Genomic DNA, 114,167 nt, shown 5'->3' with positions numbered 1-114,167 from the left:
GCGTGCTGCTGATGATCGTCACGAACAAGGTGTTCCTGCCGATCCTGCTGTCGTACACGCGCCTCGAACGCGGCACGCTGGCCCGCGCGCAGCGCACGGCGGCGGCCGGCGGTAGCGGGAAGTGGGCGCGTTTCGCGGTGTTCGCGCGGCCGGCGCCCGCACTCGGCGTGTTCGCGGTGGCGCTCGCGCTGCTCGCGTACGGCACGCTCGAATCGCGCAAGCTGGAGATCGGCGACATCGGCACCGGCGCACCCGAACTGCGCACGAACTCGCGCTACAACGTCGACAACGCGGCGATCACGCACCAGTACAACATCGGCGTGGACGTGCTGTCGGTGATCGTCGAGACGACCGGCTTCGACGACGCGTGCCTGCATTACCCGGTGATGAGCGCGATCGAGAAGTTCGAGATGAACATGCGCGGCGTGGCCGGCGTGCAGTCGGTGACGAGCGTGGCGTCGCAGGGCAAGGTGTTCATCGCTGCGTTCAACGAGGGCAATCCGCGCTGGGCCGCGCTGCCGCGCTCCAGCGACGGGCTCACGCAGGGTTCCAACGCGTTCGATCCCGACAACGGGATGAACACCGCGAACTGCAAGGCGATCCAGGTGCTGATCTACACGCAGAACCACGAAGGCACGACCATCGCGCACATCGTCGACGAGATCAAGCGCTTCGCGGCCGAGAACCCGACGCCGAACGTCGCGTTCCGGCTCGCGGGCGGCAACGTCGGCGTGATGGCCGCGACCAACGAGGCCGTCGGCGACGCGGAGATCGCGATGCTGCTGTCGATCTTCGGCGCGATCGCGCTGCTGTGCGCGGTCACGTTCCGCTCGTGGCGCGCGGTGCTGTGCATCATCGTGCCGCTCACGCTCGTGTCGATCCTGTGCAACGCGGTGATGGCGCGGCTCGGCATCGGGCTGAAGGTCGCGACGCTGCCGGTGATCACGCTCGGCGTGGGCGTGGGTGTCGACTACGGGATCTACCTGTACGAGCGCTTGCAGCACGACATCCGCCACGGCGCGACGCTGCCCGACGCGTTCGCCGATGCAATGCGCCAGCGCGGTACGGCGGCGCTGTTCACGGCCGTCACGATGTTCATCGGCGTCGGCACGTGGGCGTTCTCCGCGCTGAAGTTCCAGGTCGACATGGGCGTGCTGCTCGCGTTCATGTTCCTCGTGAACCTGTTCGGCGCGGTATTCCTGCTGCCGGCGCTCGCCGCGTGGCTCGGCGTCGAGCGCGCCGAGCGCCGCGTGCTGCACAAGCAGCAGCCGTCGCCGGCGGCCCCGGCGCCGCTGAAGCCGTCGCCCGCGTTCGAACCCGGCAACCCGATGCGCTGACCGGCGCCCCCATTTCCCCCGCGCGCGGCCGGCCGCCGCGCGCTCTCCACAAGAGGAGTCAACCCACATGTCCGCACGCCCTTACAAGATCGAAGCCCAGCCGCTCGCGCAGCGCTATGCGCGTGGCTGGCACTGCCTCGGGCTCGCCCGCGACTTCAAGGACGGCAAGCCGCACACGCTGAACGCCTTCGGCCGCAAGCTCGCCGCGTTCGCCGATTCGACCGGCAAGGTCAACGTCGTCGACGCATACTGCCCGCACATGGGCGCCGACCTGAGCCTCGGCACGGTGCAGGGCGACCACCTCGTGTGCCCGTTCCACGGCTGGGCGTGGAGCGGCGAAGGGCAGTGCGCGTCGATCCCATACTGCAAGCGGATCCCGCCGAAGGCACGCATCGGCGCATGGCCGACCTGCGAGGAAAACAACCTGCTGTTCGTGTGGAACGACCCCGAAGGCAACGCGCCGCCGCCGGAAGTCGCGATTCCGCGCCTCGACGTCTGCTTCTCCGACGAATGGTCGGACTGGGTCGTCGACAGGATGGTGATCCAGGCCAACTGCCGCGAACTGGTCGACAACATCTCGGACGTCGCGCACTTCGCGACCGTCCACCGCGCGCCGATCGACTATTTCGCGAACCTGTTCGAGGACCACAAGGCGACGCAGTTGATGGTCGGCCGCAGCGAGAAGCTCGGCGGCGACGCGCTGACCGCGCTGTCGACGTATTTCGGGCCGGCCGTGCACATCACGCAGATGACGGGGCAGAGCGGCGGGCAGCCGATCCACTCGGTGCTGCTGAACTGCCACGTGCCGATCGACATGAACAGCTTCGAGCTGCGCTACGGCGTGATCGTGAAGAAGGTGGCCGGGCTGTCCGACGCGCAGAACATGGAGATCGCGAACGCGTATGTGAAGGAAGCGCAGCGCGCGTTCTACGAGGACGTCGACATCTGGCACAGCAAGACGCGGATCGACAACCCGCTGCTGTGCGAAGGCGATGGCCCGCTGTACCAGATGCGCGACTGGTATTCGCAGTTCTATCTGGACGTGGCGGACGTGCGGCCGGCGAGCGTCGCGCGTAAGGCATTCGAAATGCGGATCCGGGAGGGCGCGGAACCGCCGGCGCTGCATCACGTGTTCGAGCCGCAGTAAAAGCCGGCTCGCGGAGCGAAAAAAGGGGGCGTATCGAAACAGGCCCCGTCGGCCGGTAACACCCGCCGCATAAGGCGCACGCGGCGGGTGTGCTGGTGCGCCGCATCAAAATGACTTGACGAAACGGCCACTACCGCGTAGTGTCCATGACCGAAGTGTTCAAGAAGTTCGATTGCTCATCATTGGCCGCACTCCGTGCGGCGGTCGTTGGTCTCTCCCTCTTTTGATTCTTTCTGTGCCCGTCGAGGGCGCATGTTCAATTATTCGTCATTTGTATTAAGGAAGTAATTGTGGATACCGGTACCGTCAAGTGGTTCAACGAAACCAAGGGCTTTGGTTTCATCTCCCCTGACAACGGCGGCGACGATCTGTTCGCCCATTTCTCGGAAATTCGCGGCACGGGCTTCAAGACCCTGGCCGAAGGCCAGAAGGTCAGCTTCGAAGTGAAGCGCGGCCCGAAGGGTCTGCAAGCGTCGAACATCACGCCGCAGTAAGCCGCATCGGCAACGGCCGCCACACGGCGGCCGCTGCCGGATGGATTTGCGCGCAGGGCGCCGCTTTGGCGGCAGCCGGCGCGTTTCCGATGCGCACGACCGATGCATCGCGACATTCACGATGCATCGGTCGTGACGCCTCTTTCATCGCATGCCAGAATGGCGTGCGACGCAACGCCTTCGCAAAGCGCCTGCCGCTTAGCGAGCGCATCACCGCTTCAACCTGAGCAGACCGCCGCCATGCCGTAGCAGGCGCGGTCCCGACTTGCGCGGCGCTTCGTGCGCCGCCGCCACCGACCGCCTGAACGCCGCAACGCGCCGGGCTCCGATCGCAAGACAGGCCCATGGCCCGTCTGAACGAACCGATCCCCGGCAGCCTGCCGGCCGCCGTCCCGTTGTGGGCACGGCGCCGGGCAGATCGCCGCGGCCGCGGTCAATTACCTTGTCTGGAGGAATTGGTTTGGCAAAAGAAGAACTGCTGGAACTGGACGGAATCGTCGACGAAGTGCTGCCGGACAGCAAATACCGTGTCACGCTGGAAAACGGCGTCGTGGTCGGCGCGTACGCGTCGGGCCGCATGCGCAAGAACCACATCCGCATTCTTGCGGGCGACCGCGTGACGCTGGAACTGTCGGTCTATGACCTCACCAAGGGTCGTATCAACTTCCGCCACAAGGACGCGAATTCCCCGCGTCCGCCGCGAACCGGCCAGCCGCGCCGTTAAGCGGTAACGATCGGCGCGCCGCCGCGTGCCGATCGAATCCCGTCCGGCCGACGAGGCCGGACGAGCCGGGTGGACGACACCATCGCGTGCCGTCCACCGGTCGTCGCCGGCATCGTCATGCCGTGGCGGCCAATACGACCTTTACCGGCCGCCGCGCGTGCGCAACGCTCAGGCGGCCGCGTCCCGCAGGAAATCCTCGACGATCATCGCGAAGTACGGCGGACATTCCTGCATCGGGTAATGCCCGCAATTCGGCAGCGTCGCGAGCCGCGCGTTCGGATGCCACGCGAGGAACGTCGCCTGCATCGCCGCTTCGTCGAGCCCCGGATCCTTGTCGCCGACGATCACCAAGAAGCGGGTGTCGAGTCCGCGGATGTCGTCGACGAAATCCGTGCCGGTCAGCATGTCGAGATACGCGAGCCGGCAATCCGGCGCCACGCGCTCGCGGTTCTGCCGCAGCTTCACGTCGGCCCAGCGCGCCGACAATCCCCCCGTCACGAATCGCACGAGCCGGCGAAACGCATCGTCGTCGACGGCCGTGCGCGCGAAGAATGCGCGCGCGTCGTCGTTCAGGCGATTGCCGGCCGCCGACACCGGGCACACGGCGATTGCGCTCTTGATGCGCGACGGCGCGTCGGCGGCGAGCCGCTGGGTCGCCATGCCGGTCATCGAATGGCCGATCACGTGAAAGCGCTGCCAGCCGAGCCGATCCGCGAGCGCCAGGCAGTCGGCCGAGATCTCGTCGACGGTACAGGCGCCGGTCAGATGGATGGATTCGCCGTAGCCGCGCAGGTCGACGAACACGTACGTGAACGCCGTTTCGTCGAGATACGGCAGCAGCGCCGCGTAGTTCGTATGGTCGCCGAGCCAGTCGTGCATGACCATCACGCATTCGGAGCCGGTACCGTGCTGGAGGTAGCCGAGGCCGCTGTTCGGGCGGGAAGTGAGGGTGTCGATACGGTTCATTTCAAGGGGCTTCCTTTTGGTTGGAGGAACCAAAACGAAACGCCCTCCCGGCGGACCGGGAGGGCGTCTTGAAAGTGCATCGATCGTATCGGGGCGATCGACGAAAGTCAACGATCATCCCGCCATCCCGCCATCCCGCCATCCCGCCATCCCGCCATCCCGCCATCCCGCCATCCCGCCATCCCGCCATCCCGCTCGACACCGCAATGCGCTAAGCGTTGCGCGAGCGGCGAACGCGGAAACGGCCGCGTATCGCGTCGGCTACGAAAGCGCGTCGCAGTTCAGCCGCGAATACGCGCGGATGTTCGGTGCGCCGCCGCGGCGCGATGTCGTCACGCTGAAAACCGCGCCGGCCGACGGCTGAACGCACAGGCCGCAACGCGGTTCGCATGCAGCTTTACGCGCGGGCCGGCGCGGTCGTACACTCGTCGGCAATTCGCGGCCCGCGCCACGGCTTTCAATCCCTTCAGTGGCTTTCAGCGGGCCAACGACCGTGCCAGCAGGACTTTCGTCGCGCGACGCCAGGAGGCGCCATGAGTGCAGACGCAGCCCCCGCATCTCCTTCGGTTCAGGCGCGCATCCAGCACGTGTTCGTGCTGATGCTCGAGAACCGTTCCTTCGACCACCTGTTCGCGCTGTCGGGCTACCCCGACATCGTCGCCGCGTCGCCGGGCAACAGCAACGCGTATGGCGGCGCGGTCTATCCGTTCGGCGGCGGTGCGCCCGACCGGATGCCGACCGATCCGTGCCACGAATTCACCGACGTGCTCGAGCAGCTTTGCGGTGCGGGCGTGCCGTTCGTGAAAGGGCAGCCGTATCCGCCGGTCGGCAATACGGGATTCGTGTCGAACTACGCGACCTCGCATGATGAAGGCACGCCGCCGCAGCCGGCCGATGCGGGCAAGATCATGCAGGGCGTCGACATCGCGACGCAGGCGCCGTCGCTGTCCGCGCTCGCGAACGCGTTCGTGCTGTGCGACGCATGGCATGCGTCGATGCCGGGGCCGACCTGGCCGAACCGCTTTTTCCTGCACGGCGCGTCGTCGGCCGGGCTCGATCACTCGCCGACCAAGGAAGAAATGGCCGGGTGGGATGCGTTCGACGGCTTTCCGTATCCGAAGGGTTCGATCTTCGCCGCGCTCGGCGACGACAACTGGCGCATCTACCAGGACCAGACGGGCGATCCGCTCGGCCACGTGCCGCAGGTCGCGTCGCTGAAGGGCATCAGCTTCTTCGACGTCGACGATCTCGCGCATTTCGAGGCCGATCTCGCGGCCGGCTATACGGCGCGCTATACGTTCATCGAGCCCGGTTACGGCGACATCGTGCACGGCACCTACCAGAACGGCAGCTCGCAACACCCGATGGACGGCCTTGCCGGCGGCGACCAGCTCGCCGCGCGCGTGTACAACGCGATCCGCAATTCGCCGGTGTGGAACAGCAGCCTGCTCGTGATCTGCTACGACGAGCATGGCGGCTTCTACGATTCGGTCAGGCCGGGCGCCGCACCGCCGCCGAACGATGGCGCGGCGGCGACGCTGAACGCGAGCGGCTTCGGGTTCGACCTGTACGGCGTGCGGGTGCCGGCGATCGTGATTTCGCCGTGGGTCGCGGCCGGGCAGGTCGACCATACGCCGTACGATCATGCGTCGGTTGCCGCGACGCTCGAGCGGCTGTTCGGCCTGGCGCCGCTGACCGACCGCGACCGTCTCGCGAACGACCTGCTGGCGCTCGTCACCACGACGTGCCGCAGCGACTGCCCGCAAAGGATCGGATCATGAGTACCACACCGGCCTTCGACCCGCGCGATGCGCTGCCCGTGCGCGACGGCACGAGTCTGATCGCGTATCTGCACATCCTGAAGAAAGCGCATGCGGCGCTGGTCGGCCATGACAAGGCCCATCAGCGTTTCAGCGAGGTCGTGACGCGCGGGCAGGCGCGGCAATACATCGAGGAACTGATGCCGTCGCTGCTGCAGGCGCGCGAAGCGCATCGGCGCAAGCGGCACGGCGCGAAGCATCGCTGACGGCCGGGGCGGTGCGCGGTCGGGGTGGCGTGAAGCCATGTCGGCATGGACAGGTGCATGAGCGAGGCCGCGACGCGTTATGCCGCCAGCCGCGCACGCTGCATGCTGAGTGCCGACACCGCGGCGCCGGCCAACTGAACGGCCGCGCCGGCGAACATCGCCGCACGCAAGCCGGCTGCACCGCCGTGCGCGGCCGCGAACAGCGTGCCGAGTACCGCGATGCCGAGCGTCGCGCCGGTCATGCGCGCGACGTTGACGAGCGCGCTCGCGGTGCCCGAACGCGCGGCGTCGACCGCCCCGACGGCGACCGTCATCAACGGCCCCGTCGCGATCCCCATGCCGAGCCCCGTCATCGCAAGCCCGAGTTCGGCGCCGAGCAGGCTCGACGAACCGGCCGACGCGCCGATCGCGCCGAGCCCGCTCGCGATCAGTCCGACCCCGCCGGCCGTCGTTGCACGCGAGCCGATGCGCTCGGACAGCGGCCCCGACCACGGCGACACGACGACGAACACGAGCGCCATCGGCAGCAGCGCGAGGCCCGCGCCGGTCGAATCGAGGCGGCCGGCGCCTTGCCAGTAGAGCGGCAGCAGGAACAGCACGCCGTACATCCCGAACGTCATGCCCGAGGTCGCGGCGATCGCGCCGCGAAACGCGCCGATCCGGAAGAGTTCGAGCGGCACGAGCGCGGCCGCGCCGTGACGCCGTTCGATCGACACGAATGCGGCGAACGCAGCGATCGCGACGCAGCCCGCGAGCACGCATGCGACCGGCGAATCGCGGAACACGATTGCCGCATACGCCAGCGTGCCGAGCGCGAGCGCGCCCGTGACTTGCGCGCCGACGTCGACGTGCCGGCCGCGCGGATCGGACGACTCGGGCACCGCCGGGATGGCAAGCAGCATCGCGGCGACGCTCAGCGGCACGACGACGAAGAAGATGCTGCGCCAGCCGAAGTGCCGGATCAGCACGCCGCCGAGTGTCGGGCCGATCGCCATCGCCGCGCCGTTGCAGGCGGCCCAGATGCCGAGTGCGCGGCCACGCTCGACCGGGTCGCGCCACACCACCCGCACGATCGCGAGCGACGCCGGGAGCAGCAGCGCGGCGCCGACGCCGGCCAGCGCGCGGGCGGCGATCAGCACCGGCACCGAAGGCGCGAGCGCGCACAGCAGCGACGCGACGGTGAAGAGGGCCGTGCCCGCGATGAAGATGCGGCGCCGGCCGTGCAGGTCGGCGAGCAGCCCGCCGGTCAGCAGCAGCACCGCGTACGTGAGGTTGTAGCTGTCGACGACCCATTGCAATGCGCCGACGCCCGCGTGGAAATAGTCGCCGATCGCACGCGTCGCGAGATTCACGACGGCCGTGTCGACCTGCGCGACGAGGACGGCGAGGCAGAGGGTCAGCAGGGTCATGCCGCGCCGCTTGACGACGCGGCCGGCGAGCGCGGAAAGTTCTCCGGTGTGAGCCATGGGCGGTGTTCTTGAGCGGACGATCATGCGAGCTTAAGCGCCGCCTGCTGCCAGCGTGGTGTCAGCAGGGCAAGGGCAGCCGACGCGCAATCGGCATGCATGTATGCTCGGTGCGCGGAGCAGGAACAACGGGCCTTGAGCCCCCGTTTCTCACCTGATTCAACTAACCCGCGCAAATAGCCGCCGACGGCCTCCCGTCAATCGCCGGCGCACTCGCATCGATGGCGGGGTCGCAGTGCAGCGCCGCGACGCCATACTGCAACGGGACCACGCAATGCACGATTGCCTGGATGAGTTTGGTCTACCGTGTCACACCCATTTTCGAGAACGCCGCACGCAAATGCGAACGCACGGGGCTGTGGCGGATCGGTATCGTTTCGGCTGCATTCTGCAGCGACAACGCTTGCGTCAGATGCAGCACGAGCGATGCCTCGCGGCGGGTTCAGCTTGAACATGGCCTGCAGCATCTCGTCCGAGACCTGCGGCCGGCAATCGGAATCGCGTCCCCAGGAAGACGGCGCGGCGCTTGCGGCCCGCTTGCTCGTCGATCGGCGGCGGCCGCACGAGCGGCCCAGCGCGTGCACCGTCCGCGGGTTCGCGGCGCCGTCGCACGCTAGCCAGCCGTCGGCAAAGCGCGAGCCTCCACGTTTTTTAATCGGGACGGTCGGATTGGCCGTCGCGGAGCAGGCGTCGGCACGACCAGTGGGCCGGAACGATTGCCGTTGCGATCCCGAAAACCATTCCGCTATCGGATTGATGAATTCGCTCGCTTTATCGCTATCAGCATAATAAGAGCACTGTCGGCAATGCGGAATTGCGATGACCAGCTCCGCATGTCGCCAAGTTTTCGAAGCTGGCCATGGAGTTCATTCGGCTGAGGGTTTCTATTTAGTACGTGTCCTAGTGCTCATTTTGTTTCAAATTGAAAATTATCGATTCAATCTAAAAAATAAAATAAAATTCGCCGATTCGTGCATTGACGCATTGCTTCCTCGAAAATAGAATCCATCGCCAATCTAGGAAGTTTTTGCTTCGTCCGGAGTTTCCCTTCCCTGCATCGCACGTCCCAATTGACGGTGGCGAGCCGCTCCGTCTTGCGGATTTTTCCCTGGTTGAATCGTATTCGGATTATCGGTTTATCACGTCTGATCGAATTGATGGATTAATTCTGGATGGATTTTTCGTGCCCATTCAAATTTTAATGATGGAGGCGCACCAATGGATGCAAGAAAGGAATCCGGGGCTGCAACGGCATCGAATGTCTATTTTGGTCCTTCCGCGCAGAGAAAATGGCTGAGGCGCGGTGCGCCGCGCGACGTGGACGTCGTTCTGCTGACTCATCCGCGCGATAGAGCCGATGTCGAGCGGATGTTTCCGTGGGCGGGAATGCTCGATGGCGACGCACTCGCTGATCTGCTGGACTGTCTGCAACCCGTCTACGGCGAGATCATCGAGGCGAAAGGCATCAACATCGGAATCCTCTTTTTGCCGATTCTCGCGGAAGACATGATCGATCCGAGAAAGCGTGCATCGAGTCGCAGTCGCATGGAGAAGGAGGGATTGACCAAGGCGGCCGCGATGGGCGCACGACATGTCTGCCTGGGCGGGCTGACCGGGGCGCTGACGAATTACGGCCGCCGCATCGAAGCGCGTTCGAAGGAGCTCGGTATCGAATTGACGACCGGCCATGCGGTGACGTCGGTCTCGATCGTCCGGCAGTTCGACAAGGCACTGTCCGAGTCGGGATTGAGCGGTGGCGATGCGGTCCTCGCCATCCTTGGCGTTGGCAGCGTGGGCGCGGGGGTGGCCAGGCTGCTGGCGCACTCGCCTCGGGCCACGCGACCTGCGGAGCTGATCCTCGTCGACACGCTGCAACAGCAGGACAGGGTTCGCGCGATTGCAGACGAAGTGATGGCATATTCATCGATGCGGGTATCGGTTGAGGTGCTTCCGACGCGTTACGCGTTGCCGGATGGCAGCCGGTGCTATCGCGATGCCAATGTAATCGTCAGTGCGGTCAGCACGCCGTCCATCCTCGAGATCGACCTCGTGCGCGCCGGCACGATCCTGATCGACGACAGCCAGCCTTATTGCTGGGATCGCAACGCAGCGTGGGCGCGCGTGCAGGCACGTGGTGACATCCTTCCGTGTGATGCAGGGCTTGTCGATGCAGGTGCGACCGCATATCGGTCGTTCTTTCCGTTCGATTTCGCCGACGATGTCGGAAACGGCAGCGTCGTCTCATGGTCGTGCCTGGCCGAGGGGATGTTGCGCGCCAGCCTGCCGCAACTCGCAAGCAATATCGGCGAGGCGGATGTGGCACAACTGCTGGCCTACGAGCGCGCGTTCGATAAGGTGAAGTTCGGAATTCCGCCGCTCCAATGCGGAAGGCATGTGCTGGATGTGGCCGCTTTCCGCCGTTTTCTGCGCGATGCGGACGGATCGTCCGGCGAGCGAGGAGGCCGTTCGTGAAGACGATTCCGATCTATCGAGGATGCAACCGCTGCGGGATGCCGTTGCATTACGACGCGCTGATGAATGGCACCGACGTCGACAAGACCGTGGCGTCGGCGCTATGCGCACACTGTTCGCGCATGCAATCCGATCGGCGCCCCGAATACGAACGGGATGCCGATCACGAATGGTTGCTCGATGCGATTATTTCCAGCGCCCACGGCGAACGAACCTGGCGTCACAAGGCGCTCTCGGCGGCGAAACGCTTGCCGATTGTCGGTGACGGCAGTCTCAGGACGGCAGCCGCCATGCTCGATTCGATTCCGGCCCGCGAACCGCGTTCGACGTATTCCGCGATGGTGCTCTACAGCGGCGGGAAGGACAGCACCTACATGCTGGTTCAACTGGCGGAGAAAGGGTTGAATGTTTGCGCGTGGATGCTGGATCCCGGTTACCAGTCGCCGCAAACACTCGAGAGTGCGCGGCGCGTCACCGCCAAGCTCGGTATTCCGCTTGTGATCGAACGTCCGGATAAAGCGCTCACGGATGCGTTGTTCCGATCGGGATTTTCGATCGACGGGAATTCGGATGTCGATCTACAGAAGGGAGCCATGACGTACGGCTCCGCGTGCTGGCCGTGTTTTTCGTTGATCGCGGTCAGCGCGAGCGCCTTCGCGAATCGCCATCGCATTCCGCTCTGCTTCATCGGCACGCAGAAAGGGCAGAACCGGTTGAATCTGGAAGGTGCGGGCGTGTTGTCTGCGCAAGCGTCGCCGAAGGTCAACGATCTCGTCGCCAGGTTCGTGCAGCCGTTCCGCAAAGCGATCCCGGATCACGCGGCTTCGCTCGAAGCGGATCCCGACGACATCGGGTTTCCGACCGTGCTCGTGCCGTACTACGAACTCATGCGCAAGCCCGAGCGGGAGATCCAGATTGCGCATATCGAGCGATATGACTGGATCCTGCCGAAAAATACGGGCGCATGTAGTTCGAATTGCATGATCAACGAGTTGGGCCGGGCCGTCATGCGTTCGAGATTCGGTTTCGATCTGTATCAGGTCATCGACGCGAACGAACGTCGGCTCGGGTACGCCCCGGATCAGGCCGCCTCGGGCTTGCCCGATCCGGCCATCGTGCGTCTCGGCGCTACGATGCTCGGCTTGAGTGAGCAAGAGGCCGCCGAACTCGGCGTGAAGATTAGACAGGATAGTCACGATGCGTAATCTGAGCGAAACCGAGACCTATTCCTTTACCGATCACATTCTGAGCCGCGCCGTCTTCGCGCTGTCGCGCGTCGTGGGCGTGAAGAACATCACGCGGCCGTTCTGGAATCGCTGGCGGGCCGCGCTGTTCGACCAGAACACGCTAGATCGCTTCCTTGCGGCGATGGACGGTCTTTCCGACTGGCCGACGAAAGGCATGGACTTCCTGCAAGCCGAGATTCGACGGGTCGAGGCGATGCTGCCCGGGATGTCCGACGACGATGCCATTGCGCACTACCGGCGGTTGTCGTTCCTCGCCCATCTGGTCCAATGGGGCTGTCTGCCGCTTTCGGATGCGAAGACGATGGCCTATCGGCACTGTCGAGACTTCTATATCGAGGCCGAACGCCGGGCATTCGGCGCGCGATTCGCTCGTATGCGCATCGACTGGCAAGGCAAACCGATGTGGGCGAATCTGCATTTGCCGGAGCCGACGTTATCGTCGGGGCCGATTCCGTTAGTCGTGATCGTGCACGGCATGGACGACGTCAAGGAAGAGCATCTCGCGAGCGAGCTGTTGTTTTCCGAAGCGGGTTTTGCCGTGCTGTGCATCGACGGCCCAGGGCAAGGCGAAACTTTTCTGCTCGACGGCGCGACGTGGCCGCCGAACTTCGACGAGGCGATCGTCGCGGCCGTCGACGCGTTGAGCGACTATCCGGGGATTGACACGGAAGGCTATGCCGTTGCCGGTATCAGCTGGGGCGGCATGTGGGCTTACAAGATTGCAGCAGTCGACCCGCGTGTCGGCGCGATTCTCGATCTGGGCGGCCCGGTGGATGCGCGCGAATTCAACAAGTTACCTTTCTTCCTGAAAAGCAAGTTTTGCCAGATTCTCGGCATTGCGTCGCTCGACGAGGCCCGAGATTCGGTCGACCACTTCGCCATCCGCGACGTGACGATGCTCGGAAAGATTCGCGCCCGTGTCCACATCGTTCATGGCGGTCGCGATCCGCTTGTGTCGGTCGCAGACAAGACATGGCTGCGCGATACCCTGAGCGCGCTCGGGCGAACCGATGGCGTCCAGCTGACGATGTTCGCCGATGGAGACCATTGCTGCACGCAATACGTGACGGAAATCCGGCGTGCTGCAGCCGCTGAGTTTTTCGATGCCTACACGCAGCGAATCGGCAGTCGCTGCCAGTCGGGCCATCGCTTGCCGACCGCATAAGCGTTCATCGCCTACAACCGCGCCACATTCGGTTCTTTCACTATGGAACGCATCACGATCATGCCCCGATGGGTCGGGTACGGCTTCGTTTGCGCGTGCTTCTTCGCCGCAGGCTGTACCAAGTCGCCTGAAACGTATCACGGCTATGTCGAAGGGCAGTTTTCCTATCTGTCGGCGCCATACTCGGGAAACCTGAAGACGTTGCGCGTGGCGCGCGGCGATCGTGTCGAAGCGGGTGCGGTCGTCTTCGAGATCGGCGCGCCGGACCTGGAACAGGCAATCAAGCGCCAGTATCACCAGTGGCAATCGTCGCTGAACGTACTCGGCGACCTGGAGCAGGGCAAGCGGTCATCTGAAATCGATACGGTGAAGGCACAGGTCGAACAGGCCAGGGCGAGCGCTGCCCTTTCAACGCAACGGCTCGCCCGTGCAGAAACCGACTACGCGATACAAGCGATCTCGCGCGATCAGCTCGAACGCGAACGTGCGGCAGCGCGGGTGGACAAAGCACGGGTCAGCGAGCTCGCCAGTCAGTTGAGGACGGCGCGTTTGCCGGCACGCGACGGTCAACTGCATTCGCAACGACAGACCTCCGACGCACAGCAGGCCGAATACGAGCGGCTGCAGACGCAATACCGGCAACTGTCGGTGGAGGCCCCCGGCAAGGGTGTCGCCGTCGATACGTTCTTCACGCCGGGCGAGTGGGTCGTCGCCGGCAACCCGGTGGTCAAGATTCTGGTCGATCGCAATACGAAGGTGCGCTTCTTCGTGCCTGAGGCCGCGCTGGCCAATTTACGCGTCGGTCGTGTCGTGAGAATCACGTGCGACGGCTGCGAGCGCGGCTATACGGCGACGATCAGCCATATCGCGTCGGACGCCGAATATACGCCGCCCGTCATCTACAGCAACGATGCGCGTTCGAAGCTGGTGTTTCTCGTCGAGGCGCGGCCCGATACCGTTGCCGCGCGCGGGTTGCATCCCGGCCTGCCGATCGAGGTGAGGCCATGAATCATGTGATGCCGCTGATCGATGTGCGCGATCTGAACAAGCATTTCGGCACACGGCACGTCGTCAAGAACTTGAGCCTGCAGGTCGGCCGCGGCGAGATATTCGGCTTTCTGGGCCCGAACGGGAGCGGCAAGACGACCTCGTTGCGCATGATGTGCGGACTGCTGACGCCGGATTCCGGTAGCGGAACCTGCCTCGGATTCGACATCCTGACGCAATGCCGGGAGATCAAGCGACGAGTCGGCTACATGACGCAGCGTTTCTCGTACTGGGAAGACCTGACGGTGCGGGAGAACCTCGACTTCGTCGCGCGACTGTATGCGATCGACGCGCGAAAGGAGCGCGTCGCGCGGATCCTCGCCGAGATGGGCCTGGAGTCGCGCGCGAACCAGCTCGCCGGCTCGTTGTCGGGCGGCTGGAAGCAGCGCGTGGCGCTTGCCGCTGCGCTGTTGCAGTCGCCCGAACTACTGCTGCTCGACGAACCGACGGCCGGTGTCGACCCGGGCGTGCGCAGGGTGTTCTGGGAGGAACTGCACCGTCTGGCGGCCCGCGGCGTTTCGGTGCTCGTCAGCACGCACTATATGGACGAGGCCGAACGTTGCCACAAGCTGGCCTACATCGCGTACGGCACGCTGCTGGCACACGGCGAGGTCAGTGATCTCGTGCGGCGGCACGCGCTCCATACCTGGTCGGTGTCAGGAGGCGATCTCGTCCGGCTGAACGACCGGCTCAAGGGCCGGCCGGGCGTCGAGCAGGTGATTGCATTCGGTCGTGCGCTGCACGTATCGGGACACGACGAGGTCGTGCTCGCGGCGAGTCTCGCAGCCGTCTGCAGCGATGGTGTCGAGCTTCACAGAATCGCGACGAATATCGAGCACGTTTTCCTGCATTTGATGAAGGACGCACCCGGGGAGCCTCGCTGATCATGACCGGATTCTCGATTTCCCGCTGGTGGAGCATGGTGACGAAGGAATTCCTGCAGATCCGCCGCGATCGCGTCACGCTCGGGATGATCGCAGTGTTGCCGATCGTGCAGCTGGCGCTGTTCGGTTTTGCGATCAACAGCGATCCTAAGCATCTTCCGGCGATCGTGCTCGCCGACGACGCAAGCGAATTTTCGCGATCGCTCGTCGCCGGCATGCGCAATACAGGCTATTTCGATATCCAGGGCGGCCAGTTTTCCGAACGGGCGGCTCGTGACGCGCTGCAAAAGGGCACCGTGCAGTTCGTGGTCAGCGTGCCGTACGACTTCTCGCGACGACTGGTGCGCAACGAGCATCCGGAAATTCTGGTCGAGGCGGATGCGACCGATCCCGCTGCAACGGGAAATGCGATCGCCGCGTTCAATACGATGACGCAGACCGTGTTGAACAAGGATTTGACGGGAGCCCTGGCGACAACCGCGCCATCGCAAGCATTCTCGGCCCGCGTGCACAGGGTCTACAACCCGGCCGGCATAACGCAGTACAACATCATTCCCGGCTTGATGGGCGTCATCCTGTCGATGACGATGGTCATGATGACGAGTCTCGCCATCACGCGTGAACGTGAACGTGGAACGATCGAGAACATCCTCGCGTCGCCGGCAACCTCGATCGAGGTGATCTGCGGAAAGATCGTGCCGTACGTCCTGATCGGCCTTCTGCAGTGCACGATCATCCTGCTGGCGGCACGATTCGTATTCAGCGTGCCGTTTGAAGGCAATCCGGTGACGGTCTACTGCCTCGCGTCGTTGCTGATCGTCGCGAATCTGATGGTCGGCATCGCCATCTCGTCGGTCGCACGGAACCAGTTGCAGGCGATGCAGATGACGTTCTTCTATTTCCTGCCGAGCGTCCTGCTCTCCGGATTCATGTTCCCGTTTGCAGGCATGCCGAGCTGGGCGCGGCTGCTAGGCAACGGATTGCCATTGACTTATTTCAACCGGGCCATCCGGGGTGTCCTCCTGAAGGGGAGTGGATGGAACGAAGTATGGCCCGATGCCGCGACGATGACCGTTTTCGCGCTGGTTGCAATGACGGTCGGCCTGCTCGCTTACCGAACCACGCTCGATTGAACGACGATGGCACAACGAACACCTGTCGGCCGCCGTGCTCGCCGCACGATTGCGGTCCTGCCGATCGCGGTTGTCATCCTCGCGGTGCAGGGGTGCAGCCATCCCGCGTTTACCCCGCGATCCGCGAGCGAGCTGGCATTGCCCGCCACCTTCATGGGAATGAGCGCCGGATCGACCGATCGCGATGACGCGACCGTGCACGGCGAACACGATCCGCGCTGGTGGCGGCGCTTTGGCTCCCCGGCGCTGGACGCACTCGTCGAGCAGGCGATGCAGGACAATCCGTCCATACGGAGCGCGGAGTCGCGGCTACTCGAAGCGACGAAGTATCTTGCGGGACAACACGGCGCCAGTCGCTATCCGCAGGTGGACGTCGGCGCGTCGCCCAAAAGGGAGCAGTTGAATACCGCAGCCGCCGGCCTGCCGATGATTCCGAACCCGTCCCCGTTCATGCTGTACAACACGAACGTGAACGTCCGATACGACTTCGATTTGTTCGGCGCGCAGCGTCATAGGGTCGAAGCGAAACGGTATGAAGTCGCGCTGAGAAAGCATCAGGCCGACGCTGTACGCCTGACACTGGTCAGCAACATCATCGCTGCGGTGGTCCGGGAAGGGCGGCTGCGCGACGAAATCGAATTGAACGACGCCGTGTTGCGGAATCGGCAAGCGGTTCGGCAGATGCTGCGCGAACGGCATGAAATCGGCAGCGTCGCGTATCGGGAAACGATCGACGGCGATTCCGACGTCGATCGAATCGAAGCGGAACGGGCGGCATTGCACGCGGAACTGCAGCAAATCCGGTTTCAACTCGCGGTCTACGCGGGCGTGCCGTCGCCCGAGTCGCTGCCGCGGTTTCGTTCGAGCGATTTGCAGTTGCCGCAAAACCTGCCGTCGATCGTTCCGTCGGAACTCGTGCGTCGACGGCCCGACATCCTCGCAGCGGAGTCGAGCCTGCATATTGCGGGCGAGCTGGCCGGTGTCGCCACGGCAAACCTTTACCCGCGGATCGAACTGAGTGCGAGCATCGGGTCGTCGCCGCTGGTGCTCGGCCAGTTGTTCGCCGGCGGCACGACGATCTGGAATATCGGTGCCCAGCTCAGCGCACCGGTTTTTCACGGTGGAGAATTGCGTGCGGCGCGGGATGCGGCGGTCGCGGCTTACGATGCCACGTTCGAGGACTACCGGAAGGTCGTGCTGGGCGCGTTGCAGAGCGTCGCCGATGCGCTGACCGAAATCGATCGCGATGCAACCGCGCTGCAGGCCCGTAGTGCGGTCGCGCAACGGCAACAGACCGTTCTCGACATGACCCGGCGCCAGTTCGCGAACGGTGGTTCGGATCGGCTTCGTGTGCTGCGCGACGAGTATGCATACGACCTGGCGCGGCTCGAGGTAACGCGCGTTCGCGCGGCCAGGATGGCCAGTACGGTTTCGTTCTTTGCCGCCGTCGGTGGCGATGCGTATCGTCCGGATTGACTGCACGTACGCCGAACGGGACGCCGGAGTCGGCGACCGCCGGGGCGCTGGCCCGACTGCCCCGTCCCGCGTAAATGCCGCGACGGGGCAGGGCAGGGACCCCCGTTACGCCGCCACCTCCCGCGCCCGCACCATCGTCAGCGCCGCGTCCTCGATCATGTCCTCCTGCCCGCCGACGAGCCGTTGCCGGCCCAGTTCGACGAGGATGTCGCGCGCGGGAATCCCGTACTTCGCTTCCGCGCGCTTCGCGAACAGCAGAAACGACGAGTAAACGCCCGCATAGCCGAGCGTCAGCGCATCACGATCGAGGCGGATCGGTGCGTCCATGATCGGCACCACGAGATCCTCGGCAACGTCCGAGATCGCGAACACGTCGACACCCGTCTCGATCCCCATCCGGTCGCACACCGCGACGAACACTTCCATCGGCGTGTTGCCCGCACCGGCGCCGAGGCCGGCCGCGGCCGCGTCGATCCGGTTCGCGCCGGCAGCGACCGCCGCAACCGAGTTCGCGACGCCCATCGCGAGGTTGTGATGGCCGTGGAAGCCGAGTTCGGTCTCCGGCTTCAATGCGTCGCGCACCTGGCCGATCCGCGCGGTCACGTCGTCGGGCAGCATGTGGCCGGCCGAATCGGTGATGTAGATGCAGTTCGCGCCGTACGACTCCATCAGCTTCGCCTGCACGACGAGCTGCTCTGGCGACGACATATGCGCCATCATCAGAAAGCCGACGGTATCGAGCCCGAGCGTACGCGCGAGGCCGATGTGCTGCTCCGACACGTCGGCCTCGGTGCAGTGCGTCGCGACGCGGATCGTGCCGACGCCGAGTTCGTGCGCCATGCGCAGATGCTCGACGGTGCCGATGCCCGGCAGCAGCAGTGCCGACACCTTTGCCTGCTTCAGCTCGGGAATCACGGCGCTCAGGTACGCCTCGTCGGTATGCGCGGGGAAACCGTAGTTGACCGACGCACCGCCGAGCCCGTCGCCGTGCGTGACCTCGATCAGCGGCACGCCGGCCGCGTCGAGCCCGCGCGCGATGTTGCGCATCTGGTCGAGCGTGATCTGGTGGCGCTTCGGGTGCATCCCGTCGCGCAGTGACATGTCGTGGACGGTGATCTTCTTGCCTGCAAGTGACATCGCGTGGCTCCTCAACTCAAGCGGTGGCGGCCGTCGCGGCCAGCATCTGTTCGGCGAAACGCTCGGCCGTGGCGGCCGCGGCGGCGGTCATGATGTCGAGGTTGCCCGCGTACTTCGGCAGGTAATCGCCGAGCCCTTCGACCTCCATGAAGACCGACACGCGATTGCCGTCGAACACCGGGCCGTTCTTCAGCGTGTAGCCGGGCACGTAGCGCTGCACTTCCTTGACCATCGCATGCACGGACGCGGTGATCGCGTCGACGTCGGGCGGGCCGTCGGTCAGGCAGTGGATCGTGTCGCGCATGATCAGCGGCGGCTCGGCCGGATTGATCACGATGATCGCCTTGCCCTTGCGTGCGCCGCCGACCTGCTCGATCGCGCCGGACGTCGTGCGCGTGAATTCGTCGATGTTCTTGCGCGTGCCGGGGCCGACCGAGCGCGACGAAACCGTCGCGACGATTTCGCCGTAAGCAACCGGCTGCACGCGCGATACCGCGTACACCATCGGGATCGTCGCCTGGCCGCCGCAGGTCACCATGTTCACGTTCGTCTGCGCGCTGTCGAGATGCGCATCGAGGTTCACCGGCGGCACGCAGTACGGCCCGATCGCGGCGGGCGTCAGGTCGATCATCTTCACACCGAGGGCGGTGAGCTTGTCGGAGTTGTCGCGGTGCACGTACGCGGAGGTCGCATCGAACGCGATGCGGATGTCGTCGGCGGCCACGTGCGGCAGCAGCCCGTCGACACCCTGGTCGGTCGTTTTCAGGCCGAACTCGCGCGCTCGCGCGAGACCGTCGGAGGCCGGATCGACGCCGACCATCCACACGGGTTCGAGCACCGGCGAGCGGCGCAGCTTGTACAAAAGGTCGGTGCCGATGTTGCCGGGCCCGATCAGTGCGCATTTGATTTTCTTCATCAGGATTCCTTTTATTCAGATAAAGCGGACGTCGCAGCTGCCGATGCCGGAGATGTGCATCGACAGCGCATCGCCGGCCGTGACCGGAATCAGTTTCGCCAGCGAGCCGGACAACACGATCTCGCCGGCGAGCAGCGGCACGTCGTACGCGGCGAGCGTGTTCGCGAGCCACGCGACCGCATCGGCGGGGTGGCCGAGCGCCGCATCGCCGCGCCCTTGCGCGACTGGCTCGCCGTTCTTGTCGATCGTCATCTCGCACGCAGCGAGATCGAGCGTGCGCGGATCGACGCGCGCGTCGCCGAGCACGTACACGCCGCACGACGCGTTGTCGGCGACGGTGTCCTCGATGCGGATCGCCCAGTCGCGGATGCGCGAATCGACGATCTCGAAGCAGGGCGCGACGGCGGCCGTCGCTGCGATCACGTCGGTGCGGTCGATGCCGGGGCCGCGCAGGTCGCGCGCGAGGATGAACGCGACCTCGCCTTCGGCGCGCGGTGCGATCAGCGAATCGGCAGGAATCGCCTCGCCGGCCGCGTAGTGCATGCCGGACAGCAGGATGCCGAAATCGGGCTGGCGCACGTTCAGCATGTCCTGCACGGCCTGGCTCGTCACGCCGATCTTCTTGCCGACCACAGCCTCGCCGTGTTCGACGCGGCGTGCGATGAAGCGCTGCTGGATGCGGTAGGCGTCGTCGAGCGACAGGCGGCGCGGGCGGCTCGACAGCGGCGCGACTGGCGCGCGCGCATGCCACGCGGCGTACAGCTCGTCGCCGAGCGTCGTATGCAGGCGGGAAGACATGAAAGGGCCCTCGAATCTTGAATGGAACAGGCCGCCGTCGCGGGCGGCGTCGTGCGCCGGAGCGGGGCTCCGGCGCGTGGGGCGCGGGTGTGGTGCGTCAGTTGCCCGAGCTGCGGATCCCGTCCGGCGAGAAGTACGCCTCGGTGAACTGCGGGCTGTTGTCGAGCTTCGGCATCGGCCCTTCGTTCGTCAGGCGGTCGGCCATGTACGCGCCCGAGACGAGGTCGTGGTAGAACACGACGCCCGGATAGAACGTCTTCGCATCGAACGCGTAGAGCGTCGTGGCAACGTTGGTGCGCCAGAGCTGGCCGCGCGCGTCATAGTTGTCGGCGAGCAGCGTGATCCACGAATCCTCGTCGAGGTACAGCACCCGCTTCGCATACTGATGGCGATAGCCGTTCTTCAGCGACGCCTGCAGCACCCACACGCGATGCAGTTCGTAGCGGATGTACGACGGATTCTCGTGGCCCTTGCCGAGCAGGTCGCTGTACTTGACCGACGTGTCCATCGCCTTGTAGTTGTCGTACGGCACGTAGATCTCGCGCTTGCCGAGGATCTTCCAGTCGTAGCGGTCGCCCGAACCGTTGAAGAGACGATCGTCGTCGACGGTGCGGAAGCCGCCCGGTCCCATCGGCTGGTCGTAGCCGTATTCAGGCGCCTGCCGCACGCGCCGCGTGCCGGGGTTGTACATCCACGTGCGCGACGCGTTGTCCGCACCGGCCTTGTCCCAGTTGGTGAACGACAGGATCAGCGAGCCGCGGTCGGACAGCGGCAGGTCGGTGGCGACGCGCGCATAGGTGCGGTTGTTCAGGTCGCTCTTCACGTCGTACTTGCCGACGTTGCGCGGCGAGTAGATGTCGTAGCGCACCTTGCCCCAGGCCATGTTGCCGTCGGAATAGACGACCGCCTGGTCGTAGGTGGCCTGTTCGGTGCCGATCGCCGACGACATGCGCTGGTTCCACAGCAGCTCGGTGGCGCTCTTCGGGATCGGGTACGGCACCTGCGGCGGCGCGTTGGTGAGCCCGTTCGCGTCGGACGTCATCGTCGAGTCGGGCGCATAGGTGCGGATGTCCTTGTAGACGGCATCCGTATAGCGGAAATCGCGATGGCTCGGATAGACGACGATCTTGAAGGTGGCCGGATAGCGCTTGAACATGGCCTTCTGGCCGTCGGTCAGGTGCTCGGCGTATTGCGCCATGTTCTCGGCGGTGATCGTCGCGACCGGCTTGTCGCTCGCGAACGGATCGGGGTAGCGGCCGCCGCGCTTGTACTGCACGTCGGGCGGCGTGCCGAGCCACTTGCCCGACCATTCGGGCACGCCGCTGTCCTTGCTGGCGGCGCGCACCGCGCCTATCGGCGTCAGTGGGCCGTCGAGCGCCTTCAGGTCATCCGGGGACACCTTCGGGAACGACGCCGTCGCGACGACCGCGCACGCGGCCATCACCGATGCGCGCAGGAGGGGGAGATGAATGCGTTTCATGACTATCCTCATCTTGCTGGGTGACGAGCGGCCGGGCCGCTCAGAAGTGGTAGGTCGCCGTGGCGAGCACGTAGTCGCGATCGGCGAGCGGCCGCGTGGCGGGATTCGGCGAACCGAGGAACTTCGCGTAGACGAGCGACAGCTGCAGGTTGCTCAGGCGCGTGAAGGTCACGCCGGCGGTCACGCGGTGGTCGCCCTGGCCCGTCAGCGAGCCGAGCGCGCCGGCCAGCGGCGACGTGCCCGTCAGGTCGTGTGCGTAGGTCAGCGGCACGTCGAGATCCCAGCCGTTGAACACGTTCTTGTAGCTGAGCGTCCACGCGACCTCCATCGCGAGCGCGTTGCGCGAATTCGCGAGCGTCGTCGAGCCGTCGAGCGCCGAGATGCTGCCCGCGTGCACGTACGTGAGTTCGCCGGTCAGCGACTGCGAGTTCGCGAGGAAGCTCGGCCCGATCGAGTAGATGCCGGACAGGTTGGTCTGCAGCACGTTGGCGCGCGTCGACTGCGGGCCGGTGGGCGTGTTGACGAGCACCGCCGCGCCTTGCCGATACGACACTTCGCCCGCGACGTTCACCGGGCCGACCTGCGTCGAGAAGCTCGCGCCGGTCAGCTTGATGTTGCTGAAATAGGTCTGCTGGTACTGGAGCGTCGGGAAGTACGTCGTGACGACGCTCGGATTCATGTCGTTGTAGTGCAGGTGGTACAGGCCGAGCTCGGTGTCGCCGAGCACGCGGAAGCGCGCGCCGATCCCCCACTGGTTGCGTGCGCTCGGCTTCTCGTCGGGGCCGCGCGGAATCACCATCCCGCCCGGGCCGATGATGTACTGCGCGCCGGGGCCGGTGACGTCGGAGTAGCTCCAGTACGTGCCGGGCGCGGTCAGCCGGTTCTGCTGGAACGAGAACTGGTAGTAGGCGAGCAGGCTGAAGCTCGGCGTGATCTGCCACTGCGTCGAGATCTGCGGCACGGGCAGCAGGATGTCCTTCACCTCGGCGCCGGCCATGTACGACTTGGTCGCGTCGGACGGCCCCTGTGCGCCCGCGATATTCGGGAAGAACAGGCTTTCGCCCCATGCGACGACCTGGTCGCCGACCTTCACGTTCAGGCTCGTCGAGCCGATGTGGAACGTGTTGTACGCATACGCGGCGAGCAACGTCGTGTGGCCGCCCGACCAGTAGCGCGCGTCGCTCGTGAAGTCGTTGTACTGGCCCGAGTGGTTCACGGTGCCCGGCGCATCGTTGTAGTTCGGGCGGTGATAGGCCTGGTCGTAGAACGTATCCGCGCGGACGAACACACCCCAGTCGTCGTGCTTCAGGTTCACTTCGCCGAGCAGGCTGACCTGGTTCTCGATCAGCTTGTTCTTCGCGAAGTTGCGGTCGCCGTCGTCGCCGTTGATGTTCGCCGGCGTGAGGAGATTGCCGCTCGGTGCGCGGGTGCGCATGCCGAGGCCGTAACTGAGCGTGAACGTGTAGTCCAGCGTCGTGTCGGCGCCCAGCTCGATCGTGCTGCCGGCGTGCGCGCTGGGAACGGCGCACGTCAGCAACGCGGCGGCCAGCGTCGACAGCGTGGCGGTTGCCCGCTTGTCGGTACGGCGCGAAATCCGTTGATGCATGGTGTCTCCTCTTGGGGGTATCGACGACGGTCGACTGTGTGTTGTCGTGAGAGGCAGAGTAGGGAGATCGCGGTAGCAGGGAATCGTCAAAATGAACTAGATGACTTCCCTAGGACTGGCAACGATTCGCACCGCACCGTCGGGAATGCACGCATCAACGCGCGGCCGCTTGCGCCGCCCGCAGGAACGCAGGCCGCTCGCCGCCGCCGTCGAGCCGCAGGTTCGCGCCGGACGTGTACGACGCGTCGGGCGATGCGAGAAACAGGCACGCAGACGCGACGTCGTCGGGTGTCGCGAGCCGTCCGGCGGGAATCGTCGCGCGGATCGCGTCGAGCGCGGCGTCGTCGCCGTAGTGGCCTTCGGTGGCCGATTCGGTCTGCACGAGGCTCGGGCTGATCGCGCATACGCGCACGCGCGGCGCCCACTCGACCGCGAGCGACGTGACCGCGTTGACGAGGCCCGCTTTCGCGGCGCCATACGCGGCCGTGCCGGGCGACGGACGCGACGCGCTGACGCTCGCGATGAACAGCATCACGCCGCCTGCCGGCTGCGGCTGCATGATTGCGTTCACGCGCTGTGCGAGTTGAAGCGGCGCGATCAGGTTCAACCGCACGATCGATTCGGTGAAGCGCGGAGAAGCATCGGCCGCGAGCGCGAACGGCGAGCCGCCCGCGTTGTTGACGAGCACGTCGAGGCCGCCTGCCGCATCGTGGATCGTCGCGAGCATCGCGTCGACCTGTTCGATGTCGCGCAGATCGGCCGCGACGAACGCCGCCGTGCGGCCGCTGGCCGACGGCGGCGTGTCGGGCGCACTGCGTCCGCAGACGAACACGCGCGCGCCCGCCGCGAGAAACCGTTCGGCGATGCGCCGCCCGATGCCCTTGGTGCCGCCCGTCACGAGCACCGTCTTGCCGCTGTAGTCGAATCCGTTCATCGTTGCCTCCGTTTCGGTGGGCCGATGATAGGAAGAAGCGCGCGCGGCTTCGTAGTCTGAAAGGATGATGCCGGCCGGCGCCGGCGGCGCAATCATCGTGGCAGGCATCCATCGAACGACGAAGGAGACAACCCGCGATGACGATTCCCACGACGCCGCCGGCCGGCATCTTCACCGACGTGCCGGGCGGCCTGCGCCTGCACCACTACGAGGCGGGCGAAGGCCGGCCCGTGGTGTTCATCCACGGCAGCGGCCCGGGCGCCAGCGGTTTCAGCAACTTCAAGCACAACGTGCCCGCGTTCGCGGCGGCCGGCTATCGCGCGATCGTCGTCAACCTGCCGGGTTACGGGCAGTCGTCGAAGCCGGCCGACGTTGCCTATACGCTCGATTTCTTCGTCGGTGCGCTGCATGCGCAACTGAACGCGCTTGGAATCGGGCCGGCCGTGCTGCTCGGCAACTCGCTCGGCGGCGCGATTGCGCTCAAGTACGCACTCGACTACCCGGACGAAGTCGACGGGCTGATCATGATGGCGCCCGGCGGGGTGGAGGATCGCGACACCTATTTCCGGATGGAAGGCATCCAGCGGATGGTAAAGCTGTTCACGAATCGCCAGATGAATGACGACACGATGCGCGAACTGCTGACGCTGCTCGTGCACGATCCGGCGATCGTCACAGACGCGCTCGTCGCCGAGCGGATGAGGGTGTGCGTCGAACAGCCGACCGAAGTGCTGTCGACGATGAGCGTGCCGAACCTGACCGACGCGCTCGGTGACCTGCGTACCCCGGTGCTCGGATTCTGGGGCACGGACGACCGCTTCAATCCGGTCGGCGGCGCGCTGAAGTTCCTCGAACGCTGCCGCGATGCGCGCTTCGTGCTGATGAACCGGTGCGGCCACTGGGTGATGGTGGAGCACGCCGACTATTTCAATCGGGAATGCCTCGATTTTCTTGCGACGCGGAATACGCGATAACGCCGGATGCCCTCGACGGCCGGCCTCGATGCAGGCGGCCTGTCTGAACAAATATATGGAGACGACATGAAACTCATCGAAGACCTGTTCGACCTGCGCGGCAAGGTCGCCGCGATCACCGGCGGCGCGCGCGGCATCGGCGCGGAGACCGCACGCACGCTGGCTGCCGCCGGCGCGAGCGTCGCGATTCTCGACGTGCTGTCGCAACCGGCCGAAGCGCTGGTCGAGGAAATCCGCGCGCAGGGCGGCCAGGCCGCGTTCTGGTCGCTCGACGTGACGCACGAGGCCGACGTGACGCGCGTGTTCGGCGAGATCGTCACGCGCTTCGGGCGCCTGGACGTGCTCGTGAACAACGCGGGCATCGAAGGCCACAACGTGCCGACGCACGAACTCACGCTTGCGCAATGGCAGCGCGTGCTGGACGTGAACGTCAACGGCGTGTTCCTGTGCACGCGCGCGGCGATTCCGCATATCGACGCGGCCGGCGGCGGCTCGATCGTGAACCTGTCGTCGATGTACGGGATCGTCGGTGGGCCCGACGTGCCCGCATATCACGCATCGAAGGCCGCGGTACGGATGATGGCGAAGGTGGACGCGATGCTGTACGCGGCGAAGAACATTCGTGCGAACTCGGTGCATCCCGGCTATATCCGCACGCCGATGCTCGAGGAAGCGTTCCGCCAGATGGGGCAGGATCCCGATCGTGCCTTCGAGTACATGCAGACGAATGTGCCGATGGCGAAGATCGGCAGTCCGCGCGACATCGCGGCCGGGATCCTGTATCTCGTGTCGCCGGCAGGCCGTTACGTGACGGGCGCGGAGCTGGTGATCGACGGCGGGTTTACCGCGCGCTGACGCAACGCGGCGCACGCAACGGAACAGGAGACAGGCAGTTGAAAGCGCTCGTGGCAGTGAAACGCGTGGTCGACGCGAACGTGAAGGTCGGCGTGAAATCCGACCGGACGGGCGTCGACATCGCAAACGTGAAGATGTCGATGAACCCGTTCGACGAGATCGCGGTGGAGGAAGCCGTGCGGTTGAAGGAGGCCGGCGTCGTGACCGAAGTGGTGGCCGTGTCGGTCGGCGTCGCGCAGGCGCAGGAAACGCTGCGCACGGCGCTCGCGATCGGCGCGGATCGCGCGATTCTCGTCGAATCGAATGAAGGCGTCGAGCCGCTCGGTGTCGCGAAGGTGCTGAAGGCGCTGGTCGACAAGGAGCGGCCGCAACTGGTGATCCTCGGCAAGCAGGCGATCGACGACGATTCGAACCAGACCGGGCAGATGCTGGCTGCGTTGGCGGGTTTGCCGCAGGCGACGTTCGCATCGAAGGTGGTAGTGGCCGACGGTAAGGCAACGGTCGCACGTGAAGTCGACGGCGGCGCCGAAACGCTGTCGCTTCAACTGCCCGCTGTCATTACCACCGACCTGCGCCTGAACGAGCCGCGCTACGTGACGCTGCCGAACATCATGAAGGCGAAGAAGAAGCCGCTGGACATCGTGAAGCCCGACGAGCTCGGCGTGGATGTGACGCCGCGTCTGAAGGTGCTCAACGTGAACGAGCCGCCGAAGCGCGCGGCCGGCGTGAAGGTGCCGGACGTGCAGACGCTGGTCGGGAAGCTGAAGACCGAAGCCAAGGTGCTGTAACAGGGAACGCAAGGACATGACGATTCTGGTGATTGCGGAACACGGCAACGCGTCGATCAAGGCGGCAACGCTGAATGCCGTCGCTGCCGCACAGGCGCTCAATGCAGCGGGCGGCGGCGACGTTCACGTGCTCGTCGCAGGACACGACGCGCAGGCGGCGGCCGATGCGGCAGCGAGGATCGCGGGTGTGTCGAAGGTGCTGCTGGCCGATGCGCCGCAGCTCGCCGACGGTCTGGCCGAGAACGTCGAAGCAACGGTGATGAACGTCGCGAAGCGCTACTCGCACATCGTTGTGCCGGCCACGGCCTACGGCAAGAACATCGCGCCGCGTATCGCCGCGAAGCTGGATGTCGCACAGATCTCCGAGATCACGGCGGTGGTGTCGGCCGATACGTTCGAGCGCCCGATCTACGCGGGCAACGCGATCGCGACGGTGCAGTCGAGCGATCCGGTCAAGGTGATCACGGTGCGCGCGACGGGTTTCGATCCGGTGGCAGCCGTTGGTGGCAGCGCATCGATCGAGAAGATCGAGGCGGCGGCCGACGCTGGCAAGTCGCAGTTCGTGAGCCGTGAAGTGACGAAGCTTGACCGTCCGGAACTCACGAGCGCGAGCATCGTCGTGTCGGGCGGCCGCGGGCTGGGCAGCGGCGAGAACTATACGAAGGTGCTGGAGCCGCTGGCCGACAAGCTGCATGCCGCACTGGGCGCGTCGCGCGCAGCGGTCGACGCCGGCTACGTGCCGAACGACTACCAGGTCGGCCAGACCGGCAAGATCGTCGCCCCGCAACTGTACGTCGCGGTCGGCATCTCGGGAGCAATCCAGCATCTGGCCGGGATGAAGGATTCGAAGGTGATCGTCGCGATCAACAAGGATCCGGAGGCGCCGATCTTCAGCGTGGCCGACTACGGTGTGGTCGGCGACCTGTTTGCGCTTGTGCCGGAAGCGGTCGCGGCGCTCTGACCGATGCCGCTGTTCGAATTCAACGGGATGCGGCCGCGCGTCGATCCGTCCGCGTATGTCGACCCGAGCGCGGTCGTGATCGGCGACGTGACGATCGGCGCGCGCTGCTACATCGGCCCGCATGCGAGCCTGCGCGGCGACTTCGGCGCGATCGTCGTCGAAGACGGCAGCAACGTGCAAGATGGCTGCGTGTTGCACGTCGGGATTGGCGAGACGTGCCGGCTCGGCGTGAACAGCCACATCGGCCACGGCGCGATCGTGCATGGGGCGACGCTCGAACGCGACACGATGATCGGGATGAACGCGGTCGTGATGGACGGCGCGACGATCGGCGCGACGACGATCGTCGCCGCGTGCGCGTTCGTGAAGGCCGGCTACGACGTACCGCGCGGCGTGCTGCTCGCGGGCATGCCGGGGCGTGTCGTGCGGCGGCTGAGCGACGCGGAGATCGATGCGAAGGCGAACGGCACGCGGATCTATCAGCAACTGGCGGCGGACTGCCTGAGGACGATCAGGCGGGTCGACGGGTGAGCGGGCATCCGGGCGGGTCTGGATGCGACGGATTGCCGGGCAGGTTGCCGTTGCCGTAAGATCGGCACAGGCTTTCCCATCGGCATTCGCGTCACATGAAAAAGAACGTTCGTTTGCGGCTCACGGTCATTGCGTCGGCATTTGCCGTCTACAGCGTTTACATGCACATCCAGCAGTTCATCAGTGGTTGCGTGTGGGTCAGGGGCCATCAGCGCTGCAGTTTCGAAAACAGCGCGAATTTCGAAGGCTGGATGGATCTCGATCTGATGATCGCGTGCTGCTGGGTCGCGGCGGCGGTGGTCGGCTGGATTGCCGTCGTGCAGGCTGCGAAGAAGCCGGGTTGAAAGGCTGGCGCTTCTTTCACGCAAAACCGATCGCTGTCAATCCGTGACAACGATCGTCCATGCGGCATCGCCGCAATCGTCAGTGCCGCACCCGGATCCTCGCGCCGCAGGGGCAACCGGCCAACGGGATCGGGTTCCGGTCCGTCGACGCGCTGGTCGGCGCAGACGCCGGCACGCGCGTCGCCACCCATCCGCCGCCATCGGCTGTCGTTGTGCTTTTTCCTTCCGTACCGGGATAATGATCCGGCGTCGCGCACGCTGCGCGCGGGGAGGCTCCCATGCAATTTCCGACGGGTTCGGTGGTCGCGCTCAGTTCGGCCGCCGCGACGATGTTTTCGATGGGCATGCTGTTTCTCGGCTACTGGGGGTGGCACGAGCCGCTGCCGTGGCGGTTCGGCGACTACGTCGTGATCCTGCCGGCGCTGGCCGGGTTCGCATGCCTCGTCAGCGTGCCGTTTCTCGCGACATCGCCGATGAAGACACCCGACGACGAGTCGCGGATGTTCGTCGCGCGGCGCGTGTTTCTGTGCGGCGCAAGTGCGTTGTGGTGTGCGATCGTCGCGTCGCTGGTCGTGTGAGATTCGCGTGAGATTCGGCCGAGCCGCCGCCCGCCGGCGCGGCCCGGCGCAATCCTGTCGAAGCGTCTTGCATGAGCGCTGAAAACACGGTTTTCACGCGTCGATTCGGGCCACAATCGCGGCTTTGATTTCCTCTTTGGCGTGCACTAGATTCGAAGCGTTCACGTGTCACCGAGCGCGAGGTGGAGTCATGACGCCGTGGGAGATTCAGGGCATCGAATTGATCAATTGCAATTGCTCATACGGTTGTCCCTGTCAGTTCAATGCGTTGCCGACCAACGGCAATTGCGCAGCGATGGGGGCGATTTCGATCGACAGCGGCCACTACGGCGACGTGGTGCTCGACGGCGTCCGGATCGCGGTCGTGTTCGAGTGGCCGGGGGCGATCCACGAGGGCGGGGGCCGGTGCCAGCCGATCGTCGACGAGCGCGCCAGCCCGGCGCAGCGCGACGCGGTGCTGAAGATCATGACCGGTCAGGATACCGATCCGTTTGCGACGATGTTCTCGGTATTTGCGTCCACGCTCGAGCAGGCGTTCGATCCGATCTTCACGAAGATCGATTTCGACGTCGATGTCGACGCGCGGCGTGGCCGGATTCACGTCGACGGCGTGTTCGACGTCGCGGGCGATCCCATCCGCAATCCGGTGACGGGCGCCGAGCATCGCGCGCGGATCGACCTGCCGAACGGTTTCGAATACGAACTGGCCGAGATCGGTTCGGGTACGTCGCGCTCGCAAGGCCATATTCCGCTGACGCTCGACGGCACCTATGCGCAGTTCGCGCGGCTGCACCTGAACAACCACGGGTTGATCCGGCATCGCGTCGCGGCATGATTCCCGTCGGTCACTGGCTCGCGCGCGAGTGCGTCATCACGCTGCTCGGCATGGCGACGCTTGTCGGCCTGTGCTGGTTCTACCTGTGGACCGGGGCGGGCACCGGCATGTCGGCGTTGGAGATGACGACCGTCGCGTTCTTTCCGCATCGCCTGGCGAACGTCATGGGTAGCATGGATCCGTCGCTGCCGACCGTGATCGTGATGTGGTGGGTGATGATGATCGCGATGATGACGCCCGGCGCGGCGCCGCTCGTGATGCTGTACCGGCGTGTGCTGCGGCAACGTGGCGCGGACGGGGCGGGTTCGGCGTTCACGTCGGTGTCGCTGCTGAGCGGTTACCTTGCCGCGTGGCTCGCCTTCTCGATCGGCGCGGCGTTGCTTCAGGCGATGCTGCAGCCGACGGGGCTGATCTCCACAATGATGCTGTGGTCGAAGAGCGCCGCCCTTTCCGCGATCGTGCTGGCGCTGGCCGGGCTCTATCAGTTCTCGCCGCTGAAACGCGCGTGTCTGCGGCAATGCCGGGCGCCGGCCGGGTTCCTGGTCGCGCACTGGCGACCGGGCGTCGCGGGCAGTTTCCTGCTCGGCGTGCGGCACGGCCTGTATTGCGTCGGCTGCTGCTGGTTGCTGATGGCGCTGCTGTTCGTCGGCGGCGTGATGAACGTCGTGTGGATCGCGGCGCTGTCGTTGATCGTGTTCGCGGAAAAGATCCTGCCCGGCGGCGAACGTATCGGGCGTGCGCTGGGCGTCGTACTGATTGCGTGGGCCGGGGTGACGCTGATCGTGTGACGGGCGATGCGTGCGTCACGCAGGAGCCGTGCCGAGATCCACGAAGACCTTGTCGGCGCCCGCCTTGTACAGCCGCTTGCCGAGCTTCGGATAGTCGCACACGTCGTGTTCCGGACGGTCGCCCGCCACGAGATAGACCAGCGGCAGATCGCCGGTATTCAGCATCGTGTGCGCGCTGCCGCCGCGCGGAAATCCCATGAAGTCGCCCGGGCCGATCGCATAGGTGTGGCCATCGACGACTGCTTCGCCGGTTCCCGACAGGATATAGACGCATTCTTCCGCGTAGAGATGCCGGTGGTATTCGGTGGATTCGTGTCCGGGCATCAAGGTCATCAGATGGAAGCCGAGTTGTGTCAGTCCGGTTGCGTCGCCAAGCGACCGCTTCAGGCGGACAGCATTGCCGTTCAACGGATGGACCGAGTGTTCCGGTTCCATCGCTGCGATGTCGGCGGCTTTCAGCACTTCACACGGGGTGTTCATTGTTTGTCCTTTCCGGGAATGGCGCTCCCGTGGTGCGGCGAGTATGAATCATGAGGGCTGGAGTTGGCGACAGCGTTTCTGCGCGATGCTACGTAACGCAGGGCCCGCGTTACGCACGCGTTACCTAGGGCGAAGGGCTTGATCGCCGCTGTGAGGTTGAAGCCGGAGGCCCTGCGTCGTGCCCCGGAAGGCCATCGGGGCGCGACGGCCTTCCGGGTCGATGAAGTCGTCGTGGATGCCGATCGTAATGGCACGATAGCTGCTTGTCGGGATGATCGCGCTGAAAGCGAACGGGGCTTTTCGATGCGTCAATCGCGCGTGATGTCGCGCTGCGACGGCGGCCGCGCGAAACCGCGCGCGGGCAGCGGCGTCGACATCACGATCGACGTGCGTGTTTCGCCGTACAGGTTGATGCGTTCGATCAGTTGCTCGAGATGGGACATGCTGATCGCGACGAGCCGCATCATGTACGAGTCCGCGCCCGTCACGTGGTGACATTCGACGACTTCGGGAATCGTCTCCAGCAACCGGAGGAATTTTGCTTTCGCCGGTTGCTGCACCGTGATGCCGATCAGCGCGCTGACCGGATAGCCGGCTGCGGCAGGATTGATCCGGGCCGTGTAGCCCGCGACGACGCCGGCCGCCTCGAGACGCTTCACGCGTTCCGTTACCGCCGGCACCGACAGGTGCACCTGGCGCGCCAGCTCCGTGTAGCTGATGCGGCCGTTGGCCTGCAACAGCGCCACTACCTTCCAGTCCAGATCATCCATCGAGGCGGTTTTTTTTAAGGTGGAGCAGCCATTTTTCCTTAAAAACCGCATTCAGCGATGACCGGACTTTCCCTACGATGCCTGTTCAACACATTACATGTTGCAAGGAGCAGGCAATGCTGTTCATCAAATCCGTCGTGATGGGGCTGTCGATCGCGGTGCCGGTCGGCCCGATCGGCATGCTGTGCATCCAGCGCAGCCTGAGCCGCGGCTTTCAGGCGGGATTCGCAACAGGCGTCGGCGCCGCGTGCGCCGATGCGATCTACGGCTTGCTCGGTGCGCTCGGCATCGCGGGTATCGTCACAGCCTTCCCGATGCTGACCGTCGGGTTGAAAATCGGCGGCGGCGCGTTCCTCGTGTGGCTGGCGTGGACCATCGCGCGTCAGGCGCCGGCCGCGTCGACGCTGCAACGCGACCTGCCGCGCACGTCCGTCCTGCGCGATTTCGTGACGACGTTCGGCCTGACACTGTCGAACCCGATGACGATCCTGTCGTTCGTCGGGATTTTCGCGGCGCTCGGCCCGCTGTCGGGGGGGCGGGAAGGGGCGATGGGATCGGCCGTGGCGCTGATGGTCGCCGGTGTGTTCATCGGTTCCGCGACGTGGTGGCTGTGCCTGAGCAGCGCGACCGCCGCGCTGCGCACGAAGATGTCGTTCGCGTTCATGCACGGGCTGTCGCGCGTGTCGGCCGCGGTCATCGCGGGATTCGGCGTAATTCAGGTCGTCGCGGGCATGCGCGGTGTCATCTAGGTTGACGCATCGCGCGCATCGCGTTGCGACCGGATGGCGTCGACCGTCGTCAGGAGATGCGCGAGCAACTCGAGCATGACCGCTTTCGGAAAATACTGGTTCATTCGGGTGCTGACGACGAGATCGGACGGCAACGCGTCGATCGAACACCGAACCGTCAGCAGCTCGTCAGCGAGTTGCGCCAGCGCTGCGCGATTCCGCGTGCCCACCGCACCCGCGATCTCGTCCGGCCAGAAAACGAACGCGTCGATGCCGCAGCATTCGGCGACGCAGTCCGTCTCCAGTGCATCGAGCAACGGCATGATCCCTGCCAGACAGGGATCGATCGCGACCGCCTGCGCCTGCTCGCCCGTCAGGTCGCCGAATTCGATCCAGCGATCCGGGCCGATGCTGATGTCGTTCTTGTGTGGTTTGCCGTTCATGGGTTGACGCTCGACAGGTTCAGTTTTCGTGACGATCACCCCAGCTCGAACGACGTGACCCCGAACACGCGATCGAGCGCAATCGCCGGTGCGTCGTTCGTGTACATCCGCGCGGTTTCGAAGACGCTCGTCATGCCGTGCCGTTCCGCCAGCGCGACGGCCGCCGGGTTCGTTTCCGGCACGTCGAGCACGATGATCTCGCCGGGCATGCGCGCCGCCAGCGCGCGAAACAACCCGGTGGCCACGCCCGCGTCATCGGCGAACAGCGGGCCGATCTTGCAGCCGGTCTTGCAGCGGCGCACGACACCGTATCCGGCGACACGGCCGGCGTCGAGCGTCGCGAGCGCAACCGCATCCGGCTGCGCGATCCACGCGGAGACGAAACGCTCGCGCGCCGCGGGAAAGCACTGGCGATCGTAGGCGAGCAACTGCTCGAACGGCACGTCGCCCGCTGCCACCACGTGCGCGCAACCGATGCCGCCCACACGCCCCTCGTAGCGGATATTGCGGTACGCGAGCTCGAATCCGGACTTCCTGTAGTTCGCCTGCTGAGCCAGGACACCATCGAGCCCGATGTTGCGGACGCCGAGGTACCGCATGCCGTGTTGCCAGATTCGGATGCCGAAGCCTTGGCCGCGGAACCCGGGTTTCACGATGTAGAGACCGATGAAGCCAAAGCGTTCGTCGTAGGCGACAGCGGCGAGGCACGCAATCGGCTCGCCGCGCCAGACGCCGACGAAGAACCCGGCCGGGTCCGCATTCCAGAAACAGGATGAATCGTGCAGGCCGGGGTTCCAGCCTTCTGCCGCCGCCCAATCGACCGACATGGCTACCTCGTCGGCCGACATGGTGCGCACGATGAAGTCTTCGTCTTGATCCATGGTTCACTCCAGTCGCCGCGCTCGAGATTGCGTGTTGCGTGACGGAATAGGTATCGGGGAAGCGCGGGCAGGCCGCTTCCGTGGCTGCCGATCGGGCCATCATAATCCCAAGAGCGGGGATGAGCGTGGGGCGGTCACGCGGTGCCGGAAATGGATGTCCCGCGATCGGTTGAAGCGGATCGCGTGGCTGCGCTTGGCGAATATCGGGGATTTAGAGCGAGGGGGCAAGCGCCAACCACTTGATGAAGCCGGTGCGGACGCTGTTGTAAGCCAATCATATGTCCGGTGGCGCTGGACACAGCTTTCCGATGGGCGGCCTCGCTGCACGTCGCACCAAGGCCGTCCCGCCCCGATCAGAACGTATAACTCACCTTCCCGAACGCCGTCCGCCCAAGCGTGTTGTACCCATACGCGGTCATGTACTGCCGATCGAACAGATTCGACACCGTCGCCGACACGGTCAGGTGCGAATTGATCCGATACGAAGCACGCAGGCCCACCGTCAGATACGACGGCAGATAGGTCGAGTTCGCCGGATCGTCGAACGTCGTCCCGCCATAAAGCAGCGACGCCCCCGTGCTCAACGCATGCAGATGCAGTTCGTCCCACGTGTGGTCGATGTTGAGGCTGACCGTCTGGCGCGGCCGACGGTTGAGCCACGAGTCGTTGGTCTCGTCCTGCGGATTCAGGATCCCGACCGCGACGCTCACCGGCGTCGAGCGGCCGATCGTCCCCTTGTACGACAGGTCGATCCCGCGAATATGCGCGCGACCGATGTTCATCGGTGAGAACGTCGCCGGGTTGTACGCGATCAGGTTGGTGACCCGCGTGTCGTAGATCGCCGCCGTGAACGTGCCGTACGACGTGTTCGCATCGACCGCAGCCTCGACCGACGTGTTGCGTTCCGGGCTGAGATTCGGATTGCCGTAGCCGGGGTAATACAGATCGTTGAACGTCGGCAGCCGGAACGCATTGCCGTACGACACGCGGGCCGTGTACACCGGCGTGATCGCCCAGGACAGCGCCGCGTTACCCGTATTCACCGACTGCCCGGCGATGATTTCATGACGCCCCGCGAGGAACATCGTCACGCTGCCGAGCGTCGCGGACTGGTGCAGCGAGAACGCGGAATCGTTGCGCGTCGGCACGCCGTTCGGAGCGTCGACCGGCAGGAACGCCTGCTCGCGCGTGAAGTCGTACGCGAGCTTGGTCTCGCCCGACAGCGGCAGCCCGAACAGATGGAATCCGCGCTCCTGATGCGTCAACGACGTCGACGTGCTGATGCGTTGCGAATTGATCTGGTCGGTCGGGATGGTCGGATCGCTTGCATAGAGGAACTGTCGATCGTTCGAATAACCGAAGGACTGGTCGAACTGCGTGTCCGGCGTGATATCGAGGTGGAACGCGATACCGGTCGTCAGCTGATGATCGAGCTGGCGGTTCGCATAGCCGCTGTTGTCGTAGGACAGATCGGAGCGGTGATACAGCGCGAACGTCGAGATCGACCAGTTGTCGCGCGCGTAGCCGAGGCGCGCGTCGAGATCCTGCGCGTGGTATGGGTTGCGGCCGTCCTCATGGCCGTACGCGAACGGCCGCGTCGCATCGATACCGGCCGTGTTGTACGAGTGCAGGCCGAGCGAGTAGGTGAGCCCGCCGAGCGCGGCGAGCGGCCCGGTCGACGGCACCGTGCCCGACGTGCGGAGCTGCGTGTCGAACGTCTTGTTCGACCCGCCGCCGAACGACACGGTGGTCTGGTTCGGCTGGTTGCCGGCGCGGCGCGTGAAGAGCTGCACGACGCCGCCCATCGCGTTGGCGCCGAACGACGCGGCGGCCGGCCCCGAAATCACTTCGACACGTTCGAATGCTTCGGTCGGCAGGTCGGACCACGGCGCGATGCCGGTGGTCGACGAGCCGATCCGGATGCCGTCGATGAACACGGCAACCTGGCTTGCCGACGAGCCGCGGATGCTGACCGACGCGGACGAACCCGGGCCGCCGTTCTGCGAGACGGTCACGCCGGGCAGCGTCGCGAGCGCTTGCGTGATGCTAGGGTCGCTCGGCGACAGCCGGTCGAGATCGGTACGCGTCAGGACCTGGGTCGTCGCATAGCGCTGGTCGAACGACTCGGGCAGCCGCCGCGTGTCGGTCACGTTGATCGTCGGCAGGTCGGTGCCTTCGGCGGCCGGGGCCGGTCGCGACGCCGCGGTGTCGCCGGCGGCGTGGGCGAGGGGCGAGAGGAGCGCGGTCGCGGCGGACGTGGCAAGGAGGTGTCGAATCTTCATGAGGCTGTCGTTGTTGTCGGGCTGCGCATGCGTCGATCGTGAGCGGGCGGCGGGCAGCGCCGGTCTTGTTATCGGTGATCGGGTTATCGCGGGACCGAGCCCAGCGCGCCGTCGCTGTGGGCGTCGGCGCGGCGCATGCCGGCGGGCGCGATCGAGATGGAACGGCACGCGTGAGCAGGCGGGCCGTGCATGCCGGCGGCGTGCCGGCGCGACGCTTCCGGCGCGGAAGCGGATGCGGTAACGGTGGACATCGGGCGGATCCTGAGGTCGGGCCGTCCATGCAACGGGCGACCGCCAACGGCGGTGCCGGGCGCGCCGGGACACCCCGCCCGGTGCGGCTGCTTGGACCTCGGGTCGATGGCAGGTCTCCTGGCTCGCGGGTCGTCATTCGTGCCGGCCTTCCCGGTTTCCCAGTGGCATGCAGTGGCACGGATTCGCCGCTCACAGTTGCGGGGGCAGCCGCAGATTCGAGGTGGGCCTCTCCTGCGTTCCCTTTTGATCCCGTCTCCGGGAACCATCAGCGCGCAAGGGTAATGGCGTGCGCTCCGGCGCGTCAATTGTCCGGCCGCGCGGGGATGCGAAAAAACGTCATTACCGCGCAAAAACTTTCGAAATCCTTTCTTTTATGCGTCGGTGCTGCGTTTCATGTCTGACGAAACGGGAGAAGACGCAGCCGTGCAATCGCGCCTGAACCGGCTCGGCGCGATACCCGTCCACCGGACGAACGCGCGGCGGAACGCTTCCTCGCCGCCGAATCCGAGATGGGCAGCGATCCGCGCGACCGCCCAGTCCGACTCGCGCAGCCAGCGTTGCGCGGCCTCGGCGAGACACTGCTCCCGCAGCGCGTGATAACCGCTTCCTTCGGCTACCAGCCGCCGCCGCAGCGTTGCCTCGCTGACGCCGAGCCATGCGGCCAGCTCGGCGAGCGCCGGCAACGCCTGCTCATGCGCGAGCGCGGCATCGAGAAAACCGCGCACCTGCTGCGCCCACGACACGACGGCTGGCGCCGCATCGATCAGACGAAACGGAAAATCGACGAGAAATGCGTCGAGCTCGGCCGGCTGCCGGATCACACGGCATTCGAGCCGCGCCGCATCGAATGCGAATCCATAGGTTTTGCGGCCGACCTCGACCGGCGCATTGAACAGCCCGAGCAGCGGCATCGCGTCGTCGCGGCGCGGATGGCCGAGCCACACGTCGATTGGCCGCAACGGCTGCCCGATCAGCCAGCCGAACAACTGCAGATAGCAGAACAACCCGGTCAGGTCGACGAGGCACGCGGCCGGACTGCGCGTGCGGCGCAGCGAATCCATCCGGAACGTCGCGCGCCCGTCGCGCACCGCGAGCGACAGCGCGCCGGCGCGCGGCGTCAGCATCTCGCAGAATTCGCGTGCGCAGCGGATCGCGTCGGCCAGCGTTGCGCAGCTCAGCAGGCAGCGGCACATCAGGTCGACTTCGCGCTTGCGCATCGGCGGGTGGCCGTCGCCGCGCGCGACCTGCGCTTCGAGCCGTTCGATCGCGTCGCGGTACAGCGCGATGAAATCGCCCGACGTCGTCGCCGGTTGCGGCGGCTGTGCGTCGCGGTCGGCCGGCGGCGCGCCGCTGCGCGTGAGCTCGCTCAGCAGGCGTGTGCCGAGGCCCGGCAGGACGCGGCCTCGGGCCGGCATGGCGCGCTGTTTCATGAGTTTCCCGATCTGAGCGTTGCGACAGGGGCGGGTGAGCGGGCCGATAGGGGTCCGGGAACCGTCACCACGCAAGAATGCTATCCACGCCGGCTGCCTTCGGCCTCGCCGGAACGGCGTAGGCCGGCGCGCATCCCTGTAACGAACGACCACGGACGACACGCGAATGATCCAGATCGTAGACGAAATCACGCTCGCGCCCGAGCGCATTCCCGACGTGCTTGCACTGCTGCGCGACCGTTACCTGCCGGGCCACGCGGCGCGCGGGCTGACGGCGGCCGGCCGCTGGGTATCGCCCCCCGTCGCGGTGCCGGGGCAGCCGAGCACGCTGTGGCTGACCTGGCACGTTGCCGACGCGCCGGCCTACTACCGGATGCGTGCGCTGACGGATGCCGACGTGGTCGGCTTCTGGATGGCCGTCGACGCGCTGTGCGATGTGCGCCGCCGCCATGTGATGACGGACGCCGATGCGCCGCTGCCCGCGCTGACGGAGGTCGATCATGCGGCATGACACGGCACAGGTATTCGTGTCGGCGGATCGCGACGCCGACGCCATCGAACGCGCGCTGCACGAAGCCGCGCACGCACTGACGGGTGCGAAACGCGTGGCGCTGGCGCGGAATCTGGACGGCAGCTGGGGCGCGGGCGACTACACGCTCGACGTGCTGCGCGACGAGTCGGCGGCCGACGGCACGGCGGCTTTCGCCGCGCTGGCGCACCTGCCGGGCATCGTGCGCATCGATGGCGCCGGTTGCCGCGCGATCGGCGGCGGCCTGCGCGAACCGGCGCTGCGCGACGGCGTGTGGCGCACGCTGATGCTGCGCGTGCGGCCGCGTTCGAGCGCAGCGCAGATTGCTGCGCTCGAACGCGAACTGCTGCAGATGCCCGCGTTCATGCCGGGCATCCGCAATTGGCGCCTGAGCCGGATCGTGACGCCCGGCGCATGGACGCACGTGTGGCAGCAGGAATTCGCACACGTCGGCGATCTGCTCGGCGAATACCTGATGCATCCGTATCACTGGGGCTGGGTCGATCGCCGGTTCGATGCCGAAAGCCCCGACTGGACGGTCGATGCGATCTCGCATGCGTTCTGTCCGCTCGCGTCGAGCCTGCTGGCCGAGACGGCGGCCTGACGCGCAGCACACATCAAGCTGACAACAACCCTGGAGACACGAAGATGCGAGCCCTGTTGATCGACCGCGTCGGTCATTCCGACGCCTTGCGGATGGCCGACGTGCCGGCACCGACGCCGGGCCCTGGCGACGTGCTGATCCGCGTGGCGTACGCGGGCATCAATCCCGCCGACTGGAAATGCCGCGAAGGCTACCTCGGTGCTTTCATGCAATACACGTTTCCGTTCGTGATCGGCTTCGATGCGGCCGGTGTGGTCGAAGCGGTCGGCGACGGCGTCGACGGTTTCGCGCCCGGCATGCGCGTGTTCGCGCAGACCGACGTCGGCGCGGGGCGCTGGGGCGCGTATGCGGAAGTCGTCGCGGTGCGCCACGACTCGGTCGTGCGCGTGCCCGACGCGGTGAGCCTGGCGGAAGCCGCCACGGTGCCGACGCCTGCACTCGCCGCGTGGGCCGGCCTGTTCGACGACGGCGGGCTGCGAGCGGGCCAGACGGTACTGGTGCACGGCGGCGCGGGCGCGGTCGGCACGTTCGCGATCCAGCTCGCGGTGCAGGCCGGCGCGCGCGTCGCGGCGACGTGTTCGGCGCGCAACCGCACGACGGTCGAGTCGCTGGGCGCGGCGGCGAGCATCGACTATCGCGCGCAGGACATCGCCGCGGCGCTGCGCGCATGGGCGCCCGGCGGTGTCGACCTCGTGCTCGACGCGGTCGGCGGCGACACGCTGCCCGATGCGCTCGACCTGCTGGCACCGGGCGGCACGCTGGTGACCATCATGACGCTCGCGGCCGGCGATGCGGAGCGGCTGGCCGCGACGGCCGCCGAAGCCGCCCGGCGCGGCCTGCGCACCGCGATGACCTATAGCCGGATGCCGAGCGGCGGCACGCTCGCCCGGATCGCGGAGCAGCTCGACAAGCGCGCACTGCGCGTGCCGCGTTTCGACCATTTTCCGCTCGAACAGGCGGCCCGCGCACTCGATCTCGTTCAAACGGGCGAGGCGAGAACGAAGCTGGTGCTTCATGTTGCGGATATCGCCCGCTGAGCGGCCCGCACGCACATCACAGGAGACAACGATGACCGACACCCGAACCGGCGTACTGGCCGGCAAGTGCGCGCTCGTGACGGGCGCAAGCCGCGGCATTGGCCGTGCGATCGCGCAGCGCCTCGCATCCGAAGGCGCGACCGTCGTCGTGACGGCGCGCAGCCTGACGCAATCGGCCACAACCGCCGGCACGCTCGCCGAAACGGTGGCGTTGATCGAGCAGGCCGGCGGCCGCGCGATCGCGCTTGCGGCCGACCTGTCGAACGCGGCCGAGCGCGATGCGCTCGTCGGGCGCGCGGCGCAGGCGGCCGGCGGCCTCGACATCCTCGTCAACAACGCGGGCGTGGCCGACTACGCCTGCGTCGACGCGATGCCGATGACGATGTTCGACACGACGGTCGAACACTATCTGCGCATCCCGTTCGCGCTGGCGCAGGCCGCGATCCCGCTGATGCGCGCACGCGGCGCCGGCTGGATCGTGAACGTCGGCTCGGTGACGGCGCTGCCGCCGCTGCGGCCGTTCGACGATTTCTCGCGTGCGGGCGGCGCGACCGTCTACGCGGCGGTGAAGGCGGCACTGTCGCGTTTCACGCAGGGGCTCGCGGCCGAACTCGAAGCCGACGGCATCGCCGTGAATCTCGTCGCGCCGAGCACGGCGATCCGCACGCCGGGCGCCGCGCGCTACATCCCCGAAGGCTATCCGACCGAGGACGTCGCGTATCTCGCCGAAACCGCGCTCGCGCTGTGCAGCCTGCCGGCGCGCGACCGCACGGGCCTCGTCACGCACAGCCTGCATTTCCCGCTCGCGCAGCAGCTCGCGGTGCGCTCGCTCGACGGCCGCACGGCGCTGCCGCCGCCGGTGATTCCCGCATATGCGCATCCCCACATCGACCCGACAGGACACTGATTGATATGACGAATTCGATTCGCTTCGATGGCGGCACCGCCGTGATCACCGGCGCGGCCAGCGGCATCGGCAGCGGGCTCGCGCGCCACGCTGCCGGGCTCGGCATGCGCGTCGTGCTGGCCGATCTAGACCCGGCGAAGCTCGACGCATTCGCGGCGACGCTCGACACCGACGTGCTCTGCGTGCCGACCGACGTCAGCCGGCCGGAAGCCGTCGACGCGCTGGCGGAAGCCGCGTGGCAGCGCTTCGGCGGCGTCGACCTGCTGTTCAACAACGCGGGCGTGATGGCGACCGGCTTCAGCTGGGAAATCACGCCGGAACGCTTCGAGCGCAGCTTCGCGATCAACGTGCACGGCGTGCTGAACGGGATCCGCAGCTTCGTGCCGCGGATGCTCGAACGCAACGTGCCGGCACGCGTCGTGAATACCGCATCGGTGGGCGGGTTCCTGCCGAGCCCGCTGATGTCGCCTTATTCGGCGACGAAATTCGCGGTGGTCGCGCTGATTGAATCGTTGTACGGAGAACTGAAGATGCTGGGCGCGCCGGTCGGCGTGTCGTTGCTCGCGCCGGGCCCCGTGCAGTCGGGCATCTTCAACGACCCGTTCGGCGCGGCGCACGACCGGCCTGCGGTGCGCGGCTTCGTCGACACGATGCGCTCGATGCTGAACGCGCACGGACTCACGCCCGACGCGTTCGCCGAACGGGTGTTCGACGGCATTCGTGCAGGGCGCTACTGGCTGATTCCGCAACCGGAGACGATCGACGGCGCGCTGCAGCGGCGCACCGACGACATCCTCGCTTCACGCGATCCGTCGCTGCCGTCGTTCTGAGAGCCAGGCGCGGCAGCCGCGCCCGGCGCACCGTCACATGTGCGTGCCGGTGTGCGTGCGGCCGCTCGGGTCGCCGCCGCGATCGGGGGGCGTATTGTTCTGATCGATCTTCGCGAGCACGAAGCCGGCGTGCGGCAACGCGCCGGGCGAGCGGTGCGTCGCCTGCGCGACGGTGTCATGGGGCGATGCGGCGGGAAAACCGGATGACGTCACGCCCGGTTGAGCGAACGCCGAAAGGGAAGCAGCCGCCAGGGCGGCGGCGACGATCGCGTGCGTTTTCATGGTGGCTCCTTCACGACTGACTGAGGGACAACGTAATCAGTCTAGGGCGCGAAACTTAACGCGGCGTGAAGGAACGGTGCGGCGCGTATGACGGAATATTCATGCGCGCCGCGATGTTCATGCGGATGCCGATACCAGCGCGCAGAAGGTCTCGAGATCGACGTTGCCGCCGCTGATCACCACGCCGACGCGCTTGCCCTGCAGCGCGTCCTTCATCCGTCGCGCGGCGGCGAACGACAGGCAGCCGGTCGGCTCGACCACAATCTTCATACGAGTCGCGAAGAAGCGCATGCAGTCGACCAGTTCCGCGTCCGTCGCGGTCAGGATGTCGTCGACGTCGCGGCGGATGATCGGGAACGTCAGGTTGCCGAGGTGCTGCGTCTGCGCACCGTCGGCAATCGTGCGCGGCGTGTCGATATGCACGATCGCGCCGGAACGGAACGATTGCTGGCCGTCGTTGCCGGCTTCCGGTTCGACACCGTAAAGCGTCGCGTGCGGCGACAGCGCGCGCGTGGCGAGCGCGGTGCCCGACAGCAGCCCGCCGCCGCCGAGCGGCGCGAATACCGCGTCGAGCGGGCCGACTTCGTCGAACAGTTCCTTGGCCGCCGTGCCCTGGCCGGCGATCACGTCCGGGTGATCGTAGGGCGGGATCAGCGTGAGCCCGTGCTGCGCCGCGAGATCGCGCCCGATCTGCTCGCGATCCTCGGTGTAGCGGTCGTAGGTCACGACATTGCCGCCGTAGCCGCGCGTCGCGGCTATCTTCGCGGCCGGCGCATCCTGCGGCATCACGATCGTCGCGGGAATGCCGAGCATGCGCGCCGACAACGCGATCGCCTGCGCATGGTTGCCGGACGAGAACGCGACGACGCCATTGCGGCGCTGCGTCGCGTCGAAGCGCGACAGCGCATTGAACGCGCCGCGGAACTTGAATGCGCCGATGCGCTGCAGGTTCTCGCACTTGAAGAACACCTGCGCGCCGAGCGCTTCGTCGATCGTCCGCGACGTCATCACCGGCGTGCGGTGCGCATGGCCTTCGAGGCGGGCCGCCGCGGCGGCAACGTCGTCGTACGTGGGGAGAGTCGGAGAGTTCATGGGATGCCCGTGGGTCGTTGAAATCGTTCAGCAGGAAAGCAGCGCGCGCCACGCGCTTGCGTCATTTCGCATCGTTGTAGACGGTCGCGCGCGAGACGCCGAGATGTTGCGACACGATCTCCATCGCGCGGCGCACTTGGAGGAAGCCGTCGACCTTCAGCGTCTGCATCAGCTCGCGGCGCTGGTCGGTCTTCAGTTCGCGCGGCGTCGTCGCGAGACGCATCGCGAATGCGTCGATGCGTTGCCGGATCGCGTCCGCGCCGGCGGGGTCGAGCGTTTCGGCGATGGCTTCGCCATCCGTGCTGCAGAACTGGTTCAGCATGCCCTGGAAGCCGCGGAACAGCGTGACGTCGGCATTCAGGCACAGCGCGGCCACATAGCGGCCGGTCGAATCCTTGATGCCGATCGACGTGCTTTTCGCGGTGCGGCCGTCGGCGAAGCGGTTCGGGTAGTTCGCGAGCACTTGCGGGAAATCGTCGTCCGCGATGCGCGCGAGGCCGAGCTCGGTCGTGGGATCGCCGACCGCGCGCCCGGACAGGTTGTTGTGGATCGCGAGAATCGAGTGCTTCGGCGTGCGCAGGTCGTGAACCACGACCTCGGTGAACGGCGCGAACATCGCGCCGAGCCCTTCGGCAATGCGCTGCACCTGTTCGATCAGCGAGGCCTGCTCGGACAGCGCTTTTTTCCGGGTGGTGGTCATGATGGTTTCGCGTTCAGGTTTCGAATCGATGCGATGGCGTCGGGAACGGGGCAACCGGCGTGTTACGCGTCGTCCGCGGTTTCCGGCCGGGTGATGTCGGCGAGCAGCGGCTGCGCGATCCGCACGTAGTCGGCCGCGTCGAGCACGACGGAGCGGTCGAGGCGGCCCGCGTTGAAGGCAATCTCGGTGTTGCGTTCGATTAGTGCGGGATCGACGACGAGCGTCACGCTGGGGTCGAACGCGAACGGCGGCACGGCGCCCATCACGCAGCGCGTGACGGCGGCCGCAAGATCGGGCGACGCGAGTGTGGCCTTGCGGCGGCCGACCGCATCGGCAACCTTGCGGAAATCGATCTTCAGGTGGCCGGGAATCACTGCGAGCGCGGTGCTGTCGCCGCCATCCTTGAACGTGCACAGCATCGCCTTCGCGCCCTGATCGGGGCGTGTGCCGCGCAGCGCGGCGATCGCGTCGGATTTGCCTTCGGCCGGATGCTCCAGCACGCGGAACCGCGCGCCGGACGTGTTCAGCAGATCGCAAAGCGTGTCGAAAACGGGGTAGTCGCTCATGTCGCTCCGGGCAGGTGGGGCCGGGGGATCGGGGCGCGCTCGGATGCGGATGCTTTAGCGTGCCGGTCGATGGATTGTCCAATTATAGACGTTTTGTCATGGGTGTGGCAAAGGCACGCGTGACCGGGGCGTGGAGGGCGTGGAGGGCGGAAAGGGGGCGTTGAGGAATGGCGTGGAGCGCCGAGGGTATTGCCGGCGCGGCCTGTCGACGGCGGCGCCTGTCGGGCGGGGCGGTGATCGCGGCGCGAACCCGGTGCCGGCGTCCCGCCGCCGGTTATGACGGGAGCGCGCAACCATCCGCCGTTACTTCTTCATGCCTCGTTCCTCCCACCGGTCCCAGGTCTTCAGCGCCTGACGGGCCACCCTGCCGAACATGAACGACAGGGTGTCGCTCTTCATCGACATCGATTTCCGGTTCACGATCCAGAAGTCCGTCAGGACCGACTGCTTTCCGCTCAGCAGATCCGCGATCGTCCGGCCATTGAGGTGCGTCAGCGCGACGCCATGACCGAAACATCCGCCCGAGTAGATGATGCGTTCGTCGTCGATGAAGCTGATCTCCGGAACCATGTCCATCGTCACCGAAACCGGGCCGCCCCATCGATAGTCGATGCGCGTGTTCCGCAACTGGGGGTAGATCCACTTCAGGTGTTCCTCGCAATGCCGCCAGGTCGCGGGGGCCGGAACCTCTTCCATGGCATCCGTCCGGTAGCTGATGACATCCCCACCGCCCATGAGAATGCGGCCATCGGCCGTCGGCCTGAAATAGTGCAGCATCTGCCGATTGTCCCCGAAGGACTGCCGCGCTTTCCAGCCGATGCTTTCCCATAGCGCATCGCTCAAGGGTTCGGTGACGACCTGATACGTCCAGAGCGGATATTGACGCGCTTTCAGCCTCGACGAGCCGGGAACCTCGCGAGAATAGGCATTCGTCGCGACGACGATCCTGTCGGCTTCGATCCGGCCGTGCGGCGTTGCGATGCGTACCGACAACGGCGTTCTTTCCAGATGCGTGACGGGCGTCAGCTCGTGGATCGAGACCCCGCTCGACATCGCCAGGGACTTCAGCGCCCGGACCTGCTTGCAGGGGTTGAGATACCCGGTGTCCGACTCGTAGATGCCGCCCGCGAAACGTTCCGAATGGAAGTCCTGCTGGAATTGCTGCGCGCTGCGCCACGTCATGTCCGTGTCGATGCCCAGTTCCTGGAACAATTCGAACGTCTTCTGCATTCGACCCAATTGCTGCTTCGTGTAGCTCGCGCGAACCAGGCCGCCATGGCAGTAGTCGGACTGAAAACCATGCTCCTCGATGAGACGCCGGGTGTGCGCCACGGCGAGCTTCAGGTAGTGATAGGCCTCGACCGTCTTTTGCTTGCCCCAGCGCAGCACGACCATTTCCGGCTCGAGGCCGAACATCTTCGTACTGAACCCGGCATTGCGACCGCTGGCACCGAATCCGACGATGGCGGCCTCCAGCACGACGACTCGAGCGTTGGGATTGTCCTTTTTGAATTGATACGCGGTGTTCAGCCCGGTGAAGCCGCCCCCGATGATGGCGACATCGACCTTGTGATCCCCGACCAGGGATGCGTTGGGTGAATAGTCGCCGTAGGCGTGCTGCCAGAATGACCTGGCCTGAAGCAGTGATGTTTGATCGAGTGCCATGGCGATGCTCGCATGTGGGGAGATCCGGTCGCCGCTCGATGAATGACTGCGAGGGCGTCGCGGCATAATTCAAGGGTTACAAGGACTCAAGCCTGATGATGACGATGATTAAATTCGTTATCCATAGCGATTTTCTCGTGCCGATGAATGAATGCATCGATGCGGCTGGCCAGCACGGCATCCTCGCCATTCAATGAGCGCTTCATCATGTCGATCTGGAACTCCTCCTGATCGACCATGTAGTCGAGAAAGGTGCGCGCTTCGGAGGGGCCGATGTCCCGGAGTCGATGCAACACGTCGCAGTAGGCGACGGTCTGCATGTACACGTACTTCAGGAAAGGCTTCAGCAGGCACTTGGGGACTGAACTCACCACCCATGCCTTCACCCGCGTGGCCAACCGGGGCGAAGCATCCATCCCCCAGCGAGTGGCCGCGGCTTGGTAAATCGGCGCATTGAACACTTCCAGTTTCAGATAGGCTGCCCAAAGTCGCTGACGGGGATCACCGTCGAGGCGACCCGCCAGCCTTCCAATGGCACGCAACGCGAAGGCACGGTTCTGGATCTCGTGATGAAATCCATCGGTAAATGCGTTAGTCGGCATCGAAATATTCCGCTCGTGTAGGGCCGGTTCCTGGCTGGGAAAGGCTGATCCAGACCGTGCCGGCATGTCGATCGATTCGAATAGTCACAAAGCAATCCTAATAAATAAGGTTTGGCAGCCTTCAATGATCGGAACAATGGGTGACGTACTCGATCGCTGGAAGCGCCGCCAATCCCGCAGTCGACAACCGCCGTATGGCGTTCCGCGTGGAAGGCGATCCTTGTGAGTTCGTCTTGAGTGACGCCGGGCTATCTGTCCCGTATGTCGCCGCCGGTGCTTACCGACGATAATATGTCACGTGACCTATTTGTGCAACATCAGCGATGAGCGCGCAACGTGGGTGGCGGAACCCGATTGCGGCCATCCGGCTCGGCGCCACGAGGCTGGAGCCGTGGATCTACAGTCTCGCGAAAAGCATGCGGGGCACTATCGTCGCCGCATCGGGCAGTTGTGCGGGGAATGCTTGCGTAAACGGAGAGTGAGCAGGGATTCCTTTTGCAGACAGGCGCCGAACGAGTCCCGTGTACGATCGCCGATCGATACCGTCTCGTCTCCCGGGATGACCAAACCTGCGTAGAATGTCGCGGTCAGGTTCGGCATGCCGGCTCCCGCCGTGGAGCCGATCCCTGAAAGCAGGCGGCAAATGCGAGTCGACCGACAGGATCCGATATCGGGTATCGATGCTTTGCAGAATCCGGTCGACCAACCTATATCGCTGCTCGCCGTGTATCGAGCGGGCACGGCACGGTCGGTATGCGGCCGGGCACGAGCGGCGCTGACGCGTCATCAGCACCATCGCCCGGACATGCGTTCACAGGGCAGCAGGAGGGATTCTTGAAGAGGGCGGCTCTCGATAACGGACGCGTCTTGACCGAACGCGGCAAGAACGCTGTGAACAAAATTATGGTCTGCGCGATCGAGATATTCGTCGACGAAGGCTACGGCGGGCTGACCATGCGGAAGGTCGCGGCCAAAGCGGGATTGGCGCTGTCGAACCTGCAACACTACTTCCCTACGCGCGAAGACATCTTCGAAGCGATCCTTTCGGCCACAAGGGAGGCATACGCCAATACGTACGACAGCGTGCGTGCGGACGCGTCCCTGACACCCGAGGGCCGCCTGGAGAAAGTGGTTCGGTTGTTGCTCGAAGACGGAAAGCAGCCCAGGACCCAGAGCCTGTTCGTGAACTTCTGGGCGATGGCCCAGACTCAGGAGTTCGCGCGGAAAATGCTCGAAGAGGGGTACGGATTTCAACGCGGCGTGATCGCCGGATTCATCGAAGCCGTGAACCCGGCGCTGTCACAGGCGGCGCTCGCCCGACGAGCGGCACTGGTGACGGCACAAATCGAGGGGCTCATCGTGTTGATACCGCAAAGGAATCGGTTCCCGTCGGATATCAAGGGAATCGAGGACGATGTGGTGATGGCCATTCTTGCCCTGGCCAAGGCGCCATGAGCGGTCTATTGGCTTACATGTCGGTCGGAGTATTCCTCGCCGTCTTTGCTTTTGTAAGCATTCTTGGTTGCCTGGGGCGATTGGGCCGTTGGCGGCCAGCGGAAGCTGTCCAGATGACGATTACCAGATCGTTGAAGATAAAGATAATTATTATTGCGTGACCATACTGAGGCGTCAGCATGGGAAAGATCCGTCAGCGCGTTGACATGTCGGCAGAGATGCTTGTTGACACGGGGTGAATCCATGCCTGACGGTTGCGATCGAAATACATTGGCCTGCTGAGAGGGGCTGCCCGAAGGACTGCATGATGAGAAGACAGACCACGGCGATAGCCGTGATGGCGCTGCTGAGTGGTTGCAACCCCTATACCGCTGTATCGACCCATCCTCTTTCCGGTTGCGTATCCGGTTCGACCAGTCCGTCCTGCGCGATGCCTTCGACGGTAACGACGTATGGAATGGGAGGTCCGTCGACAGAGCCGCCCACGTCAGCGGCTGAACGTCAATATGAAGCGGCCGCCGAAGGGTACAAACGGATCAACGCGCGGGTCGGCGCGTGGCAAAAGGCGTGTGCAGCCGCCATGTCGACACCGAAGTTGTTTTCGATCCGCGACAAGATCGAAATTTTTCATGATGCGTCGACACCCGCGCCATACACGTATGCAGCGATTGATGCGTTTCCGACGCGTGCCGACTCGCCGCTGATCACGAAATGGATTGAACTTCGTGATGCGTGTACCAAGCGGGAACATGAGATCGACCTGACGTCGCCGGAGCTGACGCCGATGGCGCAATCGATCGTATTGCAGAGAGCGGAGTTCATCGGCATCGCCGAGGCGAAGATCCGCCGGCTTGCTGTCAGTCTCTCGCAACGGAAGCTGACATACGGCGAATTTGCCCAGCGTCGCTACCAGATCAATAGCGCGACCGAAAACGCAGCGAGCGAATTCGCCATGACGTCGAGTTTTCGGGATTCGGGCAGCCAGTTGCTTGAACAGCGTCGAATCAAGCATCGGTTTTCAGCGGAGGTCGACGGGTTCGAGCGCTACCTGCGTGCCGTCGACGCACGTCTGCCGGAAACGGTTCGTCTGGCGTCGGTAACGGCAATCGGATCGCGTGCCGCCGAGCAAGCGTGTGGTACGAATTGCTCATCGGAGCCCATGTCGGAAGGATATCTATTCAAGCAGTTGCGCCACGGGTTCACTGTCTCCTACGGAGGGCTCGGGGGAACGACGGTGAAGCTGGTTGATTTCGATAAGGGCATGTTATCCGTAATCGATCTTGCGTTGGAATCGGTCGACGGCAAAGTGCGTTCCACGATCACTCGTCGCTCTGACATCGTGCTTGCGACAGGCGAGCTGGAGAAACTGCAGGCAATAGCAAACATGATCTGGATATCTTTCGGTCCCGTTCCGACAGCCCGGGTGGGGCTGGGTGCCTTCTGGGAAATGAGTGTGGTCAATGGCAAAGTCGTCAGATCCGAGCGCGGGATGGGCAACGTGGGCGGGGCGGGGCGAGACATCAATGCAGTATTGCAGGGCATCGAGGAAAGGCAACTCGCGCATTTCCTGTTCGAGAACAGGCGCATGTATCAAGTGTGGTCATGCTACGACTATCCGTCGGCCGGGCACGCTGGCGTGCCCGGTTTGCATATTCGAACGTCGGGATACGGTTGGTCGGATCCGGATGACGTACCTCCAGTCTTTCCGATCCCATCAACCGATCCATTGCAATTTCGCTTCGACGTTAAAAGAATTCAATGGACATGCGCCGATTGAACCGTCGAGGTCATCTTGAAAGCCAACGAGAGGAGATGTGCGTGTCCGGCTGTCTGCGTGCAGGACATCGTTGCTATCCTTGAAACCGGTTGGAAAACATCTCTGCCAGGAGTACACGAGCAATGTTGATCGGCTCGCAGGAGAAGTACGGAGAGGAATCGTCGGCGAAGCGGCAATGCTCGGGCAAGAGTAAAGGTACGAAAAACCACTTCTACGCACAGACGGTGCTGTCGCTCATATTCGCGCTTGTTGCGCATTGCACGTTTGCCGCGAACGACGTGAGCGACGAGGCCCAGCAGCAAGCTGCGTTGCGTACCCTGATGGGCAAGGATCCCGCGCCGTCGGATAGCGTCAAGAGTGTCGCGCTGTCGCCATGGGCGCACGGACCATCGGCTTCAGGGCTGCTGTGGGTCGTGTCGGCATTGGTCCAGCGCTCGACCGAGAACGTCGACGCGGAGTTGTGGACGGGTGTCCTGACCCGCGACGAGCAGGGGTTCCGCCTGCTCGCGAGCGATCGAAGCGAGCGCGTCGAAACGTCACCGATGTTGTGGAATGCATCCCTGACCATGGACGTCATTCCCTACCGAATCAGTGCGCAGGAAACCGCCTTTGGCGTTCGCTTCAACAATAACTACACATCGACTTCTCATAGCGATTCGACCGAGATACTGAGCCTGTATCGCTATGCCGATGCGCGTGTGACGCCTATCTTCACCGCAACTACCGATTGGTGGACCTATGACAAGGACGGGGCTGAGACGTGTGTCACGGAGAAGGCCGGAAAAGGCAAAGGTCCGGACGACGCACGGCAGGATGCGTGTGATGCGGAAAACACGGAGGAGGTTCATTACGTGCTGTCGTTTAGCTCTCGTATCACCAATGGGCACTACGACCTCCTTGTGCGTCCGAAAGGCAAAGCCGCATCGGGCAAGTCTGCGCGGTTTACCTGGAATGAGAGGACGTATCTGCCGCGGCGCTTCGCTGGCGACTGGCGTTGAAATTCAACTGCGAGCCGGATGAAACGGTTGCCGCTGCGTGAAGGCTTGCTGCGGACGAAATGATTGTCGGCACCTCGGTTCGGTTCACACGGTTCACGGCCGCCATTCGTTTGCTCGTGCTACGATTCGCGATGCCTGAATGACGGACCCAAAGCAGGCATGGACCAACCCGTAGCGAACTGCAAAAGACCTACCCGAACAATGTACGCAGCTGCCTGGCCTCCCTCGAAAACGCACTGAAAACCAGCGGCGATGCATCGATTGCATCGACCTTGGTATTCGTCCCGGACTGTTTTGGAAAACAGTCCGGTGATGTCGTTCGAATTGACCGATCGTGTCTGTATTCGTGCGACTGCGTTTTCAAGAGACCACAACATGCGTATTCTCAATACGATGGCGGCTCACGCCATCCCGTTCGTTCCCCGTTCGCTGATCCGCAGGATCTCCCGCCGCTATATCGCCGGCGAAACGCTTTGCGATGCGCGTACGCGCATCCGGGTGCTCCATGCAGCAGGCTTCCGAACAACTGTCGATGTGTTGGGTGAGACTGCGTCATCGCCCCAGCAGGCGGAGTCGATGACGCGTGATTATCTCGATCTCATCGATACGCTCGGAGCAGAGCATGAGCCCGCCGAGCTTTCGATCAAATTGACAGCGCTCGGGTTGCATCTCGACGAGGACGCATGCATGGCGCGTGTCTCGGCGATACTGCAATCGGCAGCCGCGCACGGGATCAACACATGCATGGATATGGAAGACATCCGTTGCACGCAGAAAACGCTCGACGCGTTCTCGAAGCTTGAAGCCGACGGATATGCGATCGGAATCGCGTTGCAGGCGTATTTGAAGCGCACGAGCGATGACATTGTTCCGCTTGTTGCGCGAAAAAGTCGCCTGCGAATTTGCAAGGGAATCTATGCGGAGGCGAACGAGCATCTCGTCGACGGTGCGTCGAGGGATCGGGCGGCGATCAATGCGCACTTCGTCCGGCACGTTTCGACTGCAATACAGGCGGGATCGTTCGTGGGCATTGCCACCCACGATGCACAATTGATCGATGCGCTGACCGGCTGGCTGCAACGCGAGCGGATCGACAGGTCGAGGTTCGAATTCCAGATGTTGCTCGGTGTGTGTGAACCGGCGCGTGACGCGCTGCTTGCGCAAGGATTCAATGTGCGCGTCTATGTGCCGTACGGCCAGGACTGGTACGGCTACAGCACGCGGCGAATCAAGGAGAATCCGAGAATCGCCGGATATATTCTGGCCGCGATGATACGTAACGATCGGGTGCGTTAGCCACCGCGGCACGATCGACAGGTTGGGACCAGCCAGGTCGGTGGTCCCGCTTGCATGGAGATCCAGGATGCCCGTAAAGCGATACGCCATTCGCAATGGCTATCGCGTTTCATTCGAGAGGTTCTCTAAAAACGATGCAGACAGAAATCGAAGCACCGGGCCCAGCCGGCCCGCTGAAAGGCACGCTCTTGTCTCCGGACACCGGTGACGCCCCGGTGGTGTTGATCGTGCCAGGCTCCGGCTCGACCGACAGAAATGGCAACTCACCGCACTGGGTGCAGGCGTCGACCTACCAATTGCTCGCGGAAGGATTGCTCGATGAAGGTATCGCGTCGGTTCGAATCGACAAGCGCGGCTTGTTTGGCAGCGCGTCGGCGACACCGGATGCCGATGACGTCACGATCGACGCGTACGCGACCGACGTCCGTTCGTGGGTAGCCGCGATCCGTGCACGGACCGGCGCCTCCTGCGTATGGGTGTTGGGGCATAGCGAAGGCGGATGGGTGGCATTGCTGGCGGCAAGGCAAATGGCCGACATTGCCGGCCTGATCCTGGTATCCACGGCGGGACGCCCGCTCGCGCCCGTATTGAGGGAGCAACTGCAATCGAACCCGGCCAATGCGCCAATCCTGGAAAATGCACTGTCGATCCTCGAATCGCTGGAAGCCGGGAAACGGGTAGACGCAGCCGGGATCGATCCAGCACTCATGCCGTTGTTCAGACCGCAAGTCCAGGGCTTCCTGATGAGCGAATTGACCATCGATCCGGCAGCGCTGCTGGCCGGCTATACGAAGCCCGTGCTGATCGTGCAGGGAACGCGGGATATCCAGGTTGCCGTACAGGACGCGGAACGACTGAAGGAGGCCAATCCGCGGGCCGAAATGGCGCTGATCGCCGACGCCAATCATGTGCTCAAGACGGTCCGCACGTCGGCGCGGCAAGAGAACCTCGCCGCTTATTCGGACCCGGATCTGCCGCTGGCAGATGGCGTCGTGGCGGCGATTTCGGCGTTCGTGCATGCATCGACAGTGAACAGGCCCTAGGCCCGGTCGAATCCGGTTCGTCTGTCGGTCGAACGCATCGAGCAGGCGTCGGCCAGCAGACGACACTCAATGGACAAACGCCAATCGCCGGAAATCGTGCACCGTCAACGCCGCAGATAATCCGAGACGCGCGCCTGCAAATGCGTGATCGCATCGGTGAGCCGCAGATACGCGTCGACATCCATCAGCGTCCATTCCTGGCCTTCGTTGCCGAAACGGATCGCGGCGATTTCCGCATCGCTCAGCCAGCTGGCGAAGAACCAGTGCGGCAGGCGGTCTGGCCGGGTCGACGGATAGACCCTGGACCAACCGATCCGGCTGCCCGGTATCGTCAGTCCGAATTCCTCATGGAGTTCACGCAACGCGCACGCTTCGGGCGTCTCGTTGCCTTCCCGGCCTCCACCGGGCAGGTCCCACAGACCGGGAAACGGTATGTCGGGTTTGTCGTCGCGTCGATAGACGAGGATTTCCCGGTCCTTGAAGAGCGCGATCTTCGAACCACTGAAGGGGGCAAGCGATTCCATGCATGATCCGTATCGTGGAAGCGGGATTGTCAGTGTAGATTCTCGGGTATCCATGCGTACAGCCCGGGTTCGGCCATTTTCTGCGGAAAGAACGAAATGAACGCGATGTTGTCGATCAGAACCGCGAGGCGGGAAGACGCCGCGCGAATTGCCGTGCTTGGCGCGCATGTGTGGGTGCATACCTATGCAGCGGTGGGCCTATCCGAGGTCATTGCACAGTATGTGCTGAGCACCTTTACGAGCGAACGGATCCTGACGCTGGTGAACGATCCCGGCGTCGTTCTGCTGGTTGCCGAGGCGGACGGAAATCTTGCCGGATACATCGTCATCCGCCTGGATTCGCACCACGCGGACATTCCCGTCGAGATAGAAACGCTCTACATCCAGCCGTCTTTTGCCGGCCGTGGAATCGGATCTTCACTGCTGACTCATGCGAGCGGCGTGGCAGAGGAAAGAACCGGAAATCGCACATTCTGGCTCAGCGTCAACTCGCAAAATGAGAAGGCAATCGCTTTCTACCATTCCCGTGGAATGACGCAGGAGGGGATAGCGTACTTTGAGCTCGACGGGATCCGGCACGAGAACAAGATCATGGTCGCAAGGGGCTGACCCATCGCTTAAACGAACCATGACAAACCCGATTCGATTCCGCGTCCGGCCGGTATTTCATGGCAGCGATCTTCTGGTCGAGGTACTTGACGATCATCGCGCAGTGAATTTTCCAAATGTCGCGGCGATCCTGCAGGATGCGCTGCACGCTGTCCAGGTCCCGCATCCGGATGGCCTTGATGACCCTGCGGTCGCATTGTCCCAGGATCGCTACTTCAGCTATTGGACATATGCGCGGGGCCACTATGAAATAGACGACGATATCTGGGCGCTGTTCGTCACCGCGACGATCCACAACGCGTTGATCGTCGCGGACATCGAAAGCGCACTCCTGTCGACGGGACAGTTCGTCAAGGAAGACGGGGATTTCGGCAGGTTCGCGTGAGTTGAAGGGATCCGGGAAAGCCGTCGCAACGATGGCGAACGACTGTACCCGGTGACCATCGAGGATCGCGCCGCGCGATCGCCTGGGCTTATCCCCGCACGTCCTTCACGACATACTGACTCGTCGGCACCACATCGATCTTGTCGAAGTCGATGAAGCGCCCACAGCTGTCCATCATCTCGGCCACATTGCGCTGGAATTTCTCGTCATCGCCCACCGCATCGAAGAACGCATGCGGATCGGTCATCGCCGCAGCGGGGAAGCACTCCTCGACGATCGCGTCGTAGCCGGGTGCCGCATGCGTGAGCGCGCGCACGACCACGTTCTGCACGTACAGGAAATTGTCCTGCGTCTCGATCGCGACGCGCGTGTGATGCCCGTGCCACACGTCGAGCCATGCTTCATGCGTGAGGCGCGGCGGCCGTTTCAGGAACGCGAGCTGCGAGAAGCCCGTGGTCCGCTCGCCCGGACGCGCCGGAAAGCGCGTATTCGGAATCGGCTGCGACTCGGTAACCAGATACGCAGCCATGTGCGGGACGACCGCGCGTACCGCATCGTCGAATGGCTGGCGGAACATCGCGTTCGCACTGTCGACCCATACCGAGACGATGCCATCGATGCCCGGGTGCGTGTTGGTCTGCTTCAGGCCGGCGGCCGGCGCGACCTCCGCGTCGGCGACGTTCACCTGCACGCCGTGCGCACCGAGCGACAGAAACCTGTCGGCGAGCTGCGCGCGCACGGTGCGGCTCCATTGATCCGGCGCGGCCTGTGCGTCGCGCCACAACACGTAAATGACTTTCTCCATTGCTTCGGCTCCAGGGGAATGACGGGATCGGCGGCGCTGCCGCCGGGGTTCAGGAAGCGGCTTCAGGCGTTCCCGCCGGCTGGTGCGCGCCCGGCGCGAACCGGTTCGCGGTCAGCGTGAACGACGGCGGGATCGGCGACGTGACGGTTTCGAACAGCCGTTCATGACGCGTCGCGTGAATGCGCCACACGCCGTCGCACTTCACGTACTGGTCATCGTAGAACGCAGTGCCGTGCAGCAGGTAGTTATCCTCAAGATTGATCGCGTGATCCTCGAGAAACCACACGCCGCACGCGTGATCGGCCGAGACCAGCGTGAGCTCCGGGTGATGGCCGTGATGCATCGTCAGGAAGGTCGGCTTGCCGATCAGTTCGCGCAGACTCGACACGAACGCATCGCGGCCGTCGTACGCATAGCGGCCACCGTACAGCCGTGCTTCGCAGTCGTCGGTCAGGCAATCCGCGAGCAGCGCCCAATCGTGCGTGTCGACCGCGCGGAAATACCGGTATTTCAGCTGTCGGATCTGCTCGTACTCATGGAGCGTGCGGGTCGTGTCGTCCATCGCCGGGTCTCGTTGTGGTGTCGTTCGATGGTAGGAACGAAGCGCGGTGCATCACATCGTCTGTTCGGACGAATGTCGTTGCCGCACGTCAACGACGCTACCGAAACGAATCACGGATTTCATCCGAACGGGTGATGGCCGGTGCATCGCGCGGCGGTAACGTGGCATCGACGCGGCGTTTGAACTGCGTCGGCATCGCACAAGGAGACGGGATGACCCTCATCGAATCGCTGGAAGCGCGCGTGCGCCGGCTCGAGGATGCCGACGCGATCCGCCGGCTGAAGGCGCGCTACTTCACGTGCTGCGACCGCAAGGATCCGCACGGGATGCGCGACTGCTTCGCGCCCGGCCACGTGCATATCGACTACGGCCAGATTGGCACGTTCGACACGCGCGACGCGCTCGTCGACGTATTCGCACGACTCGGCTGCCATCCGCACATCGTCGAGATGCACCACGGCGTGAATCCCGAGATCGCCGTGCTCGACGACACGCATGCACGCGGCACGTGGGGCCTGCACTACCAGATGATCGACACGAACGCGCGCACGCTCACGCAGCTCGGCGCGTACTACGACGACGAATACCGGAAGGTCGACGGGCAATGGAAGATCGCGGGCACGCGCTGCGTCGTCACGTCGACACTGACGGCCCGCTACGAAGGCGATGCGCCGGGCGTGCTGTTCGCCGGCGCGCAGCCGCCGGCCGCCTGACGCACGCCAGCGCCACGCTTATGGCGCACATTTCACAGGAGACATCGAACATGACACAGAACCACGATGCGCCGGTCGCCGTCGTGACGGGCGCATCGCGCGGCGCGGGCAAGGGCATCGCGCGCGCGCTCGGCGCGGCCGGCATGACCGTCTATGTCACGGGCCGCTCGCAGAACGAAGGCGATGCGCCACTGCCCGGCACGATCCACGAGACCGCGCGCGAGATCGATGCGCTCGGCGGCCGCGGCATCGCGGTGGTCTGCGACCATGCGGACGATGCGCAGGTGAAGGCGTTGTTCGAGCGCATCGAAAGCGAACGCGGGCGGCTCGACATGCTCGTCAACAACGCGACCTACCTGCACGATCAACTGATCCTGCCGGGCCCGTTCTGGGAGAAGTCGCTCGACCTCGTCAACATCCTCGATGTCGGGCTGCGCTCGGCGTATGTCGCGAGCTGGCACGCTGCACCGCTGATGGCGAAGCGCCGCAGCGGGCTGATTGCGTTCACGTCGTCGTTCGGCGCGAGCTGCTACATGCACGGCGCGGCCTACGGCGCGCAGAAGTCCGGTGTCGACAAGTTCGCGAAGGACATGGCTGTCGACCTGAAGCCGTTCGACGTCGCGGCCGTGTCGATCTGGATGGGCCCGCTGCGCACCGAGCGCACGACGCGCGTGTGGGAAGAACACCCGGATCTGTACAAGGAATTCTCGCTCGTCGCGGAAAGCCCCGAATTCACGGGGCGCGTGATTCACGCGATTCACGGCGACCCGCAGCGCATGGCGCTGTCGGGGCAGGTGCTCGTCGGCGCGGAAGCCGCGCTGCGGTACGGCATTGCCGATCTCGACGGCAAGCAGCCGCCGTCGTACCGCGAACTGCTCGGCGGGCCCGTGCAGGCGCATCCGGCGATCGTCGCCTGAGGTGCGCGCATGGGCATCCTGAAGGGCAAGGTCGCACTCGTGACGGGTGCAGGGCAGGGCGTCGGCCAGGGCGTCGCGCATGCGCTCGCGGCGGAAGGCGCGCAGGTCGCTGTGGTCGGTCGTACTCGCGACAAGCTGCTCGCGACCTGCGAAGCGATCCGCGCGCGCGGCGGCGTGGCCGAGCCGTTCGTGTGCGACGTGATGGACGCCGCGCAGATCGCGCAGTGCGTCGACAGCGTCGTCGCGCGGTTCGGCGGTGTGCAGATCCTGATCAACAACGCGCAGGTCGTGCCGCTCGGCCGCCTGCTCGACGTGACCGACGCGGATTTTATGGCGGGGCTCGAATCGGGGCCGATCGCGACGCTGCGGATGATGCGCGCGTGTCATCCGCATCTGAACGGCGACGGCGTGATCGTCAATTTCGCTTCGTCGGCCGCGGTGCGCTGGGATGCGTCGGGTTACGGCGCATACGCCGCGACCAAGGAGGCGATTCGCGCACTGACGCGCGCGGCCGCCTGCGAATGGGGCGTGGATGGCATCCGCGTGAACGCAGTCGCGCCGCATGCGTTGTCGCCGGGCCTGAAAGGCTGGGTCGACGCGAATCCGCAGGAAGCCGCCGCGTTCTTCCGCACGATTCCGCTCGGCCGCGTCGGCGACTGCGAGCAGGACATCGGGCGCGCGATCGTGTTTCTGGCGAGCCGCGACGCCGCGTACCTGACGGGCGCGACGCTGCCGCTCGACGGCGGGCAGGCTTACTGGGGCTGATCGCAAGGGCCGACGGCGCGCGGCGCTGGCAGCGTGCCAATCACGATCCGGCACGCACGCGCACGCAGGCGCACGGCAGCCGGCAAACCGGAATTGAAGAGAGGACGACATGGGTCGACTGGAAGGCAAGGTAGCGATCGTCACGGGCGGTGCGCGTGGCATGGGCGCGGCGACGTGCAGGCTGTTCGTCGCGGAGGGCGCGCGCGTCGTGATCGGCGATGTGCTCGACGCGGAAGGCGAAGCGCTCGCGCGCGAGCTTGGCGACGCGGCGCGCTTCATGCGGCTCGACGTCGCCGACGAAGCGAACTGGGTGCGCGTAACCGAAGCAACGATTGAAAAGTTTGGCCGTATCGACGTGCTGGTCAACAATGCGGCCGTGTTGACCTTTGGCGGCATCACCGAGCTGTCGACACGCGATTTCGAGCGCGCGGTGTCGATCAATCTCGTCGGGACCTTCATCGGGATCCGCACGGTCGCGCCGCGCATGATCGCGCAGAAAAGCGGGTCGATCGTCAACATCTCGTCGGTGGACGGGCTGCGCGGCGTGAACGCGCTGGCCGCGTATGTGTCGAGCAAGTGGGGCGTGCGCGGGCTGACGAAGGTCGCGGCGCTCGAACTCGGCCATCAGGGCGTGCGCGTGAATTCGATCCATCCGGGCGGCGTGAACACCGCGATGTCGAATCCGACCGGCGCGCCCCTCGAGGAAATCAACAAGCACTATGCGAACGTGCCGATGCAACGCGTCGGCCTGCCCGACGAGATCGCGCGCGCGACGCTGTTCCTCGCGAGCGACGAAGCGTCGTACTGCAACGGCGCCGAGCTGGCCGTCGACGGCGGAATGGCAGCGGGCGCGTATTACCCCGGATTGCCGGGCGCACCGTTTTGAGCAGGGGCGCTTGCCGCGCGTTCACGTCAGATGTTTGTGTACGCAACCTAATTCGGGGTTTCCCGCAGTAGCGAAAACGCGAATTCGCGCAACTTGCTTTCGCGGTTGCCATGCGCGGGAGCGGCAGGCCGATTTTGCCGCTCCCGCAAAACCCTTGCCGGGCGGCCGTCCCGGACATTTCATCCCCAAAGCGCGCGCAATGGCGCTGTAAAAAGGACTCACAGGCAACCGGCGTGCCGGCTCGCCGACATAGTTGTTTCTTGTTGCAACGCAACGTTTGCTGAATAACGGCGATGGTATGCTGGCCGTCATGGAGTTGTACGGCAGGTTGCTTGTATGGCGAAACTCGCGTTCGCAATTACTAAAGAGACATCACCTTCTCTCGCTCGCATCGCGGCATCGACGCGCGCTCCGCTCGCGCGTCCCGTCCTGCGCGCCGCCGCATCCTGCGCTCCAATCGCATACCCCATCTCGCGGGTTCGACCCGCATCCCCCATCCCCGCCCAATAATCTGGAGACATTCTCATGTCGCAAAACACTATGGCCGAGGCAACACACGGCCCGCTGATCGCTCCGCCGGCTTTCGTCAAACATCGCAAGCTGATCGACTGGGTGTCGCGTATCGCGGCGCTCACGGAGCCCGAGCGCGTCGTGTGGTGTGACGGCTCGCAGGAAGAAAACGACGCGCTGTGCCAGGCGATGGTCGACCAGGGCACGCTCACGCGCCTGAACCCGGCAAAGCGCCCGAACTCGTATCTCGCGCAATCCGATCCGTCCGACGTCGCGCGCGTCGAGGACCGCACGTTCATCTGCGCGGCATCGCGCGACGACGTCGGCCCGACCAACAACTGGATCGAGCCTGCCGAAATGCGCGAGACGCTCAACGGCCTGTTCCGCGGCTCGATGCGCGGCCGCACGCTGTACGTGGTGCCGTTCTCGATGGGCCCGCTCGGCTCGCCGATCGCGCACGTTGGCGTTGAGCTGTCCGACAGCCCGTACGTCGCGGTGAACATGCGGATCATGACGCGCATGGGCCGCGAGGTGTACGACGTGCTCGGCGAGGACGGCGATTTCGTGCCGTGCGTGCACAGCGTCGGCCATCCGCTGGAAGCCGGCCAGCAGGACGTGCCGTGGCCGTGCAACCCGGTCAAGTACATCGTGCATTTCCCCGAAACGCGCGAGATCTGGAGCTTCGGCTCGGGCTACGGCGGCAACGCGCTGCTCGGCAAGAAGTGTTTCGCGCTGCGTATCGCCTCGACGATGGGCCGCGACCAGGGCTGGCTCGCCGAACACATGCTGATCCTCGGCGTGACGTCGCCGGCCGGCAAGAAGTATCACGTCGCGGCGGCATTCCCGTCCGCGTGCGGCAAGACCAACTTCGCGATGCTGATTCCGCCGCAGGGCTTCGACGGCTGGAAGGTCACGACGATCGGCGACGACATCGCATGGCTGAAACCGGGCCCCGACGGCCGACTGTATGCGATCAACCCGGAAGCCGGCTTCTTCGGCGTCGCACCGGGCACCGGCGTGAAGACCAACCCGAACGCAATCTCGACGCTCACCGAAAACGTGATCTTCACGAACGTCGCGCTGACGGAAGACGGCGATGTGTGGTGGGAAGGGCTGACCGACACGCCGCCCGCGAAGCTGACCGACTGGCAGGGCAACCCGTGGACGCCGGAAATCGGCAAGGAAACGGGCCGCAAGGCTGCGCATCCGAATTCGCGTTTCACGGCGCCGGCTGCGCAGTGTCCGTCGATCGACGGCGACTGGGAGAATCCGGCCGGCGTGCCGATCGATGCGTTCATCTTCGGCGGCCGCCGTTCGACGACCGTGCCGCTCGTGACCGAGGCGCGCGACTGGGTCGAAGGCGTGTACATGGCCGCGACGATGGGCTCGGAGACGACCGCGGCGGCGGTGGGCCAGCAGGGCATCGTGCGCCGCGATCCGTTCGCGATGCTGCCGTTCTGTGGCTACAACGTCAGCGATTATTTCGCGCACTGGCTGACGCTCGGCAAGCAGCTCGAAGGCGCGGGCGCGAAGCTGCCGAAGATCTACTGCGTGAACTGGTTCCGAAAGGATGCGAACGGCAAGTTCGTGTGGCCGGGCTTCGGTGAGAACATGCGCGTGCTGAAGTGGATGCTCGACCGCCTCGAAGGCACCGGCGGTGGCGGCGATCATGCGTTCGGCGTGTCGCCCGCGTATGAGGACCTGCACTGGGATGGCCTCGATTTCACGCGCGAGCAGTTCGATGCGGTGACGTCGATGAACGCCGACGAATGGCGTGAGGAGCTGAAGCTGCATGCCGCGTTGTTCGATACGCTGAAGCTGCGCCTGCCGGCCGAAATGACCGACACGATGAAGAAGATCGCGGAGCGCATCGGCGCCTGACGGTTCGCATTCGCGTAGTTATCCTGACGTCCCGCCGCCGGCATTCATCGCCGGCGGCGGGACGTTTTTTCATCCGCGCCCCACACGCGCCGCTCGCTTACTGCGCGCGGCAATGCGCGACGACTTCATCCACCGCGCGCTGCACGTCGCCGCGCCGGTAACGCAGCAGCGCGCTGTCGGCCGGATCGGGCTCGTACGACACGACATTGCCGCGCCCCGTGTAGATCGCGATGTCGGGCAGCAGCGGATGCTCCTGGTCGAGCGACGGCACGTCCTGCGGATTGCCGGCCGCGCGGAAGAAAGCCGCGAAGTAGTCGGCGAAGCTGAGGTTCTCGTCGCCGACGAGGTAGGCTTTGCCCGCTTCGCCGCGCTGCAGCGCCCCCCAGATCGCTTCCGACAGCGATTGCGTCGAGATGAAGTTGCTGCCGCCGGCCGGCCCGAACACGGGCAGCCCCGCGAACTGGCCTTGCGCATAGCCCGTGTACGCCGCGAACATCTCGTTGCGCAGCCCCGGCACCGATCCGACGACGAACGGCGCATTGACGCTGCAGACGGCGAACGACGGCGTCGCGAGGGCACGCACACGTTCGTCGGCGAGATGGCGCGAGCGCACATACGGCACCGTCTCGACGAGTGCCGGAGCGACCTGCGGATAGAAGCTGCCGACCAGCACCGCGCGTTTCACGCCCGCATCGCGCGCGAGCGCGAAGAAGCGCGGCACCGCGTCGACGTTCGCGCGTTCCCAGTGCGCGGCTTCGTCGGTGCCGGGCGGCAGGTGGCGGATGTCGTTACCGGCCGCGAACACCACTGCATCGAACGGCGCGAGATCGTCGCGCGTGAAGTTGCCGGCCACGTAGTCGCGCAGCAGCACGTCGAACTGAGCGAGCGCGCTGCCGGGGGCAGGCGGCTTGCGGGCGGCGAGCGTGACGTGGTTGCCCTGCGCGTGCAGGTGCAGCGCGGCATGGCCGCCGATGAGGCCGGTGCCGCCGACGATCAGGATCTTCATGGTGTCTCCCGGTGCGGCGCAACCGCGCCGCGTGAAATGAACAGGCGAGCGGTGCCGCTCAGAAGTTGAAGCCGTTGCCCGCGACGACGGGCAGGTTGGTCCAGAAGCCGTTCGGGTCGCGATACCAGCCGGCCGCCGCGAGCGCGCCGCCGTCGACATGCAGCGTCGTGCCGGTGACCCACGCGGCGAGCGGGCTCGCGAGGAACAGCGCGGCGCCCGCGATATCGCCGGCCGCGCCGAAGCGCCCGAGCGGGATCCAGCGCGGGATGTGCTCGCGATGCTCGGCCGAGACCATGGCGCTGACGGGCACCTGCGGCGTCTCGGTGGTTTCGGGCGCGATCTGGTTCACGCGAATGCCGGCCGGCCCGAGTTCGACGGAGAGGCTCTTCGTGAAGCCGGTCAGTGCGGCCTTGAACGACGCGTACACGGTGCAGTTCGGAATCGCACGGAAACCTTCGATCGACGACACGCCGACGATGCTGCTGCCCGCGCCGCGCTTGCGCAGCAACGGCAGCATCGCGCGCGTGACGATGAAGACCTGGCGAAGATTCACATCGAACAGCCGCGCGATGTCGTCGTCGGTGCAGTCGTCGAACGGTTTCGCGATCTGCAGGAAATCGCCCACATTGTTGACAAGCACGTCGAGGCCGCCGAAGCGTGCGTCGATCGTTCGCGCGAACGCATCGATCTCGTCGCGGCACGTGACGTCCACGGTGCCGACGAGCGCATCGACGCTCGCCGCTTCGAGCGCCTGGCGCACGTCCTGCGCGCGGGCCGGGTCGATCTCGGCCACCGCGACGCGCGCGCCGGCCGCGCCGAACGCTTCAGCGCACGCACGGCCGATGCCCGCGCCGCCGCCGGTGACCAGCACGGTCTTGCCGGTGAATGAAATCATCGATGGACTCCTTTGAACGTGAAGGCAGGGCGTCGCGTCACAGCGACGACACCAGTTGCGCGTTGTCGATCCGCAGCTCCGCGCCGTTCACGAAGCGCGATTCGTCGGAGGCGAGGAACAGCACGAGATTCGCGACGTCCTGCGGGTCGCACATGCGTGCCATCGGATCGCTGCCGATGCCGAGTGCGGCCGGGTCGAGATCGGGCATCAACGCCTGCGTCATCGGCGTCCAGATCCCGTCCGGATGGATCGAGTTGCAGCGGATCCGGTAGCCGCTGCGCTTGCAGTGCACGGCGACACTGCGCGCGAGTGCCGTCACCGCGCCTTTCGACCCGGTGTACGCGCACATCATCGGCAGCCCGCCGAGCGCGGCGACCGACGACATCATCACGATCGAGCCCGGCGTGTCGTTGCCCTTCATCGCGCCGATCGCGTACTTGCAGCCGAGGAAATAGCCGTCCGCGTTGGTGCGCATCACGCGCCGCCACGTGTCGAGGCTCGTGTCCTCGATCGAGCCGACCGGACAGATCGCGGCGTTGTTGACGAGCACGTCGAGGCGGCCGAAGCGGTCGAGCGTCGACGCGATCGCATGCCGCCAGCCATCCTCATCGGCGATGTCGTGGCGGACGAACAGCGCCGCGTCGCCGATTTCGCGCGCGAGCGCGCGTCCCGCGTCCTCGTCGATGTCGGTCAGCACGACACGCGCGCCTTCGGCGGCGAGCAGCAGCGCATCCGCGCGGCCGACGCCGCTTGCCGCGCCGGTGACCAGCGCGACCTTGTTTGCGACTCGATTCATGGTCGGTCGAATTCCTTTGACGTTGAAAGAAGGCGGGCGCTCATGCGGCGCCCGGTACGCGGCCGGCCTTGATTGCGTCGAGCGCGGCCGTGCCGTAGATCTGCGCGATCGTGTCGTCGACGCGCGGGTTGGTACGCAGTTCATGGCCGCCGTCGACCGCGAAGCTCTGGCCGGTCACCCAGCCCGACTCGGGACCCGCGAGATAGCGCACCGCATGCGCGATCGCTGCCGGTTCGCCGAGCGTGCCGAGCGGGATCTGTTCGAGAAAGCTGTCGACGAGCGCGCGGTTGTCGAACAGCGGCGACGTGGCTTCGGAGCGCGTGAGGCCCGGGCGCACCGCGTTCACGCGGATCTTCGCGCCGGCCAGTTCCTCGGCCGCGCCGCGCACGAGCGCTTCGAGCGCGGCCTTCGCGGTGCAGTACGCGGACAGCCAGCGGAAGTTGATCTGCGCGGCCGTCGACGAGATGCAGACGATCGCGCCGCCGCCGCTGTCGGCGAGCCGCGGCGCCGCATGACGAATCGCGGTGAACGCGCTGTGCAGGTTCAGGTCGATTTCGGCGCGGAAGGTGTCGGCGTCGTGCAGCAGCAGAGGCCGGAAGCCCGCCCCGCCAACCGTCGGCACGACGATGTCGAGGCGATGGTCGAGCGCCCATGCGCAGTCGAGCGCGGCCTGCAGGTCGGCTTCGTCGCAGGCGTCGCCCGCATGGATCGCGACGCGGCTGCCGGGCACCGCGTCGGTCAGGTGCCGCTGCGTGCGTTCGAGCGCATCGCGGCGACGGCCCATCAGCACGACGGCCGCGCCGTCGGCGACGAGCGCGTGCGCGCAGGCCGCACCGATACCGCCGGCGCCGCCCGTCACGAGCGCGGTGCGGCCGTCGAGGGGCGCTGAGGTGCGCATCGTTCAGCCCTCCAGCGGCAGATCTTGCGCCCAGTCGACGTGCAGCGTGCGCGCGGCGAAGCGCCACGTGGTGCCGTCGAACACGCAGCGGTCGCGATAGCGCAGCCCCCAGTCGAGCTTGCGCTTCACGCCGTCGCGCACGTAGACGTGGCAGGCGACGCCATAGGTCTCGACGACGGCCGCGCCGCCGTCGAGCGTGACGAGCTGGTTGTGCACGTGATGCTGGGTCGCTTCGTAGCGCTCGATCACGCGCATGCCCGCGACGATCGCGTCGCGGGCGTCAAAGCGGAAGCCGGGGCCGGCCAGGGTGGCATCGGGGGTGAAGAGGGCGGTGAGTCGTGGCCAGTCGCGCCGGTCGACGGCTTGCGCGTAGCGGCACGCAAGGTCGTACAGCGCGTGGCGGGGATTGGAATCGGTCATGCGTTGGCTCCCGTGGAAAAACGGAACGCATCGGCCGTGCGAAGCGGGCCGACGCGGCGGCATTGCGACGTCGACGGGCAGGTTCGCACCGGGCAGGCCGGGATTCATCATCCATACGGAGCAGGGCGAGGGTCGGGGAAAACACCGGGGCAGGCCGCCTTATATCGCACGAGGCTGCGTGGATGGTGCGATGCAGCGACCGGAGCGCGGCATGCGTCTGACGATTGGCGCGGCCTGCTACGACAGGCGCGCGACGTGTCGCGTTTCCTTCAAGTATGCGAAGCCGTCGCGTTCGATGTTGCGATGCCGCAGGCCGTACCCCGTCCGCTCAGCGTTTGCCCCTAGTCGAAACGGACGATGGCCGACGGCCGGGCGCTGGCTACCGTGCAGTCATCCGGTGCCGCATGCGATGCCCGCCGGATACGAGCCGCACCAGCGGACAACCGGAGGGGACACGATCATGAGACTGACGACTCGCAAGCTGTGCGTACTGGCGATGGGCACGTTCGCTGCCATGGCACTGGCGCGATACGGCGCCGATCAGGTGCCGTCGCCGCCGTATGCGGCCGGCATCCTGCAATGCCGCTCGGTCGACGTGAACGGCCTGCCGACCGGTTGCGTGCCGATCGATCCGTCGCACTTCGGTTTCGCCGCGATGCGCGGCATGTGACGCCGGCGCGGCCGCGCGCCGCGCCAACCGGCCGGACGTCGTCGCGCGGCGACGCGTTGTCCGCATTCGCCGAAATCGCCGAAATCGCCGCGCGGTCGTCGTGCGTCGGCCAGGCTGGCGCGGCGGGTCCAGCTTCGCGCGATTCGACTGCCGTCGCATCCGGCATGGCCCGCGGTTTGCATTGGCGCCGCCGCGTGCCAGTACCGGCAACGCGGTATCGCGGTAACGCGCCGTCATGACGTGACGGCGCAGCGACGTCCGCATCAGGACCGCGAGCCCTCGCCACACCCACCGCTTCCCGCAGATCTCCTAAACGCTGACCATTCCTCATGTCATCCGACTATTCCCTGACTCACCCCTTGAACACCCGCGACGTACATCGTTGGGATGCCGAACACGATGTCGTGATCGTCGGCTTCGGCGCGGCCGGCGCCTGCGCCGCGATCGAAGCCGCGAGCGCCGGCGCCGACACGCTGATCGTCGAGCGCGCGTCGAGCTACGGCGGCACGAGCGCGCTGTCGGGCGGCGAGATCTACCTCGGCGGCAGCGGCGGCACGCCCGCGCAGCGGCAGGCCGGCTTTACCGACGCCACCGAGGATCTGTACCGCTACCTGATGCTGGCCGGCGGCCGCGACGCCGACGACGCGAAGGTGCGGCTCTACGCGAACGAAAGCCTGGCGCACCACGACTGGCTCGTCGCGCAGGGCCTCACGTACAAGAACACGTTCATTGCCGAGCGGATCGTCGAACCGGAAACCGACGACTGCCTGATCTGGTCGGGCAGCGAGGAAGCCTGGCCGTTCAGCGAGGCGGCGAAGCCGTGCCCGCGCGGGCACACGCCGCAATGGCCGGGCTGGGGCGGCGGGCAGATGCTGATGCGCGTGCTGGCGGAACGCGTGGCGGCGCTCGGTGTCGCGACGCGCTACGACACGCGCGCGCAGGCATTGATCGTCGACGACGGCGGCGCCGTGCGTGGCGTCGTGCTGCGCGCGTATGGCGAGACGGCATTCGTGCGGGCACGTCGCGCGGTGATCCTGTGCGCGGGCGGCTTCGCGATGAATCGCGACATGGTGCGCCGGCATGCACCGCAGTTCCTGCGCTCGGACGAGCCGATCGGCAGCCCCGGCGACGATGGCTCGGGCATTTTGCTCGGCCAGAGCGCGGGCGGTGCGGCGATCCACATGGATCAGGGCTTCGTCAGCCTGCCGTTCTACGCGCCCGAATCGCTGATCCGGGGGATCTTCGTGAACGCGCGCGGGCAACGCTTCATCAACGAGGACGGCTATCACGGCCGCACGGGCCATCACGCGTTCCACCAGGCCGACGACCGCATCTACCTGCTCGTCGACCAGGCGACGTACCAGGAACCGCCCGCGATCGCGCGGATCGGCATCGCGGCGGCCGGCGAAACGTGGGAGGAAGTCGAACGCGATCTGCAGATGCCGGCCGGCACGCTGACGGCCACCGTCGACGTCTACAACCGCCATGCGGCCGAAGGCGCCGATCCGCTGTTCCACAAGGCGAAGAAATGGCTGCAGCCGCTGATCGAGCCGCCGTTCGTCGCGCTCGATTGCCGGATCGACTACGCGTTCTATCCGCACTTCACGCTCGGCGGGCTCGACACGCTGCCGACCGGGCAGGTGGTCGATGCGGCGCGCGCGCCGGTGCCGGGGCTCTACGCGGCGGGCCGCACGACCTGCGGGCTGCCGCGCTGGGGCGCCGGGTACAGCTCGGGGCTGTCGCTGGCCGATGCGACGTTCTTCGGCCGGCAGGCCGGGCGTCATGCCGCGCAGGTGGAGTGTGACGCACTGCGAAGCGCCGCGTAGCGTTTTCAGGCGGGAAACGAACGACGCCCCGGGTAATCGCATTGCCCGGGGCGTCGTCGTTTCAAGCCGCCAAGCGGCAACCAATCAGGCCAGCCGGTTCTTAGCCGAGATCGAGCGCGTTCGTCAGATCACCCGGCGGCGTCGCGCCGCGCGCGGCGAACGCCTTGTTGCGCGCGACCACGCCGTCGAGCGGCGCGAGCCCGTGTACGCGGCTGATGAAGCGCAGGATCGAGTTCGTGTCGTACAGCGTGTGATCGACGAAACCCTTCTTCGCGAACGGTGAGATCACGAGCGCCGGAATCCGCGAGCCCGGCCCCCAGCGATCGCCTTCCGGCGGCGCGACGTGATCCCACCAGCCGCCGTTCTCGTCGTGCGTCATCACGATCACGGTGTTGTCCCATTGCGGCCCGCGCCGGATATGGTCGATCACGGTCGCGATGTGACGGTCGCCCGATTCGATGTCCGCGTAGCCCGCGTGCATGTTCAGGTTGCCCTGCGGCTTGTAGAACGTGACGGCCGGCAGGCGGCCCGCGTCGATGTCGGCGATGAAGTGGTTGGTCGACGGCTCGTCGCCGAGCCCCGCGTCGCGCAGGTGCTTGCTGCGCGCGTCGGTGTCGGGCGCGTAGTTCGCGAAATAGTTGAACGGCTGGTGGTGGTACTGGAAATCCGGCACGGTGCCCGTGTCGCGATGCTCGAGCGCGTACTGCCACGCGCCGCTGTACCACGCCCAATCGACGTTCTTTTCCGACAGGCGGTCGCCGATCGTCGCATAGCCCTGCGGTGGCATCACGCGATGATCGGCCGGATCCGCATACGCAGCGTTGCCCGGATCGGGCGGCGGTACGTAGCTCGGCTGGTACGGCGGCGCCATCGTGTTCACCCCGTAGCCATCCGGCGTCAGCGCGCCATCTGCCGCGAACTTCGGCGGGCCGTCGAGCGCGGACGCGGGCGAATCGTTGGCGAGTTTCAGGCGCGTACCGGCAGGATCGTCGCCTTCGACCTTCGACAGCAGTTTCGCCGCGTGCGGATGCTTGTGCGCGTCCGGATACAGCGGCGGCTGCGCCGAGATCAGGAACATGTGGTTCATCCACGAACCGCCGAAGGCCGCCATGAAGAAGTTGTCGCACAGCGTGTATTGCCGCGCGAGATTCCACAGTCGCAGCGTATCGGCCGAATTGCGGTAGTGGCCCATCACGAGGCCGCCCGAATCGGCCCACGCGGCGAACTGGTTGTTGCGGCCGGCCGCGATCTGCATCTGGTTCTGGTAGAAGCGGTGCCACAGATCGCGCGTGATCACGCCGTTCGGCAGCGCCTTGCCCTGTGCGTCCGTGATCAGGAACGGCGCGTTCGGCAGTTTGTCGATGTCGCGTTCGGCGATCGCATAGCGCTTGCCGTCTACTTCCTGCGCCTGCGGCACGAGCCCGCCCCAGATCTTCGGCAGCACGGGCAGCGGCGTCTTGCCGTCACGATCGAGCTGCTGCGCGTGCTCGGGCCGCACCTCGCTCAACGGATGCTGCACGCCCGGGAAATTGCCGTACAGGTTCGCGAAGCTGCGATTTTCCGCGTAGATCACGACGATGTGGCGCACGCGCTGGCGCAACGCTTCGTCGATGCGCTGGTCGGCGGCGGAACGCGGCGCGCTGCCTGCCACGGTTTCACAGCCGCTGAGCGCGACGCCCGCACCGAGCGCGGCGAGGCCGCCGAGCACACGGCGGCGGTCGGGATCGGCGGGAAGGTCGTCGGGGCGATCGGGCGTGTCGTTCACGTCGGGGGTTCCTCGAATGGGCGGGTGGACGGGGGCATCATGCGCTGTGGCGTCGCACAGGCTGCCGCGCCGCAAGATGGAAAGCAATGGCCGGCGTTGCGTGCCGGCCGCTTCGGCATGACTGTCACAAAAATGTCATGAGCGCGACTATAACGCGGCAACGGGGGCAGATGAAAGGTGTTTGTCCGACGAATCGAGGCACGCCTCGGGCCATGCGCGACGCCCGCGCGCGAACTAGACTGGATTCAGGGGCGGCGCGTCGCGGCGTGCCGCCCGGGCGAGGATTGCCCGGCGGCGCCGGCCGACGGCGTCGTCGCGGCGCCATTGATGCGACGAACGAGGCGTTGAAGCGAGGCGACGATGGCGTGGATGAAGGCCGCTTCCGCATGGCCGCCGATGCCGCGCGCCGGCTGCGCGCGTGTCCGCGCACGTTCGCCGTGCCGCGCAGCGTAGCGCGCACGTCCGGCCCGATGCCATGGACAGGAAATTCGACTACCCGGGATTGCTGATCGCGGCGGGCTTCTTCGTGCTGTTCGGCGCGCAGTTGCTGATGCTGCATCCGTCGTCGGCGTCGATCGCGTACAGCGATTTTCACCGACTGGTCGCCGCACGGCTCGTCGACGATCTCGAGGTCGGCCCCGCGTCGATCTCGGGCACGCTGAAGATGCCGCAGGCCGGCGCGATGCTGCCGGCCTCCGAAACCGCGGCTGTACAGCAGGCCGGCGCGCCGTGGCGCTTCACGACCAACCGCGTGACCGACGAACACCTGACCGACACGCTGACCGCCGCCGGCATCCGCTATCACGGCGCGCCGGACACGAGCTGGATCGCATCGCTTGCGTCGTGGCTGCTGCCGCTCGTGCTGTTCGTGTTCATCTGGAACATGATGCTGCGCAGGCGCGGCGGGCTGCAGGATTTCACCGGGATGGGCAAGAGCCGCGCGCGCGTGTACGTGCAGCAGGAAACCGGCATCACGTTCGACGATATCGCGGGTATCGATGAAGCGAAGGCCGAGCTGCAGCAGCTCGTCGCATTCCTGCGCAACCCCGACCGCTACCAGCGGCTCGGCGGCAAGATCCCGAAGGGCGTGCTCGTGGTCGGCGCGCCGGGCACCGGCAAGACGCTGCTCGCGCGCGCGGTGGCCGGCGAGGCGGCCGTGCCGTTCTTTTCGATCAGCGGCTCGGCATTCGTCGAGATGTTCGTCGGCGTGGGCGCGGCGCGCGTGCGCGACCTGTTCGAGCAGGCGCAGCAGAAGGCGCCGTGCATCGTGTTCGTCGACGAGCTCGATGCGCTCGGCAAGGTGCGCGGCGTCGGCCCGATGTCGGGCAACGACGAACGCGAGCAGACGCTCAACCAGTTGCTTGTCGAGATGGACGGCTTCCAGGCCGGTTCCGGCGTGATCATCATGGCCGCGACGAACCGGCCCGAGATCCTCGATCCCGCGTTGCTGCGGCCGGGCCGCTTCGATCGCCACATCGCGATCGACCGGCCCGACGTGAACGGCCGCCGGCAGATCCTCGGCGTGCACGTGAAGCGCGTGAAGCTCGCGGCCGACGTCGATCTCGGCGAACTCGCGTCGCGCACGCCGGGCTTCGTCGGCGCCGATCTCGCGAACGTCGTCAACGAGGCCGCGCTGCATGCGGCCGAACTTGGCAAGCCGGCGATCGGCATGACCGACTTCGACGAGGCGATCGACCGCGCGTTGACGGGCCTCGAGCGCAAGAGCCGCGTGATGAACGCACAGGAGAAGCTGACCATCGCGTATCACGAGGCCGGCCACGCGCTCGTCGCGGAAAGCCGCGCGCATTGCGATCCGGTGAAAAAGGTGTCGATCATTCCGCGCGGCGTCGCGGCGCTCGGCTATACGCAGCAGGTGCCGACCGAGGATCGCTACGTGTTGCGCCGGAGCGAGCTGCTCGACCGGATCGATGCGCTGCTCGGCGGGCGCGTGGCCGAGGAGCTCGTGTTCGGCGACGTGTCGACGGGCGCGCAGAACGATCTCGAACGCGCGACCGCGATGGCGCGCCACATGGTCATGCAGTACGGGATGAGCGAGAAGATCGGGCTCGCGACGTTCGACGATGGCGATGCGCGCACGGGCATACCCGGCGCATGGCATGCGGGCGACGGGCGCTGCAGCGAGCACACCGCGCGGATGATCGACGACGAGGTGCGCACGTTGCTGACCGACGCGCATGCACGAGTCGCGATGACGCTCGGCGAACGCCGCGATGCGCTTGAACGCATCGCGCGCCGGCTGCTGCAATGCGAGGTGCTCGAGCGCGACGCGTTGCAGGCGTTGATCGACGGGCGCGCCGAACCGTCGTCCGCCACGGCGCCGGTGTCCGCGCCCGACGACGGGGCCGGCGCACGCGGCGGCGCGATCGAAACGGAGCAGGCATCCGCGGTCGAGCGCGATTTCGTCGCGTACGGGCCGCCACGCGAACCCGAGCGCTGAAGATGCCGTGAACCTGCGAGCGGCGCGCGTCGATGCGACGGCGTGCCGGCCTTCCTTTCCCTGTTGATCTCCACGGAGTCGCCATGAGCGAGGCGCACGTATCGGTCGATGTCGCGCAGCAGGCGCGTTTCTGTTTCGAAGTGGTATTTGCCGGCACGACGCTGGCACCGGTGCTCACCGACGAACCGCCGCCGCTTGGCGACGGACGCGGGCCGAATCCGATCCGGCTGCTGGCCGCGGCCGTCGCGACCTGTCTCGCGGCGAGCCTGCAGTTCGCGTTGGAAAAACAGCATGTCGATCCGCAGCCGATTGCCGCGCACATCGACGTCGACATGGTGCAGAACGAAGCGGGCAGGGTGCGGGTGGGCGGGATGGCCGTCCGGCTGTCGATCGGCAAGACGTGGGCCGATCTCGCGGCGGCGACGCGCGTGCTCGATCAGTTCGATGCGTATTGCGTACTGACGGAGAGCCTGCGCGAAGGCATTCCGGTTTCGGTCGACCTGTGCGATGTGAACGGCGCAGCGCTCGAATATGCAACGACGGACGCGTGAGCGCGCGTCAGGATTCGGTTGCGGCCGCGACTTCGGCGGCTTCGGCGAGCGCGTCGAGAAAGCGCGTGCGCCACCAGTGCACGTCGCTCTTGCGCACGATCGCCATCAGCGCCGCGTGCCGCTGGCGACGCTCTTCGAGCGGCATCGTGAGCGCGCGCTGGATCGCCTGCGCGGTGCCTTGCGTGTCGTACGGATTGACGAGCAGCGCCGACTTCAACTGCTCGGCCGCGCCGGCGAAACGCGACAGCACGAGCACGCCCGGGTCGGCTGCGTCCTGCGCGGCGAGAAATTCTTTCGCGACGAGATTCATCCCGTCGCGCAACGGCGTGACGAGCGCGACGCGGCATGCGCGATAGAGGCCGGGCAAGCGCTTGCGCGCGACGGTGCGGTGAATGTAGCGCATCGGCATCCATTCGAGTTCGCCGTAGTCGCCGTTGATCGCGCCGCACAGACTGTCCATCTCGCGCCGCAGGTCGTCGTACGCGCCGAGATCCTCGCGGCTCGGCGCGGCGATCTGGATCAGCGTCGCGCGGTTGCGGTTCTCCGGATATTGTTCGAGCAACTGACGGAACGCATGCACGCGCTGCGGCAGCCCCTTCGTGTAGTCGAGCCGGTCGACGCCGACCAGCAGCTGGCGGCGGGAATATTCGTCGCGCATCCGCTCGAACATGTCGATCCCGTCTCGATCGCGCGCGAGCGATTCGAACTCGTCGACGTTGATGCCGATCGGGAAGGCGCCGGCCGACAGCGTGCGGCCGAATGCTTGCAGGCGGCCGTCCGGCAGCCGCGCGGCGCCGGCTTCCGCTTCGACGTAATGCTCGAAGTGGAGCAGATCCGACTCGGTCTGGAAGCCGACGAGATCGTACGCGAACAGCGAGCGCATCAGCCATTCGTGTTCCGGGATCGCGGCCATGATCGGCGGCGGCGGCATCGGGATGTGCAGGAAGAAGCCGATCGGATTCGTACAGCCCATCGCGCGCAACTCGGCGGCGAGTGGAATCAGCTGGTAGTCGTGGACCCAGATGGTGTCGTCGGGCCGCAGCAGCGTGCGCAGCTTGCGAGCGAACAGCTGGTTCACACGCCGGTAGCCGTCGGCGAAGCGGCGGTCGAACTGAGCGAGATCGAGCCGGTAGTGAAACACCGGCCACAGCACGTTGTTCGAATAGCCGAGGTAGTACGCGTCGTAATCCTGCGGGTCGAGATCGATCGTCGCGAGCTGGATGCCGCCGACGTTCTGGATCTGCACCTCGTCGCCATGCGTGGGCTGATCGTCGCCGCCGCGCAGCCTGCCGCTCCAGCCGAACCAGACACCGCCGGTTTCCTGCAGGCTGTCTTTCACGGCGACGGCGAGCCCGCCGGCCGCAGCTTTACGGGGATCTGCAATGCGATTGGATACGACGACGAGTCGGCTCACCAGCTCTCCTGACGATTGTTGGGGGAAAGGTTCGTGCGGCCGTGGCGCGAGAAGCAGACGCCGCCATCGACGCGCGGGGCGCGAAGCGATGGGGCCGCAATGCGATCGGAAGGGAGTCAGGGCACGCGATTCGCCGTCCGAACGGGGAGTGCTTTTTTAAGCATACTCGTCATTCGTTGGTTTTAAAAGTCTGCGTCGGCGAGCGATGCACGTGCGAATGCAGCGCGATCTCCCTGTCATGGGTAGGGCAACGCACGAAACTCGGGGCAGGATCGAAACTTGCGCAACGCTGCACATGCAGCGCGCGTAGGGCGTGCGAACGTTCGTGACGATGCGCATTTCAGGGCACGCGCACGAGGTCGCACCGGTCGACAGCGACGACCGCTGATGACGCGGTTACGTCGACGTGCGAGCTACCCGCACGCGTGCCGCGAACGCGCGACACGAATCGGCGAAGCACGATGTCGTGCGCGTGCACAGGCCGCGCCGGACGGCGGCGATGCACCGCGCACCGCACACCGCACACCGCACACCGCACACCGCACACCGCACACCGCACACCGCACACCGCACACCGCACACCGCACACCGCACACCGCACACCGCACACCGCGAACCGGTGGAACGCCGTGCGCATCGTCGTCTCCCTGCGGCATCCGCTACGCGGTGGCCGGTTGCCAGTGATGCGTGGCCTGCACGTGCGCGAGCCCGCCCGTCGACGTCGCATGCGTGCCGGCCGGCATCCGGAACGCGGAGACCGTTTCGGACAGTTCGTGGCCTTGCGCCTCGAGCGACTTCGAGGCGGCCGCGGCCTGCTCGACGAGCGCGGCGTTCTGCTGCGTCGTCTCGTCCATCTGCGTGATCGTCAGGTTCACCTGGTCGATGCCGCGGCTCTGCTCGGCCGACGCGGCCGCGATCTCGCCCATGATGTCCGTCACGCGCGCGACGGCCTGCGTGACGTCCGACATCGTCTTGCCGGCTTCGCCGGCGAGCGCCGAGCCGTCGCGGATCGTCTGCACCGACGCGGAGATCAGTTCCTTGATCTCCTTCGCCGCCGTCGACGAGCGCTGCGCGAGACTGCGCACCTCGCTCGCGACGACCGCGAAGCCGCGGCCCTGTTCGCCCGCCCGCGCCGCTTCGACGGCCGCGTTCAGCGCGAGGATGTTGGTCTGGAAGGCGATGCCTTCGATGATGCCGGTGATGTCGGCGATCTTCGACGAGCGGTGGCCGATTTCCGTCATCGTGTCGACCACGTGGCCGACCACCGAGCTGCCGCGATGCGCGACATCCGACGCGTTCGAGGCGAGCGCGCTCGCCTGTTGCGCGTTCTCCGCGTTCAGCCGCACCGTCGACGTGAATTCCTCCATCGTCGCGGCGGTCTCCTGCAGCGACGCGGCCTGTTCCTCGGTGCGCTGGCTCAGATCGAGGTTGCCGGACGCGATCTCGCTCACCGCATGCGCGATGCTGTTCGACGAATCGCGCACACGGCCGACGATGCCGATCAGCCGCTCGTTCATCGTTCGCAGCGCTTCGAGCAGATCGCGCGTCTCGTCGTTGCCGCTCACGTCGATGCGGCTGCCGAGATCGCCGTTCGCGACCGTGCGTGCAACGTCCACGGCCGCGCCGATCGGTACCGTGATCTTGCGCGTCAACCACAGGCCGCCGCAGACCGCGATCGCGACGGCACCGAGGCAGATGCCGGCCAGCAGGTTGCGCTCCATCGCATAGCGGTCCGCGAATTGCTGGGCGATCGCGAGTTCGCGTTCATGCGTATAGGTCGCGTACGCGTCGGTCGCGCGCACCAGCTGCGCGAGCAGGGGCCGGCAGTTGTCGTCGATGTCGGCGATCGCCTCGTCTTTCTTGCCGGCCTGCGCGAGCCCGACGATGCGCAGCGCGACGGGCCCGTAGCTGGTTTCGATGCGCACGATGTCGGCCACCAGTTCGCGTGCGCGAACGGACGTGTCGGTCGCGTCCGCCATCATTGCCTTGAGCTTCGCGAGATGCTCCTGCACGTCCTTGTGCGCCTGGTTCACCTCGGCCAGTTCGAGCTCGAGGTCGGACGGCTTGGTCACGAGCACGAGGTTGCGCGCGGCGATCGCGCGCCGGTCGACGGCCGTGCGGATCTGCGCGGACAGGTTCGCCCGTGCGCTGATACCGTTCATGTAGCGGGAAAACTCGGCGTTGGTATCGGATAGCGCCTTGAGTGCCATGCCCGACACGATCACGACGACCGCGGCGAGCAGGCCGAAGCCGCCAAGGAGTTTTATTTTGATACTCATTCTGGCGATTTTCACGTAGTGCCCCTGCGCGAGTGGTTGGCAAATTGAAATTATTGTTCGACCAGATACGGGCTCGTGCCGGCATTAACGGGTGTGGTTGATGATTCTTTACCCGTAGAAAACCCTGATATTAGTTTTTTTAGCGCTGAAAACCTTGTCGGATGGAGGTTCTTGATTTCGATCAAAAACCGCTGGAGCGCCCGTGATTCAAAGGTTTATGCGTGGAATTTGAAACCGGTTTTATTGAGTGAAACGGAGCCGGTGTCTATGCGAATAATTGTCTGATGAATTTGTTTGATTTTATGAGTGAATAAATAAATTTCTCGCGGCTTAGAGCCGCTAACACAAGTCATCAATGAAGCGGGAGCAGATGACGGCAGCGGCAAGGGAAAGCAACGCGACATGAATGTCGAGACGACGCTCGAATCGAATGCGCAGCTTGCTGAAACCGGCAAACCAGGCATGCGTGCGCTCGACTACCCAGCGATGCCGTCGGCGCTTTTCCTTGTTTTCCACACCGCGACGAGCGATACGAGCCGTGATGGCACGTTGCTTCAGGTGACGCCGACCGCGAGCAAAGTCGTAGCCGTGGTCGGCATGCAGTTTGCCAGGGCGTTGCGAGGCTCGCCATTCAGGCCCGACACTGCGGGAATGGCATCGCGCGTGGATTCGAATGCCATCGAATCATGCCGGTGGGCACCCGTGACCGTGGCGGCCAGCGGAATGCCTCGCGCATCTACGACGATGTGTCGTTTCGACCCGAGCTTGCCCCGGTCCGTCGGGTTGGGGCTGGTTTGCGCCCCCTGGGCTGGGAACGCTGGCGCCATCGATGCTCGCCCGCTCCCAATCAATTTGGTCATGCTCACGCAGCCGGTGCAACAGAGCCAGATCATGGCGGCAGACGGGATCGATCCATGGTTCTGCATGGCGCCGTGCCGCATCGCTCGAGGCGCTGGCGGGCGCGGGTAGCATGCTCGCGGCCATCGCTTCCGACGTTCTGCGCGACATCCGTCAGGCAAAGTCGGAGGCGAAGGTGTCGATGAAAGCAGCGGTCGCGGTCGTTCGCGGCGGCGATACGGTGAAACGTCTCGCTGCATTGCAGCAAGCGCGGGACGATCTGTGCGACGCGAGGCACATCGGCGAACTCGTCAAGGCAGTGTCGGAGCCACCATGCGTTGACGTGACGCTTGGCTGAACCCACTCGGGCAACCACGCATCGCGGCGTGGACCGATAGGTCCGCGCCTGCCGGAAACCGTACGGTTGTGCGAATTCTGCAGATAAGTATGTGAGGGAATTTTCTTGGACATGCCGATATCCCCTCAATAACATGTCGACTGTATTGTTTTGCTGCGGCACTGCAGCAAGGCTCCAGCGAGCAATATTAACGAGCAGCAGTCCGATCGCACAGGGTGCGAGTTGGACGCGCCATACATCATGACGAACCTGACCACTGATACCGGGAAGCAGCCACGGCGCTCGCAGCACGCGCGCAGCTCCGCCGCCCGTCACGCACTGATCAACGCGACGCTTGCGTGCCTCCGGGAGGTGGGCTACGCGAAGGCTTCCATCAGCGAAATCTGCCGGCGTTCGGGACTGTCGCGCGGCGCACTGCTTCATCATTTTCCTCACAAGAACGAGTTGCTCGTGGCGTCCTACGTCACGTGGATCGGCACGAAAATCGGCATGCTCGAACGGCGCATTGCGGCCGGCGCGAGTGTACGCGACGAGGTGACCATATGGCGTGCGCAGATGCGTGAAACCTTCCCGACGTCGCTGGAGTTCTATTGGGCGTTGCAAAGCGATACGGATCTGCGGGAGCGATTCAACGAGGCGCTGCTGTCGCACCCGATCGGCGACGACGAGAGCGGTCACCCAATTGATACGTGCGTCGACAACTCACCCAAGCCGTCTCTCACGCGCTATGTGATCGTGTGCTTCATTCGTGGCTTGTGTCTGCAGGAGTTTTTCGTTCGGGATCCGTCGATTCCCGATCAGGCTTTCGAGCATTTCATCGAGATTCTGAGCGCGTACATCGAGCGGCCGATTCCGGCTCGGACCTGACACGGGGAAGTTTCGGTTCGGCTTTGGTGCTCTTTGGACTCTCCATATTATATCGGATTACTAATTATGAAGGCGGGACTTCTCCATTTGCGTGTGCTTCCAGCCATGCTGGTCGGTGCGGGGTTGTTGACGGCAGGCCACGTGTACGCCGCCGACGAAAACAGCGCGAACGATGACGCGTCGTCGGCTACGTCGACGAAAAATTCAGCGGGCAAGCAGACTGCAACGCCAACCGCAAAGTCGATCGACACAGTACGCAGCCTTTCCACCGTGACGGTGCAGGGTTCGCGCCGACAGGCGCCTAAGGTGTCGAGCGGCGCGCTCGGCACGCGTTCGGATCTGGAAACGCCATTTTCCACACGCGTGGTCACGCAACAGGATCTCGAAGACCGTCAGGTGAAGTCGCTCGGCAAGGTGTTCGCCGAGGACGCGGCGGTGTTGTCGCTAGGCGATACGTATTCATTCAACGCGTATTCGATCAATGTTCGCGGCATGGCGCTCGACGATTTCAACGGCTACAAGATCAACGGCCTGCCGTTCTATATGACGACCGTCGAACTGCCCGTCGAGTCGTTCGAATCGATTCAGTTGCTCAAAGGCGCATCCGGTTTCATGTATGGCTTCGGTGCGCCGGGCGGCATCATCAACTTCGTGACGAAGAAGCCGACCGATACGTTCACGTTCAGTGCAGATGTCGGCTATAGCTCCGACGGCGTAGCGAGCGAACACATCGACACGGGTGGCCGCTTTGGCCCGCAGAGCATGTTCGGCTATCGCTTCAACATCACGCACGAGCAGGGCGATACGTACAACGGCGCGCATGTGCTGCGCAATTCGGAGTCGCTGTCGCTCGATGCGCGCCTGACGCAGTCGCTCACGTGGACGTTCGACGGTCTTTATCAGTCTCGCAAGGTGGACGGCGGCATTCAGGACATCACGCTCGGCGATTTCACTGGTGCGAGCTTGCCGCGCGCGCCGAGCGGACGCACGAATCTTTCCGCTTATGGCGATACGTTCTTCAATTCGAACGTCTATTTCCTGAGCAGCGGCTTGCATTGGCAGATCGATCCGGTGTGGAAAGCGAGCATCGACTACAGCCATAGCAAGGACGAACGGAGCTACTCGGGGCAATGGCTCAATCTGCTCAATCCGCAGGGCGATTTCGATACGATCCTGAACCGAGCTCGCGGCTCGTCGATCTACGATATCGTGCAGGCGACGCTCGAAGGCAAATTTTCGACGGGGCCGATCGATCATCAGGTCGTGCTCGGCGCGTCGGAACAGTGGCTCTCGAAGAAGACCGTGCCGAAGGCGCTGTACACGGATATCGGCTCGAACAACCTTTACAACCCGATCACGCCGCTCACGTGGAACGGCACGTTCGACTACGGCCAGCAGTACAACAATTTCAATTCGCAGCAGAAGTCGCTGTTTGCAAGCGACACGCTGAGCTTCCTGAAATACTGGTCGATTCTCGCAGGCGTTCGCTACACGAGCTATCGCCAGACGTCGTATACCGCGCCCGGCACGGCCGGCAGTACCTATACGAAGACGCCGATCACACCCACACTCGCGCTGATGTATCGTCCGCGCAGCGACCTGATGTTTTACGCGAGCTACGTCGAGGCGCTCGAGGACGGCGGCACGGCGGAGGCAAGCTACGCGAACGCCGACCAGGTGCTCGACCCGATCAAGAGCAAGCAATACGAAGTGGGCGTGAAGTATGACGCCCAGCACTATGGCGCGTCCGCCGCGCTGTTCCGCATCGAGCGCGGCGCGCAATACGGCAATGCGCAGAACGTGTACGTATCGAACGGCAAGGTGCGCATCACTGGCCTCGAACTGAACGGTCGCGTCGATCTGCCTGCGGGTTTCCGTGTCGCGGCGAGCACCGCGTGGGAAGCGGGCACGTATAACGAGACCGAAGCGGATCTCGTCGGCAATCGCGTCGAGGGCATTCCGCGCTGGCAGGCCACGTTGCAGGTGAGCGACCGCATTCCGGGCCTGCAGGGTCTGACCGCGAACGTCGAGGCGCATTACTACGGCAGCATGAAGGCCGATGCGAACAACCAGTTTGTGCTGCCGAGCTACACGCTGTTCAATGCAGGCCTCAGCTATCGCACGACGATCGGCGGCCATGGTGTGACGCTGCGCGCCGAAGTCGACAACATCTTCAATCGCCATTACTGGGGCTTCCTGCAGTCCGATTACCTCTTTGTCGGCGCGCCGCGCACGCTCGCGCTCAACGCGAGGTTCGACCTGTGAGCGCCGCATCGCTGACTGTCGAAGATCCCGCGCTTTCGCAGCGGCGGCGCGCGGCGTGGCGGGCGGTCGTCGTCGGGGCCAGGCATGGTGTGTCCGCTGAGTCGCGGCAGGAGCGTGCCCGCGCCGATGCATCGTTCGACGCGCGTGACGGCGGTCCTGTCACCGCTCGTCAGGCCGTGGGCGGCGCGCTCGTCGTCGGCGTGTTGCATGCGGCGCTGATCGCGGCGTGGCTGCATGCGCGGCCCGCGTCGCACGAACCGGTCGTCACGCCGCCCATCGCGTTGCAGATGACGGCCGCACCGCAACCGCTGCCGCAAGCGCCTGCGCCCAAGCCGGTGACACCGCCGAAGCCGTTGCCTCAGGCGCGGCATGCACCGCAGCCGCGCCACGTGCCGACCCCCGCGCCAGCGCCGTCGGCATCCGTACCGCCGCCCGCTGCGCGGCCCTCGGCTGCGCCGGCGGAATCGGCCGCGCCCACACCCGCTGCACCGGCTGCAGCTACCGCACCGGCCACGCAAAAAACCACGCTGCCCGACGGAAACGCCGATTACCTGCACAATCCCGCGCCCGACTACCCGACGACAGCGCAGGACTACGGCTGGCAGGGCAAGGTCGTCCTGCATGTCCACGTCCGTGCTGACGGCTCGCCCGACACAATCGAGGTCCGTCGCTCGAGCGGCCACCGCGTGCTCGACGATGCCGCCGTCGCCGCCGTGCGGCACTGGAGCTTCGTGCCCGCCAAGCGGGGCGACACGTCTGTCGATGGCTGGGTCGACGTTCCGCTCAATTTCCAACTTGACTGATTTCCGGAGTCCGAACATGAATTCGTTGCCGCTTACCCTTATCGTGCAAGGCGCCTTGTGGCTGCTCGGCGCGTTCTCCATCGCAACGTGGACGATCATCGTCCTGAAGGCGATCCAGCACACGCGCGCCGCACGCGTCGATCGGCGCACCGACGATGCACTCGACGGTGCACTTACGCTCGTCGATATCGCTTCGCGCGCGCTGCCCGAAGGCCCCAAGGCGCGCGTGACGGGCACCGCACTCGCCGCGCTCGAACAGGCGCGCACGTTTGACAGCGACCATCCCGAAGACCTGTGGAGCCGGCAGGACACGCTGGAGCGCCAACTCACGCGCCAGATTGCGCACGAACGCCGACGCCTCGAACATTCGCTCGCGTGGCTTGCGTCGGTGGGCAGCATCGCGCCGTTCGTCGGGCTATTCGGCACGGTGTTCGGCATCATTCACGCGCTCGGGGCGATTTCGCACGCGGCATCGGCGAGCATCGACGTGGTGGCCGGGCCGATCGGCGAGGCGCTCGTCGCGACGGGCATCGGCATCGCCGTCGCCGTGCCGGCCGTGCTCGCGTACAACATCTTTGTGCGCGGAACGAAAGCCGCGGTCGCGCGTCTCGACGATCACGCCGGCACGCTCTACGCGCTCGCGCAGCGCCAGCAGTTTCGCATTTCAGTAGAAAACGCCGCCGAGAGCGCGGCGACTGCGCCGCGCGCCGATCAATCCCGACCGGTCTTCGCCCGCGCCACGGAGGTCGCCGCCTGATGGCTTTCTCCTCCAATCAGGACGACGACGTCCTCAGCGAAATCAATATCACGCCGCTCGTCGACGTGATGCTCGTGCTGCTCGTCGCGTTCATCGTGACGACGCCGCTGCTCAACAAGGCGATCCAGGTCAATCTGCCGAAGACCGAAGCGACCGCTTCCTCTGATCCGAAAAAACCGCTTACTGTGAGCGTCGACGACGCGGGTGCAGTCTGGTTCGACAAGCAGCCTGTGCCGCTCTCGCAGGTGGAATCGCAACTCGAACAGCGCAAGCAGGAGGACACGGATCTCGCGGTGTCGCTGCAGGCCGACGAGCGCGTGCCGTACGGTCCCGTCGCGAAGGTGATGGGCGCGGTGCAGCACGCGGGCATCACGAAGCTGTCGCTGGTGACGCAGCCGGAGCAGTAATGACCGATTCCGTTCGTCCGACGTCGCGCGCTTGGCCATCCATTCTGATTGAGCGAGTTTCACGGGTTGCACAGGTTGCACGTGTCGCGCAAGTTGCACGCGTTGCACGATGCGTGTGCATTGCCGGCACCGTCACGCTCGCACACGCCGCGCCCGATTCTCAGTGGCAAACGACGCTTGCGCTCTTCGACGACGTGCGGCCCGATGCGTCGATGCAGCGCTTTGCGTGGGCCGACCACGCGCCACCGCGCGACGGCACGCTGCGCCTCGCGAACTACACGGAGATCGCGACGTACGACTCGCTCAATCCGTTTCTGCTGCGCGGCAACGCGGCGCCCGACGAAGTCAATCTGATGTTCGAGACGCTGATGCAACGCAGCCTCGACGAGGTCGGCACGCAATATCCGTTGCTCGCCGATCGCGTCGAGATCGCGCGTGACGGCCTTTCGGCGATGTTCCACCTGAATCCGGCCGCGCGGTTTTCGAATGGCGCGCCGGTGACGGCGCAGGACGTGCGCTACTCGTTCGAGCAGTTGACGGGTTCGTCGACCTCGCCGATCCACAGCAGCCGCTACACGCTCATTCGCGCGGTGGACGTGATCGACGCACAGACGGTGCGCTTTGCATTTCGCACGGCGCAGCGCCGCGCGGTGCTCGAAGCGGGCGATCTCTACGTGTTTTCGCGCGACTGGGCACGCGCGGCGGACGGCGGCACGCTGACGTTCGATCAACTCGCCACGGTTGCGCCCATCGCGAGCGGGCCGTATCTGATCGGCGCGCGCGCGAGCAATCACGAGATCGTGTACCGACGCAATCCGCGCTATTGGGGCGTGGATCTGCCGGTGCGGCGCGGCATGTTCAACTTCGCCAACGTGATTTTCCGGCTCTACAGTGACCCGTCGGCGCCGCTTCAGGCTTTTCGCGCCGGCGATGTCGACGCGCTGGCCGAAGGCAGCGCGGAGCAATGGTCGCGCAACTACAGCGGCCCCGCCTTTGCGAACGGCACGCTGCGCAAGCAGGAGTTTCCGGATCACGGCATCAGCAATGCGCAGGGTCTGTTCTTCAATCTGCGGCGTCCCAAGTTCCAGGACATTCGCGTGCGCGAGGCGATCGGTCTCGCGCTCGATTACGAATGGATCAACCGGAACATTTTTTTCGGCCAGTACACACGCACTCGCAGTTTTTTCGACGAAAGCGTGTTCGCCGCGAGCGGCGTACCGGGCGCCGACGAGCTGACGCTGCTCGAGCCGCTACGGGGTGGCGTGCCGCCCGAGGTGTTCGGCGCACTGCCGCCGCAGCCGGATACGTCGGCGCACCACGGGCTGCGCCGCAATCTTGCACGGGCCGAGGCGCTGCTGGCGAACGCGGGCTGGCATTACCGCGATGGCATGCTGCGCAACGCGGCCGGCACGCCGTTCACGATCGAACTGATCGACGACGGCACGGGCATGGAGCGCATCCTGATGATCGTCGTGCGCAACCTGAGGCTGCTCGGCATCGACGCGCGGCTGCGCATCATGGATCAGACCATCATCGTCGAGCGCCTCAAGCATTTCGATTACGACATGACGACGTTGGGCTACCGCGCCGCGAGCATTCCGGGCGTCGAACTGGAACGCCGCTTCGGCAGCCGCGCAGCGCGCACGCCGGGCTCCGAGAATTACACGGGCATCGCGTCGCCCGCCGTCGATGCGCTGATCGACGACGTGCAGCGCGCCGGCAGCGAACGCGAGGTGATCGCCGCGGCGCGCGCGCTCGATCGTGTGCTGCTGTGCGAACGCATCATGATTCCGGAGTGGCACGCTACGCACTCGCGCATCGCGTGGAGCCGCCGTATCTCGCCGCCCGCACGCGTGCCGCGGCAATACGGCGAGCTCGATTGGATCATTGGCTGGTGGCACGCCGCACCCGACGCGCAGAGCACGAACGCCGCGATGCACGCGGCCCAACAGGAGTAAGTGTCATGTTCGCGTATATCGGGCGCAGATTGCTGCTCATGATTCCCACGCTGCTGGGCGTGCTGACGGTGACGTTCGTCATTATGCAATTCGTGCCGGGGGGGCCTGTCGAGCAGGTGATGGCGCGGCTGCAAGGCTCGTCGGTTCACGGCGAGGGTGCTTCCGGCCCAGGCGGCTATCACGGCAACGAAGGCGTCGATCCCGCGCAAGTCGCCGCGATCCGCCACACGTTCGGCTTTGACGTGCCGCCGCTCACGCGCTACGTGCGCATGCTCACGCATTACGCGCGCTTCGATCTCGGCCAGTCGTTCTTCCAGCATCGCTCGGTCTGGGCGCTGATCGTCAGCAAGCTGCCGGTGACGGTCACGCTCGGCACCTGCGCGCTTGTGCTCACGTATCTGATCGCAGTGCCGCTCGGCATCGCGAAGGCGCTGCGGCGCGGCACGACGTTCGACTTCGCGACGAGCGCCACGCTGCTCGCCGCATACGCGATCCCGGGCTTCGTGCTCGGCGTACTGCTGATGATGCTGTTGAGCGGCGATCTCTTTCTGCACGTGTTTCCGCTCGGCGGCTTCGGCGCCGAAGAGCACGACGCGCTGCCGCTCGCGCAACGCGTGCTCGACCGCGTCTGGCATCTGGTGCTGCCGGTCACGGCGTCGGTGGCGAGCAGCCTCGCCGTCGTGTCGTTTCTCACGCGCAACGCGTTCATCGACGAATTGTCGCGCCAGTATGTGTTGACTGCGCGCGCGAAGGGCGTGTCGCGCAACGCGGTGGTGTGGCGACACGTGCTGCGCAACGCGCTGATTCCGACCGCGACAGGTTTTCCAGCGGCGTTTGTGTCCGCGTACGTGAGCGGCAGCCTGCTGATCGAGACGCTGTTTTCGCTCGACGGCGTCGGGCGCCTGTCTTACGACGCGATCATCGGCCGCGATTATCCGGTCGTGCTGGGTTCGCTGTTCGTGTTTACGGCCGTGAGTCTGTTCGCGAAGCTCGCGGGCGATCTCGCGTATGTGCTGATCGATCCGCGCATTCACTTCGGCGGCAACGGTCGCTGAATCCGGAGTTCTCCATGGAAGTCATCAGCTCATCGCACGCGGATTCGAAGCAGGCGGACTACGCCGATACCGTTCCCGACACGCCAACGGGGGCCGCATTCGTGCTGCCGTCGCGCGCCATTGCGTCACACCGCGACGCGGCGAAATTCGCGCGCGCGTTCGCATGGTGGCGGCGCTTGCGCCGTCAACGGCACGGCTTCGCGAGCCTAGTCGTGTTTGCGGTGCTGTTTGTCGCGAGCCTGCTTGCGGGCATGATCGCCAACGATCGGCCGCTCGTCGCGCGCTATCACGGCCAGTGGCTGTTCCCGGCGCTGCACACGTACGCCGATAGCGACTTCGGCGGCGCACTGCCCACCGAAGCCGACTATCTCGACCCGTTCATCCGCGAGCAGTTTTCGCGCGACGGCAATTTCGCGCTCTACGCGCCCGATCCGTATCGCTACGACACCGTGAACTATCACGCGGCGCAGCCATTTCCGGCGCCGCCTTCGGCACAGAACTGGCTCGGCACCGACGCATACGGTCGCGACGTGTTCGCGCGCGTTCTCTATGGCTTTCGCAGTTCGGTCCTGTTCGCGCTTGCGCTGACGCTGACAGGCGCGCTCATCGGCGTGCTCGCGGGCGCGCTCCAGGGCTATTACGCGGGCCTCGTCGACCTGCTCGGCCAGCGCGTGACCGAGGTATGGACCGCGTTGCCCGATCTCTATCTGCTGATCATCCTGTCGTCGATTTTCGAGCCGAGCCTCGTGCTGCTGTTCGTGCTGCTCGCCTCGTTCGGATGGGTCACGCTGTCCGATTACGTGCGCGGCGAATTCCTGCAAAAGCGCTCGCTCGAATACGTGCGCGCCGCGCGCACGCTTGGGCTGTCCGATCGCCAGATCATGTGGCGGCACATCCTGCCGAACAGTCTTACGCCCGTCATCACTTGGCTGCCGTTTCGGATGAGCGCGGCGATCGTGTCGCTCGCGAGCCTCGATTTTCTCGGGCTCGGCGTGCCGCCGCCCGCGCCGAGCCTCGGCGAGTTGCTGGCAGAAGGCAGAGGCCATCTATCGGCATGGTGGATTTCGGCGACAGCCATCGCGGCGCTGGTGGTCACACTGCTGCTGCTCACGTTCATCGGCGATGCATTGCGCGAATCGTTCGCGACTGACCGCAACCGCGCCGCTGACGGTGCAGACGCCGACGACGCCAACCCCCACGCCGGCAAAACCCGCACCGCAGGAGCCACCCGATGACGATGCCCGTACTGGAAGTCGAAGACCTGAACATCCTGATCGGCGCGCGGACGATCGTGCACGGGCTCGATCTGACAATCGGGCGCGGCGAACGCGTCGCGCTCGTTGGCGAATCGGGATCGGGCAAGAGCCTGACCGCGCTCGCGCTGCTCGGGCTGGCCGACGCCGCGCGCGTGAGCGGCAGCGTGCGGCTCGCGGGCGAGGAACTTCTCGACAAAAGCGATGCGCAATGGCGCGCGATACGCGGTCGCGACATCGCAATGGTGTTCCAGGATCCGATGACTGCGCTCAATCCGCTCAAGACCATCGGGCGGCAGATTGGTGAAAGCCTGCGTCTGCACGCGGGGCTGCGGGGCGCGGCGGCACGCGAGCGGGCGATCGCGCTGTTGCGGCGCATGGGTATCGTCGAACCCGAACGCAGGGTCGATGCCTATCCGCACCAGTTGTCGGGCGGCCAGCGGCAACGCGCGATGATCGCGATGGCGCTCGCGGGCAACCCGCGTCTGCTGGTCGCCGACGAGCCCACCACAGCGCTCGATGTCACCGTGCGCCGGCAGATCGTCGATCTGCTCATCGAACTCCAGGAAGCCAACGCGGACGGGCACGGCCTCGCCATTCTGCTCATCACCCACGATCTGCATCTGGTGCGCCGCTTCGCGCATCGCGTCGCCGTGATGCAGCACGGTGAGATCGTGGAGCAGGGCGCGACCGACGCGCTATTCGTGGCGCAGCGGCATGCGTACACACGTAAGCTGTTCGACAGCGCACCGCGCCGTACGATCGCACCGCTGGCCGCCGATGCGCCGCGCGTGCTCGACGTGCGCGCGCTGTACGCCGGATACCGCACGCGCGCACGCGGCTGGCGCGGCTTGTTTCGCAGCGAAACGCCCGCCGTGCTGCAAGGCATCGACCTGCAACTGCGAGAAGGCGAGACGCTCGGCGTGCTCGGCGAATCGGGCTGCGGAAAATCGACGCTGGCCGCCGCGCTCGTCGGGCTCGTCGCGCCGTCGGCCGGCGCGATCCGCTACGCGGCGCTCGAAAGCGCAGGCAAGGCGGCGACGCGGCGCGAACACGCCGCGCACGTGCAGATGGTGTTCCAGGATCCATTCGGTTCGCTTGCGCCGCGCCTGCGCGTAGGCGAGATCGTCGATGAAGGGCTCGCGCTGCATCATTCGCACATGCCGCCCGACGCGCGGCGCGCACGTGTGGCGGCGCTGCTCGCGGAAACCGGCTTGCCGGCCGACGCGGCCTCGCGCCATCCGGCGACATTCTCCGGCGGGCAACGACAACGCATTGCAATCGCACGCGCGCTCGCGGTCGATCCGCGCATCCTCGTCCTCGACGAACCGACGAGCGCGCTCGATGTGTCGATCCAGAGGCAGATTCTCGAATTGCTGGCGACATTGCAACGGCGGCATCGGCTCAGCTACGTGTTCATCAGCCACGACATCGACGTGCTGCGTGCGGTGTCGCACCGGCTCGTCGTGATGCATGGCGGAAAGATCGTCGAGACCGGGGAGACGCAGGCGGTGCTGGAGGCGCCGCGTCATGCCTATACGCGAACGCTCGTCGATTCGAGTGACCGTACCGGATCACGGATGGTACACATGCCGTAGAAAAGAATGGCCCGGAACCCACCAGGAGGCTCCGGGCAGGCATGTTGGTTCTGTCGCAATAAGCGGCCGATCAGGGATAGGCGGGGAGGGTCATGTTCGAGAATCAGCGCATCGACATCGCACTTCTTACTCGACTATCCAGCCTTATTGCGACAGAACCTGCGCTGCGCGATAGGCAGTAATGGCCGATAAACGGAAACTCGCGGCGAGATGGGCGTCGCCGGAGCAAGGCCCGCGGCGGGCGCCGCGGACCATGAGCGGGTCAGAACGTGGTGCGCAACCCGGCCATCACGCTGCGGCCACCTTCCGGCGCGAAGCCGCGCACGACCGAGGTCGCGTAGCGGATTTCCTGGTTTGTCAGGTTGTCGCCACGCAGGTACGCGAGCCAGTGCGTCGCACCGACGCGGAACTTGTAGGTCAGCATCACGCCGAGCGACGTGTAGCCGTCCGTCGAAAAGTCGTTGTCGGGCACGCGGTGCTGCGACCACGCATGCGTGACCTGCGCGCGCGCGCCGAACGGGCCGTAGCCGTAGTCGGCCGCGAGCGTCGCGCGCAGCGGCGCGATGCGCGGCAGCGGCTGGCCCGTATCGACGTTGCGCGCGTGCGTGTAGTCGGCCGTCAGTTCCAGGTCGACCGTATGGCCGCGCCGTGCGAACGCGCGCCACTTGCCGTCCAGCTCGATGCCGTAGAACTCGGCGCGCACGCCGCGATAGATCGCTTCGTTGAGCGAGCCGTCGGTACCGGGCGCGACGGGTTCGCCGTCGTCGTCGACGACGCGGCCCGTGTTGTACTCGGCCAGGTAGTTCGAGAAGCGGTTGTAGAAGACGCCGACGCTGCCGCGGTTCGGGCCGCTCGCGTAGCGCAGCGACAGGTCGGTCGACACCGCTTTTTCCTTCGACGCGTTCGGGTTGCCGATCAGGAACTGGCCGGTCGCATCGTGCGGGCCGTTCGAATACAGCTCGTAGAAGGTCGGTGCGCGTTCGGTGTACGCGACGTTGGCCGCCACCGACCACATGGGCGTCAGCGAGAACAGCGCGCCGGCCGACAGGCTGCCCGCATTGAACTCGCGCGGCTGTGCCCCCGCGAATTTCTCGACGCCGGCCGGATCGGGATCGACCTTCACGTGTTCGAAGCGTCCGCCGAGGCTCAGCTTGAGTGCCGGGACGACCTGCCATTCCTCGAGGCCGAACAACGCGACGCTGTTCGTGCGCGTGGACGGCACGAGCATCTCGTCGCCCAGCGCGGAGAACGTGTTCTGGCCGAACTGCACGCCGATCGCGCCTTCGAACGGGCCGATCTTGCGATGCGTTGCCTCGATGCGCGCCTCGTAGCCGCGATTGCGGAAGGTGGTCGCGGTCTCGCCGTTGTCGACTTCCTTGTGGCGATAGTCGGTGTACGCGAAGTCGAATTTCAGTTTCGTGAACGGCCCGCTCAGGTTGCGCACCTCGGATGCGAGCGCGAGGCGCTCCTGGCGCATCCGCAGCCGCACGTCGCTTTCCGCGACGGAGCCGTAGTTCGATTCGTAGCCGCTGTAGGACAGGCCCGCGAAGCCGTCCGCCCACGTGTACGACGCGCCGACCGCGCCGCCGTGCACGCGGCCGTCGCTGTTCGGCACGTTGCCTTCCGGTTGCGGCGTGTCGGGGCCGTCGATCGCGCGCTGCGCGCTGCTGCGCGCGTAGCCGGGAATCCGCAGCTTGCTCGTTTCGCGGTCGAATGCGTCGACGTGGAACGCGAAGCGGCCGTTGCCGCCCTCGACCTGCGCGGCACCCGCGCGCACCGAGTTCGCCCCGCCATAGCGCGCGTCGAGCGCACCCGTCACGCCTTGGATCGCTTCGCGCGGAATCCGGTTGTCGATCGTGTTGACGACACCGCCCACCGCGTTGCCGCCGTACAGCAGCGCGGCCGGGCCACGCACGATCTCGACACGCTCGATCGACAGCGGATCCTGCGGCACAGCATGGTCGTACGACAGCGACGACGCGTCGTAGGCCGCGACGCCGTTCTGCAGCAACCGGATCCGGTCGCCGTCCATCCCGCGGATGATCGGGCGGCCGACCATCGGCCCGTAGGTGGTGGTCGACACGCCGGGCAGCCCGTTGAGCGTCTCGCCGAGCGAATCGGCCTGGCGGCGCGTCAGCGCATCGCCGGAAAGCTGGACGGTCGGCGCGATCAGGTCGCTGTCGCCGAGCGGGTTCGCGGTCACGAAGATCGGTGCGAGCGGGGTGGTCGGCGGCGTGCTGGAGACGGCGGGCGTAGCGGTCTGCGCGTGTGCGACGGCGGCGAACAGCATCAGCGAAAGGGACGAGAGCGGGCGGAGCGGTAGACGAGGGAGGTCGCGCATGGTCGGTGAATCGGTTGGAGTCGGATCGGATAACGAGCGATGCGGGTCACGGCTGGATACGATATATTGTTGCGTCTTTGGCGCGCAGTGACCCGTTGGAACATGGCTCGGCGAGGCTCGGCCACCCACGGTGGAACCGCCTCAGGCGGACGAGCACCCGAAATGATATGTTATATCATTTCAAATTCCAAGCCGGATGGCAGGATCCTGCCGGGTTTCTGTCGGATGGGTGAAATGACGGCGGGAGCGGAAAGCGGCTGCGCGATGTTCGGAACGATCGCTTGAACGGGGCGATGCGGTGCGTGTGTCGCCGTGTTGCTCGTGCGCCGGCCGGGTTCGTGGCGCCCCATTCGGGATCCGTCGGCGCGGCCCGCCGGGAAACTGCCGCACGCCGATCGATGACGCGGGCGTGGACATCCGCCATCGGATCAGGGTCCAGTGAATCCTGCGGAGCGCGCCGGTGCGACGCCTTGAAGCAGCGGGCATCGCCGCGCATCGCCCGCGCATTGACGCGCATCAACGTCGTTCGAATCCGAAACCGGATACTGGATCGCTCACCGACCAGCCAGGAGCGACACATGTCCCAAACCATGAAAGCGGCCGTCGTGCACGCGTTCGGCGAACCGCTGCGCATCGAGGAGGTGCCCGTGCCGACGCCGGGGCCCGGCCAGATCCTCGTCAACATCAAGGCATCGGGCGTCTGCCATACCGACCTGCACGCAGCCGACGGCGACTGGCCGGTCAAGCCGTCGTTGCCGTTCATTCCGGGCCATGAAGGCGTGGGCATCGTCGCAGCGGTCGGCGCGGGCGTCACGCACGTGCGCGAAGGCGATCGAGTGGGCGTGCCATGGCTGTACACGGCGTGCGGCCATTGCGAGTACTGCCACACGGGCTGGGAGACGCTGTGCCACGGCCAGCAGAACACCGGATATTCGGTGAACGGCAGCTACGCGGAATACGTGCTGGCCGATCCTGATTACGTCGGTCATTTACCCGCTCAGGTTGCGTTCGACGAGATCGCGCCGATCCTGTGCGCGGGTGTTACCGTCTACAAGGGCATTCGCGTCACCGATACGCGCCCGGGCCAGTGGCTCGCGATCTCCGGCATCGGCGGCCTCGGGCACGTGGCCGTGCAGTATGCGCGTGCGATGGGCCTGCACGTGGTGGCCATCGACATTTCACCCGACAAGCTCGCGCTGGCGCGGCAGCTCGGCGCGGAACTGACGATCGACGCGTCGATCGACGATCCGGCCAAGGTGATCCAGAAGGAGATCGGCGGTGCGCATGGCGTGCTCGTCACGGCCGTGTCGCGCAGCGCGTTCGCGCAGGCGCTCGGGATGGTGCGGCGTGGCGGCACGGTGGCGCTCAACGGCTTGCCGCCCGGCGATTTCCCGTTGCCGATCTTCTCGACGGTGCTGAACGGCATCACCGTGCGCGGGTCGATCGTCGGAACGCGGCGCGACTTGCAGGAGTCGCTCGATTTCGCCGCCGACGGCCTGGTGCGCGCGCATATCCACCGCGACCGGCTCGGCAACATCAACGACGTGCTCGCGAAGCTGCGCGAAGGCAAGGTCGACGGGCGCATCGTGCTGACCGACATGCATTGATGCGCGGGGCACAGCGCGCGTGCCGTCAACGGATCGACGGTGCCGCGCTGCCGCTCAGCGTTCCGCCGGAAACCGCTCCTGCAGCGTGTGCAACCAGCGCGCGACGACATCGAGTTCGTCGTCGGAAAACCCGTCGCACAGCTTGCCGTTGAGTTCGCGCAGCAGCACGCGTGCACGCTTGAGCGCCGCGTGGCCTTCGTCGGTCAGGTACAAGCGTGTTGCGCGGCCGTCGTCCGAATCGGCATGACGCGTAATGAGGCCGGCTTTCGCCATCCGGTCGGCGAGCCCCGTCATCGCGGACGGCGCAAGCTGCAGCGCGGCGCCGACTTCACCGATCAGCGCACCATCCTGCTTCGCGAGACAGAACAACGCGCCGGCCTGCGCGGCGCTCGCGCGCGTCTCGGTCTCCGCCTTGCGGTCGATCCAGCGCTGCACGCGCCGCTGGCCGATGTTCAACATGAAAAACAGTCGTCGGTCTTCGCTCAAGCTGGGTTCCCGGCTGCAATGGAAAGGGAGGGACGGCCCGCGGTTCGCGGCGTGTCGAGTGCCTGCGCGAGCCAGTCGGCCACGTCGGGCCACAGCACGGTGCCGGGGCGGCTGCGGAAGAAGCCCATGTGCCCGACCGGGCCGCTGCCCGCCGCGTGCGGATCGATCTGGCGGCGTTCGACCGCCGCGCGGGTCAGGTAGCTTACCAGCAGCCCGATGGCCGTTGGGTTCGCCCACGGATCGTCGTCGAAGCCGAGCGCGAGGATCGGCAACTGCTGTTTCGCGTAACGCTCGGCCGCGCCGAGCGTCGGATCGTCGAAGAAATAATGCGGCAGCGTCGTCCAGCGGCTCCATTCGCGGAACACGCCGGCCGGCATGTCCTCGCCGAGCCCGAGCCGCTTGCCGGGCACGTAGCCGAGCAGCGCGGACATCAACGGGCCGAGCACGCGCAGGATCAGCCGCACCTTCAGGCGTTCGGCCGCCTGCGCGATCAGTCGCGTGCTGCCCGCATGCGCGGCGACCAGCACGGCCGCGCGCAGGTGCGGCGTCGCGGCGGACAGCCCGATCGCATGCCCGCCGACGCTATGCCCGACCGCCAGCAGCGGCAAGCCTTCGTATGCCTGCCGTGCCCACGCGGTCGCGGCGCCCACGTCGAGCTCCATCCAGTCGCGCATGCGGGCCTGCAGCGCGCCCAGGCGCGCGGGCCGCGACGCACCGATGCCGCGATAGTTGTAGGTGAGCGCTGCGAAGCCGCGTTCGGTCAGGAAACGCGCGAAGCCCGCATACAGCCGCTCCGGCACGGCCGTCGCCGGATGGATCAGCACCAGCGCGCGCGGCGCGGCGTCCGGCGTCCACAGCGTGCCGTGCAGCGCGTAACCGTCGACGGCGGAAAACTCGATGGGTTGGGAGGTCATGGCCGTCCTCGTTCCGGGTAGTTATTTCGTATGCGAAATATAGCGCGAATTTATTTCGCGTGCGAAATATCCGTCGAAGATTCATTCGAACCGGGTTTCATGGAGGGGCCGGCGGCATCCGGCGATGCCGGTCACTTCATAAAATATTTGCATCTTTGCATAGAAGAATATTGCGTTTGTTTCATGAAGCGGATCGACGTATCTTCACCGGTTCCATGCGTTACGCCGGCCGCTGCGCACGGCGGAACACGAGGCGCCGCCATTGCGCGGCCGCCTGCCAACCCTCCGGGAGATCACGTTGTTGAGCCGAATCGTCACGGCACTCTTGCTGGCGCTTGCCGCGCAGCCGGGCATTGCCAAAGACACCGTCACGCTGCGCGTCGGTGAACAGAACTACTTCAACATCCAGGCGTCGATGGAGGCGTCCGGCGTGCTGAAGGATCTGCCTTACACGATCGAGTGGAAGCATTTCCAGGCCGCCGCACCCGTTGCCGAATCGCTGAACGGCAATGCGATCGACGTCGGTTTCCTCGGCGACTCCGCGCTGCTCACGCTGGCCGCGCGCGGCGCACCGGTGAAGGTGGTCGCCGTGTCGCGGCAGAGCCTCGACGGCGTCGCGATTCTCGTACCGAAGGATTCGCCGGTGCGCACCGTGGCCGACCTGCAGGGCAAGACCATCGCAGTATGGCGCGGTGCATGGAGCCAGCAGCTCGTGCTGCGCGCGCTCGAACACGCCGGCCTGCGCGCGGATTCGGTCAAGTATGCGTACCTGATGCCGATCGATGCGACCAACGCGCTCTCGAACGGCTCGGTCGACGCCGTGTCGCTGTGGGAGCCGTTCGTCAGCACGCTCGCGTTGCGGCAGGGCGCGCGGCCCGTGACGACCGCGCAGGGGCTGATGCCGGCACTGAGCTTCGTCGCCGCGAACGAGCAGGCCGCGTCAGGCAAGCGCGCCGAGATCACCGATTTCCTGAGGCGCGTCGTTGCGGCGCGCCAGTGGGTCGACAGCCATCCGCGCGAGTATGCGGACCTGTGGGCGAAGCGCGCGAAGCTCGAACCCGACGTCGCATATCGCTGGCTCAACAACGCGAAGCAGCGCGTCGGCCCGGTCGACGACACGGCCGCGACGGACGCGCAGAACACGGCCGACTTCCTGCACAAGGCCGGCGTGATTCCGGCTGCGTACGACACGTCGAAACTGCTCGACCGTTCGTATGCGGGCGCGTTCGCGGCGCCTGCGAAAAAGACGGCCGCCGCGCAGTAAGCGAACCATCCCGGCCACGATTTCAGATCAAGCACCCCAAGGACATCCCGACATGCCAGTCGACATCATCGGCATGATCACCGCGACACCCGGCGCGGAGGTCGACGTACCGGGCGGCGCGGCCGTTCAACCCGACTACGTGCGCCGCTTTGCGCAGGCGCACGAGGCCGCCGGCTTCGACCAGATCCTGGTCGGCCATTTCAGCAACGCGGCGGACGGTTTCATCGTCGCGTCGTTCGCCGCCGCCGCGACCGAACGCATCCGCATCCTGCTCGCGCACCGGCCGGGCGTGATCGTGCCGTCGGCCGCCGCGCGGCAGATCGCAACGCTCGACGTGTTCAGCGGCGGCCGGCTCGCGCTGAACGTCGTGTCGGGCGGCGACGATACCGACCTGCAGCGCGACGGCGATTTCGTGCCGCACGATGCGCGCTACCGCCGCACCGGCGAATATCTCGACGTGTTGAAACGGATCTGGCAGGCCGACGCGCCGGTCGATCACGATGGCGCGTTCTATCGGCTGCGCGGCGCGTCGCCGCTCGTGAAGGGCGCGCAGCGGCCGCACGTGCCGATCTATTTCGGCGGCTCGTCGCCGGCCGCGCTCGCGGTCGCGGGCGAGCATGCCGATGTCTACATGACGTGGGGCGAGCCGCTCGCGTCGGTACGCGAGCAGGTCGCGCGCGTGCGGGCTGCGGCCGCGCCGTTCGGGCGGGCGCCGCGCATCAGCGTGTCGTTCCGGCCGATCGTGGCCGACACCGAGGCTGCCGCATGGGAGAAGGCCGAGGCGATTCGCGAACGCGTGCGCGCGGCGCGGCTCGCGAACGGCCAGCCGATCGCCGGCCATGCGCCGCAGAACGCGGGCTCGCAACGGCTGATGGCCGCCGCCGCGCAAGGCGACGTGCTCGACGAGCGGCTGTGGATGGGCGTCGCGAACCTGACCGGCGCGCGCTGGAATTCGACCGCGCTGGTCGGCACGCCCGAACAGGTCGCGCGGGCGCTTGGCGCGTACTACCGGCTTGGCGTGTCGACGTTCCTGATTCGCGGGTTCGACCCGCTCGACGATGCGCTCGATTACGGGCGCGACCTGATTCCGGCGATTCATGCGCAGGTCGCGAATCTCGACAGGGCTGGGGCTGCACTGCCGGCATAGGTGCGACGCCGATTTTGGATCGATGGAGCATGGCGCCTCCCTGAGTCGGGGCCGAACCGCCACCGGTTACAATCCGCGCATCGGACCATGGGCCATGGCCGACGAGAGCTGGCTCGCGCGTCGCGCTGCCCGTGACGGGCCTTGCCGAAGCGTGACCGGCATGGCGCGCCGCGCTGCCGCTGGTCAGAACGACGGTAACCCCGGCGGATTGGTCTCAGCGCGCGCGATCGCCTCGCTTTGCAAACCCCAGCGCGCGAGCGCCTGCCGGTAGCGACCGCTGCCGATCAGCGCGTTCGTCGCGAGCGTCAGCGCGGGTGCGAGCCCGCTGCCGCGCCGCGTCGCGATCGCCACATCGGCGTTGGCCGGCCAGCCCGCATTGACGACGCCGACACGGCGGATCTTGCCGGTGCGGGCGGCCTCGTACGCGAGCGACGCGTTCGGGTTCAGCTCCGCATCGGCACGGCCCGACAGCAGCGCGACGCGCGACGCCGCATCGTCGTCGAAATAGAGCAGTTCGGCCGGTTTCAGCCCCTGCGCGACGTTACGCTTGTTCCACTCGAGCAGGATGTGCTCCTGGCTCGTCCCCGCGCCCGTGATGATGCGCAGGCCGGCGACGTCCTTCGGCGCGGCGATCGTCGCGATCGGGCTGCCGGTGCGCACGTAGAAGCCGTGCAACCCGAGCCGGTAAGTCGTGAAATCGTATTTCTCCTTGCGCTTCTCGGTCACGCCGACGTTCGAGATCACCGCGTCGTACTTGCCGGACGTGAGTCCGAGCGGCCAGTCGGCCCACGCGATCGGCAGCAACACGAGCGTGCGGCCGAGCGCGTCGGCGACGAGCTGCGCATAGTCGGGATCGGCGCCGACCACGGTGCGCGCGTCGGTCGCGTAGGTCGACACCGGCGGCGCGTGCGGTGAAATCGCGACCGTGAACGCGCCGTCGCGTACCCAGCGATAGCCGGCTGCCTCATGAACGGCTGCGTCATCGCGTGTGGCGCGAATGCGGCCCGCCTGGCGCGGATCGAGATCCGCGGTCGCCGCGGCTGCATGTACCGCGTGCCATGGAAGGCTACCCGTTGCCGCGACCAGCGCGGCGGTCATGAACTGGCGTCGGTCGGTCATCGTGCGGCACCTCGCAAGGCGGGAGTGGCGCGCATCACAGCACCCGCGACAGGAACGCGCGGGTGCGCGGATGCGTCGGCGCATCGAGCACGACGGCCGGCGGCCCGGCCTCGACGATGCGCCCGCGCTCCATGAACAGCACGTTGTCCGCGACTTCGCGTGCGAAGCCGATCTCGTGCGTGACGATCACGAGCGTCGTGCCCGAGCGCGCGAGTTCCTTGATCACGTCGAGTACCTCGTTGACGAGCTCGGGATCGAGCGCCGACGTCGGTTCGTCGAACAGCAGTACCTTCGGGCGCAGCGCAAGCGCCCGCGCGATCGCGACGCGCTGCTGCTGGCCGCCGGACAACTGGCGCGGATACGCGTCGGCTTTATCCGCGAGACCGACGCGCGCGAGCAGTGTGCGGGCGGTGCGCTCGGCCGCGTCGCGCGTGACGCCGCCGACGACGACTGGCGCTTCGATCAGGTTTTCGAGCACCGTCAGGTGCGGGAACAGGTTGAAGTTCTGGAACACCATCCCGACGGCCGTGCGCCGCGTCAGCACGTCGCGTTCCTTCAGCTCGTGGAGCACGTCTCCGTCGCGGCGATAGCCGATCAGTTCGCCGTCGATGTCGATGAAGCCGTCGTCGACGCGCTCCAGATGGTTGATCGTGCGCAGCAGCGTCGACTTGCCCGAGCCCGACGGCCCGACGATCGCGGTCACGCTGCCGCGCGGCGCGACGAACGACACGTTGTCGAGCACGCGCTGCATGCCGAACTGCTTGGATACGCCATGTACCGCCACTTCGCCGCCGGCGCGTGGGGCGGCGGCGGTCGCGGCGTCGCTATCGCCGTGAGCCTGCGAGGTCGATGCCGCGTGGCGGGACGCGGCGCGCCGCCACAGCGTGCCGAGGCGCGCGAGTGCGAACGTGATGACGGACGGCGGCGGGTTGCGCAGCGCCCCGCGCGCATAGTGCCGTTCCACCTGGACCTGGATGGCCGACAGCACGGTCAGGATGATCAGGTACCAGACGGTGGCGACCATCAGCAGCGGAATCACTTCGAGATTGCGGCGATAGATCACCTGCACCGTATAGAACAGCTCCGGCATCGCGAGCACGTAGACCATCGACGTGCCTTTCGCGAGCATGATCAGGTCGTTGAACGCGGTCGGCAGGATCGCGCGCATCGCCTGCGGCAACACGATTCGCGTGGTCTGGCGGCGGCGCGGCAGCCCGAGCGCGGCGGCCGCTTCGAGCTGGCCCTGGTCGACCGCGAGAATGCCGCCGCGGATCACCTCCGCGGAAAACGCCGCGTGATGCAGCGTGAGACCGAGCACGGCCGCGAGGAACGGGCTGATCAGGTCGGTCGTCGGCGTGTCGAACCACACGATGTCGGTGAACGGCACGCCGAGCCGCACATGTTCGTACAGGTAGCCGAGGTTGTTCAGGATCAGCAGCAGCACGATCAGCGGAATCGAGCGGAACAGCCACACGAAGGTCCACGCGCTCGCCGACAGCAGCCGCGAACGCGACAGCCGGGCCAGCGCGACGAACGCGCCGAGCACGAGGCCGAACACCGCACCGAGCAGCGTGAGCACCAGCGTGCGCGCGAGACCCGACAGCACCGGTGGCGACAGGAACCATTCGGCGAACACCGGCCAGCCCCATTGCGGGTTGCCGAGAATCGAATGCAGGACGATCGCGATCAGCGCGACGGCGAGCACGGTACCGGCCGTGCGCGACCGGTGGCGCGCGGGCACGATCCGGAAACGCGTGCCGGTGTCGCGCGCGCCGGGGGAAGAGAGCGGCGGCAGCGCGCCGCCGAGGTGGGTCGTGTCGCTCATGTCGGTGGAAATCCTCGAATCGGTCGGGCGGGCGCACCGCGCACGGGCGGCGCGGCGGCGGGCGTCAGGCGTCAGGCGTGCGCTTCGGCCGCCGTTTCGTGCGACGGGGCAGGCGCCGCGTGGCGGCTCGCCTTGCGCGGCAGGCCGAGGTGGTCACGCAGCGTCGCACCGGGGAGGTCGCGGCTGTAGCGGCCGCGCGCCTCGAGCACCGGGATCACGAGTTCGACGAAATCGTCGACGCCCTGTGCCTGCACCGCAAAGCCGAGGATGAAACCGTCGCCGGCGCCCGCGTCGTGCCAGCGGATCAGCTCGTCCGCGACATGCTCGGCCGTGCCGATGAAGTTCGGGCGCGGCGTGGCGACCGCGAGCGCCGTCTCGCGCAGCGACAGCCCTTTCTGTTTCGCGTCGGCCTTGATCCGGTCGGTGGTCGAGCGGAAGCTGTTGCGGCCGAGCTCGCCGAGTTCCGGGAACGGCGCATCGAGCGCGTACTGCGTGAAGTCGTGATGATCGAAATAGCGGCCGAGATACGCGAGCGCCTCGTCGATCGTCAGCAGGTTGCGGATCGCCTGGTATTTGTCCTCGGCCTCCGCCGCCGTGCGGCCGACGATCGGCCCGATGCCGGGGAAGATCTTCACGTCGCTGCCTTGCCGGCCGTGTTCGATCGCGCTCTGCTTCACGCGACGCGTGAACGCGGCCGTTTCGTCGAGCGACGGCGAATGCGTGAACACGGCATCCGCATACTTGCCCGCGAGCCCGATGCCGGTGTCGGACGAGCCGGCCTGGAAGATCACCGGCTGCCCCTGCGGCGAGCGCTGGATGTTGAGCGGGCCCGCAACCTGGAAGAAGCGGCCGTGGTGGTCGAGCGTGTGGAGCTTGTCGCGATCGAAGAAGCGGCCGGTCGCGCGGTCGCGCACGAATGCGTCGTCGTCCCAGCTGTCCCACAGGCCCTGCACGACGTCGAGGTATTCGTCGGCGATCTCGTAGCGCAGTTCGTGATCGGGATGCGCCTTGCCGAAATTCTTCGCGGTGCCTTCGAGCGGCGTCGTCACGACGTTCCAGCCCGCGCGCCCGCCGCTGATCGTGTCGAGCGACGCGAGCTGGCGCGCGACCGTGAACGGCTCGCTGTACGACGTCGAGATCGTGCCCGCGAGTCCGATCTTCTTTGTCGCGACCGCAAGCGCCGACAGCACGGTGAGCGGCTCGAAGCGGTTCAGGAAGTGCGGGATCGACTTCTCGTTGATGTAGAGGCCGTCCGCGACGAACGCGAACGCGATGCCGGCGGCCTCCGCCTTGCGCGCGATGCCGATCGCGAAGTCGAGGTTGATGCTCGCGTCCGGCGGGTTGCTCGGGTGCCGCCATGCGTTCATGTGGCTGCCTGCGCCTTGCAGCATCAGGCCGAAGGGGATCGATCGTCGGGTCGTCATGGGAGCGTCACGCGTTCTGGTCAGGGGAAAGGGAGCGGTCGGCCGCGAGGGCCGCCTGCAACGGCGTGGCCGACAGCGCGCCGCCGAGCCATTCGGCCGATGCGAGCCGCGCCGCGTAGTCGGTCACCGGCGAATCGATCACGAACGCATCGACGTCGAGCCGCCGGCTCAGCGCGTCGAGTGCGCGGTGCACGCGTTCGGGCGTATCGGCCAGCACCGTCGGGCGCAACTCGTCGATCCGGTAGTCGGACGCGCCGCTCTGCCGCGCGAATTCGGCGGCCGCCTGCGCGCTGGCGAGATTGAAACTCTGGCCGCCCGCGAACTGCAGCTTGAAGATCTTCAGCGGCCCGATCAGTCGCTCGGCCTCGTCGCGCGTCGGCGCGGCCACCGCGTACAGCGCGACCAGCGGCCGTGCGCCGCCCGCGCTGCGGTACGCATCCAGCGAGCGTTCGAGGTTCGCATCGTCGCCGTTGAAATGCCCGGCGTAGCAGAAGCGTCAGCCGTTGCGCGCGGCGAGCGCGCCGCTGTCCGGCGAGCCGCCGAGCAGGATGCGTTCGGGCGGCTGCGGCGGCACCGGCAGTGCGACGGCACCGGCGAGCGGGTGATCTTCGGCAACGCCCCAGCCGAGAAACGCGTCGAGTTCCGCCAACTGGCCCGCGAAGTCCGGCTTGCGCGCCTTGTCGTGGAACCACTGCAGCGCGCGTGTGGTCAGCGGCAACCCGCCGGGCGCCTTGCCGATGCCGAGATCGACGCGGCCCGGCGCGAGCGCGGCCAGTACCTTGAACGTCTCGGCGACCTTGAACGGGCTGTAGTGCTGCAGCATCACGCCGCCCGAGCCGACGCGGATGCGCGACGTGTGCGCAAGCAGGTGCGCGACGACGATCTCCGGCGCCGAGCTCGCGAAGGCCGGCGTGCCGTGATGCTCGGCGACCCAGAAGCGCTCGTAGCCGAGCTGTTCGGCGCGCTGCGCGAGGGTCGTCGTGAAGCGCAGCGCGTCGGCGGCGTTCGCGCCGTCGGCGATCGGACTCTTGTCCAGCAGCGAAAGCGAATAAGACATGATGAGCGGCGTTCCTGCGTGAGCGTGGATGGACGGTGGGCGCGCGCGGCGCTCAGCTTTTCGGCAGCCCGGGCGGATTGGTGCGTGACTGATCGATCGCTTCGGACGCGAGGTTCCAGCGGTCGAGCACCTGCTGGTAGCGGCCGCTCTTGATCAGCCCGTTCAGCGCGACGGTCAGCGGATCGGCGAGCCCGCTGCCGCGGCGCGTCGCGATCGCGATGTCGGCCGTGCGCGGCCAGCCCCCGCTGATTGCGCCGACGAGCCGCGTCTTGCCTTGCTGCGCGCTCTGGTACGCGAGCACCGAGTTCACGCTGAACACCGCATCGGCGCGGCCCGACTGCACGGCGACGATACGCATCGCCTGGTCGTCGTAATACTGGATCTGCACGGGTTTCAGCCCGTGCGCGACATTCTCGCGATCCCACGCGAGCAGGATCTTTTCCTGGTTGGTGCCGGCGTCGGTCACGATGCGCAGCCCCGCGACGTCCTTCGGCTCGCGGATCGCCTGGATCTTGCTGTCGTTGCGCACGTAGAAGCCGACCTGGTCCTTGCGGTAGGTCGAGAAATCGAGCTTCTGCTTGCGTTCCTCGGTGACGGTGACGTTCGAGATCACCGCGTCGACTTTCCCCGACTCGAGCGCGAGCGGCCAGTCGGCCCACGCGAGCGCGACGATCTTCAGCTTGCGGCCGAGGCTGTCGGACACGAGCTGGCCGATGTCGGCGTCGAAGCCGATCACCGTGCGCGCGTCGGTCGCATACGAGCTGATCGGCGGCAGGCTCGGCGCGATGCCGATCGTCAGCGTGCCGGGCTCGGCGAACTTGAACGACGCGGGCACCGCGCGCTCGACCGCCGCATCGGCCACGCCGCGCGGGCGGCCGCGCTGTTCGGGGCTCAGGTCGAACGTGGCGGCGGCCGCGGCTGCGGAGAGCGCGGTCAGGCCGATCAGTGCGGCGGCCAGCGTGCGCACGGCACGGGAAGAAAGCGGTACGGCTCGTTGCATGAAAGCGTCCTGTGGTGGCAAGCGGAGATCGGAGGGAGGCAGGGGCGCGGTCGCGGTCAGCGCGACAGCACCGGTTCGGGCACGGGCGCCCACAGGTCGGTCAGCGTCGACGTGCGCGACGGATCGGCGAGATCCTTGCCGAACCTGAGGTGGAAATACGTTTCGGGGGCGATCGACGGATCGAACAGCCGCGTATAGCCGGTGCGGTCGTACAGCGCCCACGCTTCGGGCTGGCGAAAACCGGTGGTCAGGTAGAGGCGGCGATAGCCTTGCTGCGCGGCACGCAGTTCGAGTGCTTCGACGATGAGGCGTGCGAGGCCCTGGCGGCGCAGGTCCGTGCGGGTCCAGATGCGTTTGAGCTCGGCGGTCTGTGTGTCGTAGCGCTTGAACGCGCCGCCGCCGATCGTCTCGCCGTCGCGCAGCAGCAGCACGAACGCGCCTTCGGGCGGCGCGAACAGTTCGGCCGGGTAGCGCGCGAGTTCGTCGCGCGCGGACGCGCGGCTGTCGGGGCGATACGCGTTGTAGCGGGTCGAATACTCGTCGATCAGTGCGTCGATCAGCGGTTGCGCGCGGACGTCGAGCGGCGTCGTGTCGATGATGCGGTCGGTCGTGGCCATGGGCATCGCGAAGGGCGTGCGATGCGGACGTTCCTGGCGGGGTGCGGGCACGCGGCCCGTCCGGTCTGTTCCGTTATCGCGACGCAGTTGTCGTGATGGCGGCGGCCGGTGTGCATCCTGCTGCGATGCAGATGGCGGACCGCCGCCGTTTCGAACACGTTAGCGGCGCGGCCGGCAAAGGCGAACGAAGCAATTTCGATAAGGATTTCGCGGCGGAGGTCAGAAGGCTTGCAGGGGAAGTGGGGTGGGGCGAACGGGCGTGGTGGGGAGCCGCGCCCGTTCGATGGGTATATGACGTAGATGACCGCCGTGGATCGGCCAGGTGTTGTTGTTTCGATGGCCTACCGGTCATGCCGATTGGGTGCCGGAAGACGATGAAGCTGAAGGTTCTTGAATCACGGAGGGCTACAGGCAACGCGCGTCATTCAATATGACGGTGACGGTCCCCGGTCAGGAGCCGTTACTCAGAACACGTTCTTTAAAGCAGACATTGGCCGCCCAATAGCGGGTTGTCGCGGAACATTCCGAGATCGCTCATGGAAAGAATTGGGAGCCGTAACTCCAGCGGCTTGTATAACCGACGTGAGCCGAGATAAACTCCGACGCTACATCCAACTCTTTTTAAAAAAGGAGGTAAATATGGTTTTTCTAGTGCGCCCACTCATGTTGGCACATTTATTCAGCACATTCGCCCGCTCTTGCCTGAGTTCCATCGCGCTGCGATAACCCGGTCAGAGCAAAGCCTTTTCCTCCCGAGTCCTTTCTCGACTCCAAGGTTGTCGCCAGCGCTCCTGTTGACAGGGACAAACACGTCCCGAAGAAACGAGAGCAAGAGCATGACAACGCTGATTTCTGCACTTTCCCTGAAACTGGAAACCGGCCATGGCCCGCTATTCCAGGATCTTTCCTTTACTGTAAAACTTGGCGACCGTATCGGCCTGATTGGCCACAACGGCTGCGGCAAGAGCAGTCTGCTGGATGTATTGGCGGGCAGCCGCGAACCCAGTGCCGGTAGCGTGCAATATGCGGCAATGTGCCGCCTGCAACACGTCGAGCAGCATCTACCGCCAGGACTTGCCGACCTGACGACACGAGCGGCGTTGCTGGAGAGCGTCGGCGAGCAACGGGCGGAGCATTGGCGGGTAGACAGTCTACTGGACGACTTAGAGCTTGCCACCGTGGCGGACACACCCATTTCCGACCTGAGCGGCGGCCAGCACACTCGTTTGCTGCTGGGACGTGCAGTCCTTAAGCAGCCGAATCTGTTGTTGCTTGATGAACCAAGCAATCATCTGGATCTACCTTCGTTATTGTGGCTGGAAGATTTTCTGCGCCGCTGGCAGGGTGGCTTCATCTTGGTATCGCACGATCCGCGACTTCTAGACACCCTCAGCGACAAAAGCTGGATTCTGCGCGATCAGCGCTTGTACAGTTTCGATATGCCGTGCAGCCGGGCCATGGTCGCGTTGGCCAAGGATGATGCAACGGCACAAGCGCGGCATGCGGGTGAGCAAAACGAGATAGACCGGCTAGCCGCCAGCAGCAAACGTCTGGCCATCTGGGGGCGCGAGCACGACAATGAGAAACTGTCGCGCCAGGCCAAGTCCATGCAAAGGCGTGTCGAAAAACTAAAGGAAGACCAGACCTTTGTGAGTCATGGCAGCCCTTGGCGCTTGAAGCTACAAGGAAGGCCATTGGCGGCGGACCGTCTGTTGGCGTTCGAAGGCCTGCATGTCCGTGCCCAGGCAGAAGAACCGATCCTGTTTGAGGTTCACGATTTGTGGCTGCGGCCAGGTGACAAGATCGCCCTCCTGGGCCGCAATGGCACGGGCAAATCCTCGTTGCTACGCCAGTGCTGGAGCGATCTGCAGCAGGGAGAAGCGCGCATGGGTTGGCGTTATCATCCAGCGGCGCGCATCGCCTACTACGATCAGTCATTGCATCAACTGGCCGACGACGCCACGTTGTCGGACGCGCTATATAAATTTGCGCCAGTCGGCGACAAAGAGCGACGGCAGGCTTTGATTTCTGCCGGGTTTGCGTATGTACGCCATGGTCAGACCGTGGCCACGCTGAGTGGCGGCGAGCGGGCCCGTCTGCTATTTCTCGCGCTGTCCATGGCCAGCTACCACCTATTGTGGCTTGACGAACCGACCAATCATCTGGATATGGAAGGCAAGTGCGAACTTGCTGCCGCGCTGGCGGCGTTCGATGGTGGTTTCATCCTGGTCTCGCACGATCGCGAACTGATCGAGCACAGTTGCAATCGCTTTTGGGCAATCCATAACGGGCGCTTGCAAGAATTGCCGGATGCTGAAAGCGCGTATCGAAATTTGTTCACCTCTCGTGATGCCGCTGCACCCGAGCAGATTCCGACGACACGGAACCCCACCGGTGTTCAATCCGCGAGCTGTGACGCTGAGGCACAGTGGCAACGTTGGTGTCAGTTGGAGGCATGGCTGGCGGCAGAGCTCACACGCAAACCGAAACATCAAAAGCGGCAACTGCAGGAACAGTGGCGGGAGGAGATGCGGCGACTGGAACAGGCGCTTGGGCTTTAAGGCGTATGTAACGGGTGCGGTTCGCAGCGGCACGGCGACGTCCGGGTGGCTATGGCGATATGCAGCGACTGGTTCGGTGCCGCTTGGCACAGCCTGCCGCCAATATCCCGCGATTCCACGCCCGCTTCACTTTCTGATCGAACGAATGGCCGATCTCGAAAAGTTCGAGTGCTCCTTCCGGGTCGGCATGCGGCATCGGCGTGGCGCCGGGCTGAAATCGACGAGAAAGAGACAATCGACGGTTGTATCGAGATTGACGACAATGAAAAGCATTCCAACAGAGGGCAAACAATCATGATGACTTCCGGTGACGGCCTGACCAGTCCAGCGCGGCTCCTGCGACTCGCGTCGTGGGCGATCGCGATCGTCTTCGCGGTCTTTCTGAACATGCTCGGCAGTCTCGTGATCCGCGACATGGCGTTCGCGCCGAGCGGCGGTCCGCCCGCCATCGAGCAATTCGCTGATACCCAGGCAAAGGCGCGGCTGGACGCGGCGCGGCGCCGTCTGCAGGCTCAGCACGACGCGCTTGTCGAGAAGGCCGACACGATGGAAGTGGCGCGCGGCCGCGCCGCGAAGGAGTACGCGGCCGAGAAGGAAAGTTTCCGCAACTGGCTGGCAACCCGCGCGGTGACAGGAGACAGTGCGAGGGACCCGGACATTCTGGCCAGAACGCACAAACTCGATACGCTCCAGGCCGTGGTGGTCAACTGGCAGCATCAGATCGATGCGATCGGCGACCAGCAACGGGCACTGGCCTCGCAGCAGACTCAAGTGGACACGCAAATCGCCGAAGCGGACGCAACAGCCGAACGGCGCTTCGACGAGGCAACACGGCACTACGAGATCCAGGTGTTCGGGCTGCGGCTGGCGCTGACGTTACCGATACTGCTGGTTGCGATCTGGCTGTTCATCCGTTACCGCAAGGTGCGCTACTGGCCTTTCGTGTATGGTTTCGGCCTGTTTGCGCTGAGTGCGTTTTTCATTGAGCTGGTTCCGTACTTGCCGAATTTCGGCGGCTATGTCCGGGTTCTGGTCGGCATTGCGCTCACGGTATTCGCCGGCCTTTACATGATGAAGGCATTTCAGCGCTATGCCGAACGCAAACGGCTCGAATTGCAGCAGGATCAGGGCGCACGCGCGCGCACGATCGGATACGAAAAAGCCGTTCGGTCACTCGAAAAAAAGCGCTGCCCGTCATGCGACAAACAATGGAATCTCGGCGGCGACGATTCCACGTTCTGCGTACATTGCGGATTGAGGCTTTTCAATGTGTGCGAATGCGGCGGCCGGAATTTCTTCTTCTTCCCGCATTGTCACCAATGTGGCGCTGCGCAGGAAAATGAGTTGCCAGGGGCGTCCGGCTGACGGTCAGCGTGTTTGCAATAGGCGCCGGCGCCGGCGTACGACGGTTGTGACGCGTTGTCGATATCCTTCGCGGCGGCGGGTTGTGCCAGTCGCGATCACTCGATGACACGCGCCGGCGTCGACAACTCCGCCAACTGAAACAGGCAGTCCCCGCGCCGCACCTGCGCGGGCACGCGCTTGCACACCACTTCGCCGTCGCCCTTGAAGCGGTGCAGCACCGGCTCACGTAGCGGCGTATCGGGGAAATGTACCCATGCGGCCGGCTGCCCGGCCTTCACCTGGTCGCCGAGTTCGACGAGCGGCTCGTACAGCCCGCGCTCGTACGCATAGACGAAGTGACGCTCGCCGTCGACGCGCATGAAGCGCGTGACGGTCGGCGGCGCATCGGGCACGAGCGCGCCGTGCAGCAGGCCGATATAGCCGAGGTAGTGCAGCAGCCCGTGGCGGCCGAGCCGGATCAGCGACGGATCGGCCATGCCTGCGCCGCCGAGTTCGGTCACGATCGAGATCGCGCCCTGGCGACGCGCGGCCGATGCCGAATGCACGGGGTTCGGCGCGTGCAGCAGCGCATTCTGCAACCCGAACGCGACCAGCAGCCCGTTGAGCTTCGCGGCTTCGTCGGCGTCGAGCGGATCGATCGCGAGCATGTTGCCGCCCTGGTACAGCAGCGAGCTGCCGCCCGAGTGCAGATCGACCAGATACTGCGCGCGCGACAGCAGCGCATGCTCGATGTAGTGGGCGATCATCTGCGTCGGCGTGCCGGTCGGGTCGCCGGGGAAGCTGCGGTTCAGGTTGCCTTCGTCGAGCGGCGACACGCGCAGGCCCGCATCGGCCGCCGGGAAATTCGCCATCGGCAGCAGGATCAGCTGCCCGCTGACCATCTCGGGCTCGATCTCGCGCATCAGTTGCGACACGATGATCTGGCCTTCGTATTCGTCGCCGTGGTTGCCGGCCATCACGAGCGCGACCGGGCCGTCGCCGTTGCGGATCGACGCGATCGGGATCGGCAGCCAGCCGTACGCGGAGCGGTGCACGGAATGCGGCAGCCGCAGGTAGCCCGCGTGCTTGCCGGGTGCGTCGAGATCGATTTCGCAGTGGATGGGATTGCGGTGCGAGGAAGAGGCGGTCATGGCGGCATCGTTCGATGAACGGAATCTGCCATCTTATCGGGAAACGACCGCCGCGCGGTGTGCCGGGCGCGCGCAACGCGGAACGCCATCGACCGGCAAGCGCATGGAGGCGTACGGGCGAGTTGCACAGCCGATACGCGGAACCCCGCGCGATGTTGCAGCGATGAACGCATGCCGGCGTGCGAGCCGGCCGCATTCGGGTGCGATGTTTCGCGCCGGCCCCTTGCCGCGACAGGGCCGGCACGCGCAGCCGTCTTATCGGCCCGATGTTTCAGCTTCGATACGGCCTTCTTCCCACAGTGCCCAGAAACGGCTGCCGGCACGATACGGATTCGCACGGTGCGCGCCGTGATCGGCGACGCCCTGGCGAAAGGCGCCGTAGAGCGTCAGCGGCGGATTGTCGACGCATCGGGCTTCGCGTGCGGCCGGCATGCGGCGCTCGGAAACGAGCCGGCGGATCAGTGCTGCGCCGTCGATCACATCCAGTTCGTCGATGGTATCGCTGCGGCTGAGGACTTCGACGGTATTCATGTTGGGTCTCCCTGACAACCTGTTTCCCTGACAGGGAGCAATAAAAGTGCCAGGCTTGAAAAGCCTGGCGCCGATTCGATCGTGCCGGCTTCTGCAGCCAACGTGATGCGTGGCAGGCGGCGATGTTACGGAACACGTCACGTGACACGCGAACGCGCGGCGCCACGTGCGGTCACGCAAAGCGTTTCGGGTTTGAATCGTCGGAGGAGGCGAACGCGGGGGAAAGAGGGCGGCGCAGCCGGGTCAGTTCGCGGTGGCTGGCGCGACGTGGCTGCTGCCGCTCGAATAGAAGCGGTAGATTCCCTTGCCGGCCGACTTCGCGTCGTACAGCGCGCTGTCGGCCTGCCGGATCAGTTCATCGGGGGAGCCGTGCCCGTCGTCGAGTGCGATGCCGATGCTGATCCCCAGGCTCACGGTCGCGCCGATCGACAGCGTATACGGCGCGGAGATCTGCCGGATGATGCGTGCGGCGAGGAGCGAGCACGCGTGCATCGTCGTGTCGTCGAGCGCGACGACAAACTCGTCGCCGCCGATTCGTGCGGCCAGCTCGCCGGGCGGCAGCGTCTTGCCGAGCCGCTCGGCCACCTGCGTCAGCACGTCGTCGCCGGCCTGGTGGCCGAACCGGTCGTTGATCGCCTTGAAGCCGTCGAGGTCGAGATACATGACGGCGGGCGCGGGGCCCGGCATGCGTGGCCGGCGCGCGAGCATCCGCTTGAGCTCGGCATGCAGTTCGTGGCGGTTCGGCAAACCCGTCAGCGCATCGTGCCGCGCGAGGTGCCGGATGTGCTGCTCGGTCCGGCGGCGCGCGGTGACGTCCTCGACGATGATCACCGCGTTGCCGTCCGGCACGCGGTGGCGCGTGAGTTCGAGCTGGCGGCCGTCGGCGAGCACGACGTCGAGCGGCGCGGGTTCGTCGCAGGTCAGCCAGAGCGCGCACTGTGTGGCGAGACTGGCGCCACCGGGATCGGTCGCGTCGTTCGCGCCGAGCGCCGCGACGACGGCCGGCAGCGGCGTATCGAGCATGATCTCGCGCGGCGAGCCGAACAGTTGCGCGGTGCGCCGGTTCGCGACGATCACGCGGTGCTCGCCGTCGATCATGCACAGGCCGTGCGGCATGTAGGTGAGCGCGGCGTCGAAGCGCGCGACGAGTTCGGCGTTGCGCTGGCGCGCGGCGATCAACGCGACGAGCACGCGATAGTGACGCTGGACGACCGTGCGCATCGCGGCGAGATAGATTGCGAGCGGCGGCAGCAGCAGCCATGCGCCCGACCGGTGGGCCAACAGCGCACCGACGCCGATCGGCAGCACGCCGAGCGTGACCTGCATCATCGCGAGGCGCGGCAGCGCCGAATTGCGCGACGCGATCCCGCCGAACACGCCGCCCGCGACCATCACCGACAGCGTGCCGAGCTCGACGTCGACGGCCTGCACGCAGCCCATCACGCCGAGGCCGAGCACGAAGCACGCGACGAGCGACACGGGCGCATAGTGCATCGCCCAGTATTCGGCGCGGTCGTCGCCGGCGTCGCGCCGCACCGCGTACGCACGCGCGATCGAGAGCCGCGCGACGAGCAGGCCGACGTCGACGATCAGCCACGCGAGGCACCAGAGCTGCTGCAGCCGGATCAGCGCGACGGCCGCGACGAAGCCGCTCGCGAGCCCGGAGAGCGCCATCGGGCGGACGTCTTCGAACAGCGTAACGAGCATCGACGGGCGCAGTGCGGCCGTCACACGGTGGTTGCCGGAGGGGGGAGTGGCGAGAACGGAGTGCAGGAGAGATGCCCTGACTGCCATGGTTTTTAACCTCGACACGATGTCGCGTGATGTCGCGATGGCTGGCGGCGCCCGCACGGCACATGGCGGAAGCCCGGCCAGGCCGGATGCGCACGACATTACCATGAAACATGGGCCGCATCGGGCGCTGCGCCGGCCACTAGTCGTAAACCACGCCCGCGAAAGTCTTGCGCATTCACCTACGCCACGGCAGCATCGTTGCGAACGGAATGCGGTTCGGCGACCGACGGGAGACCGGTTGCCTTGCAGGCGGCGCGGGTCCGCCGGATGCGGTCGATCCGATCGAAACCGCTGCAAACGATCACGCGACGGGGACGAATCGCCACCCGCGACCGGCTGCCGCAGCCCGGCTGAATACCGTTATAAGAAATTCGATAAGTATTTCATGCGAGAAATACTATAGGCGATATATCTAAAACAATGCCAGAATGCGCGCCGCTCCGAACGTCGCGACACCCGATCGCCGTCCGAGCCGCATCAGGAGGTTCCCCCCAATGAAAAACCACGGCCTGTCACGGCGGGGTTTTCTGAAAGCCAGCGTGCTGGCGGGCGTCGCAGTGTATGTCGCGCCCCTGGGCAGCCGCGCGTTCGCGGCGCTCTTCGAAGAAAAACTCCTCACCCCCGTCAAATGGGATAGCGTCACCGGCATCCCCCAATTCCGCATCGACGGCATCGCGAAGGTCACGGGCTCGAAAGTGTTCGCCCGTGACGTGCGCGCAGCCGACATGCCGCACTGGCCGCAGCAGCAGTCGCATGCGCTGATCCTGCGCGTCACGCAGGCCGACCGCACCTACGAAGGCTTCGACCTTTCGTTGCTCGGCGACGACCTGAAGCCGGACCGCGTGGTCACGGCCGACGATCTCGCGCGCGACGGCGTCGCGTTCCCGGCGTTCTACGGCGACGACATGTTGTTGCCGGCCGGCAAGACGCCCGCGTATCTCGGCCATGCGGTCGCGATCCTCATCTACCACGACTTCGCGCGCTTCCGCTTCGCGAAGAACGCGCTCAAGTTCCGCGACGACGTGATCCGCTACGGCGCGGTCACGGGTCCGCTCGAGCGCGACCCGTGGGGCACCTTCCGCTATGTGCGGGTGGGTGGCAAGACGGCCTACGACGACGACGTCTATTCGAGCCTGAAGGACGCACCGATCTTTCCGAGCATGATGCGCAAGCACCTGCCGGTGTGGCCGGACGGCAAGGAGCACGGCAAGCTCGACGAGCAGGGCATGTTCCTGGCCGGGCAGATCGCCAGCGAGCTCGACCATCCGTCGGCCGACTGGCTCGTGTTCGACCGCGAGTACAACACGCAGTCGGTCGACACGTCCGCGCTCGAACCGGACAACGCGAACTGCTGGTACGACACCACGACGCAGTCGCTGCACCTCGTCGTGCCGACCCAGTCGCCGCTGGAAGTGGCGGAGCACGCGGCCGAGATGGTCGCGAAGTGCCGCATGCCGGTGAAGAAGCTGTTCGTGCATCCGTGCTACACGGTCGGCTACGGCTCCAAGGATCACTTCAACGTGCCGTTCTACGGCCTCGTCTGCGCGCTGTACGCGGACGGCCGCCCGGTGCGTTTCGCGAACGACCGCTACGAGCAGTTCCAGACGTCGCTGAAGCGTCACGCGTTCAAGATGCACTACCGGATCGCGGTGGACCGCAACACGGGCCTGCTGCAGTCGTTCAAGGGCGACTTCGAGGCGAACGGCGGCGGGCGCTCGAACTTCTCGCCTTCGGTCGCGATGGTCGGCGCAACGGCCGCGCAATCGATCTACTACTTCCCGAAGAGCGACCTGGCCGCGGTGGCGATCGCGTCGCGCGCGATCGATGCCGGCTCCGCGCGCGGCTACGGCACGCTGCAGAGCATGGCCGCGACCGAGATGGCGGTCGACGAGATCGCCGCGCAACTGAACATCGACCCGATCGATTTCCGCCTGCGCAACGCGCTGCGCTCGGGGATGAAGAACACGCAAGGAGCGATTCCCGCCGGCGCGCTGCGCGTCGACGAGGTGCTCGAGCGCTCGAAGCAGCATCCGCTGTGGACGCGTCGCGTCGCGCGCAAGGCTGAATACGAGGCCGCGAATCCGGGCAAGCGCTACGGAGTCGGCTTCGCGTGCGTGCAGAAGGACTTCGGCACGGGCGCGGAAGCGTCGTTCGCGAAGGTCGAATTCGACGAGAACGGCAAGGTGTCGCTGCAGCACACGGCAGCCGAGATCGGCACCGGGATGTCGACGTCGCAGGCCGTCGCGGTTGCGAAATGGCTGGGTCGTCCGGCAACCGAAGTGCGCGTGGCCGTGACCGAATGGCCGGACCTGCCGGTCGAGACCAGCGGCGATCCGTACATCATGTCGCAGGCCGACCAGGATCGCCTGAGCGCGAACCCGCGCTGGTCGCCGAGCTATGCGTCGCCGTCGAGCGCGACGAACTCCGCGTACTACTTTACGCACAGCACGCGCGAAGCCGCGCGCGCGGTGTTCCGCTACGGCCTGTGGCCGGCGGCGATGTCGATCTGGACGCGCGGCCTCGGCGGCGGCCAG

Annotated in this window: 103 protein-coding genes, 3 pseudogenes and 1 riboswitch (2 of these 107 cut by a window edge); of the genes and pseudogenes, 61 read left to right on the top strand and 45 right to left on the bottom strand. The window is 65.8% G+C overall.

Features of this window, described 5'->3' with window-relative positions; genetic code table 11:
• From QZM67_RS02760 to infA, 4 genes are all read left to right on the top strand, one after another.
• A protein-coding gene (locus tag QZM67_RS02760; protein ID WP_301800662.1) for an RND family transporter crosses the window boundary here: on the top strand, positions 1-1,337 show its 3' portion. The gene continues 1,126 nt to the left of window position 1, outside the view; 1,337 of the gene's 2,463 nt are visible here — the last part of the coding sequence; its start codon lies beyond the left edge, outside the window; it ends in the stop codon at positions 1,335-1,337.
• A gap of 67 nt (positions 1,338-1,404) precedes the next feature.
• Complete coding sequence (locus QZM67_RS02755; RefSeq protein ID WP_301800660.1) at positions 1,405-2,484, top strand: Rieske 2Fe-2S domain-containing protein; 1,080 nt, start codon at positions 1,405-1,407, stop codon at positions 2,482-2,484.
• Positions 2,485-2,774: 290 nt separating this feature from the next.
• Positions 2,775-2,978, top strand: a complete 204-nt coding sequence (locus tag QZM67_RS02750; protein ID WP_006483056.1) for a cold-shock protein — start codon at positions 2,775-2,777, stop codon at positions 2,976-2,978.
• Positions 2,979-3,438: 460 nt separating this feature from the next.
• Positions 3,439-3,702, top strand: coding sequence for a translation initiation factor IF-1 (gene infA / locus QZM67_RS02745; RefSeq protein WP_011355053.1), 264 nt, complete (start codon positions 3,439-3,441; stop codon positions 3,700-3,702).
• A 168-nt stretch (positions 3,703-3,870) separates the two neighbouring features.
• On the opposite strand, the gene QZM67_RS02740 is transcribed toward infA, so the two are convergent.
• Positions 3,871-4,668 (bottom strand): alpha/beta fold hydrolase, encoded by a 798-nt coding sequence (locus QZM67_RS02740; protein WP_301800658.1) that lies wholly within the window; start codon positions 4,666-4,668, stop codon positions 3,871-3,873.
• Between the two features lie 232 nt (positions 4,669-4,900).
• On the opposite strand from QZM67_RS02740, the pseudogene QZM67_RS02735 reads away from it, so the two are divergent.
• From QZM67_RS02735 to QZM67_RS02725, 3 genes and pseudogenes are all read left to right on the top strand, one after another.
• Positions 4,901-5,032 (top strand): annotated as a pseudogene (locus QZM67_RS02735) (AraC family transcriptional regulator); the annotation flags it as partial.
• 169 nt (positions 5,033-5,201) lie between these two features.
• Positions 5,202-6,449, top strand: coding sequence for an alkaline phosphatase family protein (locus QZM67_RS02730; RefSeq protein ID WP_301800655.1), 1,248 nt, complete (start codon positions 5,202-5,204; stop codon positions 6,447-6,449).
• Positions 6,446-6,694 carry a hypothetical protein gene (locus QZM67_RS02725; RefSeq protein ID WP_175023275.1) on the top strand — a complete coding sequence of 83 codons (249 nt, stop codon included), beginning with the start codon at positions 6,446-6,448 and terminating at the stop codon, positions 6,692-6,694. Before QZM67_RS02730 ends, QZM67_RS02725 begins: the two co-directional genes overlap by 4 nt.
• Positions 6,695-6,771: 77 nt before the next feature.
• On the opposite strand, the gene QZM67_RS02720 is transcribed toward QZM67_RS02725, so the two are convergent.
• Complete coding sequence (locus QZM67_RS02720; RefSeq protein WP_301800653.1) at positions 6,772-8,160, bottom strand: MFS transporter; 1,389 nt, start codon at positions 8,158-8,160, stop codon at positions 6,772-6,774.
• 1,218 nt (positions 8,161-9,378) lie between these two features.
• On the opposite strand from QZM67_RS02720, the gene QZM67_RS02715 reads away from it, so the two are divergent.
• The 7 genes from QZM67_RS02715 to QZM67_RS02685 are packed head-to-tail and all read left to right on the top strand — an operon-like array spanning position 9,379 to position 17,584.
• Positions 9,379-10,632, top strand: a complete 1,254-nt coding sequence (locus QZM67_RS02715) for a hypothetical protein (RefSeq protein WP_301800651.1) — start codon at positions 9,379-9,381, stop codon at positions 10,630-10,632.
• Entirely contained in the window at positions 10,629-11,837 is a 1,209-nt protein-coding gene (locus QZM67_RS02710; RefSeq protein WP_301800649.1) for a 7-cyano-7-deazaguanine synthase, read from the top strand. Before QZM67_RS02715 ends, QZM67_RS02710 begins: the two co-directional genes overlap by 4 nt.
• Entirely contained in the window at positions 11,830-13,044 is a 1,215-nt protein-coding gene (locus tag QZM67_RS02705; protein ID WP_301800647.1) for a S9 family peptidase, read from the top strand. The genes QZM67_RS02710 and QZM67_RS02705 overlap by 8 nt, the downstream gene beginning before the upstream one ends.
• Before the next feature lie 60 nt (positions 13,045-13,104).
• On the top strand, positions 13,105-14,052 hold the full coding sequence (locus tag QZM67_RS02700; RefSeq protein WP_175023285.1) for an HlyD family secretion protein: 948 nt from the start codon (positions 13,105-13,107) through the stop codon (positions 14,050-14,052).
• Positions 14,049-14,975: an ABC transporter ATP-binding protein gene (locus QZM67_RS02695; protein ID WP_301800645.1), complete on the top strand. Its 927-nt coding sequence runs from the start codon at positions 14,049-14,051 to the stop codon at positions 14,973-14,975. The genes QZM67_RS02700 and QZM67_RS02695 overlap by 4 nt, the downstream gene beginning before the upstream one ends.
• A 2-nt stretch (positions 14,976-14,977) precedes the next feature.
• Entirely contained in the window at positions 14,978-16,108 is a 1,131-nt protein-coding gene (locus QZM67_RS02690; RefSeq protein WP_301800644.1) for an ABC transporter permease, read from the top strand.
• 6 nt (positions 16,109-16,114) lie between these two features.
• A complete protein-coding gene (locus QZM67_RS02685) occupies positions 16,115-17,584 on the top strand; it encodes an efflux transporter outer membrane subunit (RefSeq protein ID WP_301800643.1) in 1,470 nt (489 codons plus the stop codon).
• A gap of 105 nt (positions 17,585-17,689) precedes the next feature.
• On the opposite strand, the gene dmpG is transcribed toward QZM67_RS02685, so the two are convergent.
• The 6 genes from dmpG to QZM67_RS02655 all read right to left on the bottom strand — a co-directional run bounded on the left by dmpG (position 17,690) and on the right by QZM67_RS02655 (position 24,455).
• Positions 17,690-18,721, bottom strand: a complete 1,032-nt coding sequence (gene dmpG, locus QZM67_RS02680) for a 4-hydroxy-2-oxovalerate aldolase (protein WP_175032380.1) — start codon at positions 18,719-18,721, stop codon at positions 17,690-17,692.
• A 16-nt stretch (positions 18,722-18,737) separates the two neighbouring features.
• A complete protein-coding gene (locus tag QZM67_RS02675; RefSeq protein ID WP_043186599.1) occupies positions 18,738-19,637 on the bottom strand; it encodes an acetaldehyde dehydrogenase (acetylating) in 900 nt (299 codons plus the stop codon).
• Positions 19,638-19,652: 15 nt separating this feature from the next.
• Positions 19,653-20,435 carry a 2-oxopent-4-enoate hydratase gene (dmpE, locus tag QZM67_RS02670; RefSeq protein ID WP_301800637.1) on the bottom strand — a complete coding sequence of 261 codons (783 nt, stop codon included), beginning with the start codon at positions 20,433-20,435 and terminating at the stop codon, positions 19,653-19,655.
• Positions 20,436-20,532: 97 nt separating this feature from the next.
• Positions 20,533-21,915, bottom strand: a complete 1,383-nt coding sequence (locus tag QZM67_RS02665; RefSeq protein WP_301800634.1) for a DUF1329 domain-containing protein — start codon at positions 21,913-21,915, stop codon at positions 20,533-20,535.
• 40 nt (positions 21,916-21,955) lie between these two features.
• Entirely contained in the window at positions 21,956-23,521 is a 1,566-nt protein-coding gene (locus tag QZM67_RS02660; protein WP_175023297.1) for a DUF1302 domain-containing protein, read from the bottom strand.
• A 154-nt stretch (positions 23,522-23,675) separates the two neighbouring features.
• Complete coding sequence (locus QZM67_RS02655) at positions 23,676-24,455, bottom strand: SDR family oxidoreductase (RefSeq protein WP_301800633.1); 780 nt, start codon at positions 24,453-24,455, stop codon at positions 23,676-23,678.
• Between the two features lie 137 nt (positions 24,456-24,592).
• Between QZM67_RS02655 and QZM67_RS02650 the strand changes: the two genes are divergently transcribed.
• The 9 genes from QZM67_RS02650 (at position 24,593) to QZM67_RS02610 (ending at position 31,109) form a co-directional block, all read left to right on the top strand.
• Entirely contained in the window at positions 24,593-25,429 is an 837-nt protein-coding gene (locus tag QZM67_RS02650; protein WP_301800631.1) for an alpha/beta fold hydrolase, read from the top strand.
• A 66-nt stretch (positions 25,430-25,495) separates the two neighbouring features.
• A complete protein-coding gene (locus tag QZM67_RS02645) occupies positions 25,496-26,284 on the top strand; it encodes an SDR family NAD(P)-dependent oxidoreductase (RefSeq protein ID WP_301800630.1) in 789 nt (262 codons plus the stop codon).
• Positions 26,285-26,322: 38 nt separating this feature from the next.
• On the top strand, positions 26,323-27,072 hold the full coding sequence (locus QZM67_RS02640) for an electron transfer flavoprotein subunit beta/FixA family protein (protein ID WP_301800629.1): 750 nt from the start codon (positions 26,323-26,325) through the stop codon (positions 27,070-27,072).
• A gap of 16 nt (positions 27,073-27,088) precedes the next feature.
• Positions 27,089-28,033, top strand: a complete 945-nt coding sequence (locus tag QZM67_RS02635) for an electron transfer flavoprotein subunit alpha/FixB family protein (protein WP_301800627.1) — start codon at positions 27,089-27,091, stop codon at positions 28,031-28,033.
• Between the two features lie 3 nt (positions 28,034-28,036).
• Positions 28,037-28,564 (top strand): transferase hexapeptide repeat family protein, encoded by a 528-nt coding sequence (locus QZM67_RS02630; protein WP_301800625.1) that lies wholly within the window; start codon positions 28,037-28,039, stop codon positions 28,562-28,564.
• A gap of 95 nt (positions 28,565-28,659) precedes the next feature.
• Complete coding sequence (locus QZM67_RS02625) at positions 28,660-28,908, top strand: hypothetical protein (protein ID WP_043186615.1); 249 nt, start codon at positions 28,660-28,662, stop codon at positions 28,906-28,908.
• A gap of 278 nt (positions 28,909-29,186) precedes the next feature.
• Entirely contained in the window at positions 29,187-29,486 is a 300-nt protein-coding gene (locus tag QZM67_RS02620; protein WP_043186617.1) for a hypothetical protein, read from the top strand.
• A gap of 190 nt (positions 29,487-29,676) precedes the next feature.
• Positions 29,677-30,321: a DUF1326 domain-containing protein gene (locus QZM67_RS02615; protein WP_043186620.1), complete on the top strand. Its 645-nt coding sequence runs from the start codon at positions 29,677-29,679 to the stop codon at positions 30,319-30,321.
• On the top strand, positions 30,318-31,109 hold the full coding sequence (locus tag QZM67_RS02610; RefSeq protein WP_301800620.1) for a DUF2182 domain-containing protein: 792 nt from the start codon (positions 30,318-30,320) through the stop codon (positions 31,107-31,109). Before QZM67_RS02615 ends, QZM67_RS02610 begins: the two co-directional genes overlap by 4 nt.
• Before the next feature lie 15 nt (positions 31,110-31,124).
• On the opposite strand, the gene QZM67_RS02605 is transcribed toward QZM67_RS02610, so the two are convergent.
• Positions 31,125-31,589, bottom strand: a complete 465-nt coding sequence (locus QZM67_RS02605; protein ID WP_301800618.1) for a cupin domain-containing protein — start codon at positions 31,587-31,589, stop codon at positions 31,125-31,127.
• A gap of 308 nt (positions 31,590-31,897) precedes the next feature.
• Positions 31,898-32,359 (bottom strand): Lrp/AsnC family transcriptional regulator, encoded by a 462-nt coding sequence (locus QZM67_RS02600; protein WP_301800616.1) that lies wholly within the window; start codon positions 32,357-32,359, stop codon positions 31,898-31,900.
• Between the two features lie 116 nt (positions 32,360-32,475).
• Between QZM67_RS02600 and QZM67_RS02595 the strand changes: the two genes are divergently transcribed.
• Entirely contained in the window at positions 32,476-33,108 is a 633-nt protein-coding gene (locus QZM67_RS02595) for a LysE family translocator (protein WP_175023313.1), read from the top strand.
• On the opposite strand, the gene QZM67_RS02590 is transcribed toward QZM67_RS02595, so the two are convergent.
• The 5 genes from QZM67_RS02590 to QZM67_RS02570 form a co-directional block, all read right to left on the bottom strand.
• Positions 33,105-33,530 carry a DUF6331 family protein gene (locus QZM67_RS02590; protein ID WP_301800613.1) on the bottom strand — a complete coding sequence of 142 codons (426 nt, stop codon included), beginning with the start codon at positions 33,528-33,530 and terminating at the stop codon, positions 33,105-33,107. The two genes, QZM67_RS02595 and QZM67_RS02590, sit on opposite strands and share 4 nt — an antisense overlap.
• Positions 33,531-33,565: 35 nt before the next feature.
• Positions 33,566-34,411: a GNAT family N-acetyltransferase gene (locus tag QZM67_RS02585; RefSeq protein WP_301800611.1), complete on the bottom strand. Its 846-nt coding sequence runs from the start codon at positions 34,409-34,411 to the stop codon at positions 33,566-33,568.
• Positions 34,412-34,764: 353 nt separating this feature from the next.
• A complete protein-coding gene (locus tag QZM67_RS02580; protein WP_301800608.1) occupies positions 34,765-36,693 on the bottom strand; it encodes a TonB-dependent receptor in 1,929 nt (642 codons plus the stop codon).
• An 83-nt stretch (positions 36,694-36,776) separates the two neighbouring features.
• Positions 36,777-36,944 carry a hypothetical protein gene (locus QZM67_RS02575; RefSeq protein ID WP_301800607.1) on the bottom strand — a complete coding sequence of 56 codons (168 nt, stop codon included), beginning with the start codon at positions 36,942-36,944 and terminating at the stop codon, positions 36,777-36,779.
• Between the two features lie 90 nt (positions 36,945-37,034).
• Positions 37,035-37,227, bottom strand: a riboswitch (cobalamin riboswitch).
• Positions 37,228-37,316: 89 nt separating this feature from the next.
• Positions 37,317-38,375: a helix-turn-helix domain-containing protein gene (locus tag QZM67_RS02570; RefSeq protein WP_301800605.1), complete on the bottom strand. Its 1,059-nt coding sequence runs from the start codon at positions 38,373-38,375 to the stop codon at positions 37,317-37,319.
• A 166-nt stretch (positions 38,376-38,541) separates the two neighbouring features.
• Here QZM67_RS02570 and QZM67_RS02565 point away from each other — a divergent pair, with 166 nt between their 5' ends.
• From QZM67_RS02565 to QZM67_RS02545, 5 genes are read left to right on the top strand one after another with little or no spacing between them, the layout of a single operon-like run.
• Positions 38,542-38,886, top strand: a complete 345-nt coding sequence (locus tag QZM67_RS02565; protein WP_175023318.1) for a hypothetical protein — start codon at positions 38,542-38,544, stop codon at positions 38,884-38,886.
• The gene (locus QZM67_RS02560; RefSeq protein ID WP_301800602.1) at positions 38,876-39,508 is read left to right on the top strand and encodes a Dabb family protein; all 633 of its coding nucleotides are present in this window, start codon (positions 38,876-38,878) and stop codon (positions 39,506-39,508) included. The genes QZM67_RS02565 and QZM67_RS02560 overlap by 11 nt, the downstream gene beginning before the upstream one ends.
• Positions 39,509-39,552: 44 nt before the next feature.
• Positions 39,553-40,545 carry an NADP-dependent oxidoreductase gene (locus tag QZM67_RS02555; protein WP_301800600.1) on the top strand — a complete coding sequence of 331 codons (993 nt, stop codon included), beginning with the start codon at positions 39,553-39,555 and terminating at the stop codon, positions 40,543-40,545.
• A 31-nt stretch (positions 40,546-40,576) separates the two neighbouring features.
• Entirely contained in the window at positions 40,577-41,452 is an 876-nt protein-coding gene (locus QZM67_RS02550) for an SDR family NAD(P)-dependent oxidoreductase (RefSeq protein ID WP_301800598.1), read from the top strand.
• A gap of 5 nt (positions 41,453-41,457) precedes the next feature.
• Positions 41,458-42,282 carry an SDR family NAD(P)-dependent oxidoreductase gene (locus QZM67_RS02545; RefSeq protein ID WP_301800597.1) on the top strand — a complete coding sequence of 275 codons (825 nt, stop codon included), beginning with the start codon at positions 41,458-41,460 and terminating at the stop codon, positions 42,280-42,282.
• A 33-nt stretch (positions 42,283-42,315) separates the two neighbouring features.
• On the opposite strand, the gene QZM67_RS02540 is transcribed toward QZM67_RS02545, so the two are convergent.
• The 6 genes from QZM67_RS02540 to QZM67_RS02515 all read right to left on the bottom strand — a co-directional run bounded on the left by QZM67_RS02540 (position 42,316) and on the right by QZM67_RS02515 (position 47,189).
• Positions 42,316-42,564 (bottom strand): hypothetical protein, encoded by a 249-nt coding sequence (locus QZM67_RS02540; protein WP_175023323.1) that lies wholly within the window; start codon positions 42,562-42,564, stop codon positions 42,316-42,318.
• 117 nt (positions 42,565-42,681) lie between these two features.
• Positions 42,682-43,656: a threo-3-hydroxy-L-aspartate ammonia-lyase gene (locus tag QZM67_RS02535; RefSeq protein ID WP_175023324.1), complete on the bottom strand. Its 975-nt coding sequence runs from the start codon at positions 43,654-43,656 to the stop codon at positions 42,682-42,684.
• 61 nt (positions 43,657-43,717) lie between these two features.
• Positions 43,718-44,356: a transcriptional regulator gene (locus tag QZM67_RS02530; RefSeq protein ID WP_043186672.1), complete on the bottom strand. Its 639-nt coding sequence runs from the start codon at positions 44,354-44,356 to the stop codon at positions 43,718-43,720.
• A gap of 62 nt (positions 44,357-44,418) precedes the next feature.
• Positions 44,419-44,922: a YbaK/prolyl-tRNA synthetase associated domain-containing protein gene (locus tag QZM67_RS02525; RefSeq protein WP_301800594.1), complete on the bottom strand. Its 504-nt coding sequence runs from the start codon at positions 44,920-44,922 to the stop codon at positions 44,419-44,421.
• Positions 44,923-45,225: 303 nt separating this feature from the next.
• The gene (locus tag QZM67_RS02520; protein ID WP_301800592.1) at positions 45,226-46,587 is read right to left on the bottom strand and encodes an FAD-binding oxidoreductase; all 1,362 of its coding nucleotides are present in this window, start codon (positions 46,585-46,587) and stop codon (positions 45,226-45,228) included.
• Positions 46,588-46,673: 86 nt separating this feature from the next.
• On the bottom strand, positions 46,674-47,189 hold the full coding sequence (locus QZM67_RS02515) for a hypothetical protein (protein WP_301800590.1): 516 nt from the start codon (positions 47,187-47,189) through the stop codon (positions 46,674-46,676).
• A gap of 867 nt (positions 47,190-48,056) precedes the next feature.
• Here QZM67_RS02515 and QZM67_RS02510 point away from each other — a divergent pair.
• From QZM67_RS02510 to QZM67_RS02490, 5 genes are all read left to right on the top strand, one after another.
• Positions 48,057-48,644 (top strand): TetR/AcrR family transcriptional regulator, encoded by a 588-nt coding sequence (locus tag QZM67_RS02510; RefSeq protein WP_301800588.1) that lies wholly within the window; start codon positions 48,057-48,059, stop codon positions 48,642-48,644.
• Between the two features lie 307 nt (positions 48,645-48,951).
• A complete protein-coding gene (locus tag QZM67_RS02505; protein WP_301800587.1) occupies positions 48,952-50,421 on the top strand; it encodes a hypothetical protein in 1,470 nt (489 codons plus the stop codon).
• A gap of 122 nt (positions 50,422-50,543) precedes the next feature.
• Positions 50,544-51,419 (top strand): hypothetical protein, encoded by an 876-nt coding sequence (locus tag QZM67_RS02500; protein WP_301800586.1) that lies wholly within the window; start codon positions 50,544-50,546, stop codon positions 51,417-51,419.
• 375 nt (positions 51,420-51,794) lie between these two features.
• A complete protein-coding gene (locus tag QZM67_RS02495; RefSeq protein ID WP_301800584.1) occupies positions 51,795-52,715 on the top strand; it encodes a proline dehydrogenase family protein in 921 nt (306 codons plus the stop codon).
• Between the two features lie 134 nt (positions 52,716-52,849).
• On the top strand, positions 52,850-53,758 hold the full coding sequence (locus tag QZM67_RS02490) for an alpha/beta hydrolase (RefSeq protein ID WP_301800582.1): 909 nt from the start codon (positions 52,850-52,852) through the stop codon (positions 53,756-53,758).
• Between the two features lie 104 nt (positions 53,759-53,862).
• Here QZM67_RS02490 and QZM67_RS02485 read toward each other — a convergent pair whose 3' ends face one another.
• Entirely contained in the window at positions 53,863-54,282 is a 420-nt protein-coding gene (locus QZM67_RS02485) for an NUDIX hydrolase (protein ID WP_043186685.1), read from the bottom strand.
• A gap of 96 nt (positions 54,283-54,378) precedes the next feature.
• Between QZM67_RS02485 and QZM67_RS02480 the strand changes: the two genes are divergently transcribed.
• Both QZM67_RS02480 and QZM67_RS02475 read left to right on the top strand, forming a co-directional pair.
• Positions 54,379-54,891, top strand: coding sequence for a GNAT family N-acetyltransferase (locus QZM67_RS02480; RefSeq protein ID WP_301800580.1), 513 nt, complete (start codon positions 54,379-54,381; stop codon positions 54,889-54,891).
• A 19-nt stretch (positions 54,892-54,910) separates the two neighbouring features.
• Positions 54,911-55,276, top strand: a complete 366-nt coding sequence (locus QZM67_RS02475) for a hypothetical protein (RefSeq protein ID WP_301800578.1) — start codon at positions 54,911-54,913, stop codon at positions 55,274-55,276.
• Positions 55,277-55,364: 88 nt separating this feature from the next.
• Here the strand turns inward: QZM67_RS02475 and QZM67_RS02470 are convergent, their stop codons facing one another.
• Entirely contained in the window at positions 55,365-56,081 is a 717-nt protein-coding gene (locus QZM67_RS02470; protein WP_301800574.1) for an EthD domain-containing protein, read from the bottom strand.
• Between the two features lie 49 nt (positions 56,082-56,130).
• Complete coding sequence (locus tag QZM67_RS02465) at positions 56,131-56,643, bottom strand: nuclear transport factor 2 family protein (protein ID WP_175023333.1); 513 nt, start codon at positions 56,641-56,643, stop codon at positions 56,131-56,133.
• 212 nt (positions 56,644-56,855) lie between these two features.
• Between QZM67_RS02465 and QZM67_RS02460 the strand changes: the two genes are divergently transcribed.
• The 5 genes from QZM67_RS02460 to QZM67_RS02440 all read left to right on the top strand — a co-directional run bounded on the left by QZM67_RS02460 (position 56,856) and on the right by QZM67_RS02440 (position 62,315).
• Complete coding sequence (locus tag QZM67_RS02460; RefSeq protein WP_301800572.1) at positions 56,856-57,356, top strand: nuclear transport factor 2 family protein; 501 nt, start codon at positions 56,856-56,858, stop codon at positions 57,354-57,356.
• A gap of 50 nt (positions 57,357-57,406) precedes the next feature.
• Positions 57,407-58,273, top strand: a complete 867-nt coding sequence (locus tag QZM67_RS02455) for an SDR family NAD(P)-dependent oxidoreductase (RefSeq protein WP_301800570.1) — start codon at positions 57,407-57,409, stop codon at positions 58,271-58,273.
• A gap of 9 nt (positions 58,274-58,282) precedes the next feature.
• On the top strand, positions 58,283-59,038 hold the full coding sequence (locus QZM67_RS02450) for an SDR family NAD(P)-dependent oxidoreductase (RefSeq protein WP_175023336.1): 756 nt from the start codon (positions 58,283-58,285) through the stop codon (positions 59,036-59,038).
• A gap of 109 nt (positions 59,039-59,147) precedes the next feature.
• Positions 59,148-59,924, top strand: a complete 777-nt coding sequence (locus QZM67_RS02445) for a glucose 1-dehydrogenase (protein WP_301800556.1) — start codon at positions 59,148-59,150, stop codon at positions 59,922-59,924.
• A gap of 525 nt (positions 59,925-60,449) precedes the next feature.
• A complete protein-coding gene (locus tag QZM67_RS02440) occupies positions 60,450-62,315 on the top strand; it encodes a phosphoenolpyruvate carboxykinase (GTP) (protein ID WP_301800555.1) in 1,866 nt (621 codons plus the stop codon).
• 97 nt (positions 62,316-62,412) lie between these two features.
• Here QZM67_RS02440 and QZM67_RS02435 read toward each other — a convergent pair whose 3' ends face one another.
• From QZM67_RS02435 to QZM67_RS02415, 5 genes are read right to left on the bottom strand one after another with little or no spacing between them, the layout of a single operon-like run.
• Positions 62,413-63,321: an NAD(P)-dependent oxidoreductase gene (locus QZM67_RS02435; protein ID WP_301800553.1), complete on the bottom strand. Its 909-nt coding sequence runs from the start codon at positions 63,319-63,321 to the stop codon at positions 62,413-62,415.
• Positions 63,322-63,379: 58 nt separating this feature from the next.
• Entirely contained in the window at positions 63,380-64,216 is an 837-nt protein-coding gene (locus tag QZM67_RS02430) for an SDR family NAD(P)-dependent oxidoreductase (protein WP_301800551.1), read from the bottom strand.
• A 37-nt stretch (positions 64,217-64,253) separates the two neighbouring features.
• Positions 64,254-65,012: an SDR family oxidoreductase gene (locus QZM67_RS02425; RefSeq protein WP_047903207.1), complete on the bottom strand. Its 759-nt coding sequence runs from the start codon at positions 65,010-65,012 to the stop codon at positions 64,254-64,256.
• A gap of 40 nt (positions 65,013-65,052) precedes the next feature.
• Positions 65,053-65,910, bottom strand: coding sequence for an SDR family NAD(P)-dependent oxidoreductase (locus QZM67_RS02420; protein WP_301800546.1), 858 nt, complete (start codon positions 65,908-65,910; stop codon positions 65,053-65,055).
• Between the two features lie 3 nt (positions 65,911-65,913).
• Positions 65,914-66,330, bottom strand: a complete 417-nt coding sequence (locus QZM67_RS02415; protein ID WP_301800544.1) for a nuclear transport factor 2 family protein — start codon at positions 66,328-66,330, stop codon at positions 65,914-65,916.
• Between the two features lie 460 nt (positions 66,331-66,790).
• On the opposite strand from QZM67_RS02415, the gene QZM67_RS02410 reads away from it, so the two are divergent.
• Both QZM67_RS02410 and QZM67_RS02405 read left to right on the top strand, forming a co-directional pair.
• Positions 66,791-67,000, top strand: coding sequence for a hypothetical protein (locus QZM67_RS02410; RefSeq protein ID WP_043186702.1), 210 nt, complete (start codon positions 66,791-66,793; stop codon positions 66,998-67,000).
• Positions 67,001-67,329: 329 nt separating this feature from the next.
• Positions 67,330-68,826, top strand: coding sequence for an FAD-dependent oxidoreductase (locus QZM67_RS02405; protein WP_301800542.1), 1,497 nt, complete (start codon positions 67,330-67,332; stop codon positions 68,824-68,826).
• Between the two features lie 100 nt (positions 68,827-68,926).
• On the opposite strand, the gene QZM67_RS02400 is transcribed toward QZM67_RS02405, so the two are convergent.
• Positions 68,927-70,591: an acid phosphatase gene (locus QZM67_RS02400; protein WP_301800540.1), complete on the bottom strand. Its 1,665-nt coding sequence runs from the start codon at positions 70,589-70,591 to the stop codon at positions 68,927-68,929.
• A 475-nt stretch (positions 70,592-71,066) separates the two neighbouring features.
• Here QZM67_RS02400 and ftsH point away from each other — a divergent pair, with 475 nt between their 5' ends.
• Together ftsH and QZM67_RS02390 are read left to right on the top strand one after the other, a co-directional pair.
• Positions 71,067-73,049 carry an ATP-dependent zinc metalloprotease FtsH gene (gene ftsH, locus QZM67_RS02395; protein ID WP_301800538.1) on the top strand — a complete coding sequence of 661 codons (1,983 nt, stop codon included), beginning with the start codon at positions 71,067-71,069 and terminating at the stop codon, positions 73,047-73,049.
• Between the two features lie 83 nt (positions 73,050-73,132).
• Positions 73,133-73,600 carry an OsmC family protein gene (locus QZM67_RS02390; RefSeq protein WP_175023346.1) on the top strand — a complete coding sequence of 156 codons (468 nt, stop codon included), beginning with the start codon at positions 73,133-73,135 and terminating at the stop codon, positions 73,598-73,600.
• Positions 73,601-73,607: 7 nt separating this feature from the next.
• Here QZM67_RS02390 and otsA read toward each other — a convergent pair whose 3' ends face one another.
• From otsA to QZM67_RS02375, 3 genes and pseudogenes are all read right to left on the bottom strand, one after another.
• The gene (gene otsA, locus QZM67_RS02385; protein ID WP_175023347.1) at positions 73,608-75,014 is read right to left on the bottom strand and encodes an alpha,alpha-trehalose-phosphate synthase (UDP-forming); all 1,407 of its coding nucleotides are present in this window, start codon (positions 75,012-75,014) and stop codon (positions 73,608-73,610) included.
• Positions 75,015-75,673: 659 nt separating this feature from the next.
• A complete protein-coding gene (locus QZM67_RS02380) occupies positions 75,674-77,293 on the bottom strand; it encodes a methyl-accepting chemotaxis protein (RefSeq protein WP_301800534.1) in 1,620 nt (539 codons plus the stop codon).
• 339 nt (positions 77,294-77,632) lie between these two features.
• A pseudogene (locus QZM67_RS02375) lies at positions 77,633-78,181 on the bottom strand (IS5 family transposase); the annotation flags it as partial.
• Between the two features lie 82 nt (positions 78,182-78,263).
• Between QZM67_RS02375 and QZM67_RS02370 the strand changes: the two are divergent.
• From QZM67_RS02370 to QZM67_RS02325, 10 genes are all read left to right on the top strand, one after another.
• On the top strand, positions 78,264-78,488 hold the full coding sequence (locus tag QZM67_RS02370; protein WP_301800533.1) for a hypothetical protein: 225 nt from the start codon (positions 78,264-78,266) through the stop codon (positions 78,486-78,488).
• Between the two features lie 240 nt (positions 78,489-78,728).
• On the top strand, positions 78,729-79,355 hold the full coding sequence (locus QZM67_RS02365; protein WP_301800532.1) for a TetR/AcrR family transcriptional regulator: 627 nt from the start codon (positions 78,729-78,731) through the stop codon (positions 79,353-79,355).
• A gap of 306 nt (positions 79,356-79,661) precedes the next feature.
• Entirely contained in the window at positions 79,662-81,620 is a 1,959-nt protein-coding gene (locus QZM67_RS02360) for a TonB-dependent siderophore receptor (protein ID WP_301800530.1), read from the top strand.
• The gene (locus QZM67_RS02355) at positions 81,617-82,423 is read left to right on the top strand and encodes an energy transducer TonB (RefSeq protein WP_301800528.1); all 807 of its coding nucleotides are present in this window, start codon (positions 81,617-81,619) and stop codon (positions 82,421-82,423) included. The genes QZM67_RS02360 and QZM67_RS02355 overlap by 4 nt, the downstream gene beginning before the upstream one ends.
• Positions 82,424-82,439: 16 nt before the next feature.
• On the top strand, positions 82,440-83,180 hold the full coding sequence (locus QZM67_RS02350) for a MotA/TolQ/ExbB proton channel family protein (protein WP_301800526.1): 741 nt from the start codon (positions 82,440-82,442) through the stop codon (positions 83,178-83,180).
• Positions 83,180-83,587 (top strand): biopolymer transporter ExbD, encoded by a 408-nt coding sequence (locus QZM67_RS02345; RefSeq protein WP_175024550.1) that lies wholly within the window; start codon positions 83,180-83,182, stop codon positions 83,585-83,587. Before QZM67_RS02350 ends, QZM67_RS02345 begins: the two co-directional genes overlap by 1 nt.
• Positions 83,588-83,700: 113 nt before the next feature.
• The gene (locus QZM67_RS02340; protein ID WP_301800522.1) at positions 83,701-85,545 is read left to right on the top strand and encodes an extracellular solute-binding protein; all 1,845 of its coding nucleotides are present in this window, start codon (positions 83,701-83,703) and stop codon (positions 85,543-85,545) included.
• 5 nt (positions 85,546-85,550) lie between these two features.
• Positions 85,551-86,600: an ABC transporter permease subunit gene (locus QZM67_RS02335; RefSeq protein WP_301800521.1), complete on the top strand. Its 1,050-nt coding sequence runs from the start codon at positions 85,551-85,553 to the stop codon at positions 86,598-86,600.
• Between the two features lie 14 nt (positions 86,601-86,614).
• Positions 86,615-87,835, top strand: coding sequence for an ABC transporter permease (locus QZM67_RS02330; protein WP_301800519.1), 1,221 nt, complete (start codon positions 86,615-86,617; stop codon positions 87,833-87,835).
• Positions 87,832-89,451, top strand: coding sequence for an ABC transporter ATP-binding protein (locus QZM67_RS02325; RefSeq protein WP_301800518.1), 1,620 nt, complete (start codon positions 87,832-87,834; stop codon positions 89,449-89,451). The genes QZM67_RS02330 and QZM67_RS02325 overlap by 4 nt, the downstream gene beginning before the upstream one ends.
• Positions 89,452-89,713: 262 nt before the next feature.
• Here QZM67_RS02325 and QZM67_RS02320 read toward each other — a convergent pair whose 3' ends face one another.
• Entirely contained in the window at positions 89,714-91,792 is a 2,079-nt protein-coding gene (locus QZM67_RS02320; RefSeq protein WP_301800516.1) for a TonB-dependent receptor, read from the bottom strand.
• 578 nt (positions 91,793-92,370) lie between these two features.
• Here QZM67_RS02320 and adhP point away from each other — a divergent pair.
• Complete coding sequence (adhP, locus tag QZM67_RS02315; protein ID WP_175024544.1) at positions 92,371-93,399, top strand: alcohol dehydrogenase AdhP; 1,029 nt, start codon at positions 92,371-92,373, stop codon at positions 93,397-93,399.
• 54 nt (positions 93,400-93,453) lie between these two features.
• Here the strand turns inward: adhP and QZM67_RS02310 are convergent, their stop codons facing one another.
• Positions 93,454-93,885 (bottom strand): MarR family winged helix-turn-helix transcriptional regulator, encoded by a 432-nt coding sequence (locus tag QZM67_RS02310; RefSeq protein ID WP_043186736.1) that lies wholly within the window; start codon positions 93,883-93,885, stop codon positions 93,454-93,456.
• Positions 93,882-94,799 carry an alpha/beta hydrolase gene (locus QZM67_RS02305; RefSeq protein WP_301800513.1) on the bottom strand — a complete coding sequence of 306 codons (918 nt, stop codon included), beginning with the start codon at positions 94,797-94,799 and terminating at the stop codon, positions 93,882-93,884. Before QZM67_RS02305 ends, QZM67_RS02310 begins: the two co-directional genes overlap by 4 nt.
• Before the next feature lie 298 nt (positions 94,800-95,097).
• Here QZM67_RS02305 and QZM67_RS02300 point away from each other — a divergent pair, with 298 nt between their 5' ends.
• Positions 95,098-96,063 carry an ABC transporter substrate-binding protein gene (locus QZM67_RS02300; RefSeq protein ID WP_367620414.1) on the top strand — a complete coding sequence of 322 codons (966 nt, stop codon included), beginning with the start codon at positions 95,098-95,100 and terminating at the stop codon, positions 96,061-96,063.
• Positions 96,064-96,115: 52 nt separating this feature from the next.
• The gene (locus QZM67_RS02295; RefSeq protein ID WP_043186743.1) at positions 96,116-97,210 is read left to right on the top strand and encodes an LLM class flavin-dependent oxidoreductase; all 1,095 of its coding nucleotides are present in this window, start codon (positions 96,116-96,118) and stop codon (positions 97,208-97,210) included.
• Positions 97,211-97,393: 183 nt separating this feature from the next.
• Here the strand turns inward: QZM67_RS02295 and QZM67_RS02290 are convergent, their stop codons facing one another.
• The 6 genes and pseudogenes from QZM67_RS02290 to QZM67_RS02265 form a co-directional block, all read right to left on the bottom strand.
• Positions 97,394-98,329 carry an ABC transporter substrate-binding protein gene (locus QZM67_RS02290; RefSeq protein ID WP_301800511.1) on the bottom strand — a complete coding sequence of 312 codons (936 nt, stop codon included), beginning with the start codon at positions 98,327-98,329 and terminating at the stop codon, positions 97,394-97,396.
• A 34-nt stretch (positions 98,330-98,363) separates the two neighbouring features.
• Positions 98,364-100,154, bottom strand: coding sequence for an amino acid ABC transporter permease/ATP-binding protein (locus tag QZM67_RS02285; RefSeq protein ID WP_301800509.1), 1,791 nt, complete (start codon positions 100,152-100,154; stop codon positions 98,364-98,366).
• 71 nt (positions 100,155-100,225) lie between these two features.
• Positions 100,226-101,578, bottom strand: coding sequence for an LLM class flavin-dependent oxidoreductase (locus QZM67_RS02280; RefSeq protein WP_301800508.1), 1,353 nt, complete (start codon positions 101,576-101,578; stop codon positions 100,226-100,228).
• Positions 101,579-101,585: 7 nt separating this feature from the next.
• Positions 101,586-102,635, bottom strand: a pseudogene (locus QZM67_RS02275) (LLM class flavin-dependent oxidoreductase).
• A gap of 52 nt (positions 102,636-102,687) precedes the next feature.
• Complete coding sequence (locus QZM67_RS02270; RefSeq protein ID WP_301800506.1) at positions 102,688-103,635, bottom strand: ABC transporter substrate-binding protein; 948 nt, start codon at positions 103,633-103,635, stop codon at positions 102,688-102,690.
• Between the two features lie 56 nt (positions 103,636-103,691).
• Complete coding sequence (locus QZM67_RS02265) at positions 103,692-104,252, bottom strand: GNAT family N-acetyltransferase (protein WP_301800505.1); 561 nt, start codon at positions 104,250-104,252, stop codon at positions 103,692-103,694.
• 836 nt (positions 104,253-105,088) lie between these two features.
• On the opposite strand from QZM67_RS02265, the gene QZM67_RS02260 reads away from it, so the two are divergent.
• On the top strand, positions 105,089-106,813 hold the full coding sequence (locus tag QZM67_RS02260) for an ABC-F family ATP-binding cassette domain-containing protein (protein ID WP_301800503.1): 1,725 nt from the start codon (positions 105,089-105,091) through the stop codon (positions 106,811-106,813).
• A 294-nt stretch (positions 106,814-107,107) separates the two neighbouring features.
• Positions 107,108-108,178 (top strand): zinc ribbon domain-containing protein, encoded by a 1,071-nt coding sequence (locus tag QZM67_RS02255; protein ID WP_301801397.1) that lies wholly within the window; start codon positions 107,108-107,110, stop codon positions 108,176-108,178.
• A 95-nt stretch (positions 108,179-108,273) separates the two neighbouring features.
• Here the strand turns inward: QZM67_RS02255 and QZM67_RS02250 are convergent, their stop codons facing one another.
• The 3 genes from QZM67_RS02250 to QZM67_RS02240 all read right to left on the bottom strand — a co-directional run bounded on the left by QZM67_RS02250 (position 108,274) and on the right by QZM67_RS02240 (position 111,633).
• Positions 108,274-109,308 (bottom strand): succinylglutamate desuccinylase/aspartoacylase family protein, encoded by a 1,035-nt coding sequence (locus QZM67_RS02250; RefSeq protein ID WP_205823848.1) that lies wholly within the window; start codon positions 109,306-109,308, stop codon positions 108,274-108,276.
• Positions 109,309-109,563: 255 nt separating this feature from the next.
• Positions 109,564-109,839: a hypothetical protein gene (locus tag QZM67_RS02245; RefSeq protein WP_043186765.1), complete on the bottom strand. Its 276-nt coding sequence runs from the start codon at positions 109,837-109,839 to the stop codon at positions 109,564-109,566.
• Between the two features lie 243 nt (positions 109,840-110,082).
• On the bottom strand, positions 110,083-111,633 hold the full coding sequence (locus tag QZM67_RS02240) for a sensor domain-containing diguanylate cyclase (protein ID WP_301800502.1): 1,551 nt from the start codon (positions 111,631-111,633) through the stop codon (positions 110,083-110,085).
• Positions 111,634-112,127: 494 nt separating this feature from the next.
• On the opposite strand from QZM67_RS02240, the gene QZM67_RS02235 reads away from it, so the two are divergent.
• Positions 112,128-114,167 carry the 5' portion of a xanthine dehydrogenase family protein molybdopterin-binding subunit gene (locus tag QZM67_RS02235; RefSeq protein WP_301800500.1) on the top strand. 837 nt of this gene lie beyond the right edge of the window, so only the first 2,040 of its 2,877 coding nucleotides appear in the window; the start codon lies at positions 112,128-112,130; its stop codon lies beyond the right edge, outside the window.

Source organism: Burkholderia sp. AU45251 (genome assembly GCF_030482905.1).
Classification (GTDB): Bacteria; Pseudomonadota; Gammaproteobacteria; order Burkholderiales; family Burkholderiaceae; genus Burkholderia; species Burkholderia aenigmatica.
This window is presented reverse-complemented; position numbering and strand designations above follow the sequence as displayed.

What these genes read in the sequence shown, in the direction of transcription:
- QZM67_RS02370 (WP_301800533.1), top strand. Translation starts at nt 78,264, where the DNA reads ATGCTCGCGGCCATCGCTTCCGACGTTCTGCGCGACATCCGTCAGGCA.
- QZM67_RS02655 (WP_301800633.1), bottom strand. Translation starts at nt 24,455, where the DNA reads ATGAACGGATTCGACTACAGCGGCAAGACGGTGCTCGTGACGGGCGGC.
- QZM67_RS02605 (WP_301800618.1), bottom strand. Translation starts at nt 31,589, where the DNA reads ATGAACACCCCGTGTGAAGTGCTGAAAGCCGCCGACATCGCAGCGATG.
- QZM67_RS02730 (WP_301800655.1), top strand. Translation starts at nt 5,202, where the DNA reads ATGAGTGCAGACGCAGCCCCCGCATCTCCTTCGGTTCAGGCGCGCATC.
- QZM67_RS02420 (WP_301800546.1), bottom strand. Translation starts at nt 65,910, where the DNA reads ATGCGCACCTCAGCGCCCCTCGACGGCCGCACCGCGCTCGTGACGGGC.
- QZM67_RS02515 (WP_301800590.1), bottom strand. Translation starts at nt 47,189, where the DNA reads ATGCCGACTAACGCATTTACCGATGGATTTCATCACGAGATCCAGAAC.
- QZM67_RS02530 (WP_043186672.1), bottom strand. Translation starts at nt 44,356, where the DNA reads ATGACCACCACCCGGAAAAAAGCGCTGTCCGAGCAGGCCTCGCTGATC.
- QZM67_RS02575 (WP_301800607.1), bottom strand. Translation starts at nt 36,944, where the DNA reads ATGTCCACCGTTACCGCATCCGCTTCCGCGCCGGAAGCGTCGCGCCGG.
- QZM67_RS02305 (WP_301800513.1), bottom strand. Translation starts at nt 94,799, where the DNA reads ATGACCTCCCAACCCATCGAGTTTTCCGCCGTCGACGGTTACGCGCTG.
- QZM67_RS02535 (WP_175023324.1), bottom strand. Translation starts at nt 43,656, where the DNA reads ATGAACTCTCCGACTCTCCCCACGTACGACGACGTTGCCGCCGCGGCG.
- QZM67_RS02465 (WP_175023333.1), bottom strand. Translation starts at nt 56,643, where the DNA reads ATGGACGACACGACCCGCACGCTCCATGAGTACGAGCAGATCCGACAG.
- QZM67_RS02435 (WP_301800553.1), bottom strand. Translation starts at nt 63,321, where the DNA reads ATGAAGATCCTGATCGTCGGCGGCACCGGCCTCATCGGCGGCCATGCC.
- QZM67_RS02405 (WP_301800542.1), top strand. Translation starts at nt 67,330, where the DNA reads ATGTCATCCGACTATTCCCTGACTCACCCCTTGAACACCCGCGACGTA.
- QZM67_RS02335 (WP_301800521.1), top strand. Translation starts at nt 85,551, where the DNA reads ATGTTCGCGTATATCGGGCGCAGATTGCTGCTCATGATTCCCACGCTG.
- QZM67_RS02650 (WP_301800631.1), top strand. Translation starts at nt 24,593, where the DNA reads ATGACGATTCCCACGACGCCGCCGGCCGGCATCTTCACCGACGTGCCG.
- QZM67_RS02555 (WP_301800600.1), top strand. Translation starts at nt 39,553, where the DNA reads ATGCGAGCCCTGTTGATCGACCGCGTCGGTCATTCCGACGCCTTGCGG.
- QZM67_RS02470 (WP_301800574.1), bottom strand. Translation starts at nt 56,081, where the DNA reads ATGGAGAAAGTCATTTACGTGTTGTGGCGCGACGCACAGGCCGCGCCG.
- QZM67_RS02295 (WP_043186743.1), top strand. Translation starts at nt 96,116, where the DNA reads ATGCCAGTCGACATCATCGGCATGATCACCGCGACACCCGGCGCGGAG.
- QZM67_RS02440 (WP_301800555.1), top strand. Translation starts at nt 60,450, where the DNA reads ATGTCGCAAAACACTATGGCCGAGGCAACACACGGCCCGCTGATCGCT.
- QZM67_RS02615 (WP_043186620.1), top strand. Translation starts at nt 29,677, where the DNA reads ATGACGCCGTGGGAGATTCAGGGCATCGAATTGATCAATTGCAATTGC.
- QZM67_RS02245 (WP_043186765.1), bottom strand. Translation starts at nt 109,839, where the DNA reads ATGAATACCGTCGAAGTCCTCAGCCGCAGCGATACCATCGACGAACTG.
- ftsH (WP_301800538.1), top strand. Translation starts at nt 71,067, where the DNA reads ATGGACAGGAAATTCGACTACCCGGGATTGCTGATCGCGGCGGGCTTC.
- QZM67_RS02260 (WP_301800503.1), top strand. Translation starts at nt 105,089, where the DNA reads ATGACAACGCTGATTTCTGCACTTTCCCTGAAACTGGAAACCGGCCAT.
- QZM67_RS02565 (WP_175023318.1), top strand. Translation starts at nt 38,542, where the DNA reads ATGATCCAGATCGTAGACGAAATCACGCTCGCGCCCGAGCGCATTCCC.
- QZM67_RS02450 (WP_175023336.1), top strand. Translation starts at nt 58,283, where the DNA reads ATGGGCATCCTGAAGGGCAAGGTCGCACTCGTGACGGGTGCAGGGCAG.
- QZM67_RS02495 (WP_301800584.1), top strand. Translation starts at nt 51,795, where the DNA reads ATGCGTATTCTCAATACGATGGCGGCTCACGCCATCCCGTTCGTTCCC.
- QZM67_RS02350 (WP_301800526.1), top strand. Translation starts at nt 82,440, where the DNA reads ATGAATTCGTTGCCGCTTACCCTTATCGTGCAAGGCGCCTTGTGGCTG.
- QZM67_RS02740 (WP_301800658.1), bottom strand. Translation starts at nt 4,668, where the DNA reads ATGAACCGTATCGACACCCTCACTTCCCGCCCGAACAGCGGCCTCGGC.
- QZM67_RS02690 (WP_301800644.1), top strand. Translation starts at nt 14,978, where the DNA reads ATGACCGGATTCTCGATTTCCCGCTGGTGGAGCATGGTGACGAAGGAA.
- QZM67_RS02480 (WP_301800580.1), top strand. Translation starts at nt 54,379, where the DNA reads ATGAACGCGATGTTGTCGATCAGAACCGCGAGGCGGGAAGACGCCGCG.
- QZM67_RS02580 (WP_301800608.1), bottom strand. Translation starts at nt 36,693, where the DNA reads ATGAAGATTCGACACCTCCTTGCCACGTCCGCCGCGACCGCGCTCCTC.
- QZM67_RS02380 (WP_301800534.1), bottom strand. Translation starts at nt 77,293, where the DNA reads ATGAGTATCAAAATAAAACTCCTTGGCGGCTTCGGCCTGCTCGCCGCG.
- QZM67_RS02525 (WP_301800594.1), bottom strand. Translation starts at nt 44,922, where the DNA reads ATGAGCGACTACCCCGTTTTCGACACGCTTTGCGATCTGCTGAACACG.
- QZM67_RS02320 (WP_301800516.1), bottom strand. Translation starts at nt 91,792, where the DNA reads ATGCGCGACCTCCCTCGTCTACCGCTCCGCCCGCTCTCGTCCCTTTCG.
- QZM67_RS02325 (WP_301800518.1), top strand. Translation starts at nt 87,832, where the DNA reads ATGACGATGCCCGTACTGGAAGTCGAAGACCTGAACATCCTGATCGGC.
- QZM67_RS02460 (WP_301800572.1), top strand. Translation starts at nt 56,856, where the DNA reads ATGACCCTCATCGAATCGCTGGAAGCGCGCGTGCGCCGGCTCGAGGAT.
- QZM67_RS02365 (WP_301800532.1), top strand. Translation starts at nt 78,729, where the DNA reads ATGACGAACCTGACCACTGATACCGGGAAGCAGCCACGGCGCTCGCAG.
- QZM67_RS02590 (WP_301800613.1), bottom strand. Translation starts at nt 33,530, where the DNA reads ATGAACGGCAAACCACACAAGAACGACATCAGCATCGGCCCGGATCGC.
- QZM67_RS02270 (WP_301800506.1), bottom strand. Translation starts at nt 103,635, where the DNA reads ATGCAACGAGCCGTACCGCTTTCTTCCCGTGCCGTGCGCACGCTGGCC.
- QZM67_RS02250 (WP_205823848.1), bottom strand. Translation starts at nt 109,308, where the DNA reads ATGACCGCCTCTTCCTCGCACCGCAATCCCATCCACTGCGAAATCGAT.
- QZM67_RS02430 (WP_301800551.1), bottom strand. Translation starts at nt 64,216, where the DNA reads ATGATTTCATTCACCGGCAAGACCGTGCTGGTCACCGGCGGCGGCGCG.
- QZM67_RS02410 (WP_043186702.1), top strand. Translation starts at nt 66,791, where the DNA reads ATGAGACTGACGACTCGCAAGCTGTGCGTACTGGCGATGGGCACGTTC.
- QZM67_RS02595 (WP_175023313.1), top strand. Translation starts at nt 32,476, where the DNA reads ATGCTGTTCATCAAATCCGTCGTGATGGGGCTGTCGATCGCGGTGCCG.
- QZM67_RS02560 (WP_301800602.1), top strand. Translation starts at nt 38,876, where the DNA reads ATGCGGCATGACACGGCACAGGTATTCGTGTCGGCGGATCGCGACGCC.
- QZM67_RS02600 (WP_301800616.1), bottom strand. Translation starts at nt 32,359, where the DNA reads ATGGATGATCTGGACTGGAAGGTAGTGGCGCTGTTGCAGGCCAACGGC.
- QZM67_RS02635 (WP_301800627.1), top strand. Translation starts at nt 27,089, where the DNA reads ATGACGATTCTGGTGATTGCGGAACACGGCAACGCGTCGATCAAGGCG.
- QZM67_RS02645 (WP_301800630.1), top strand. Translation starts at nt 25,496, where the DNA reads ATGAAACTCATCGAAGACCTGTTCGACCTGCGCGGCAAGGTCGCCGCG.
- QZM67_RS02255 (WP_301801397.1), top strand. Translation starts at nt 107,108, where the DNA reads ATGATGACTTCCGGTGACGGCCTGACCAGTCCAGCGCGGCTCCTGCGA.
- dmpG (WP_175032380.1), bottom strand. Translation starts at nt 18,721, where the DNA reads ATGTCACTTGCAGGCAAGAAGATCACCGTCCACGACATGTCACTGCGC.
- QZM67_RS02665 (WP_301800634.1), bottom strand. Translation starts at nt 21,915, where the DNA reads ATGAAACGCATTCATCTCCCCCTCCTGCGCGCATCGGTGATGGCCGCG.
- QZM67_RS02485 (WP_043186685.1), bottom strand. Translation starts at nt 54,282, where the DNA reads ATGGAATCGCTTGCCCCCTTCAGTGGTTCGAAGATCGCGCTCTTCAAG.
- QZM67_RS02715 (WP_301800651.1), top strand. Translation starts at nt 9,379, where the DNA reads ATGGATGCAAGAAAGGAATCCGGGGCTGCAACGGCATCGAATGTCTAT.
- QZM67_RS02500 (WP_301800586.1), top strand. Translation starts at nt 50,544, where the DNA reads ATGTTGATCGGCTCGCAGGAGAAGTACGGAGAGGAATCGTCGGCGAAG.
- QZM67_RS02725 (WP_175023275.1), top strand. Translation starts at nt 6,446, where the DNA reads ATGAGTACCACACCGGCCTTCGACCCGCGCGATGCGCTGCCCGTGCGC.
- QZM67_RS02700 (WP_175023285.1), top strand. Translation starts at nt 13,105, where the DNA reads ATGCCCCGATGGGTCGGGTACGGCTTCGTTTGCGCGTGCTTCTTCGCC.
- QZM67_RS02660 (WP_175023297.1), bottom strand. Translation starts at nt 23,521, where the DNA reads ATGCATCAACGGATTTCGCGCCGTACCGACAAGCGGGCAACCGCCACG.
- QZM67_RS02290 (WP_301800511.1), bottom strand. Translation starts at nt 98,329, where the DNA reads ATGACCGACCGACGCCAGTTCATGACCGCCGCGCTGGTCGCGGCAACG.
- QZM67_RS02240 (WP_301800502.1), bottom strand. Translation starts at nt 111,633, where the DNA reads ATGGCAGTCAGGGCATCTCTCCTGCACTCCGTTCTCGCCACTCCCCCC.
- QZM67_RS02705 (WP_301800647.1), top strand. Translation starts at nt 11,830, where the DNA reads ATGCGTAATCTGAGCGAAACCGAGACCTATTCCTTTACCGATCACATT.
- QZM67_RS02755 (WP_301800660.1), top strand. Translation starts at nt 1,405, where the DNA reads ATGTCCGCACGCCCTTACAAGATCGAAGCCCAGCCGCTCGCGCAGCGC.
- adhP (WP_175024544.1), top strand. Translation starts at nt 92,371, where the DNA reads ATGTCCCAAACCATGAAAGCGGCCGTCGTGCACGCGTTCGGCGAACCG.
- QZM67_RS02445 (WP_301800556.1), top strand. Translation starts at nt 59,148, where the DNA reads ATGGGTCGACTGGAAGGCAAGGTAGCGATCGTCACGGGCGGTGCGCGT.
- dmpE (WP_301800637.1), bottom strand. Translation starts at nt 20,435, where the DNA reads ATGTCTTCCCGCCTGCATACGACGCTCGGCGACGAGCTGTACGCCGCG.
- QZM67_RS02505 (WP_301800587.1), top strand. Translation starts at nt 48,952, where the DNA reads ATGAGAAGACAGACCACGGCGATAGCCGTGATGGCGCTGCTGAGTGGT.
- QZM67_RS02720 (WP_301800653.1), bottom strand. Translation starts at nt 8,160, where the DNA reads ATGGCTCACACCGGAGAACTTTCCGCGCTCGCCGGCCGCGTCGTCAAG.
- QZM67_RS02540 (WP_175023323.1), bottom strand. Translation starts at nt 42,564, where the DNA reads ATGAAAACGCACGCGATCGTCGCCGCCGCCCTGGCGGCTGCTTCCCTT.
- QZM67_RS02685 (WP_301800643.1), top strand. Translation starts at nt 16,115, where the DNA reads ATGGCACAACGAACACCTGTCGGCCGCCGTGCTCGCCGCACGATTGCG.
- QZM67_RS02545 (WP_301800597.1), top strand. Translation starts at nt 41,458, where the DNA reads ATGACGAATTCGATTCGCTTCGATGGCGGCACCGCCGTGATCACCGGC.
- QZM67_RS02695 (WP_301800645.1), top strand. Translation starts at nt 14,049, where the DNA reads ATGAATCATGTGATGCCGCTGATCGATGTGCGCGATCTGAACAAGCAT.
- QZM67_RS02610 (WP_301800620.1), top strand. Translation starts at nt 30,318, where the DNA reads ATGATTCCCGTCGGTCACTGGCTCGCGCGCGAGTGCGTCATCACGCTG.
- QZM67_RS02425 (WP_047903207.1), bottom strand. Translation starts at nt 65,012, where the DNA reads ATGAATCGAGTCGCAAACAAGGTCGCGCTGGTCACCGGCGCGGCAAGC.
- QZM67_RS02550 (WP_301800598.1), top strand. Translation starts at nt 40,577, where the DNA reads ATGACCGACACCCGAACCGGCGTACTGGCCGGCAAGTGCGCGCTCGTG.
- QZM67_RS02390 (WP_175023346.1), top strand. Translation starts at nt 73,133, where the DNA reads ATGAGCGAGGCGCACGTATCGGTCGATGTCGCGCAGCAGGCGCGTTTC.
- QZM67_RS02475 (WP_301800578.1), top strand. Translation starts at nt 54,911, where the DNA reads ATGACAAACCCGATTCGATTCCGCGTCCGGCCGGTATTTCATGGCAGC.
- QZM67_RS02630 (WP_301800625.1), top strand. Translation starts at nt 28,037, where the DNA reads ATGCCGCTGTTCGAATTCAACGGGATGCGGCCGCGCGTCGATCCGTCC.
- QZM67_RS02570 (WP_301800605.1), bottom strand. Translation starts at nt 38,375, where the DNA reads ATGAAACAGCGCGCCATGCCGGCCCGAGGCCGCGTCCTGCCGGGCCTC.
- QZM67_RS02455 (WP_301800570.1), top strand. Translation starts at nt 57,407, where the DNA reads ATGACACAGAACCACGATGCGCCGGTCGCCGTCGTGACGGGCGCATCG.
- QZM67_RS02415 (WP_301800544.1), bottom strand. Translation starts at nt 66,330, where the DNA reads ATGACCGATTCCAATCCCCGCCACGCGCTGTACGACCTTGCGTGCCGC.
- QZM67_RS02585 (WP_301800611.1), bottom strand. Translation starts at nt 34,411, where the DNA reads ATGGATCAAGACGAAGACTTCATCGTGCGCACCATGTCGGCCGACGAG.
- QZM67_RS02345 (WP_175024550.1), top strand. Translation starts at nt 83,180, where the DNA reads ATGGCTTTCTCCTCCAATCAGGACGACGACGTCCTCAGCGAAATCAAT.
- QZM67_RS02675 (WP_043186599.1), bottom strand. Translation starts at nt 19,637, where the DNA reads ATGAAGAAAATCAAATGCGCACTGATCGGGCCCGGCAACATCGGCACC.
- QZM67_RS02625 (WP_043186615.1), top strand. Translation starts at nt 28,660, where the DNA reads ATGAAAAAGAACGTTCGTTTGCGGCTCACGGTCATTGCGTCGGCATTT.
- QZM67_RS02285 (WP_301800509.1), bottom strand. Translation starts at nt 100,154, where the DNA reads ATGAGCGACACGACCCACCTCGGCGGCGCGCTGCCGCCGCTCTCTTCC.
- QZM67_RS02280 (WP_301800508.1), bottom strand. Translation starts at nt 101,578, where the DNA reads ATGACGACCCGACGATCGATCCCCTTCGGCCTGATGCTGCAAGGCGCA.
- QZM67_RS02520 (WP_301800592.1), bottom strand. Translation starts at nt 46,587, where the DNA reads ATGGCACTCGATCAAACATCACTGCTTCAGGCCAGGTCATTCTGGCAG.
- QZM67_RS02265 (WP_301800505.1), bottom strand. Translation starts at nt 104,252, where the DNA reads ATGGCCACGACCGACCGCATCATCGACACGACGCCGCTCGACGTCCGC.
- QZM67_RS02620 (WP_043186617.1), top strand. Translation starts at nt 29,187, where the DNA reads ATGCAATTTCCGACGGGTTCGGTGGTCGCGCTCAGTTCGGCCGCCGCG.
- QZM67_RS02330 (WP_301800519.1), top strand. Translation starts at nt 86,615, where the DNA reads ATGGAAGTCATCAGCTCATCGCACGCGGATTCGAAGCAGGCGGACTAC.
- QZM67_RS02490 (WP_301800582.1), top strand. Translation starts at nt 52,850, where the DNA reads ATGCAGACAGAAATCGAAGCACCGGGCCCAGCCGGCCCGCTGAAAGGC.